This window comes from Prevotella sp. HCN-7019 (genome assembly GCF_037890215.1).
GTDB lineage: Bacteria > Bacteroidota > Bacteroidia > Bacteroidales > Bacteroidaceae > Prevotella.
This window is the reverse complement of sequence record NZ_JBBKBO010000004.1, coordinates 1-115,343: the sequence shown is the minus strand read 5'-3', so window position 1 is coordinate 115,343 and position 115,343 is coordinate 1. Positions and strand designations below refer to the sequence as shown.

The window sequence follows — 115,343 nt, the reverse complement described above, 5'->3', positions numbered from 1 at the left end:
GGGATGTATTTTGCCAACGGCATCAGAAACATGAAGATGAGCAACAGTACAACAGCGTGCACGATGCCGGCGACAGGTGTGCGGCCACCGTTGTTTATGTTGGTCATGGTGCGTGCAATCGCGCCGGTTGCCGGTATTCCACCGAAAATTGGTGTGGCAAGGTTGGCCAGACCCTGGCCTATGAGTTCTGTATTGGAGTCGTGATGGTCACCAATCACACCGTCTGCCACTGTTGCTGAAAGCAGACTCTCTATGGCTCCGAGTATGGCAATGGTAAAGGCCGGCGATACAAGAGCTTTTACAGTTTCCCATGTTATTTCGGGCAACTGTGCGTCTGGTAGTTCTGAATTTATGGCAAAACGGTCGCCGATGGTTTCTACTGATGCGATTCCAAATACGTTTTTAAGTATGAGTGCAAACAGTGTCATCAGAATTATGGCGATGAGTGAGCCGGGAATCTTCTTGCTGAACCGCGGTGTTATGGCAATGATTATGATGCTTACCACTCCTATTATGGCACTCCAAGCGTCAATAGTGTCGAGGCTTTGGAAATAAGCTATCCATTTCTCGATAAAGTCAGACGGTACCTCTGTCATTGACAGGCCGAACAGGTCTTTTATCTGTGTAGTGAAGATTGTTACGGCAATTCCGCTCGTGAATCCTACAATTATAGGGTAGGGTATGAATTTTATAATGGTACCAAGCCGCAGAAGGCCGAATAATAGAAGAAACACACCAGCCATAAGTGTTGCTATGGTGAGTCCCTGTATGCCGTACTGTTGTATTATACCATATATTATTACTATGAATGCTCCTGTCGGTCCGCCTATCTGTACTTTGCTTCCGCCAGCCATCGATATGATGAAACCGGCTACAATGGCGGTGATGATTCCTTTCTCCGGAGTCACTCCGGAAGCAATACCGAAGGCTATGGCCAATGGAAGGGCCACAATACCTACTATCACACCGGCCATGACGTCAGACATAAACGTTTTTTTGTTGTAGTCTTTCAAGGTGGAAATCAATTTTGGTTTGAATGCCAATACTTTCATTTTTGCTTTTGTCTTTAATGAAATATGAATGTTTTATAAAATGAAATAACTGTAAAATTTTATTAATTTACCTTGCAAAGGTAATACTTTTGTGAATAGAAACAAAATCATTTATGAGGTTTTTACCCTAAATTGCTAACACGACATGTCAAATTGTGACGTTTGATGTCAGTATATGCATTCTGACGTAAGAGTATTCCGGTATGAAAGGATAATTGTTTTTTATTGTTGAGCGTGTATTTATCATAGATATGCGAAATACATTAATCATAACATCTGGATGCTGGGATGAAATGTGCGCAAAACTGACATATTCTGTGTCGCGTTTTATTTTGTTGCATATTGCGCAAAAATGAACAATTTATTTAAGGTGTTGTTTTTCAGCGTATTGTGAGTCTTGGTTTTCCTAAGCATGAAGTCGGTAATGTAGATTGGTCTTTATGACGTCTCAAAACTGCCTTTATTGTGATGCAAAACGCTGCATTTTGCGATGTCATTATGACTGTTTTGTGTGATGAAAAAGCCTTTTTGGTGCGATGTATAGCAGAAAATGATTTGCAGGTGTCATATTTACTGACAATAAGAGATGATTTAATGCTGTTTCGTGTTTTCGGAAGCGATAAGAACAAAGTGTTAAAAATTTCCGAAGTTTAAGTTAATTCTGACCTATGGTACTATATGGATAAGACTGCGTAAGACTGTAATTGTATGTTTATTTCTGTGTATACAAATATGTTATTATATGGTGTGTGTAGAACGATACATTTTATATATATATGGGTATGAAAAATAGAGCCCGGTCATATATGGCCGGGCTCTGAAACAGAGATTGTGGTAATGCGTGTCTTATTTTTTTTCTTTCAGCAGATCGCGTATTTCCGTAAGTAGTATTTCTTCTTTAGACGGTACTGGAGTCGCGGGCTTTTCTTTTTCGGCTGATTTCTTCTTCACTAGTTTGTTTATCAGTTTTATGATTAGAAAAACGCAAAAGGCGATGATAGTGAAGTCTATGACAGTCTGTATGAAGCTGCCGTAATTTATTGTTGCAGGTGTTGCTGTTTCGCTGCCGGTGGGAAGTGCAGGTAGTGTAACCTTCAGATCCTTGAAGTTCACACCACCTATTATCCATCCTATTGGTGGCATTATAATATCGTTTACAACAGACGAGACAATCTTTCCGAAAGCTCCTCCGATGATAACACCAACGGCCATGTCGACAACATTGCCCCTGATGGCAAAATCCTTGAACTCTTTAAAGAAACTGTTCATGTTTGAATTTTATATTATTTAATACTGTATTTCGATGCAAATATAGAATTTATTTTGTAACTTTGCACGCGTAAAAAGAAGAAAAGTGGATTGATTTGCGGCATCCGCCGCAAGCCGTACAGATATCTTGGATTTCACCGGCTTGACAACCACCTGATTCTGAAGGATAATATATATTTAACCCTTTATAAAACATAAAGTAAAATGATTAAAATTGGTATTAACGGATTTGGTCGTATCGGCCGTTTCGTTTTTCGCGCTGCACAGAACCGCGATGACATTCAGGTAGTAGGTATCAACGATCTTTGCCCGGTTGACTACTTGGCTTACATGCTGAAGTATGACACAATGCACGGTGCTTTCAATGGTACAATCGATGTTGACGTTGAAAACAGCAAGCTCATTGTAAATGGCAAGGAAATTCGTGTAACAGCTGAGCGCAACCCGGCTGACCTGAAGTGGAACGAAGTTGAGGCTGAATATGTTGTTGAATCAACAGGTCTGTTCCTCACAAAGGAAAAGGCTCAGGCTCATATCGAGGCTGGTGCTAAGTACGTAGTTATGTCTGCTCCTTCAAAGGACGATACTCCAATGTTCGTTTGCGGTGTTAACTTCGACAAGTATGTAAAGGGCACACAGTTCGTATCTAACGCATCTTGCACAACAAACTGTCTGGCTCCTATCGCCAAGGTTCTGAACGACAAGTTCGGTATCACAGACGGTTTGATGACAACTGTTCACTCTACAACTGCAACACAGAAGACTGTTGACGGTCCTTCTATGAAAGACTGGCGTGGTGGTCGTGCTGCTTCTGGCAACATCATCCCGTCTTCTACAGGTGCTGCTAAGGCTGTAGGTAAGGTTATTCCTGAACTCAACGGCAAGCTGACTGGTATGTCAATGCGTGTTCCGACTCTGGACGTTTCTGTTGTTGACCTGACAGTTAACCTCGCAAAACCGGCTACATATGCTGAAATCTGCGCTGCTATGAAGGAAGCTTCTGAAAGCGAACTCAAAGGCGTACTGGGTTACACAGAGGATGCTGTTGTTTCTTCTGACTTCCTGGGCGACACACGTACTTCTATCTTCGATGCAAAAGCAGGTATCGCTCTGACAGACACATTCGTAAAGGTTGTTTCTTGGTATGACAATGAGATCGGTTACTCTAACAAGGTTCTCGAACTCATCGCTCACATGAAGAAAGTTAACGGATAAATCCGAAAATGGAGTATAGTGTCGTCTTCGGAGACTGTATGATTTTCGTATGAGTGACACAAAACCCCGTTTACGTTAATAAAAACAGGCCGTCCGGTATTGCCGGACGGCTTTTTTTTATTATTTTTGTCGGCAGATGCCAAAGATGATAACAATATTGGGACCGACGGCAAGCGGAAAAACCGCACTTGCTGCAGCTCTGGCTTATAAGATCGGAGCTGAGATAATCAGTGCCGATTCACGGCAGGTCTATAGTGGAATGACTGTCGGAACTGGTAAGGATTTGGACGATTATGTAGTAAACGGTCGACAGATAAAGTATCATCTTATAGACATTGCTCGTCCAGGCGATAAGTATAATATATATGAATATCAGCGTGATTTTCACAAAGTATATGCAGAACTTGCGCAACGAGGTGTAATGCCGATATTGTGTGGAGGCTCTGGGCTTTATATAGAGACTGTGCTTAAAGGTTATTCGTTGTCTACTGTACCACAGAATCCGGAACTGCGGCAGAGACTTTCTGGTAAGACTTTGGAGGAACTTACCGAAATTCTTGTTGATTTGAAGGCGCGTAATAATTCATGTATGCACAATCGTTCAGATGTAGACACGGCACAAAGGGCAGTAAGGGCAATAGAGATAGAGGAGTATAATCTGCATCATCCGTCGTCAAATACAGAATTTCCTCCAGTAGAGTCTGTAATAATTGGCGTTGATATTGATCGTGAAAGCCGTCGGGCAAGAATAACCGAACGTCTTAGACAGCGTCTTGAACATGGCCTTGTTGAAGAAGTTGAAGGACTTCTTGAAAGTGGTGTCAGTGCAGAAGATCTGATTTATTATGGATTGGAGTACAAGTACGTGACAGAATACGTGACAGGTCGTACCACACGTGATGAGATGTTCAAGGGGCTTGAGATTGCAATACACCAGTTTGCAAAACGTCAGATGACATGGTTTCGTGGCATGGAGCGTCGTGGTTTTACAATCAATTGGGTTGATTGGCACATGTCGATGGATGAGAAACTGGAATATATCATGAAACTAATAGTTACACAATCATAGCATCAATATGAATAATGACAAGCGATGGGGCATTCTTTATTGTCCGAAACGTGATGACAAGAGGCACAGAAGCAAGCGATGGAATAAGATAGAGAAATGCTTGCGGGATAATGGTATTGACTACGATTTTGTGCAGAGTGAGAGCATGGCGGGCGTGGAAAGACTTGTCAGAATGATGATAAACAATGGCTATAAGACAATTGTTATTGTTGGTGGTGACTCTGCGCTTAACGATGCTGTGAATTGTCTTATGCAGATGGAGACAAAGGTTCGTGACGAGATATCCATAGGTGTGATACCTAATGGAATAATCAACGATTTCGCGCATTTCTGGGGATTTAAGGAAAGTGAGCTGGAGAAGGCTGTGGTGGCATTGAAAAACCATCGTGTCAGAAAGATCGATCTTGGATGCGTGAGATACACAAACAGAAAGGGTGAGGCCTGCAGAAGATATTTCCTCAATTGTGTTAACATCGGTTTCATAGCTTCCGTGATGAATATACGTCGTCAGACACGTCATTTCTTCGGATCACGTACGCTTTCCTACATTTCCTCTTTCATTCTTATGATATTTCAGCGTATGGAATATAAGATGCATCTGAAAATCAATACAGACGTCGTGAGGCGCAATGTCATGACTGTGTGTGTTGGAAATGCTTCTGGTTATGGGCAGACTCCGAATGCTGTTCCTTATAACGGCATGCTCGATGTGTCTGTTGTATATCATCCGGAGATGACACAGTTGTTCGAAGGAATATACATGTTTCTTAAAGGAAAATTTCTAAACCATAAGAGTGTGCATCCGTATCGGACGCAGAAAGTCGATGTCTTGGAAGCACAAAAGGCTCCTGTCGGTATCGATGGGCGATTGATGAAGTCTCCTGTAGGACCGTTCTGTATAACAGTGGAACAGGAAGTAGTCAACTTTATAATACCGGAGTGATAGCTGTTTCAGACAGTTGTCATGTAGTGATTCTGTCTTTTTTCATGTCTGTATTTGATTTCTGGGCTATACGACGATTGTTGTTTGGGCTGGAAAAGGATGTTTTTTGCTTGTAAGTTTTTCTCTTTATTCTGCATGGTTTTTATGTTGTTATTGTGATTCTGTGTTGGAATAGCTCTGCTGTGTTTTTCTGTATTAGTTCATACTGTTTTTATGTGTATGGGCTTTTCTTTACATTTATTGTTTATATGTGATTTGATGCGTCTCTTTGAATATGTTTTTTTGATAAAATGTTGTGATGTTCGTTTGTTGTTTTGGAGTGTATGTCATTTTTTTGTTCTAATTTTCTTTAGAACCGTTCTTTTGTCATGATGTCATTGAATTTAACTCATAATTCTCTTACTGCAGGGAAATGATTTACAGATAGGCTTCTTAATGGGAGTTTAAAATGAAATAATTTCGAAAATAACCATGTATTTTTTTTGCGTTTATACCAAAAATTATTACCTTTGGAAATGTTAATGTACGATCTATAAAGATAGCTAACCATAATAATTATTTAATAAAAAACCTTTAAAACTATGGGTTATTTGCGATTTGAAAAAGCTCTGATGACAAATCTTGAAGAGTCTCTCTCAAGAGAATTGCTTCGGACCAATCGCTCGGGAGCTTATTCATGTTCGACAATAGTTGACTGTAATACACGCAAGTATCATGGCCTGCTAGTTGTTCCTGTTCCTGAGTTGGATGATGAAAATCATGTCCTTTTGTCCTCTCTAGATACAACTGTTATACAGCACGGAGCCGAGTTCAATCTCGGACTTCACAAGTATAGCGGTGATAATTACAATCCGAAAGGACATAAATACATTCGTGAGTTTGATTGTAATAAGGTTCCTACAACATTATATCGTGTTGGAGGCGTTTTGTTGAAGAAGGAAGTTGTTTTCCAGCATTATGAGGATCGAATTCTTATACGGTATACGTTGGTTGACGCACATTCGGAGACAAAGTTGCGTTTTAAGCCGTTTCTTGCGTTCCGTAGCGTGAGACAGTTCACTCATGAGAACTCCGTGGCTTCAAGAGATTATTCCAATGTGGAAAACGGAATCTCAACATGCATGTATCCCGGATATCCCGATCTTTACATGCAGTTCAGTAAAGACAATCAGTTTGTGTTCCAACCGGATTGGTATCATAATGTAGAATATCCTAAAGAGCAGGAACGCGGATATGCTTCAAATGAAGATCTGTATGTTCCCGGATACTTTGAAATGGACATAAAGAAAGGTGAGAGTGTTGTTTTTGCAGCTTCAACATCGGTAAGTAATACTGGAGAGTTGAAAGAACTTTTCGATAAGGAAGTGAGCGAACGCAGTCCAAGAGACAATTTCTTCCATTGTCTTGTCAATGCAGCGCATCAGTTCCATAACAGAGCAAGCAATGACGACAGATATATTCTTGCCGGTTATCCATGGTTCAAAAGCCGTGCACGTGATACATTCATCGCACTTCCGGGATTGACTCTTTCCATTGAGGAGCAGGATTATTTTGAGCTTGTAATGAAGACGGCTGAGCGCGGATTACGTGAATTCATGGAAGGAAAACCGCTTACGGTTAAGATTTATGAGATTGATCAGCCAGATGTCCTGTTATGGGCAGTATGGGCAATACAACAATACGAACGTCATGTCGGAAGCGAAAAATGTTTCCAGATGTATGGCTCTTTGTTGAAGGATATTGTTTATTACATTATTGATGGAAAGCACCCGAATCTTATACTGAAGGAAAACGGACTTTTATACAGTAACGGACGCGATAAAGCTGTAACGTGGATGAATTCAACCGTGAATGGTCGTCCGGTTGTTCCGAGAACAGGTTACATCGTTGAATTCAATGCATTGTGGTACAACGCATTATGCTTCTGCTCTTCTATTGCTACTACAGGTGGCGATCTTGAGGCTGCTTCAAGACTGGAGAAGATGGCAGAGTTGTGCATGCACTCTTTTGTTGACACATTCCTCAACGAATATGGATATCTGTTTGATTATGTTGATGGTGACAATGTGGACTGGAGTGTACGTCCTAATATGATATTTGCCGTTGCTTTGGAATATTCTCCTTTAAATAAGGCACAGAAGAAGAGTGTGCTTGATTTGTGTACCAGAGAGCTTCTTACTCCAAAGGGATTGCGTTCGCTTTCACCGAAAAGCGGAGGTTATAACCCTATGTATGTAGGACCTCAGACGCAAAGAGATCATGCCTATCATCAGGGAACGGCTTGGCCATGGCTTGGTGGATTCTATATGGAAGCATGTCTGAGACTTCACAAACGTACAAGGTTAAGTTTCATTGAACGTCAGATGGTCGGTTACGAAGATGAGATGACACGTCATTGTGTCGGAACCATTCCGGAGCTGTTTGATGGAAATCCGCCATTCAATGGAAGAGGTGCCATATCTTTTGCCATAAATGTTGCGGAGATATTGCGTACATTAGAGTTTCTTGAAAAATATAAATATTAATATAAAGGAGGATTTTAGTTATGAAAGTCTTGATGTTCGGATGGGAGTATCCTCCTCACGTATACGGTGGACTGGCTACTGCAAATTATGGAATTTCGGAAGGTCTTCATGCGCAGGGTGATATTGACATAACCTTATGCCTTCCAAAGCCTTGGGGAGACGAAAGCAAACATGCTGCCAACATTCTGGCAATGAATGCAGTTCCTATTGCATGGCGTGATGTCAGCTATGATTATGTTCAAAGCAGGGTGGGTAATATAATGTCTCCGGATCTGTATTTCCAACTGCGTGATCATATATATGCGGATTTCAACTATATGCATGTCAATGATCTCGGATGTATGGAGTTTGCCGGAGGTTATCCCTCTAATCTGCATGAAGAAATCAACAATTATTCTATTATTGCCGGTGTTGTTGCTAGACAACAGGAATTTGATATCATACATGCTCACGACTGGCTTACTTATCCGGCTGGAATAAACGCAAAATATGTAAGCGGAAAGCCTCTGTGCATACATGTCCATGCGACTGACTTTGACCGTTCGCGCGGAAAAGTCAATCCGACAGTGTATTCCATAGAGAAAGACGGTATGGACAATGCAGACTGTATAATGTGTGTGTCAGAACTGACACGTCAGACTGTGATCAACCAGTACCATCAGGATCCGCGCAAATGTTTCACTGTTCACAATGCCGTTTATCCTTTGAGACAGGAGCTTCAGGACATTCCACGACCGGATCATACAGGTAAGGAGAAAGTTGTTACATTCCTCGGACGCCTTACAATGCAGAAAGGTCCGGAATATTTTGTTGAAGCTGCCAATATGGTTCTGCATCGTACAAGGAATGTGCGTTTCTGTATGGCTGGTAGTGGTGACATGATGAATGCGATGATATACCTTGCTGCAGAACGTGGTATTGCCGACCGCTTCCATTTCCCGGGATTCATGCGAGGAAAAGAAGTATATGAATGTCTTAAAGACTCCGATGTATACGTTATGCCGTCAGTAAGCGAACCGTTTGGAATATCGCCGCTTGAGGCAATGCAGTGCGGAACCCCGACTATAATTTCAAAGCAGAGCGGATGTGCGGAAATTCTCAATAATTGCATCAAGGTTGACTATTGGGATATTCATGCTCTTGCAGACGCCATTTATTCAATATGTAGCAATGAGAGCCTCTTCCGATATCTGCAAAGCGAAGGAAAGAAAGAAGTCGACCAGATCACTTGGGAGAAAGTGGGCGTCTGGATACGGGAGTTATACGAACGTACAATAAACCATCAACTATAAACTATAAATCAAAGAATCTATGAAAACGATTTGCTTATATTTCGAAATACATCAGATGATACAATTGAAACGTTATCGTTTCTTTGATATCGGCACAGATCATTATTATTATGATGATTATGAGAATGAGTTCAGAATAAACGACATAGCAGAGCGTTCATATATGCCGGCGCTCAACACCCTGCTCGAGATGATAAAAGCCAATAACGGTTATTTCAAAGTGGCTTTCTCGCTGTCTGGTGTTGGTATGGAGCAGCTTGAGATGCATGCTCCTCAGGTTATTGAAAAACTTCAGGAACTCAATGAAACGGGATGCGTGGAATTCCTGGCAGAGCCTTATTCTCATGGCCTCGCATCGCTCGTAAACCATGACAGTTTCGCTTCTGAGGTTAAAAGACAGTGTGAGAAGATGAAGGAATATTTCGGACAGACACCTAAGGTGTTGCGAAATTCATCCCTCATTTACAGCGATGATATTGGTCTGCAGGCTGCAGACATGGGATTTAAGGGTATGCTCACCGAAGGCGCCAAGCATGTTCTCGGATGGAAATCTCCACATTATGTATATTCATGTGCCACTGCTCCAGACCTGAAACTGCTGTTGCGTGATGTAAATCTCAGTGATGACATATCCCTGCGCTTCAATAATAGCGAGTGGGACGAATTCCCATTGTTTGCAGACCGTTATGTGGACAAGATTGCAAACCTCAATGAAGATGAGAGAATAATCAATCTTTTCATGGAACTTTCTGCCCTTGGTATTGCACAGCCATTGTCGAGCAACATTCTCGAATTCCTCAAAGCTATTCCTGAATGTGCCAAAGCCCGCAATATAGGATTTGCTACTCCGTCGGAGATATGTGAGACTGTAAACAGTGTCGGAACGCTTGATGTGCCAGATACATTGAGTTGGACGGACGAGGAACGCGACGTCAGCAGCTGGCTCGGCAATCCTATGCAGCGTGAGGCTTTCAATAAGCTTTATGGTGTTGCCGATCGTGTACGTATTGCAAACGATCCGCGCATAAATCAGGACTGGGATTATCTGCAGGCATCAAACAACTTCCGCCTGATGACAACAAAACCTTCTAATGTAGGCCTTGACCGCGGAATATACAGCAGTGCGTTCGATGCATTCACCAATTACATGAATATATTGGGTGATTTCATCAGCCGTGTAAACTCCCTTTATCCTGACGAAATAGACAACGAAGAGCTCAGTTCGCTGCTTACGACTATAAAGAATCAGGATGAGGAGATCGATATGAAGAACAAGGAGATTGTACGTCTTCAGACAAAGATTGAGAAGATTGAAGCTGCAGAAGCTAAACTCCGTGCCGAGATGGAGGCAATGGCCGCACCTGCTGCAAAGCCGGCGCCAGCCAAAACAACAAGAAAGAAAACATCTTCCACAGCAAAGAAGGCTAAGGCAACTGAGACTCCTGCAAAATAACAGAGCACACATATTTTGTCCTGACCATATATTTCAGGACAGACAGATAAAAGAATCAAGGTCCCGAAAACAATGAAATGTTTTTCGGGACCTTTCTTTATTATTGCAGCTTTAAGGTAGTTTTATAGTATACACATCTTTCAGAAAGTTTATTTCTCGTTTTTCTTTATTTCGTTTTCATAGATATTCCTGGCATCAGATTCTTTTTTAATTGCCTGCAGATAGTCTTCTCTGTCTTTTGTACTGACAACAATCTTTCCGAGTTTACCCATTTGTTGTGCATTCCACGAACTGATTGCGAAAGTTATCGAAACAGAACCTTTTGTTCCTTGAGGATAACTGTCTGCGAACTTCAAGGTCTTGTCTATACAGAATCCTCCATTCTTGTTAGCACAGAACGGTATGCCGTCAGCGTCATACACAACCACTCTTATATCACTTAATTGAAACAAAGAACCGTTGTTAAGGTAAGTTCCGGGAGCGGTAAGTTCGGTTTCCGCCGTTAAAGCAACCTTGTTGTTCTTTGCATCAATCTCCTTGATTTTGAAATCCTGCAACAGTTTCAACGGGACGTTCACTGCTACTTCGCTGTTTAAGGACGTTTCTTTCAGTGTTCCGGCTATTTTCTCAATGGCAGCATTCTTTTCATTGTTGATTCTTTCACTTTCAATGACTATGGCGGTGGTTTCTGCTCTGTCGGTTGTATTTGTCAGTTTTGAACGTAGTCCGTCAATTCTTGTTTCTGCTTCGTACACAATTACAGGAAGTTCTCCCAACGGTCCTGATGATAGAGGAGAGGTGTTCTCACCACATGATAGCAGACATGCCCAGCATGCCAGAACTGTATATGCGATAGGTATTATTCTTATTTTCATAGGTTATATAGGAGTTTTGTTTGTCGCAGTTTATGATTGACAGTATATTACATGACGCTTTCATGTTATTTTTGATGCAAAAATAGATTTATAGGATTTCTTTCTCTTCACGGAAAACCGCTATTTTCTATATACATCCTATAAAATATCTATACGAGGATATTTTACTGGCATGATATAAATAAAAAACAGACGGCCTTTAAATGAGACCGTCTGTTGTTCTTATTGTCAGTTCTTAAATCTTATCTGTTGATGTATTTCTTGCCATTCTTGATGACGATACCCTGATAAGATTTGTTTACGCGCTGTCCTGCGAGGTTGTATGCAGGAGCATTAGCGTCTTCTGTGTCATTTTCAACCTTGTTGATGCCAGTTGTAACACCATTGATAGAGTAAATCTTACTTCCTGTTGCTACTTGGTGAGTATTGTTATATACAGACAGCTGGCCATAGATGATAATTTCATCACCAACTTTCAATTCGTCTTTGGCAGTGAATTTCTCGCCATCAAGACCGTAGCCACGATAAATGTTAAGCTGGTTTTCTGTTGACTGAGTATCATTTATGTAATATGTTGCGTTACCATACTGAGTGGAAACTTCTGTAATTTCGGTAACAATACCTTTTACATAAACACTTGTTGCAAGTCCTTCACCAGCTTCAATAAGTTCGTGTGCTTTTGCAACTGTATAGGCGGTTTCTGGAGTATTAGAGATATCTACAATCTCTGGTTCGTCACCAGATTTGTAATATTCAATCTTTGAAATCTGGATAACTCCATTACCACTTGCAGACGCACAGTCGAATATAAGTTTGTAGTAAAGGTTCTTTTCTGCTTTTGTAACATTGAATACCATTTCTCCAGCTTGGAGTTCTTCTGCATTAACTGTTTCAACTACATCATTGTATGCTTCATCAGAAGCAACAACAAGAGAAATTGAATTTACATAAGAGGCTGTCATTTTATCAATTGTAACGACAATGCTTGACAATGCCTCTCCCATGGCAAACTTGGTAGCGATAGAAGCAACTGATGCATTTCCTTTTCTTCCACATTTAATATACGACCAATTGTTCCAATTATTGTTATTGAAGTTTGCAATTTCCCAAGAGTCTGTTCCAATAATTGCTTCCCATGTATCGGTGTATGAACCAATGTGGTTGTTTTCATTATTGTCATCTGGGAAAGTAAGAGTTTTGTAAGGTTCTGCTGCAAATGTTGTATTAAATACCAATGCAAGCAGTGCCATCAATGAAATGCGTAAAATTTTGTTCATAGTGATAATGTTTTATTGGTTTTAAAATAAGTTTTACAAAAGCAAAGATAGACAATAAAACTCAAAGTTGCAATACATGTTATATTAAAATTCGGTTAAAGATAGTAGATATTAATATATTGTTTTAGTACAAGTTGCGCAGCAATATGTAGATAAAAAGTGCGGAGTTGTGACGATAATGTTAAAAAAGACACATTTATGTATAAAATATTTGGAATTGTCAAACTAAAAGTTTATATTTGCGACATGATTTTTATGATTTCGAGATTTACGAAATCGTCCCTCGAGGTTGGTAGCATCCTGCACCAACCTCTTTTTTGTTAAATAATTTGGCGTTTACGTTAAAAGTATTTACCTTTGTAAACATTAAACCGTGCGATTGTTTATTTTAGATACGAATTTAAAAATATTTGCCTATCGATAGAACTTTTACTTAAGAATCAGAAAATATTAAGAAAAATGAAAAATATTCACGATATGACCGACGAAGAGTTGGCCTTATCATATATCGATGGGAATAATCGTGCATTCGACCTGCTCTTATCGCGCAATCAGTCGAAGCTTTTTTCCTATATTCTTTTTGTAGTTCGCGACCGTAATACGGCTGATGACATATTTCAGGAGACTTTCGTAAAAGTCATATCCAAACTACAGCAACGCAAATACACCACGAGCGGCAAGTTCGGTGCGTGGATAATGCGTATTGCCCATAACGTGATAATGGACTGGTATCGCGAACAGCGCTTGGGCAAGATAGTCGAACCGACACTCGACAACGATCTTTCCAACATGTGCAGCAATGAGATACTTGTGGGTAATATCGAGAACTATTTTGTCAATGAGCAGATCATGTGTGACGTGCGCAAATTGCTCAACACTTTGCCTGCGCCTCAGCGCGAGGTTGTTTTCATGCGTTTCTACCAGCAGATGTCGTTCAAGGAAATAGCCGAGACGACTAATGTGAGCATCAATACGGCTCTGGGACGTATGCGTTATGCCATACTCAACCTGCGCCGTCTGGCCAAAGACAACAATATAGCCTTGCAGCTTGCCTGACAGTTGTCAGTCTTGCTGCAAGGTGTGTTTCAGAGAGTGGATGGTCGCAATAGGGTCGGCGGCCTTGAAAATGTAGCTTCCGCTAACCAGCACATCTGCTCCGGCTTTAACCAATAGCGGTGCCGTTTCGGCCTGCACACCTCCGTCTACTTCTATCAGAGCTTTGCTTCCCGATTCGTCTATGAGACGGCGAAGACGTTTTACCTTATTTATTGTGTTGTCGATGAACTTCTGGCCGCCGAATCCGGGATTGACGCTCATGAGCAATACCATCTCCACATCGTTTATGATATCCTCCAATACGCACACCGGTGTGGCCGGATTAAGGGTTACGGCAGCCTTCATTCCGGCTGCATGAATCTCCTGCACTGTGCGGTGAAGATGGGTGCATGCTTCGTAGTGCACGTTCATTATCATTGCTCCTGTAGCTGCCACCTGCTTGATGTAGTTTTCAGGATGCACTATCATGAGATGTACGTCGAGTGGTTTCTTACATGCTTTGGCTACGGCTTCTATTACCGGGAAGCCGAACGATATGTTGGGGACGAACACTCCGTCCATTATGTCGAGGTGGAGCCAGTCGGCTTCACTGCGGTTTATCATTTCAATGTCGCTTTTCAGGTCGAGAAAGTCGGCCGAAAGCAATGACGGCGATATGATTGTTTCCATGTCTGTCTGTTCTTTTCAATTAAGGCAATATACCTCGTTGTGTCCGTTTATTTTCATTACTCTGTAGGTATATGCTATCTGTCGGATGATGTGCAGTGTCATTTCCGACGGTTTCAGATCTTCTGAGTTAAAGTGTTTCATAGGCAGTTGTTTTTGGTGCTTATATTCTGATAACGAGTTTGAGTCATGTTTATTACATGCAGACCATATATTTTTGATTTTATTTTTTGTATAACAGAAAATTCACGCTGACATCACCTATAAACCTTCATAAAAAGAAGGATACATGTATCCAGTGTGTTTCCCTGCGCGTCATGTCGGCGTTTTTCAAGAAAACTCAGGCGGTGTACTTACAGTTTTTCTTGACTTTTTTTTGACAAAATAAAATCGCGAAAGAGATGTAAGGAAATGTTAAATATGGCATCAGAAAGGCCCGTTCGGGCTTTACTACATTATCGTATACCCAGTTGCATAATCTCCGACAATTCGTTTTGTATTCCGATTTTGCCTGTTTGAGGGTCTGATTCTGCCCGTATCAAGGTGTGATATTGTGTGTTTCAGGCCATGAAACAGGCTATATCACATGCAGAAATGGTGCATTTCGTATGATGAAGAAATCTCTTCAGAATGTAAATTATTGGTATTCAGTTGATTGTGTAAGGCACTCATTTTTCTCGTATTTGCATCCGACGGAGAGTCCGCGTGCAAATATTCGCTTATTTTTCGGGGTAGATCAGAAAACTCGGACGGAAAAATCGCGGAACACTGAAAATTTGTAACTGTTCCGGAATTTTTCCTTTCAGCCGAAGGCAAGGGCACCGATACGTGCTTGATGCTATTGTTTTTTTATTGCAACCAATCACCACTGAATTTCTATTGGGCCAAAAAAGGTCTTAAACAGTTTGTGTGTCTGATTAAAATGCGTATTTTTGCAATGATGCGTGCGGTCTTGTTTCAGACCGTACCTTGTGTAGGAAACAATAAGCCGGAGTGGTGGAACACCGGTTTCGGTATAAGAGGAATGACATTATGATAGTAAAAGTATGTGGCATGCGTGATGCCGTGAATATTCGCGCAATAGAGACTGCCGGCGCCGACATGACCGGGCTGGTGTTCTGCAAGGAGAGTCCACGGTATGTAGGGATGATAAACTCGCGGTCGGGACTTATACCCGATTTTCCTGACAAGAGTCTTGCCGACGGTCAGCGTGCAGGGGAGTGCAAGCCGTTTGTGGGTGTGTTTGCCGACGATATGCCGCAGAACATCATAACAAGGATATACAATTACGGGCTTGACTGGGTGCAGCTGAATGGTGAGGAGAGTGCGGTGATGATAGACAATCTGCGCCGTACGGTAGATCCGGACATAAGGTCTGGTTTGAAGGTGATAAAGAGAGTGGTGATAGGATGTCGGGACGATTTTGCCATGTGTGCAGAGTATGAAGGACATGCAGACATGTTTCTTTTTGATATTTCCGGCAATGGTAACGCTACAGACGGCTGTCGGACAGACTGGGGACTGCTGGCGGCTTATACTGGAGCCACTCCGTTTCTTGTGGGCGGCGACATAGGGCCGGAGGATGCCGCCTCTCTGCGGGAGATTGTCCACCCGATGTTTGCCGGAGTGGACATTGATGCGCGTTTTGAGACAGCGCCTGCCATGAAGGATGTAGCTCTGGTGGAGAAATTTATCGCAAGTTTGAAGCGATAGCGTGTCTGCGGACTTGTGAGTCTGTGGTATGCAATGATGGGCGTCTGCAGATGGTTTGGAAACTTTTTTATAAAAGGCTTTCAAAGACCTTTAACGGAAGAGCGGTGCATGACTGTCATTAATCCGTGTCCGGTAATGCCGGGATGGACAGTCTTGCACCGCTCTCGTTGTAATATTATGTATGTGTTGTCAGAACTCGCTTGTGAAGTGGAACTTGATGTGTTTGAAGTCCTGCTGCGCTATGCTCAGCACATAGCCTGAGTCGGCAAGGAATACGTCGCGTCCTTCGCGGTCTTTGGCCATATACTGGAACTTGCGTTTCTTGAACGATTCGAATTCTGCCTCGTTGTCGCTTTCTATCCAGCATGCCTTGTAGAGGTGTACGGGTTCCCAGCGACATTTGGCGTTATACTCATTCTCCAGACGATACTGTATCACTTCGAACTGCAACTGTCCTACGGTTCCGATGATCTTGCGGCCGTTGAACTGGTTTACAAACAGCTGGGCCACACCTTCGTCCATCAGCTGGTTGATGCCTTTCTCGAGTTGTTTTGACTTCATCGGGTCGTCGTTCTCAATATACTTGAACATCTCTGGTGAGAACGATGGCAGGCCGCGGAAGTGCAGCTGTTCGCCGTCTGTCAGAGTGTCTCCTATCTTGAATATGCCGTTGTCCGGCAGGCCGACGATGTCGCCCGGATAGGCTTCTTCGATGGTGCTCTTGCGTTGCGCCATGAACTGGGTGGGTGATGAGAAGCGTACGGTCTTGCCCAGACGCACGTGCAGATATGGATGGTTGCGCTCGAACTTGCCGCTGCATACCTTGCAGTAGGCGATACATGAGCGGTGGTTGGGGTCGATGTTGGCTGTTATCTTGAATATGAAGCCTGTGAACTTGGGCTCTTCCGGGTCGATGTCGCGTTCTTCAGCCTTTGTTGGCTTAGGTGAAGGAGCTATCTCGACAAAGCAGTTGAGCAGTTCCTGCACGCCGAAGTTGTTGAGTGCAGAACCGAAGAATACGGGAGCCACTTTGGCGGCGCGGTATGACTCTACTTCAAATTCCGGATACACGCCGTCTATAAGCTCGATGTCGTCGCGCAGCTGTTTGGCATCCTGTTCGCCGATGTGGTTTTCCAGTTCGGAGCTGTTGACGTCCACTTCCACCTTTTCGGTCACTCTCTGCTTGTCCGGTTTGAAAAGGTCGAGCTTGTTCTCGTATATGTTGTAAACACCTTTGAACTTCGCACCGATGTTGATAGGCCACGACAATGGGCGGACACTTATCTGCAGTTCCTCCTCAAGTTCGTCGAGCAGATCGAACGGGTCGCGTCCTTCACGGTCCATCTTGTTGATGAATATAATGACGGGAGTGTTGCGCATGCGGCACACTTCCATGAGCTTGCGTGTCTGTGTCTCCACTCCTTTGGCTCCGTCAACCACAATGATGGCTGAGTCGACGGCCGTGAGGGTGCGGTAGGTGTCTTCGGCGAAGTCCTGGTGACCGGGAGTGTCGAGAATGTTTATCTTGTATCCATTGTAGTCGAACTCCATCACTGACGTTGAAACGGAGATACCGCGCTGTTTTTCAATCTCCATCCAGTCGGATGTCGCGGTCTTGCGTATCTTGTTGCTTTTTACGGCTCCAGCCACCTGTATCTGTCCTCCGAAGAGCAGAAACTTCTCGGTGAGTGTGGTCTTTCCGGCGTCAGGGTGTGATATGATGGCAAATGTCCTTCTTCTTGATATTTCCTGGTTCATCGTTTATTTGTTTAGTATGTTGATACATTCGGCAAGGCTTTCCTCCCAATAGGGTATCTCGATATTGTAGGTTTGCTTGATTTTTGTCTTGTCGAGCACTGAGTAGTGCGGGCGCGATGCGGCCGTAGGGTATTCGGCTGTGTGTATCGGACGCACATGGCATGTGTTGATGCCGCTCAGACGGTGGATGGCTTTGGTGAAGTCATACCAGCTTATGACGCCTTCGTTGGAGAAATGGTAGATTCCCGGCACTATGCCTTTCTCTACAGCAGCCATAATGGCCACGGCAAGATCGCGTGCATAGGTTGGTGTGCCTATCTGGTCGAATATGACGTTGAGTTCCTCTTTCTCTTTTCCGAGACGCATCATGGTCTTTACGAAGTTGTTGCCGAAAGAGCTGTAGAGCCATGCGGTACGTATGATCATTGTGTTGCTGCATGCGCGTTCCACAGCTTTCTCACCATCGAGTTTGGTGCTTCCGTAAACACTGTTGGGGCATGGTGTGTCGGTTTCTACGTATGGCGTGCATTTTGTTCCGTCGAATACGTAGTCTGTTGACACCTGTATCATCCATCCGTTTCTTTTTGCAACAGCTTCAGCAAGGTATGCAGGAGCTTCAGCGTTGAGTGCCTTGCACAGTTCCTTGTTGCTTTCGGCCTTGTCAACGGCGGTGTAAGCTGCGCAGTTTATGATGATGTCGATGTTGTTGGAGTCGACATATCTGCCGATGGCTTCGGCATCGGTGATGTCGAGTTCGTTCACATCGGTATTGAAGAATGTATGCTGTGGATAGTTCTTTTCAAGTAACTGAAGTTCGTTTCCCAGCTGTCCGTTACAGCCTGTAATCAAGATGTTCATATTGTTTTGTATTTTAGTCTTCGTCGAAAATCAAACCTTCTTTTTTATCCTTGATGTAATAGTCATTCAGCATTCCTATGAACGTAGATATTTCCTTTATGGCATGCTCGGTGTCCGGGCTTATCTGTTTGTTCTGAAGCCTCAGCATCATTGTTCCGTAAAGGGCGTTCATACATGTCTCTATTTCGTTGAGATTCTTGTCGCCTTTGTTTCTCAGCTCTACGATGAATGGGAGCACTTTGTAGTATTCCGCATTGTAGAACGGGAATTTGCTGCTTTGCAGCAGGTTGTTGTGCAGTTCGTTAAGCTGCTGTATTACTATTTCGTTTATCTGGAGATGGCCTCCCTGGCGCTTCCCTTCAATATTCATCATACGTATAAGGTTGCCGTACCAGTCGGCCACTTCTTCTTTCTGTTCATCCGTATATTCGAATCTGGAAATGTATTCCTTGTTAATGCGTGAAAGCGAGCATCCGTACGCACGTATCAGATCCTCGACCTGCCACATGTAAAGAACGTATTCTGCAATATTCTTTTTGTGCAATTCCTGTGCTATATACATAAATGTATGAAAGATTTATAATAAGTTGGAGTAGTCGGTTCGTGTTTTCCGTTTTACTGTTACGGCATGGCCGGTCAGTAATGGAATGTGTATAGATTGAAAACAGTACCGACAAGTATAATCAATGAAATGAGAATGACAAGGCATCCGATAATCTTGTTGATGATGATTATACCCTTGTTGTCAAACTGTCCACGAATTTTGTCGACAAGCCATGTCAGTCCAAACCACCATAATATGGCTCCGCTGATAATGCTGAGGTATCCAATGGACATTTCCAAAGGATGGTCTGGTATGACGAAAGAGAATTGTGCGAACAATACCATGAACAGAAATATTATCAGAGGGTTGAGGAATGTTACCCAGAAGGCCGTCACACCGTTGTATATCAGAGTTCCTTTCTTGTTTCCACTGATATGCATTTTTTTTGTGGGATTGCTTCTGAAACAGTATATACCGAAGAAAAGAAGCAGGGTGCTTCCTGTAATTTTTAGAATGAAGAGATATTGGGGATTTGTAATAAAGTCCATTACAAAACTCATTCCGAAACCGGTCGCCAATGCATATATGATGTCACTTATTGCAGCACCGATACCTGTGACGAATCCGTACCACCGGCCTTTGTTCAGCGTTCTCTGCACGCATAGAATACCAACCGGCCCCATCGGCGCTGATACAAAAATTCCGATTAATATCCCTTTGAATATTAAATCGAGTATGTCTATATGAAAAGGAAACGGCATATCATCTGCAAAATTGCGAATTTTATATGATATGGACAAATTTTTTATTGCAAAACTTTGTGCGTTATGAGTATTTTTTAATACCTTTGCCTATGAAAGATTGCACGCCGGACAAGGCATGATGTTCCTGTATAAGGATTGTTTTTTTGTCTTTTCCGTGTTGCATACCTACATTGGTTTATTACTATTAATTAACTATAAAACAAGAAAACATGAACGCAGAACCAGCAATGAAACCGTATGTAATCGGTTTGGACTTAGGTGGAACCAACTCTGTTTTTGGTATTGTGGACAGTAGAGGTGACATAAAAGTCACAACAGCCATTAAAACTCAGGGTTATAAAAACGTAGAGGATTATGTTAAGGCATCTGTAGATGCACTCAAGGTCATCATTGACCAGGTCGGTGGTATAGAGAAGATCAAGGCAATGGGAATCGGTGCACCTAATGGAAATTACTATAATGGAACAATCGAGTTCGCTCCAAACCTGGAGTGGGGACATGATGGTGTGGTTCCATTGGCAGACATGTTCTCAAAAGCTCTTGGTATACCGGTGGCTCTTACCAATGACGCTAATGCTGCTGCAATAGGTGAAATGACTTATGGCGTGGCACGCGGTATGAAAAACTTCATCGTAATTACACTTGGTACTGGTGTTGGCTCTGGTATTGTTGTTAACGGACAGTTGGTTTATGGATGCGATGGTTTCGCAGGTGAACTTGGTCATGTCATTGTAAAGGAGAACGGACGTTCTTGCGGATGTGGACGTAACGGTTGTCTTGAAGCTTATTGCTCTGCAACAGGTGTTGCCCGTACAGCACGTGAACTTCTTACAACAACAGAAGAACCGTCGTTGCTCCGCGAACTGAATCCGGATGAAATAACATCTTATGATGTGTCAATGGCTGCAGAAAAGGGTGATAAACTTGCACTTGGTGTTTATGAATTCACAGGTAAACTTCTTGGTGAGGCTTGCGCAGACTTCGCTGCATTCTCATCTCCGGAAGCATTCATCTTCTTCGGTGGTCTGACAAAAGCCGGCGATCTGATTATGAATCCGATAAAGAAGGCTTACGACGAGCGCGTTCTGAACATCTTCAAGGGCAAGGCTAAATTCCTTATCAGTGGTCTTGAGGGTTCTTCTGCTGCAGTTCTTGGTGCTTCTGCAGTAGGATGGGATATATAATATTATAAAAGACTTAAAATAAACTTGATAAAGAGAGCCGGAGAATACCGGCTCTTTTTATTTTGTCTTGTTCTGTTATGTACTTTGGGATATAAAAAAGTGCTCCGCCATGAAATATTGAAATGTTGGCGGAGCACTTTTTATTTGCGTAATAATGTCAGTGTCGTGCTATTATAAACTTACACGAGGAAATGTTTCCATTCTGGTCTGTTGCTTTGGCAATAAAACATCCTTCCTGAAGATTGGAAGTGTTTATCCTGTAATCTCCTTGTGATACGGAGAGTTTCTTGTTGAATACTTCCATTCCGGATAAAGTGAAGATTCTAACATCGACATTGTTGTCTCTATTGCTACTCAGAATGAGAGAATTTGCAATATATTTCAGTTCTATATTGCGGTTGGTTACCTCGTTGTCGGGACTTGTTATTCCATTGGTTTCACCACCGTCTGTTTTAACGAGATAACTCGTGTATATGTTGCTTTTCTCTATTGTCGGTATGTTCATGACATAAACATTCTGACTGCCGTCTGGATAACGTCCGACGGTTTCATCTCCATTATGTGCCGGATATTTTAATGAATTTTGCCACGTCTTGTCTTTTGATGTTATTATGAGTTCTCCTCCGTCTGCACTTATCTTAAATGGTGCGTGAAGTTTGGTCTTATTGTTTTCTTTGTCACACCATATGACAATATGGCCGTGGGCTGGTATGATTGTAGAAACCTGCGTATCGCCTTTTGATATCTGGTATAATAAAGGATTGTTGATATCATTGCTCAGATACATTCCTTCAATATCAATATCCTCGTCAGTTGTATTGTAAAGTTCCATCCAGTCGTCGCGTTCGAAATAGTCGTTCACATATATGCTGTTCGAACCGCTTATCTCATTTATCATTACAGGGGTGATGCCTTCATTCTTCTTGTCTTCGTCAGTCAGAGCTTCAAAACATGCTTTTATATTCATATTTTCATCTTTCGGAAGATCCATGATGTTGCTTGTGGTATAGAAATCATCATTGTCTTTTTGAGAAGAATATATGAGTTCGGCATCCCATACAATGTCCGAAGAGTTCGGATTGTTGTTGTGTACCTCAACGGCAATTATGTTTTCGCCTTGTCTGAACAGCGCTGCGTCCAGATGCATGCTGCCTGTATCAGGATTGGAGTTTGCCGTATTTGCGTAGGTATTATATGAAATTTCACCGTCGGGAAGATTATAGCGTCCGCCTTCTTTACCATTGACGTATACAACAAATCCGTCGTCTGCAGTGAAATTCATTACAACAGATTCCGCATTGGCATTATTTATTGTGATATTTTTTCTGAAATAATATGTCGGCCGTTTGTTGTTTGCATCCGTACCATATGAAAGAGTTGTGCTTATGAAATCCTTGCCATAACCCAATGGAGCTTTTCCAGTATTCCAGGAAGCGTCGTTATATGTGGAGGTGTACCAGTCTGTCTGGTGCAGAGAGCCATCTGTGAAATATTTCCATTCGCTTCCTTTTGAGAATATTGTTTCTTCAGATATGGAATATTTCTTCCATCCGGCAAATCTATATCCGGCGGGAGCGACAGCCTTGAGTTTGACCGGGGCAAACAGTTTACCGTTGAAAGAGGAATATGGTATCTCCATATTGTTTATGAAAATGCCGGCACCGTAAGTATCTGAAGATATGCATACATTTTGTGGCTGTGTGTCGGACAGTCTCAGACGTTCATAGTCCACCATATCCTTTGCCATATCTTCCATTCGTCCTTTCAGTTTTGTTCTGATTTCATTGAGCGATCCGTCAGGACTGCCTCCTTCTTCATTCATTGTGGGACGCACTTTATCGCCGAGTTCTTTCAGTATGTTTTCAGCTCTGTCATAGTCGAAAACACTTCCTCCTACAACACAGAAGGCATCGATAAAACGTCTTCTGAAGTCTTCGTTCTCAAGCATATTGAAAAAGAATGTACAGAACTTTATTTCTCCGTAACGTCTTAAACCTTCATCATAAATGTAGTCATACCAGTGCCATTGCATTCCGTCGAGCCACCGGAATGTGTTTCGGTAAATCGGGTTACCGTTCTCGTCGGTATCTCTCTCGTCAGTTCCGAATGCAGCATCAAGATCGAACACGACAAATCTGTACTTCCCTCCATCTTTCTTTCTGTATGCCTTCACGTTGTTGTCCGGCCAGTCCCATGAACCAAGATATAATGATGCTGCCATATAATTGATGTATTCGTCAATGTCAAGCAGTTTTTTTATTTCGTCATACGATTTCTGATTTGTAGATGTTTTAGACAACTCATAAAGTGCTTCAAGTGCGTCTTTTGTACCCCACATCATGTAAGCTCCCGAATCGGGACTTTGTTCGTAAACGTCCAGTTCGTCTTTACTGTATCCGAAGTTTGCATAGGCAAAATCCTTATTGTTTGGTTCACGGACATTTATCAATCCCTTATATTCACCGTTTATGAAATGTACAGCGGGCTGGTAGGACACAAGGTCAAGGTTTATTCCGGAGCGTTGCATAATGGTCTGTAGCGCGGCGTCCTTGATTTTGGAGCCACTGTCATTACCTCCGTTTCTCACTTGTAGAGTTTTGTTTTTTATGTATGGTTTTGCTGTGAAGAACGGATAGTCCATGGCATTGAGTCCTTCGTAAACACGGTCGGCTTTCAGTTTGAAGGATTTCACAGCGTTCGCCCTTGTCCAGCCGCCAGATATAGAGAATGCCACATCTTGATTTACAGCCATAGAATTGTCTTCAGGCATGATATACTGGAAGTTCACGGGTCTGTCCCAGTCCATATTCCAGTTGGCAGGCGTGTCCATTCCGTTACCTGTCCGTCCGTTGTTGCCTTTCACATAGACACCAATCATGTCATCGTAAAGATATTCATTTTTTGTAGATACGGCAATCACCGGCAGGGTGAACTTCCGTGTGGTGTTGATGTATGTGCGTGTTGTAACAGGACTTGGCAATATTCCGTCTTGGAACAGTCTGAATCTGTAAGATGTTGTCTGGCTGATGGTGAACGAACCCGTTGTACTTGTCATTCCATTGTCGAGGGTGGGGGTGCTACCGTCTGTTGTATAACGTAGAATGGTGCCTGTCGGTATATCAACGGAAATGTTCATCGTCCCGGAGAATAATTTTCCGTCCGGTATTACTACTGGAGCATCAAGTTGTTTTGTTGAGAAAACAGACGTGTTGTTTGAGTCTCCATGTGTTGGAGTGCCCGTCCATCCCCAACGATTGGCACCATCCGTGGTTCTTGCCCAGGAGAGTCTGCTTCTTGATTCGGGATATTCTTGTCTTGTTATGATATTGCCGTTGCTGTCGCTTATGTAAAGTGCTCCTCCTTCACATTCGAGATTAAACGGAGCCTGATTGGTCTTTATGCCGTTGCTTCCAAACCATATCACTTTGTATCCGTTGGCTGGTACAGTGCCTATATTGTCCGGCATTTGCCATTTCTTCAGATTGTTGGCATCATCGCTTAGAAAACATCCGCCAAGCCACAGCTCCTTGTCTGTGGTATTGTATAGTTCGACCCATCCGTCAAAATTGTAAGCAGGACTCATGTACATGTCTACGTTGGCTGACATTATTTCGTTGACCAATAGTGAACCGCTGCCAGCTTCGTTTATGTCTATTTCCTGTTCCAATTTGAAGTTGTCAAAAACCAACCAGTTGTCGTCAATGCTTTCGTCGTTGTATAGACCTATAATGATATTTCCGTCTGTGACATCAAACTCCAGCTCGTTTCTATATGCTCCTTTGTTGAAAGCGGTCTCCGCAGCTTCCATACTATTCGGATAATATACCCCGTCTACATAGTAGCATGTGTATTGAGGATTGTCTGTGAAATAGAACGAATACTGACTTGTGACAGGCTTTTCCTTGTCGTTGGCAAACATGAATCCTCTTATGTTCTCTCTGCCATCTTTGTATTCTTTATAAGCATCGTTATGGTTTTTTGTGCGGTATAATGCCTGTACACTGAATCTGTAATGTCCGTTCGGTACATTCTTAATTACTTTCTGCAGGTCTATACGGCCGCTCCACATCTCCATACATCCAGCGCGTGCACTTATAGAGCGTGCAGTGCCGCTTACTTCCCATTCGTTGTAGTTAGCCACCGTGAACGACGGATTTGAGATGTACTTCTCTGTCACGTCCACCCATTTCTTTGCAGCATCAGCATTAATGCCAAGGCCAAATATAATTATGGCCGTCAGTAGTTGTTTGATGTTGTTTGAATGCATGTCAGGTTAATGATTATTATATAATGTATATGTTTTTGCAAATATATGAAAAAAATCCTACAAACGGCATGTTTTGTGCTGTTTGTAGGATAATATTCGGCAAATGCCATTATAATTGTCTTTATTATTATTCGTCCGAGAGGTCGGATACCATTTTTCGGTACATACTGAACACTCTCGTACGAGAGATAAATCCTATAAGATGGTTATTCATATCAACAACCGGCAGATAACTGGCATTTTCTTTTTCAAAAGCCCTCATGACACTTTCCATTGGATCGTTGAGAAGCAGTTTTGCGGCAACATGTGTCATCATCTGCTTTACAGTGAACCTGTTATATAATTCTGTGCGGAACATGATATGCCGTATCTTGGTGATGTCTATCTCTCCGAGCAGTATACCGGCATTGTCAAGTACGGGTATGAAACTGGTGTTACTTTTGCTTATTACGTTGATAAGCTGTCCTAGTGTCATATCCTCATTTACTGATACATATTCTTTTTCAATCACGCTGTCCAGGCTCATAAGTGTAAGTGCTGCCTTATCTGTATGATGCGTTATGAGTTTTCCTTCCTTTGCGAGTCGCATGGCATATATACTGTGTGGTTCGAATATGCTTATCGTCATGACAGAACAGATGCTGACGATAATCAGCGGCATGAAAAGATTATAGCCGTTTGTTATCTCGGCTATGAGGAATATACCTGTAAGCGGTGCATGCATAACGCCAGCCATAACGCCAGCCATGCCTAGGAGCGTGAAGTTTTTTTCTGGTATATGTACGCCAATATGATTGATGTTCCAAAGTCTGGCAAAAAGGAATCCGCTGAACCCACCGATAAAGAGTGAAGGTGCAAAAGTTCCACCGCATCCTCCTGCTCCGTTTGTTGCAGATGTGGCGACCACTTTTGTCAGTATGACAAGTGCAATGTATAATATAAGCAGATCGCCGTGCCCGTAGAACAGTGAATTGTTGAGCAGTTTTTCCCAGTCGGCGCTTGTTTCGCCGTTAAGAAGGATGTTGACTGCGTTGTTGCCTTCGCCGTAGAGTACAGGGAATATGAAGATAAGCGAACTAAGCATCACACCACCTGTGAGCAGACGTATATATGGCTTATCCTTCATGCGATGGAACATGTTTTCACACATTCCCATGGCACGTATGAAGTACAGACTTACCAGACCGCATGCAACACCGAGCAGTATACATGCCGGAACACGCTCGATGATCCATCCGTCATCGAGGTGGAATGTGAAAAGCGAGTCGCTGCCTACGAATATGTATGTGAAGCATGTGGCGGTGACACATGAGATGAGTATGGGTAGCAGCGAGGCCATGCTTAAATCGACCATAAGTACTTCCAGAGTGAAGACAAGACCGGCAATTGGAGCCTTGAATATTCCGGCAATGGCCGCAGCGGCGCCGCATCCCACAAGCAGCATGAGTGTTTTGTTGTCCATTCTGAACAGTTGTCCAAGATTGGAACCTATGGCTGAACCTGTGAGCACGATTGGTGCTTCAGCTCCTACGGAACCTCCAAAACCAATGGTTACGGCGGAGGCTATTACGGATGACCAACAGTTGTGGGCTTTAAGGTGTGAACGTTTGGTGGAGATGGCATAAAGAATGCGGGTGATACCGTGTGAGATGTTGTCTTTCACTACGTATCTTACAAAAAGCATTGTGAAGAAAATACCGATAACGGGGAATAGAAGATAAAGCCAGTTGTAGGAATCGAATGTGAATTTTGATGTCAACAACCATTGGATCTCTTTGATGATGGAGTGTAAGACGAAAGCCGCCACAGATGCGAAGAAGCCTATGAGGAAGGCCATTATCAGCGTCATCTGCCGTTCGGATACGTGATTGCGCCAGTTGTGTAGTATTGGGGTGACGATTCTTAGTACGTGTGCTTTGGTTGCTTTCATCTTTAGTGTTCGCTATTTCTTTTATTCTCTGTAGTCCGTCGTGGCTGTATTGTCACGGTCTGATTATAGAAACGACACCTTCGTTGGTCAGTTTAATAATGCTGCTCGGTGTGTGTGGCTTGTGTTCCTGACGGCGTGTCCAGCACACATAGTCTACAGCATCGATCAGTTCCTGTGACAGGTCGCAGTAGTTTTGAGCGGCTGGTTCGCCGCTGATGTTGGCGCTTGTACTCACTATTGGTTTCTGGAAACGGTAGCAGAGCATTTTTGAAAACGGCTCTCTTGTAATGCGCATGGCTATGCTTCCGTCTTCAGCGATGAGGTTAGGGGCAAGATTTACAGCTTGGTCGAATATTATAGTTGTGGGTTTTGTTGCAAGTTCCATCAGATCCCATGCCACGTTCGGTACGTTTCTCACATAGCGCTGAAGGCGTACGTCTGAATCGACGAGGCATATCAGTGCTTTAGAGTCGTTACGTCTTTTTATTTCATAAACTTTTGCTACGGCTTTTTCATTTGTTGCGTCACATCCTATTCCCCATACAGTGTCTGTGGGATATAGAATAACTCCGCCATTACGCATCACGTCTATGGCGTTTTTTATATCAGCTTCCTGAGTCATTGTTATTGTAATTATGTTTTTATTAAGCAAAAATAATAAAAAATGCAGAATGCAGCAAACGCTTCTAGTTTTCATGATGAATTTTTTGTTAGTGCGTAGTGCAGTTATTACATGTTTATGTGGCATTGACGGTCGTATCTTGCATATTTATTCATGGCAACTTCATATTTCTGCTATATTTTCTTTCCAAAATCTGTATTATTTCGTTTTATTACGTTATTTGAAGTATCTTTGCATACAAGCCTGATGCACTGTCCATTGATTGTTGCCGACCGAAATTGTTTGGTAGCAGGATAGGGAAGGTGTGTTTTTACTGTATAAATTATTTAGATATGAACAAGAAAGATTTGCGTATAGTGTTTATGGGTACACCGGAGTTTGCGGTGGAATCTCTGCGTCGTCTTGTCGAAGGCGGATATAATGTAGTGGCAGTAGTGACACAGCCAGACAAGCCTGTAGGTCGTCATGGTTCCGTGTTGTGTCCGCCTGAGGTCAAGAAATATGCGTTGTCTGTTGGTATTCCTGTACTGCAACCGGTAAAGATGAAAGATCCTGAATTTGTGGAGAGCCTTGCTGCATATAAAGCAGATTTACAAGTGGTTGTGGCCTATCGTATGTTGCCGGAAATAGTATGGGCAATGCCGCGATTTGGTACGTTCAATGTACATGCGTCGCTTCTTCCTCAATACAGAGGAGCTGCACCTATAAACTGGGCTGTGATAAATGGAGAAACTGAAACTGGTGTCACAACGTTCTTTCTTGACCATGAGATTGATACTGGGCGTATAATAATGCAGAAGAGGTTCCCAATCCCGGAAGACGCTGATGTAGAATATGTTTATGACGGACTGATGAGGCTCGGAGCAGAACTATGCCTGGAGACAGTTGATGCAGTGATAGCTACAGATGGAAACGTAGCTTCACAGCCTCAGAATGAAACTGTTGAACTACATTCCGCACCGAAGATATTCAAGGAGACATGTGAGATAAACTGGAGTCTGCCTGCAAAAAATATTTATGATTTTGTGCGTGGACTTAGTCCTTATCCTGGTGCATGGTCAGGATTGGCAGTTGATGGACTGAAACCTTTGACGATGAAAGTGTATAAAACAAGACGGACAGGAAATGTTTGTAATACATCATGTGGTAAGGTTCTCGTTGAACACGGCAGATTGTATGTGGCTGCTGCCGATGAGTGGGTAGAGATAACAGAACTGCAACTGGCTGGCAAGAAGCGCATGGATGCCCGGAGTTTTTTGAATGGATTCAAGTATGTAGAGGGCGGTGATGTAAGGATGGTTAACACGAGTTCGTTGTAATATATAAATATAATGCAGGCAGTCGTTTCTTTGGATTGTTTAAAGGGAATAGCAGAATGGGGGATGCTTTTCTCAATTAAGCTGAGAACTGTTAATAGTATGTTTGGTTGTTCCAGATGATATATGATAATGTCGTATAAAGGAAGCTTTTATATTGTACATACATGTAAATAAACGCATTAGGGGATGATAATAAAGTCATCCCCTAATGCGTTTATATGCTTGATCCTAAAAGTTCCACCAATGTTTCTTTCTTTTGGAATTTTTGTCTGAGAAAGAAGTGTGCTGTCGTTCGGCAATGATATCTTCGTAACTTTTCTTTTCGTGTATCATACGATATATTTCACCCCATCCCGGCAGGCCTCCAATGTTGCGATCGTCGATGAACATGTCGGCTTTGATTTTTCTGGAATAATGGTTGTTATTTTCCATTTTCTCCTCAGGGTAGTCCTTGTTTACAGCATAGAATTCGATACCGCGTTCGCGGCACCATGCTATAGCTTCCTCAAGGTGTCTGCCTTCGCGTACGGTCCACAATATAATTTTGTATCTTTCAGAAATAAGCATGCGGAGTGTTTCTGTGGCAAACGGTCTCTCTTCGCCTATTTCCGGATAACGGTTTTCAACTATTGTTCCGTCAAAATCAACAGCTATTGTCATCTTTTGTTTTTATTGTATTCTTATTTATAGTTTTACGGATGTATCGTTCTTGTCACCATACTGGCTATTGTAGTTTCCATAATAACCGTATTTGTGATATCCGTAATAGTAACCGTACTTCTTCTTCGACATATCAATACCGTTTATGACAATGCATATCTTCGGCAGTTTGTTTTCTTTGTTCAGATCGTTTATTATATTGAAATCGCTCTTCGGGGTGAAGTCGGCTCTGCAGACGTATGCAGTTATGTCAGCAACGCGTCCAATGTGGAGTGTATCAGTAACAAGTCCTACCGGAGCGGTATCTATAATAATGTAATCATAGTTTTTCTTGAGTATGGCAAAGATCTTGTCAAGTGAGTCGCGTGATACAAGCTCTGTCGGGTTTGGAGGAATCGGTCCTGCCATGAGCAGGTCGAGTTTGTTATTTACTCCAGAGCTTACGATCTGTGATTTGACTTCTTCTTCAGTCGGGTTGTTCTTCACGAGCAATGGTGTTATGCCATGGTGATGATCGTTTATGCCGAAGAGATCTGCCAGACGTGGTTTACGTATGTCAAGACCGACAAAAATTACTTTCTTTTCAAGCAATGCGAAACTCATTGCAAGATTGGCAGCGTTGAATGTCTTTCCTTCTCCGGAATTGCTGGAAGTGAACATAATTGTTTTCTTTCCTTCTCCAAGCATAAACTGAAGATTGGTACGCATAGAACGGAATATTTCCACCATTTGGCTGTTCTGGTTTTCGTGTACTACGATGCCTTCCTTTGTCTTCGTACTATCACTTGCAATTGCTACATCGGCAATGATAGGTAGCGATGTTAGCTTTTCAACATCATCATGACCTTCAATCTTATAACGGAACAGTCTGATGAGGAACAGTATGAGGGCTGGGATGGCAAGTGCTAGAACAATTGCAGAAAGCATTATCTCAGACGATTTCGGACTTATTTTGCCGAGAATGATAGGTTCGTCTATGAGTTTACCTTTGTCTGCAGTAGCTGCAAGCGAGATGGAGTTTTCCTCACGCTTCTGGAGAAGTGTAAGGTAAAGACCTGATTTTACATCCTGCTGACGTCCGATCTGTGTGAGTATACGTTCCTGTTCTGGTGTTGCAGAGATCTGGCTTGCGTATTTGCCATACTGCTGTGCTACGCTGTTACGCTGTATTTCCATATTTCTGCGTGCCTGACTCATCGCACGTCGTATGCTGTTGGACAGATCGTCAAGCTGTGCGGTAAGTGGTGTCACAATAGGACTGTTCTCGCTGGCACTGCGCAGAAGGTTGTTGCGCTGAAGTACAATGTCATTGTATTTGTTTATAAGATCCGTGGCCGACTGGTCTGTAAGTCCGACATTGGATGGAAGAGTCTGATATTTGTTCTCCGGCTCATCCATATATTCGCTTATGCTTCTCAAAAGTGCTACTTGAGTATTGGCTTCAGCGAGACGCTGGCTATATGCATCCTGATTTTGTACTGCCTGTTGAGCATTTATGCTAAGCTCAACCATATTGTTGCGCTTCTTGTATGCCTCAAGTGAACCTTCAGTGTCACCGAGTTCTGCATTTATTTTTTCAAGACGTCCATTGATGAATTCCTCGGTACGTATTGCAATCTCGTTTTTGTCTTCATTAGACTGACGGTTGTAGCAAATGACAAGCTGTCTCAGGTAGTCTGTGGCTCTGAGTGGAAGCTCATCGTTTAGACTAAGCTGTGTGATCGTTGTCGTTTTCGAGATTTGTGATACAGACAGTGCTCCGATGTATTTGTATGCTGCAGCTTCTGGCGACATTATCTGTACCTTCAGTGTTGTTCCGTCAGCCATAGGTGTCATGCTGTTGGATGTGAATGTTATGATTCCACTGCGTGTATTGATACTTGTTGGAAGTTGGCTGAAGCTTTTTTCGATATTATATTGTTTGTTTTTTGAAGGATCTGTTTGCGATATGTAATAATATGATCCTGTTACATTGTAGTTGCTTCCTTCGCGTGTGATTTCCAGTGAAATAGGTGCCTTAAGCCTTTCAAGACTTCCAGGATCTATGTCAACATTGATTGGTTGAGTCTTGTACATTGGACTGTCTTTTACCTTACCAACTTTCTGATAAGAGACATACAGTTTCAACTCTCTTACAACTTGTTGGGCAACAGATCTTGATTTCAAAATTTCAATTTCATTGTCAATTCCCATGGAGTTTGTAAGTGTACCGAGATTTGCCGTAGACATTATTGAGTTACGGCTGCTTCGGCCGTTGTTGTCATTATCCATTATAAGGAATTTGGCATAAGCCTGATACTTGGGAGTTGTGTATCTGAGATAAATGGCTGCAGCTGCAACACATATTATCAGAGACAGGACAAACCATTTCCAGTTTAATATGAAAATTGTATATAATGTTTTAAAATCGAAAGAAGATTTTTCTTCTTGTTCTTGTTCTTGTAGGACATTATATGATCCTAAGTTTTTGTTTTCTTCCATTTTTTATGCTGTAGTATTTTTAGTCTTTAATTAAATTCAGCAGATATTGTCCGTATGAGTTTTTGGCCATTGGCTGTGCTGTTGTATAAAGTGATTCTTTGGTTATCCAACCTTTTTTGAAAGCGATTTCCTCCAGACATGCAATTTTCAGTCCTTGACGTTTCTCTATTACTTCAATAAAGGTACTGGCTTCTGACAGACTGTCATGTGTTCCTGTGTCAAGCCATGCAAAACCTCTTTGTAATGTCTGTACCATCAGGCGGTCCTGTCTCAGGAACTCCTGATTGACAGTTGTTATTTCAAGCTCACCACGTTCACTTGGCTTAATGTTTTTGGCAATGTTTACTACATCATTTGGATAAAAATAAAGTCCAACTACAGCATAATTGCTTTTAGGGCGTTTGGGCTTTTCTTCTATGCTGAGACATTTTCCGTCTTTGTCAAATTCTGCAACACCATATCTTTCAGGATCGTTTACATAATATCCAAAGACAGTGGCTTTGTTGTTCATCTCTGCATCATGTACACTGTTGTGTAACAGAGTTGTAAATCCGGCACCGTGGAATATGTTGTCACCAAGGACAAGACATACACTATCTTTACCAACAAATTTGTCTCCAATAATGAAAGCTTGTGCCAGACCACCAGGATAAGGTTGCTCAGCATATTCAAAGTGTACTCCGATTTCACTGCCATCTCCAAGCAGTCGTTTGAATAAAGGCAAATCGGTTGGTGTTGATATGATAAGAATATCCCTTATATCTGCCAACATAAGGACTGATATGGGGTAATAAATCATCGGTTTGTCAAAAATCGGGATTAATTGTTTACTTATTCCCTTTGTGATAGGATAAAGCCTTGTGCCGGAACCGCCGGCAAGAATAATTCCTTTCATAATATGAGTACAAAATTAGTTGCGTTTGCTATTTTTCCATAAAACAGATATTTCATAATAATTGCATACGGTTTCTGCTTTGTTGGATAATCCATTTGTTATCCGTTCTTGTATTATGATGAATATACTTATAAGTCTGCTGCAAAGTTACAAATAAAAGTCGATAAAACCACAGTGATATGATGAAAATATTCGTGCTGTTATGTAATTTGTATTGGTGTGTTTTATAATGAAATATTTGCGTTTTTAAAGATATTATTGTAATTTTGCGAAATTATAAGTTTTATATATTGTATATTTCGTGTTATTAACGGTAATAAAATATTGATATGAGTTTTCTATCTAAATTTATAAAGAAAAAAAACGATAATGCCAATACCGGAGGCATGGAAGATTATATGAATCTGATCCGGGTTTATTTTCAGGCATCAATTGCTGCAAATGTTGGTATAACAAACCTGGCAATGTTGCCTGACCTGCGCGTATTTAAGTCAACCTTGCATGTGCCTACCGTGAACAATAAGTTGGGTGTGGGCGAGAAGAAACATTGCATGAAAATGCTTATGGATCTTTATGGTATTGATGATGAATTTTTTAAGGAGATAGATGCGAGCATAAAGAAGAACTGTCGCAAAATACAGGACGTTCAGCCTTATCTTATTCAATTCCAGGGCTTTTCGCAGGATTTGATGATGCTGATGGGAAATCTGATGAAGTTTAAACTTCGTCTTCCTTCATTCATGAGAAAAGTACTTTATACCATGACGGAAAAGACGGTCTCGGACATCTTCAATAAAAATGACTATAAAGATGCCGGAGTTATAAAAACCGTTATGTCTATCAGACAATACGACAAACGCTTGGGTTTCTCTCAAAAGTGGATAACTGATTTTGTATATCAGGTTGTTATGCTTGCCAAAAAAGAACCGAAGGCAAACGATGATGAAAAAAAGAAATGATATGCCTTGATTTTATTGATCGTATATGCGATTGTCATTAAAATAAATCTTTTAAAAGTTTTATAAATGTCAAAATAAATAAACGATCGGTAAATTTGGTTTTATCAATTTATTCTGTTAATTTTGTCACCAAAATAGTTATTTATGAACGCTGATGAGAAAACGATAGCGCTCTTTACGACTCGTGTAAGACAACTTATCCTGGAGTACAATAAAATAAAGGAGGAAAATGGTAAGTTGCGTGCGATCTTGGAAAAAACGGAGGGGCAGTTGGCTCAGGCGAGAAATGATTATGAAAGCCTTAAAATGGCAAGAATGGTTGAAATAACCAATGGCGATTTGGAGTCGGCGCAAAAAAAATTGTTAAAGCTTATTCGCGATGTGAATAAATGTATCACATTGGTGAGTGAAAAGTAAACATAGCGCGATGGCAGAAGATAATAAAGAGAAATTACATATAAGGTTGCATGTCTATGATACGGAGATGCCGGTAATGGTTCCAAAAGAAGAGGAACCATTATATAGAGACGCTGCAGTTCTTATAACAAATACGGTAAATGCGTACGCATCAGTCTTTAAAGGCCATAAAAGTGATAAGGAATTGCTTTATATGGCTCTTATTGATATTGCTTTGAGATATGAGAAAGAGGCTGTACGTAATGATACCGTTCCATATAGTGATATTCTCAAAAAGTTGACTTCAGAGATAGAAGAGGTTATAGACGGCCAGGTATAAGATCAGAGAATATTACTAAAAATAAATATAAAACAAAATATATGACTGGTATAAGTATAATAATTACAGCTGTTGTGGCTCTTATTATAGGTGGAGTTGCAGGCTATGCGGTTTTCCGATATGTTATAAAAGGCAAATATAATGAAATGATAGATGCGGCCAACAAAGAGGCTGATGTTATCAAAGAAAAGAAATTGCTTGAAGTAAAGGAAAAGTTTCTGAACAAAAAATCGGAACTGGAAAAGGAAGTTCAAGTACGTAATCAGAAAATACAGCAGAGCGAAAATCGTTTGAAACAGCGTGAGATTTCTCTCAATCAGCGTCAGGAAGAATTGGGACGTCGTAAGCAGGAGATGGAACAGATGCAGTTGCGTCTTGACAATGAGAGCAAACTTCTTGGTATAAAGCAGGAAGAATTGGAAAAGATGCAAATTAAAGAAAGAGAGAAGCTGGAAGAATTGTCCGGACTTAGTGCTGAAGAAGCAAAGAACCGATTGGTTGAAAGTCTTAAGGATGAGGCCAGAATGGACGCGGCAAGCTATGTTAATGAGATAATGGATGAGGCTAAGCTGAATGCGAATACTCAGGCCAAGAAAATAGTGATACAGACAATTCAGCGCGTTGCCACTGAAACAGCGATAGAAAATTCTGTAAGCGTTTTCCATATAGACAATGATGAAGTAAAAGGCCGTATAATCGGACGTGAGGGAAGAAATATACGTGCGCTTGAGGCTGCTACCGGCGTTGAAATAGTTGTCGACGATACTCCCGAGGCTATCGTAATTTCCGCGTTCGATCCGGTAAGACGAGAAGTATGTCGCCTTGCTTTGCACCAGCTTGTGGCTGACGGTCGTATCCATCCGGCACGTATAGAGGAAGTTGTTGCCAAGGTTAAGAAACAGTTGGATAACGAAATAATCGAGACAGGAAAACGTACTGCAATAGATTTGGGTATTCATGGCTTGCATCCGGAGCTTATAAGAATTGTAGGTAAGATGAAATACAGATCTTCTTATGGACAGAATCTGCTGCAGCATGCACGCGAAACTGCTAATCTGTGTGCAGTAATGGCATCAGAATTAGGTCTTAATCCGAAGAAGGCAAAGCGTGCCGGTCTTTTGCATGATATAGGAAAGGTTCCTGATGAGGAAAGTGAATTGCCACACGCTTTGTATGGTGCAAAGATTGCAGAGAAATATAAGGAAAAACCGGATATCTGCAATGCAATTGGAGCCCATCACGACGAAATGGAAATGAATACTCTCCTTGCTCCGATAGTTCAGGTGTGTGATGCTATTTCTGGTGCGCGCCCAGGAGCACGTAGAGAGATCGTAGAGGCTTATATAAAGCGTCTTAACGATCTTGAGGCAATAGCAATGAGTTATCCTGGAGTAACAAAAACTTATGCTATACAGGCAGGACGTGAATTGCGTGTTATTGTCGGAGCAGATAAGATGAGTGATAAGGAAACAGAAGGCTTGTCTGCAGAGATTGCAAATAAGATTCAGAGCGAAATGACTTATCCGGGTCAGGTGAAGATTACGGTAATACGTGAGACCCGCTCTGTAGCTTATGCAAAATAATCAGAAACAGTAGATATTAGTAATATAAGTTAGAATGGGGTATGTCTAAAACAGACATACCCCATTCTCTTTTATTCTGTATATTTTTGATTATTCATCTTTACACATTAATTCTTTGTTTTAAAGCAATGTGGGTTCGACTTAAAAATGATAATCGCTATTCATCAGCTTTTAAGAGATCTGTATAAATGCAGTGGGGATTGGTTTTATTCATGAACCATCACGGAATAAAAGAAACATTATGGTCAAAGCGGGGGCAGTGAATGGTGACAGATTATCTGCCCGTACAACAATATAATCACGTTACCGCGACCTAAAATCCTCATTGCAAGAAGAACACATGTTTCCCGTGCTTTTGCTCATGTCTCATATAGGTGTTTTTTTAAGAAAACTCAAGCGACGTACTTACAGATTTTCTTGACTTTTTTTTGACAAAATAAAATCGTAAAAGAGATGTTAGGAAATGTTAAATTCTATATTTCCAAAGCCAATTCTGCCCTGACGGCCTTGCCGTATATCCTGTTGTGTGGGCAGACCGGTTGGTTCGACGTTCCGATTATGCCTGTTTCAGCCTCTGTTTATGCCCGTATCAGGGTGTGATATTGCGCATATCAGGACATGAAACGGGGCATATCACATGCTGAAACGGTACGTTTCGTACGATGAAAAAATTGTTCTTAGATGTAATTTGTTGGTGTACAGCCGTTTGCATAAAACTCTCATTTCTCAAGAATTTGTGCCTGACGGAAAGTCTGCGCGCAAATACGCGCTTGTTTTTTGGGGTAGAACAGAAAACTCAGACGGAAAAAGCGCAGGATACTGAAAATCTGTAACAGTCCCCTTTGGCTTCTATTTCAGCTGTAGGCAACAACGCTGGTAAGGAATTGATGCCGTTGTTTTTTATTACTGTCAATATTCCAAATTAATTTCTATTGAGCCTTTTTAAGCCGTTACTGTTTTTAGCCTGCTGCGAAACAGCTTTTCTGGAGTTGTGAAACAGGCTCTCTGATGGTGTAAGACGGGCTGTTCTGAGGCTCCATTCTGACTGTTTTAGGACTCTGTCAGGACTGTCTTGTAATACAATATTGACTTTCTGGCAGCACTCTGGAATTTATCAGGCAAAATGTCTGTTCCTAACACACACTAATATAAAATATGGCATGTGAAGAAGTGATATGATATTATTCTTATACCGTGGACTGTAATGCCGATTGCATTTTTACTGCATATTTCATATTGTATTGTCAGAATTCGACGGTGAAACCTATCGTTGGAAGCAATGTGCCACTTTCCTGTTTGATATATTTCATTTTGTAGCGTTGCTCTGAAGCCGGGGCCTCAGGATTCTCTATCACTCCGGTGCTCATCAGTACGTCAGGTTGGCGTAGTATACTCTTTGTGACATTCTGCAGATCGAGGTATATACCAAGTCGCCAGCCTTTAAAATAATAGTTCTTATCTACTCGTACGTCAAGCTGTGCAAATGCATCAAGCCGACCCTCGTTATATCGTGTATAGTCGTAATACGGGCGTCCTTGTACGTCCCATGCTTCGACAAGCGAAGATTTTACCTCGTCGTATGGTGTATACGGACTGCCGCCTATGGCACTCAATTTTGCTCCAATGCTCCAGTTGCGTGGAAGTTCGTATGTACCACTCACGTTTGCAATGAACCGATTGTCCCATGCGGATGCTATGTATTCCGCATTATTGCCACTACGATATTCGCTGCGGAAAAACGTGAGTGATGCGACAGAGGTCAGTTTACCGGCAATCTGCCATCGCATGGATGCTTCCATACCATATGCGCGGCCGTCGGCATCGGGTGTAAGAAGTTCGTTTCCCACAACCCCGTAATCGTTGCCTTTGCATGCTAAAGGTATTCCGTCTATGACAGAAAGAGGTACGCGTGAATAGCGTTTGTAGAATCCCTCTAATGAAACAACTATCTGGTCGTTTACATTCCATTCCGTACCGAGATTTACATTCACGACGCGCATATATTTCAGTGACTTATTGGCATAAGTTCCATTAGCGTCTGTATATCCCAATGCCGTGTATGCAGGCAGTTGATGGTACAATCCGGCAGCCGCATTGATTGCCAGTTTGGGTATGATTCTGTATGACAATGATAGTGTGGGGGAGATGTTTTCCCAAAAACGTGTCATTTCCGAGGAATAACTGCATCCGTCTAGTCTCATACCTAAATTGGCTGTCAGTCGTTCGTCTGGTGTCACGTATCTGGCAGAAGCAAATGCGCCCCATCCCCAAATTCCAAGTTCGGTGTTTTGTTTTAATATCGTCTGTCCGCTGTTTATATAAAGTCTCTGGAATGTCTTGTCATCATATTTAGCATAATATGTCTCAATTCCTTCAATCAGTGTCCAGCGTTCTCCAAATGTACGGTTATCTGCACGTAATGATACTTTCTGCTCATGCGAGCTCAGGTCAAGCGTCAGATTATCCGTATTGGAATCGTCGTTGTTTTTGTACTTCAGGTTCTGATTGGCCAGATAGTTATAGCCAATGCTTACCGTCTGTACATTTTTCCCTGCATAATGTTTGTAAGACGCGCCGAGGGTGAATGTCTGCTGCTCTATACGGGGCAGATAGCTGAGTATATATTCTGCGTCCTCACCTTTCTCGTCAGTATTCAGTTTCATGCGGTCTATCCCCGTCAGTCCAAGAAAAACAATTTCGTCTTTATCTGTTATGCGGGTTTTTATTTTAAATTGTCCGTCAATGTAGTTTGGTAGAAATGGAAGCCCAAGCACCTTGAACAATAGTTGCAGGTATGATTGTCGTATTGAGAACAGATAAGTTGTGCGCTCTCCGAAATGCCCGGCACCGCTCAGTGACACTTCTGAGGCACCAAGTGTAGCCTTGAAACTGTTGTCGTCCGTATTGCCGTCGCGCAGGCGTATATCCATGACCGAACTTAGTGCTCCACCCATATTGGCGGGAAAAGCGCCTGTGTAGAACTGTACTTCACGAATAAGGTCGGCATTTAGTATGCTGACAGGGCCTCCTGACGCTCCTTGTGTGGCAAAATGATTGATGTTGGGAATCTCTATTCCGTCAAGATAAAAACGGTTTTCTGATGGTGAGCCTCCACGTACGATGAGATCGTTGCGGTATCCAATGGGTGAAAATGAAACGCCTGGATATGAGCGGACAATTCTGGATATGTCGCGGTTTCCTCCGGGACTTTTCTCTATCTCGCCCAGGCCAATTATCTGAAGACTTACCGGACTGCTCTTTAGGCGGCGGAATGGTGTGGTTTTTATGGTTACTTCAGCCAGTTTGGATGTGTTTTCCTCCAGTTCAAGTTCCACAGGTGGAAGTTTCGCTGATACAATATATTCAGGTGAAAGAAGATTTTTATATCCGATGCAGGTCACAGATAGCTGACATATTCCTGGAGTCACGTCTTCTATGACAAATACACCGGTGCTGTCTGTTGATGCATTCTTGTCCGGCTGGCCATATATCATGACATTTGCATTGGCTACAGGGAGACGTGAGAATTTGTCAACCACACGTCCACGAACAGGATAGTTCTCCGAATAAGTATTTATAGAAATGAATGTAAATAATAACAGCAATAATTGAGATATTCGAAAATGCATAACAAACATACTATATTTAAATACAAATAATCATAACAGATTGTCTTACTCTCAATAAATATTCAAGGTATTTCAATTGGTCAAAATACGTGAACATATAAATTATTAACAAAAATAATATTTTTTGATTAATGAAGCCTCTTTTTTTATCTTTATTAACTATACTGCGGATATGGTGATGAGTCGTGATTGTAAATAACGTGAATTCGTCGAACTCACGCTAAATTAAAACATTCAATACCTTTCAAATATGAGGAGATAACATATAATATTTATAAGTAGGAGGACCGTTATAAAAAATAATTAATCAGGATTTTTACAATTAGGACATCCTTTACCCTTTAATAAAGAGTAAGGGTATGGATTCCAAATATAACCACATTTTTCACATTGGCATTCAATGCGTTCATTAGACTTTGAAAAAGGTTTCAAAATTTTGATATTTGGAAATATACGATGTAATTCATCTTCATAATCTTTCGGATGTTTTTTCCCCTTATGACTGCAATATATACATCCAACTCCTCTTGAGCGAACTTCAACCTTTTGTTTATAGGGGGGATGGTTAGGATTAGGACATTTCCACAAGGCTTCATAATCAGATTTAGGAGTTACCTCATAAGGTGTTTTATCATTTTCCGCACACCATTCCGCAGCTAAAGCAGGATTTAGCATCGCTAAACTTCTATCTGGAGATATTTGTTTACCATTGCATATAGCACACCCAGAATGTCTATATACTCGACTTGCAATTGTTGCTTTATAACTATGCTTTTCTCCATTATTACAATGCCAATAAAATAATCTAGTAGTATCAATACCTATATTTTGTGGAGTAAATCCTGTCGAATTATTTAGTTCATAATCCCATTCTGATGCTATTTCCGGATACTTATTAGCCAAGCTATCTATTATGTGAAATGCTTGTTTAGCGCAATATTTACAACCTTTGCCTTGTAAATGCTCTGATGGTAATTGTTGAAAATCTCCATGTATCTTACAGGTTATTGTAATAGGTGTTTTTGAATTTACATATACAGACTTTGTATAATCAAATTTATTTCCATGAATTTTTTTTGCCTCCTCAATCCATTCGTTAGTAGTATAATGTTGTCTCTTTGCACATTTGGGACATCCGTATCCTTTGTTTCGAGAACTTATAAGACTTTCCCAAACATATCCACATTTACTACACTTCCAAAAAACTTTTTTACTGGACTTCGGTAATACCATGTTTGGAGTAAGAGGATAATTTAACTTATAATTCCATTCTTGTGATAATATTGGATTTACCGACAATAAATCTTGTCCACTAGGAACAGTAGACAATTCACTAAGTATTTGATTCTTTATTTTATTAATATCTACTTCAATATGAATATCAGTTGTCGTCCATTTTGATAAAAATACAAGTAAATTCTTAATTACTGTTTCTAAGTTACTGTAATTCCAGGAATACTTAAAAGTCAATATTGTACAAGTTGTATCTTTTATAATAGGGCATCCATCTTCACGTATTCGTATTAAATGTATACCATGCTTCAGCATCGTTTTATTTTTTAGCAAATCGTGTTTAAGGCGTTTCTCTGAATTGTGATAATATTCACCATCATACTCAATGCTTATTTTTATAGATGGTATAAATATATCAACTTCCATGTTGTCTATTCTGGCTCCATTTATTGTATCTGGGAAAAGGAGTTTCACATAATAATAAATTACTTGTTCTGGAAATGATGTGTGTTTACCTTTTGAACATTCGGGACACCCTCTACCATTATTTCTATTATTAACTCTTGCCAACCAGTTATGACCATTTATACATTTCCACCATACCTTTTGATTAGAATATGCTGGTATATCGTACGGTGTTAGGGCATTTTTATCATAATCCCATTCTTTTGCCAATTCTGGATTTTGTATGGCTAAAGAGTTTTCGATTATTAGTTTTTGATGAGAACAATATGGACAATTTCCGCCAGTTTGACTCGTTCTGTTATTAGCTGATGCTTGATATTTATGTCCGTTTTTACAATGCCACCAATATTTCTTATTGCTATGTGGAGGAATTGTGTCTGGATCTATTGTATTTAGTTCGTAATCCCAATCATTTTCAACCATCTCGCTAAATTTGGCTTTAAGACTATTGAATCCAGGTATAACTATTCTTCCCAAGCAAATAGGGCATTTATTTGTTGTTTTAGCTCTTGATGGTGCCGTTCGATTACAAACTCTCATTTTATAAATTTGACCACATTGGGTACATTTCCAAAATACTTCTTTATGGGAACCAGCAGAAATCGTATCGGGTGTTAAATCATCATTTTTTTCATAACACCATTCCTTGGCTATTTCTGGAAACTTAGATGCTAAAGAATTAAAATGCAAGGGTAGTTTTTTATTATGCATGGTCTTTAATATAGCTAAAACACCCAATTTTACATTTTTGTGTGTAAAATTGGGTGTCTATTCTGCAATCTGCTGATTTTCAGCATCTTTGCGGAGAGGGAGGATTATGAACCTGCTCTCCTATATCCTTGAAATTCAATTCGTTTTCAAAATGTCAATGCCTTAGGGGGTACAACTTAGGTTGCAAAAAAGACTGAATTTTGTCTGTTCTTGGCTTTTTGTTGTCTGCCTAAAACTTCGGTTCAAAGATACGACTTTATTTTGAACTGTGCAAATCGTTGAAAATAAATCTTCTATGCTTAGTGCAAGGTGCAAGCTATATATAGATATATACTTGCACCTTGCACTAAAATGTCCCTTTTATTCTATTCGATGTAAAACACTTCCTGTATTTTTGCTCATTCACTAATATATTTATAAAATGCAGTCATTCAAAATAATACAGCCATCACCGATATTACGTAGCTACATTCGGCATTATTGGATATTAGAAAGTGATATGATAAATGCTACGACCGAACGTACATTCCCATTAGGTTGCATACAAATATTCTTTCACAAGAAGAAACAATTATTCTCGCAAACTTACCATAAAATGCAACCACAAAATTTCATTTGCGGACAAGAAAATGGATATACTGATATTTGTGCAAATGGAGATATAGAAATGCTTGTTGTTGTGTTTCAACCATATGCGGCAAAGATATTTTTTCGGCAACCATTATCCCTTTTCCAAGGAGAAAATATAGCGATAGAGGATGTCGAAGATAGGGAATTAACCGAACTTACCCACAAAATAGCTGATACAGAAAACAACATTCATTGTATAAATTTGATAGAACAATTCCTATTGCATCGTTTAGTTGTATGTTCAGACTATAATATAGATAGACTTTCTACTGTAATCCAAAACATTAACCTTAACCCATACCTTGATGTTTGCAAATTGGCGAATACTGCGTGCCTAAGCACAAAACAATTCACACGGGTTTTTACGGAATATATTGGAACTTCACCCAAAAAATTTCTACGGATTATAAGAGTGCAACGGTCTTTGTTCTTGTTACAGCAAAATCCTCAATATAATTTTGCGCAAGTGGCTTATAGTTGTGGTTTTTCCGACCAATCACACATGATAAGAGATTTTAAACTGTTTACAGGATATACACCATTAGAATACCTATCAGTTTATACTCCAATATCTGATTATTTTTCTGACTTGTAAGAATGTCCGTATTCTTCTATCTATGTCCTTATGCCAATCGTAATTTTGCAATGTCTTAGCGCAGGACAAAGTAATAACTAAAAGAAAAAAGAACATGAAGAATTTAATTGCATTCTTTGAAATCCCCGTTACTGACTTCTACGAATCGGTAAATTTTTATCAAGCAATCTTTGGGGTGGAACTTATGGTAGCCGAATACAGCAATGAGAAAATGGCTTGTTTTGTACAGAACGGACAAACAGTTGGTGCAATATCCTATGCACCTGACTTCAAACCCTCAGAGCATGGTGTATTAATTCACTTTAATTGTGAAGATATTGACTGGTCAATCCAGCAAGTACTGAAATATGGTGGCAGGATAACGATTCCTAAGACAAAAATCCAAGCAGAAGGAAAGGGATATTTTGCCGTATTCGCTGATCCCGCCGGCAATCGCATAGGACTTTATACAGACTAACACGTGTTGATAGATTAAAATATGGCTGCAAGTTATTCTATTTGCAGCTATATTTTTGCTCATTACCAATAACAAACGACAAAAAGCCTTACCTTTGTAAAATGATTCAAGAGGACTTCAAATTTTACAAACCTTGCAAGGAGTTACAACCTTACGTCAGGTATTATTGGGTATTCAAAAGCAATCAACCGCTGAATACCCTTACTTTTCCTATTGGTTGTCCTCAAATCATTTTCCACAAACAAACACCGCTCTATATACCAGAGTTAAAAACCTCCCAATCGGAATTTAGCATCAGCGGTCAGGTAAATTATCCTTCCCATTTATATGCGGATGGAAATGTGGAAATGATAGTGGTTGTGTTTCAGCCATACGTTCTAAAAGCCTTCTTGAATATACCCATATCTTTATTACATAATCAAGAGATTTCCGGTTATGACATTGAAAACGCAAAATTAAAACAACTGGCTGCGCAAATCTTTAATTATGAAGATACCAACTCATGTATTACAATAATAGAGCAATGGCTGTTATCTCGAATAATAGACGCATTGACTTCAAAAACTACATGCAATCTCAAAAGAATAGCTTCCGCAATCCAACAACTATTCACCATGCCTGCCATTTCCGTCACAGAACTGGCTTCTACTGTCTGTTTGAGCAAAAAACAATTTGAACGTCTGTTCAATGAGCTGGTAGGTGCGAATCCGAAGGAATATGCAAGAATAGTTCGTTTCCAGAAATCATTGAAATTGCTACAGTATTACACAGAAGATGCAAATCTGGCTCAAATTGCATATCAATGTGGTTACGCAGACCAATCGCATTTTATCCGGGAGTTTAAACAATTTAGCGGTTATACGCCATTGTCTTTGTTAAACGTATGCAAACCTTATTCCGATTTGTTTAACAACCCTATATAATGTCCCTTTTATTCTATCCATAGTTTGATAGCCGACTTACCTTTGCTCTGATTAAACTTAAAATGAATGATAGAATGAAAGAAGTAAATCCAAAAGAAACAACCCGTGCCTATGCATTTGAATTGTGGATGAATGCCCCCATGCCCATGCTCACCTTTTTCAAGACCATAGATGTTACTCGTCTAACCCAAATCAGCAAACGGACAAGGCTAAAGTTCAATATGTTGATGTGCTGGTGTATCGGAAAAGCTGCAAGCGACATAAAAGAGTTCTATATGCTTCCTGTTGACAAGAAGTTAATGCAATACGACAATCTTGCTGTCTGTTCTATTGTAGCCAATCGAGAGGGCGAAGTTAGTTCCTGCGATATTCCTTTTTCCGATAATTTGCAGCAGTTCAATACTGATTATCTGAGACTGACGAAGCAAGTTGCTGAAAGTTGCCAAAATTATGACCTAACAGACAGCATGGTCATTGGTACATCTGCTCTTGCTCAATATGAGATAGATGGGGCAGTAGGTATGTACAGCGGTGTGTTCAATAATCCGTTTTTAATCTGGGGTAAATATAAACGAAGGTTGTGGAAGCATACATTGACGGTCTCTTTTCAGTTTCACCATACACAAATGGATGGCGCACATGCTTCCCGTTTTTTGGAAAATCTGCAAAAAGAAATCAAGAACTTGGAGGTATAATCAAGAACAAATGCTATCTTTGCAATACTAACAAAAAATAGAGTTGTTCAACCCATATGAAATGGCAAGTGTGCATATAGCTACGCTTAACGGATAGCATTTTAGTCATAGCTATTCAGCAACGGACAGGCTTATAATAGGTTTGTCCTTTCTTGTTTTGCCATTATTCCAAATTTATAATTATGCGATGTGCCATGCCGCCCTTGTGCAGCAGGATTTGTCGTATCATATCAAGTTGAACAATGAACTATACATATAAGAATATTTGGCTCATCAACTTTCCCGTAATGATGAGCATCCTTATCGAACAACTTATCAATATTACCGATGCTATTTTCTTGGGGCATGTAGGAGAAATAGAACTGGGTGCATCCGCCCTTGCCGGGATTTGGTATCTGGCTATCTATATGCTTGGTTTCGGTTTCAGTTTGGGTTTACAAGTCGTTATCGCACGGCGTAACGGTGAACGGCATTATTCCGAAACAGGGAAGACATTTTTTCAAGGATTGTTTTTCCTGTCGGGACTTGCTGTCTTTTTGTATTTGTTCTCCAGACTGTTTTCCCCGATTATTCTAAGTAGGCTGATTACTTCTGCGGAAGTCTATCATGCTGTAATTGATTATTTGGACGGACGAATTTGGGGACTGTTGTTCTCCTTTCCGTTCCTTGCCTTGCGTTCGTTCCTGGTCGGTATTACTTATACAAAAGCCTTGAACATGGCGGCTCTGACAGCCGTATTAGTGAACATTCCAAGTAATTGGTTGCTCATATTCCATTGGGACATGGGGATAGCAGGTGCAGCCATCGCATCGTCTTTTGCCGAAGCGTGTTCGTTGGCAGTGCTGACAATCCGTATTTCACGTAAAATGGATAAAAGGCTTTATGGCTTGTCTTGGAGCTTAGACAAAGGTATATTACTCCATGTTTGTCGTGTATCCGTTTGGAGCATGTTCCATTCGTTTATCAGCGTAGTCCCTTGGTTTCTGTTTTTCGTAGCAATAGAACATTTGGGTGAATTGCAACTTGCAGTGGCAAACATTCTCCGAAGCATATCCACCCTGTTCTTTGTCATTGTCAGTTCGTTTGCCGCCACAACTGGCTCGTTGGTAAGCAATCTGATTGGAGCAAACGAAAGAGGACAAGTGTTTCCGCTATGCAGCAGGGTAATCCGATTAGGCTATGCCGTCGGCTTACCGCTGATTACGCTTGCGTTGGTATTCCATCAGCCTGTTATCAGTGTCTATACAGATAATTCGAATATCGTGCAAACCGCATGGTTGCCATTTATAGTCATGTTGCTTAACTACGTCTTTGCCTTACCAGGTTATGTCTATATGAATGCTGTAACGGGAACAGGAGCAACACGGACAGCTTTCATCTTTCAGGCGACAACCATTGTCGCCTATCTGCTCTACCTGTGGGGATTGAGCTATTGGGATGTACCCCTTGCCGTTTATTGGACGGTAGAATACCTGTTCGTGATTGGACTTGGGGTGCAATCTGTTATTTATCTTAAATATAAACACTATTAAAAACTGAATGTCATGATGAAAAAGATATATCCACGCACAGGCGACACGCAGACTGTGTACCTGAATGCGGTTGTAAAAGACCCGTCTATCGAAGTGGGCGACTACACCATCTACAATGATTTCGTGTCCGACCCGTTACTTTTCGAGCGGAACAATGTGCTTTATCATTACCCTATCAACCACGAGCGGCTGATAATTGGCAAGTTTTGTTCCATTGCCTGCGGTGTGAAATTTCTGTTCAACTGTGCCAACCATACCTTGAAATCCTTATCCACCTATACTTTTCCGCTTTTTTATGAAGATTGGGATTTGCAGAAATCGGACGTGGTAACAGCTTGGGATAACAAAGGCGACATCGTGATAGGCAACGATGTATGGATAGGCTATGAAGCATTGATTATGGCTGGCGTTCACATCGGCAACGGGGCAATCATAGGCTCCCGTGCCGTTGTTACGAAAGATGTACCGCCTTATACGATAGTTGGCGGTGTTCCTGCCAGACCAATAAGAAAGCGTTTCGATGAAGAAATGATACAGAAGCTCGAAACGCTGAAATGGTGGGATTGGTCTGTTGAGAAGATACAGCAATGCTTGCATTATATTGGGAAAGGTGATATAAACGGGTTGTTGCAAATGGTTGATAGTATGTAGCATGAAAAGATTTGCGGAAGAAATACTGGCTAAGATTGACGCTGAAATCCAATTAAGGGATTGTGGTGTCGATTCTGCAATGGATAATGCCTTGTATATGGTAAGGTTCATTGCACCTATGTACGAACAACTAAGAGAAATGATTATTAACTATTCATTTCCGAGTGTAGAAGATGAAATATGTTTTTTCAAAGAATTGAAACCGGAAATTCTTAGCAAATATATCTATTTCAATAAGGTGTACCATATAGAGTTGAAATGCCCAGATGGTAGTAATGACTGCATCCGAGAATATTTGAGTGCAGAATTGGATAAGCTTACGTATTTCTTCCGCAACAATATAGAGTTTTATCAGTATATACGTTCCCAATCAACACATTTGGATAATTTTTATTTTACTCGAAAATCAATAGGAATTTCAATAATGCCAAGTTTTGAAAGTTTCCAATATGATGCAGACCCATTATTTTCAACCGGATATGACTATAAAGCTGCAAAAATACTTTGCAACAAGTATTTGAAAGTTTATTTAGAGAACAGGATGGTTAAATTAAACAATGCTGAATACAAAACTGAAAGAAGTTCTAAATTAAACTCTGTGTGTTTTACCGGAAAGAAAAATACCTTGATAGAATTGGGCTATGCGCTTGTTTCTTCCGGTGATATAAATCATGGCAACATAGAAATAAAGGAATTTATGGAATACCTTAGTTTCGTGTTCAACATTGATTTGGGCATCATTATTATGATGCATATATTGCTATGAAAGAGCGAAAAAATAGAACTTCTTATTTGAGCAAGCTGATTGAGAATCTGACAAAGAGAATGAATGAAGATGATGCAAAATAGATAAATACCTTTTAATCAGCAAAGTAAAATGCCGTGTTCATACCGACACGGTATTTTTTATTTTTACTGAAACAGTCTAAAAAAGAACTTTTTTTATTCTCAACACATAATAAAACTATCTGAAAAATATCCGAAAACCACCGAAAAATATTTTTACCATGACGGCATGAGCCATGACTTTTAATCATTTTCATATCCCGAACTTTGCAGTAAAATCAATTAGTTAGCAATATGGATGTGATTACGATTGAATCAAAAGCCTATAAGGAGATAGTGGCTAAGATAGATGTGATAGCCAATTATGTGTTTTCACAGGAGGACACGAAAAACGAGGATGAAATCTGGGTGGACAGTTACGAAGTATGTACATTCCTAAAAATCAGTGACCGTACACTGCAACGCCTGCGAGCGGCAGGACTGGTTTCCTATTCCGATATAAAAGGGCATTATTTCTACAAAATCAAGGAAATAAAACGTCTGCTGGAAGAACGCCTGATAAAACGGGACAAGGAATATATAAACGATCTGATAACCAACCATCATCAATATGTTAAAGAAAGAAGAAATACTAAGCCGAACAAATAACGGCTTATCCGTTTTCAAGCATTATTTACCGGGTGAATGGCGAATAGGCAGGCATTTCCTTAATCCCTTATACGAAGATAGAAAAGCATCCTGCAACATCTACTTCGACCGCCATAGCGGTATGTACAAGATGAAAGACTTCGGCAACGACAATTACAGCGGCGACTGCTTTTTCCTCGTGGGGCAACTGAAAGGGCTGGACTGTAACCGAGCCTTGGATTTCATCGAGATACTGGAAACCATCGACCGGGACTTGGGGCTGGGCTTATCCTCCGGGACACCTATTCCTATATCCCATACTACCGACAAACGTATTGCGGCAAACACATCTGTTGAACCGCCCGAAAAGCCTGTCAAGCCTTACTTGTTCAGGGAACAGAAATTTTCCACCGCAGAAATGGAATACTGGCGGCAGTACGGCATCACTCCTGAAGTACTGGAACGTTACAAGGTTTGCTCACTCCGGGAATACAGCAGCGAAACGGCAGAGGGAAAGCCATACACCTACATTTCATCGGCGGCAGAACCGATGTATGGCTACAAGGGCAAACAGTATGTCAAGCTGTACCGTCCCTTTTCCACACCCCGTTTCCTATATGGCGGCAGCTCTGGGGAAAACTACTGCTTCGGGTTGGAGCAACTGCCCGCCAAAGGTGACACATTGTTTATTACGGGTGGCGAGAAGGACGTGCTCTCACTGGCAGCACATGGTTTTCATGCCATCTGCTTCAACAGTGAAACGGTAATGATACCGTCCACACTGGTTTATCGGCTGACGTTCCGCTTCAAGCATATTGTCCTGCTTTTTGACATGGACAAGACAGGCAAGGAGAGTTCAAGCAAACAGGAAAGACTGCTGGGGGAATTTGGCGTGAAGCGCCTGTTGCTCCCGCTTCCGGGCACGAAAGAGGAAAAGGACATATCAGATTATTTCAAGGCAGGAAACACACGTGAAGATTTCCTGAAACTGTTTATCAGATTTTTAGACGACCTATATAGCGACACACTGATTATGCTTAAATCATGCGAGATAGACTTCAACAATCCACCCGTCAAAGCACAAGTCATCATATCGGCGGGCGATGTTCCACTGGGAACACAAGGCAACCTTTTCGGTATCACCGGGGGCGAGGGAACGGGCAAGAGCAACTATGTAGCCGCAATCGTGGCAGGCTGTATCTGCCCTCCCGATACGGGAATAGACACGTTGGGCATACAGATAACAGCCAATGTCAGGCACAAGGCGGTTTTGCTTTATGATACCGAACAGTCGGAAGTACAGCTTTTCAAGAACGTAAGCAACCTGCTGGCACGTGCGGGGCAAAAGGAAAAGCCGGAAGAACTGAAAGCGTTCTGCCTTACGGGAATGTCCCGAAAGGAGCGGTTGAACGCCATAATACAAAGCATGGATAAGTTCTACTACCAGTATGGCGGTATCCAGTTGGTTGTCATTGACGGCATCGCCGACCTCGTAAAGAGTGCCAACGATGAAGCGGAAAGCGTAGCGGTAATAGATGAACTATATCGGTTGGCGGGTATCTACAACACCTGCATACTTTGCGTGCTTCATTTTGTCCCGAACGGATTAAAGCTGCGTGGACATCTGGGAAGCGAACTGCAAAGGAAGGCAGCTACCATCCTGTCAATCGAGAAAGACGATGAACCCACGCAATCGGTAGTGAAAGCCCTGAAAGTAAGGGACGGAAGCCCGCTGGACGTGCCGCTGATGCTTTTCGCATGGGACAAGAAAGCCGGGATGCATACGTACCGGGGCGAAAAGCCACGTGAAGAAAAAGAGAAGCGCAAGGAAAGGGAACTGGTGGGTGTAGCCCGTGACATTTTCGGACGGCAGACACACATCACCTACATAGACCTTTGCGAACAGTTGCAACAGGTACTGGACATCAAGGAACGGACAGCCAAGAACTATATCCGTTTCATGCGGGAGAAAGAAATCATCCTGAAAGACCCGGCAAACCAGAGTTATTTTATGATAGGTCTCATTTAATTTCAATTGGGGGTAGCTTATGTATATAGACAATGACAACTTCGTGGCATGGATGGAGCGTATCATGGACAAGCTCGACATGCAGGATAAAAAGATAGACCGTCTGATGAACAGCCACAACTGCCTGAACGGTGAAAAGCTGCTCGACAATCAGGACTTGTGCTTTATGCTCAAAGTGAGCGTCAAGACCTTGCAGCGTTACCGGAAGAAAGGCATATTGCCCTATCTTCTGCTGGACGGAAAATATTACTATCGGGCAAGCGACATACACAGGCTTATTCGTGAGCGCACAGATTAGACAGTATTTTTTGTCATCATTCAATTAGTCGTGTCCTGCCTTGTTGTGATAACACGGCGGGATTTTTTATTATATGCCATGATTTCTCAATGATTTTCACTACATTTGCAAAAGTAGTACAAGAGAATAACGGCGATTAAACAGCTTTGACTGTGATTTCGTCTTTATATATAATATTGAAAATTAGCGTTCCGCCGAACGTCCCGATGCGAAAACTGGCACTTTTCAAAATGTGGGGATATTCAGCGCAGGATATGCTATGCTTTGTCATAGCGTGGTCTTGCCTGTTTCCACATTTGGGTATGCCAGTACCTCGCATTGAAGCAGTGTAAGAACCACGCTTCTTTTTTGGGGTACTGGCGGACAGTTGAATACGAATATTAAACTGTTAAATACCTGATAGTATGAAACAAATAAAAGCGCACATCGCCGTATCTCTTGACGGACATACAGCCACCTTAGACAAGGAACTGGACTGGTTACCCCGTGAAATAAAAAATATCGTTGGCAAGCAATACTTGGAAGCGGATTGCCTGCTCATGGGAGCGAACACCTACAACTACATCTTTGAACACTGGGGCGGGTGGCCACACAAAAGCAAGCGGTCTTTTGTAGTGTCACACTACGACACCAACGTGACGCCGGACTGCGGGGTGGAGTTCCTGACCGAAGAACCGCTGCAAAAGGTTTATGAACTGAAACAAACGCATGACATACTGGTGGTGGGTGGCGGAAAACTGATTACCTCGCTGATAAAAGCCGAACTGCTGGATAGTCTGACAATCTATACCGTTCCCATCATGTTAGGCAAAGGCATCGGCTTTGTCGGGGAAACATTTGGCTCTAAATGGAAACTGTCAGGAAGCAAGATTATTTATGGAAATATTATCTCTGCTGAATATGAATTACTTTATTGAGAATATAGTATTTTTGTGAATAAATTTATTGTTATTATGAGTGAAAGTAATGTCGTATTAGATTCTTTATCTTATACATCTTATTATGTAGAATGTTGTTTTAATGACGTATTTCTTGCATCAGGAACGTGCTTTTTTGTAAAAAGGAACGATGTGGATTATTTAATTACTAATTGGCATATCGTATCAGGACAAAATAATGAAACAAAAGAATATTTGGATAAAAAACATGGGGCAATACCTAATAATTTAAAAGTTCATATTTTCAAAAATCAATCTACTGTAGAAAGAATAGTTCACACTATTCCACTTTACGATGAAAATGATACGCCATTATGGTTAGAACATCCTTCATTTAAAGAAAAAGTTGATGTTGTTGCTATAAAAGTAACAATTCCTAATGATATGCTTATTAAATATGTGGAAGAAGCTATTGAACCGTATAATGAACAAACAAAAGCAAACATTAAAGATGATGTTTATGTTTTAGGATTTCCATTTGGTATTTCGGAAGGAGAAGGATTTCCTATTTGGAAAAGAGCTAGTATTGCATCAGAACCAATTATAGATATACAAGATAGACCTCTAATGTATATTGATACTGCTTCAAGATCAGGTATGTCAGGTTCTCCTGTAATATATAAGGAAAGAAGAGGTGTCGCAATTTGTGATACACATCCGACAAAAGCTACAAAAATTAGTCACTTTTTCATGGAATTTATTGGAGTATACTCTGGGCGCATAGGTGCAGATGATGAATTTAAAGCTCAGCTAGGTAGAGTTTGGAAGAAAAGAGTTATTGATGAAATTATAAATAGATAACAAAAAAATACGCCCAGTTTGTTTTCCGGGCGTAAACGTTGGATTGCCATCGGAAAAATGAGTTACTTCTTCGGCTTTCCTTTCTTTTCAGGAAATGAAAAAGCGACATTGAACTGTTCGTCCAGTACCAGCGAAGCATCGAAAGCCTTGCCGTTCTTTCCCTTGAAGCCCTTGATTAACCCGGTCTTCCGCTTCGTCACCAGTTCGACAACCTGCTTGTCGGTCAGTTGCTTGTCGCACTTGTTACGGAATATGGTAAGCGTACAGTCCACGTTAGAACATTTCGCCACTTTCGGATAGAATAGGATGCGTCCGCTGCCACATTTCGGACAGGGACAGGTTTCACCTCCGGCGATGAACAGTTGTACGGAAAGCAGTTCCGCCGTGATTTGGGCGGCATAGACCTCGATGCCTTTCCTGAATGTATCGGCATCCATGCAGCCCGCTTCTATCTTGGCAAGGGCGGTTTCCCACATACCCGTCATTTCGACATCGGCAATCTTCTTGTTCTTGACAATCCTGTAAACGGCAAGTCCCTTTTCTGTGGGTATAATATTCCTTTTCTCACGCACGATGTACTGGCGTGCGAACAATGTTTCTATAATCGCCGCACGGGTGGCTGGCGTACCTATCCCGGCATCTTTCAGGCTGGCTTTCAACTCGGCATCCTCCAGTTCCCTGCCCGCATTTTCCATTGCGGCAAGCAGGCTGCTTTCCGTATGCAGCGGCTTCGGCTTGGTCTGCTTTTCGAGCAGATCCACGCCGGAGAGCGACAAGGTTTCTCCCTCCTGAAGCTGTGGCAGTCCGGCAGCTTCTCCGTCCTCGCCTGCTTCCTGTTCGTTGAACACAGCCCGCCATCCGGCTTCTTTCATTATCGCCCCTTTTACGGTGAAATCGGTATTTCCGGCAGACAATACAGCGGTGGTAACGTCTTTCACGCATTTGTCCGAAAAGGCTTCCAGCATACGCCCGGCTACCAGTTCATAGACCGCCCTTTCATCTTCGGAAAGTTCATCCGGCAGGTTCTCGGTAATGATTAAGGCATGGTGGTCGGTTACCTTGCCGTCATTCACGCTGCGGCGGTTCAGTGTGTTGCTGTTCAAACTGGCAGCATATCCGGCAAAGCGGGGGTATTGTCCCAACAGTGCGATGCGCTCCGGCATTTCCTCGAAAACATCCTCCGAAATATAACGGCTTCCGGTTCTCGGATAGGACATCACTTTCTTTTCATACAAGCTTTGTGCTATCGAAAGCGTCTTGTCCGCTGAAAAATCCAGCTTCGTGTTCGCTTCCTTTTGCAGCGTGGTAAGGTCGTACAAAAGGGGCGGTTCTTGGCTGGTTTCTTTCCTTTCAACAGACTTCACCACAAGCTGCCCGGCATCCTTTACCCGTTGCAGGGCGGCTATGGCATCGGACTGCTGTTCCCACTTGTCTGTCGATTGGGCGGTGAAACCTATTCCCCCGCAGGCGGTCGCCGCTTTGAGCTGCCAGAACTTGGTCGGGACAAAATTCCTGTTCTCCAAAAAACGGCTGCATATCATCACGAGCGTGGGTGTCTGTACCCTGCCCAACGAGAACACGCCCTGTCCGGCGGCTATGCTCAACGCTTGTGTGGCGTTTATCCCTATCAGCCAGTCGGCTTCACTGCGGAACTTGGCGGAGAGATAGAGATTATCGTAACGTCCGCCCGGCTGCAAATTGTCCATCCCCTCACGGATAGCCTTGTCGGTAAGGCTGCTTATCCACAGCCGGACAAAAGGCTTGCGGCAGTTCAGGTAATGGAATATATACCTGAAAATCAATTCCCCCTCACGCCCGGCATCGGTGGCGACAATAATCCTGTCGCACTGGTCGAACACCTCCTTAATCACTTTCAACTGTTTCAACACGGCGGGGTTTGCCTTGTAGCCTTTCTCGGCTTTCACCTGACGGGGGATTAGCCGGAAATCGGACGGAAGTATGGGCAGGCTCTCCCTGCGAAAATTTGCCACGCCGTAGGCTTCGGGCATGGCAAGCTGTATCAAGTGCCCGAACGCCCATGTCACCATGTACCCGTTGCCGGACAGATACCCGTCATTCCTTTGTGTCGCCCCGATAATCCGGGCGATGTCTTTTGCCACGCTGGGCTTTTCCGCTATCAATGCAATCATAATTCTTCACTTTTTAATGGTAGTTACTACATTTTCATCCCTCTGGACTTCTTGGGCTTGTCCGCTTTCAGGCTCTTGTCCTGTGCTTTTTCCTGTTTCTCTTTCTGCTTGGCGGTGGGTTTCTGTTGTCCCTGTTTCAGCGGCTCTTTGGTCTGTTTGGTTGCTTCATCGGTCTTTCCTCCAGAATTGACCGCTACCTGCGTCCGGCTCTCGGAAACGGGAATAACATCTTTCGGCTGCACCTTGCCGGAGGATTTACCCGGTACTCCAGGTTGCACATGACCGTTGAACTCCACACCCTTGCCGTCCTTTAATCCTGTGACCTGCTGCTGTGCGGGCTGCTGCCCCTGCTGCAAGAACTGGACGGCAGACCTCGGCAGGAACTCCAAGCCACGCTCCACTGCGCTGACTTGAAGATAGGCACTGCGTTTCGTCCCGTCCTTGAATTGCAGGTTTTCCATCTTGACGGGTTTCCCGGCTTCAAAAGCGGCTTTCTGTTCCGGGCTTACTTTCACACCACAAACAGTATCGGGACATTTCCACTTGTCAGCCCGCATGTACTCCAGTTCATGGGTGTACCTGTCCCGGCTGACGAACACAGGGATTTGCTCCCCGTTTTTCGGGTCTTTGATTGGGATAATACCGCCCAGATTGCCAGTTCCCAGCAGGTTGCCTTGTTCCTGCTTGGAAAATTCGTGCCCGTTATACGGGCGTTGAAGCAGCTTTTCATCCATTTGCACGCCGTGCAGCTTAGGCACTACCGTCCCGTCCTTTGCCTGATAGAAAGAGAGCTTGACATCGGTAGGTTTAAGGTAGAAGCCGCCTACCGTCCCCGAAACGGTATAGGTGTTGCGGGATTTGTAGCCACGCATCACCCTATCAAAATCCTTTGTGTTTTTCAACGTGTCGGCGGTAATACCGACTTTCTTCAAGTCCTCCCAGTTGATTTTAGCCGGGTCGAAACGGTAGTCCTGCCTGCCCCCGTTATTGTCGGGATTCGGAACTCGCAACATTTCCGCCCGTCTGTCACCCTCCGGCGTGGGGTTGCGGTGGTTGTTCTCGATAGCTTTTGCGTCATGTTCCGCTTCCGTAGCCTTGCTGCGGAACAAAGCCAGTCCCTCCGTGTCCTGATACCTGCGGAAGAAATTGGAAATGAAGTTACTGAACACATCGCTGTTCCTGTCCACCTGCATAAACTCACCGCTATGGGATTGGGTCGGTTCTACGGTCTGCAAATTACCCTCGTTGTCGATACCTTTAACGGCACTCACTTTCCCCTGCTGTTTATCCAAAACCAGCAGCACGTCTTTTTCCTGCCCCTCTACGGGCGGATTCATTCTGTTTGCCATAAATAATTGGAATTTTAGTAGTTACGGGATTATTCCCGTCCAAAGGTAACGACTAAATATGCTATATTTTGACAGGCGGCAATGAGTGTCCCGATTTGTCCTATGATGTCTGAATTTGTCTGAATATGCAAACTGTTTTTAATAATTGAGAATGTGAAAAGAAATATAAATTATCCATTTAGATTCCTATGAATCATATTGATATTACACTAAATTCAATGAAAGCTATTTATAATGACTATTGAATTTAGTGCATTCTATTAACTTGTTGACATCAAGCTTTGCCTTTTGAAGTATGTGTTAAAAGTGTAATGTCCTATTTGATAATTGAAATCAAATTGTTTCCTTTGTATATAATCTAAATTGTAAATGATGGTTAAATGTTTTTGGAATAATTTTATTGCAGCACTTGCAGCATTATCATCTGTAGCAACATTGGTGGCATTTATTTATAAGTGGGAAAATAATTTAACTACTTGTGAAACTATAATAGGTGGTATTATTATTCTGCTTTTATGTGGAGGATATGGACTATACCAAATCAAAAGAAAGAAAAAAATTGAATTACAATTAGGTCCCCAGTTTATAGTCACAATAAAAGAAGGTGACCTTTTAACATGTGAAGGAGTTATTGTTATTCCTGTGAATGAATATTTTGATACTATTGTTGATGATGTTATAATTGCCAAGAATACGGTGCATGGGAAATTTATAAATCAATTTTTTAGTGATAGAATAAATGAATTGGATCAAAAAATCGAAGACTCTTTAAACGGTGTAAATTTTTCAATAAATAATAATAGAAAGAATGGAGGAAAAACAAAAAAATATCCATTAGGTACATGTGCTAAAATTCGAGACGGGAAAAATTGTTATATACTATTAGCAATGACCCATTTTGATGAAGAAGATCATGCTTATATAGATACACATGAATTTAAGGACGTTATTTATGAGTTAAGTAATTATATTAATAAACATGCAAACAGTCGACCTGTTTATATGCCATTGATGGGGACTGGACAAAGTGGAATAAAAAAACCAGCTCAGAGAGTATTGTTATTCATTTTGACTTGTTTGGAATTCATGAACTCAAATGCTCTTCCTAAAGGATTGAATATTATTATCTATTCAGGAACAATGAAAAAAATAAATCTTAATCTGATAGAAGATTATTATAATAACAAACTTTTAAATTAAAAGATTATGTCTTACAGAAATGGTACTTATGTTGCATTTGATGGCCAAGGAGAAGTTTGTCCTGCTAATAGTGATTATAAATATTTTAATACATTAAAAATGTGGCAAAATTCTAATCGAATAGATTTTAATTTTGTTAATAGTCATGAAAAAACATATGGAGTTAGAGATTCTAGTAGTGAGACTACTTTAAAAAGTAGATTAAGAGAAAGAATGCGTAACTCAAAAAATATATTGGTTATAGTTTCAGATGATACCAATTATGATAGAGGTTTATTAAATTGGGAAATAGAAACTGCTGTTAAAGATTATAATTTACCTATTATTGTTGCATATACTGGAGAAACATCATTTAGCTATCTAACAGAAAGACTTATTCAAAAATTACCTAAGAAATTAAGAGAATATGTAATATTTAATACTGCTAAAATTGTCCATATACCTTTTATTAAGGATAAAATAAAAGGTGCAATATCTTATTATAGTGTTATTGGTAATAAACCTTTAAATTCAAGAACTGTTTATTAATTGTTATTTCTTTGAGAAATGATTAGTTAAATAAATATGCTAATTATTTTTTGAGTAATAAATACTGAAGTTTCGGGTCATTCTTGATACGAGTTATCTCGTCCTCGACAATTTGCCGGACTTCTTGACGGATGCGCTCGTAGTTGGCTTGTATTTCCTCCTGCATACGGTCGTTGCCGTCCTTGTCGGTGAAGTCGATAATCTGCGGCAGCTTCTCGTAACAGGCAGTTTCCCGTTTCACTTTCTCGTTGTCCACCACGATTTCACAGTGGAAAATCTTCTGTTCTATCCGTTCATCGAAGTTGTCTGCCACCGCCCCCACGAACATGCCTTGCGTGAGGTTGGATATTTTGCTGGCAGGTATAAGGCTGTCCATCTGGGTGCTTATCGAGGTGGACTTCTCCCGCTGGTTGATTGTCATGCTCTGCCGTTTCTGCAACACCTTCCCGAAACGCTCCGACAGGATTTTTGCCGTTTCACCGACCACCTGACCGCTGAACACGTTGCCTACCGTATTTTGTATCACACGGCTTTCCTTGTCCCCATAGTCACGGGTAAGCTGGCTGTAATCCTGAAAGCCCAGCAGAACCGCCACCTTGTTGCTTCGGGCGGTCGCAATCAGGTTGTCAAGACCACGGAAGTAGATAGTGGGCAACTCGTCTATAATCACCGAACTTTTAAGCTGACCTTTCTTGTTTATCAGCTTCACTATTCTACTATTATACAATCCCAGTGCCGCCGAATAGATGTTCTGGCGGTCGGGATTGTTGCCGACAACCAGTATTTTAGGCTCTTTCGGGTTGTTTATATCCAGCGAGAAATCATCGCCCGTCATTACCCAGTAAAGTGCCGGGCTTATCATACGTGAAAGCGGTATTTTGGCACTCGCTATCTGCCCCTGCAACTGCTCTTGGGCATCTGATTCCCAAGCGTCCACGAACGGGGAAAGATAATTTTCCAGTTCGGGATAGCTGCGCAAAATCGTGAACACATCGGCGTATTTCTTGTTCAACAGTTCAATGGCATGGGGAAACGTGCAATACCTGCCGCCCTGATAGATGCGCAAATACCAAATGATAGCCGCCAAAAGGATAATCGGGCTTTCCACGAAGAAGTCGCCCTGCTTGGTTATCCAACTGCGATTGAGGTTGAGCATTATCGTGTAGCTGGCTTCGTAAGCGTCCGCTATGTCCGACATGAAACTGGCGTTTATCGGGTTGCATCGGTGGCTCCTGCGTGGGTCGTCAAAATTGATAATGTAAAACTTGGGCTTGACCTTATAGCCGTCCAAATGCGTGAGTAAATGATTATATGCTATTTCCGACAGGTCGGGAAACTTATAATCATAACAGTAGAGTGCAAAACCCTTCTCGATTTGCTGTTTTATGTAATTGTTTACCACTGCGTATGACTTTCCGCTTCCCGGCGTACCCAGCACAAGGCTGGCACGGAACGGGTTCACCACATTTATCCACCCGTTGTTCCATTTCTTCTTATAATAGAAACGTGTGGGCAGGTTTATCGAATACTCGTTCTCGATAAGCCGGGTTTCCTGCTGGAAACTCTCGTTCTCGGTGTTAAAGACATCATCCATAAGGTTGTTCTTCAACAGGCGGGACATCCATGTACCCGCCATGAGCAGGCATATATAGCCCGCAGACAGCGTGGCGATGTAAAATGCCGTGTCCGCCGTATGCGGCAAGGGTAGTTCCAGCAGCCACCAGTTCAGGAAAAACAGGACGAAGCCCACCGCAAGGCAGCAATGTATCTTCGTCCAAGTTATCTTCTCGTTCTTCACCCCCTTTGTCCCGATGCACGACAGGGCGAGAAACACCACCGCAAAAAGTTTCGTCCACAGCATGGACGAGAACAGCCCGGTGGTACGCTGGAAGTTCCACAAAATCTTGTCAATCACCTCAAAGGTTACTCCCCATCCTTTCAGGCTGGAGTAACAGAACCAGTACACGTTTATTCCCACGAATAAAATACTGATTGCCCGCATAAAGTCCATGACCCTTGCAAGCCCCCTCAAATCATCTTCCTGTTGCATAGTCGTATGTTTTTAAGTTATTCGATGCGTCTTGTGCGCTTCTTTTTCTTCTTTCTCTTTTGCCCGGCGGTGTCCTGCGGCGGTTCTTCTCCTATGGAAGATCCGCCGAACAACCCGCCCAGTCCGCTGACCGGAAGCCGTGCCGCCATATGCGGATGCTGCGTGAAGTCCTGCCCTTGTCCCCGCTGCGGAGCAACGTTTTCGGTCTGTCCCGTTTGGACATCCGAATACAGGTCATTGAACACGTTCGCCGAAAACTCCTTGCCCAAACGTGAACCGTTCAATACCACCCGGCTGTCGTGGTCGATGAACGTAACGCCATAGATGCGCCCGCTGTCGTTCTGCCGGAACACCACTTCAATGCCCTGCCGTTTCAGTTCCTGTTCAAACTTTTGTCGGTTACGGGCGGTCTGCATGGCTGCGGCGACAATCTTCCAGGTACGCTCTTTCAGCTTCCCGTCCTTAATCGTTTTGCCAGACTTTTCCATCCTGCACAGCACCGCTTCGTAGCCTACCGACTTGCCGATGCGGGATGCCTTTACCGGGTTACCCACCTTTTCGCCCTTATCGTCCGTGGCGGAATAGACAATGCCCTGATAGGGTCTGCCGTTTATTTCCCCCTTGACTTCCTCGGCGCACACGTTGCAGGTAGCAAGCAACGCCCTGTACTCCCCGAACGACTGGAAGCGGTAGCCGTAACAAGCCGCTTTCACGGTATTGCCAATCTGGTGCTTCACGTCCCCGGCTGCGTAATCGACCTTTTTAAGTTCGGGGCGTTCGGCACGCTCCTTTCTCTCCGCCGGATGCAGGTTGTATTTCCGTTCCAGTTCACGGGTAATCTGCTTGCTTCTCCGGTGCTCGAACCTGTCATTCAGCGGCTTGCCGTTTTCGTCCACCCGTAAGCCCACGATGTGGATATGGTGGCGGTCGATGTCCTCGTGTTTATAGACCAAATAAGGCTGGTCGCCATAGCCCAACTTCCGCATATACTCCCGTGCGATGTCGGAAAGTTGGCTGTCCGAAAGCACGTCTTCCGGGTGCGGGTTTATGGAAATGTGCAATATCGGCTTCTTGGTGGACAAATGGACGGGCATCTGCATTTCAAAGCTGCGCATACACCCGCCGATGCTGGAATGCCCGTCCTCGTCCAACAGCATTTTATTGGAGAAAAGCACCTTTGCTTCCCCGTTGTCCACCTTTTCCTGATTGTATGCCAGTGCGCCGAACATGGAACTTCCCGTACTTATTTTGGCAACCATAGTTCCCTGCACTCGTTTGTCAGGTCGATAACCTGACGGTTCAACATAGCCAGTTCGGTAGTCGCTTTCTCCAGTTTATAGAGAAAAGCGAGTGCCTTTTTCTCCGAAAAGTTACTATTTAGAGCCTTTACCACTTGGTTGTAATTGACCGCTACCGCTCTGAATTGTGCATAAAATTCGGTCAGTCGGGCGCAATACTCGACCGCCGACTTGTCCACTTTTACCACCCGGAACGGCTCGCCGAAGATACGTGCGGCGATAAAACGGGACTTGCTCGAAACGCCCGACTGCTCCCACTGCGATAGGAAGCGGGCGTTCTCCCGGTCGTTCAGGTAAAGGACATGACGATGTTTCGCCGGGTCTTGGAGGGCGGGGCGACCGCCCTTGCTGTTTTTCCTTGTTTCCATACTTCCTTGAATTAAAAAATCACGACTTCGGAGTGGTTTTTACCCCCGCAAGGGGCAAGGCGTTTTCAGGCACGGAAAACGGTTTCGTGTGCCACGAAACACACCTTGCTATTTTCTGGCGAAAATCGAAAATCCGTCCGGGACGGATTGGGGGCTGCATCAGGCGGCAAGCCCTGCCGTCCACCAGCACTGTTACACGTCTTTACCCCTTGCGGCTCGTTACTCCACTGCAAAGTAACAGTGATTTATAATGCTGTAAAATAGGCAGTTGGTGGACAAAATGGGACACGAAAGGACAAATCGGGACACATCTAAAAACGGACGTTTTTTCTCCTTTTATTTGCATAAGATTTCAAGATTGAAAGCAAGATTGAAAGACACATTTCAATCAGGCAAGAACGGTTGAAAGCAGGATTTCAAGAAAACGTGATTGCTGGATTTCAAGAAAGAATGAAAGCAGGAAAGCAAGATTGAAATAAAGCAGTCTTTCCATATTTCAAGCCTGCAATATGGAAAGCCCGAATGATTGGAAGCAATAAACAAATATATCAACCAATAATGAACGGAAGCAATATGGAAAACGAGAAAACACCCCTTTATGTCGCCTTTTCCACCCAGAAGGGCGGGGTCGGCAAAACCACCTTTACCGTGCTTGCGGCGAGTTACCTCTATTACCTCAAAGGCTACGATGTGGCGGTAGTCGATTGCGACTATCCGCAACACTCCATTGCCGGGATGCGCAAGCGGGATGCCGAACAGGTCGGGGCGGACGAGGATTACAAGCGCATGGCGTATGAACAGTTCACCCGTCTGGGGAAGAAAGCCTACCCGGTGCTGTGCAGTTCGCCCGAAAAGGCGATAGCCACGGCTGACGGATATACGGCAGAAGCCGGACACGTGCCGGACATCGTGTTTTTTGACCTGCCGGGCACGGTGAACAGCGAGGGCGTGATAAACTCCCTTGCGGGCATGGACTATATCTTCACCCCGATTTCCGCCGATAAGGTGGTTCTTGAAAGCAGCCTGTCGTTTGCGGTGGCTATTCAAAAGCTGCTGGTGAGGAATGAAGCCTGCCGACTTGCCGGGCTGTACCTCTTCTGGAACATGGTGGACGGTCGGGAGAAAACCGACCTCTATGCCGCCTATGACAAAACGATAAAGGAACTGGAACTGCCGCTGATGAAAACCTTTATCCCCGACACCAAACGCTACAAAAAAGAACTGGTGACGGACAGGAAGGCGGTGTTCCGCTCCACGCTCTTTCCCGCCAGCCGCCCGCTGGTAAGGGGCAGCAACTTGGAAGAACTGATAACAGAAATGATGTATTACATTAATTTACAATGATATGGCAAAGCAAAACGGCACTCTGCCGAAAATAGACGAGGATTTCATGCGGGAACTTATCTCGCAGGGTGTCCCCACCAAGCAGGACAAGCAGCCGGAGGACATACCGAACCCCGGCGGCGAAACGGGCATCCCCCAAGAGGGACAACAGACGGAAACGGTACGGATGGAGAAACCGACACCCCGCAGGCGCAAGGGTTACACGGGCGACTACCGGGAAACCTACTTCCAGAAAGTGGAACTGGCAGACCGACAACCCTTGTACGTGAGCCGAGCCACCCACGAGAAACTGATGCGTATCGTGACGGTGATAGGCGGGCGCAAGGTGACGGTAAGCAGCTACGTGGAAAATATTCTGCTGCGGCACTTCGAACAGTACCAAGACGAGATAAACGCCTTGTACGAAAGCCACTTCCAAAAGCCTGTCTGACTATGGTAACCTATTGCATACTTACCGGGCTTCTGGTGTACTATATCGCCCTGTGGCTGTGGTATCGCCATGCGGACAACAGGCGTTCCGAAAAGGGAACAAATGATAAAACCGTTCCCGAAAGTCAGGCGGACGGCTACACGCTGATAGGCGAGAGCCGCTACAAGGGTGGACTAATCGGGACAGTGCAGGACAAATCGGGACACCTCCCGCAAGCGGCTGAAAATGATACTATTTTTGCGGCGCAAGCTGCCGGACAACCGGACGAAACGCCCGACTACGGGGATGACGAGCCCGATTGCGAGGACGAGGAAATATCCGGGTACATGGACGGGTACGATGATACGGGCAGGGCTGCGGGCGTGAGCTTTGAGGAACTGGGCGAAACGGTACGCACGGCGAACGCCGACAACTCCACCGAAGCGGAACAGCGGCAAGCCGCCGTGACGCTGGCTCGGATTGAGGGGACGAACCTCTACGATGCGGTAGTGGAGAACATCAACGGCGGGCTGGCAAAGGTGGCGGAACTGCTGGGACGCAACGAAGCGGAACTGGCTGCGGCTGCTCCCGCCGGAACTGGCAATACCAGCGGGGAATACGAAGCGTTCGACATGAACGAGTATCTGTAAAATAACAAGTAACGATATGAAGCAACGTGATTACGGTTGATTGGCAATATTGATACCAACAGACGGCATCCGTGCCGCAACCACTAAAATTTCAAATTATTCATCCGCCGTGCGGCAGCGGACTATCCACCCGCTGTCCCGGCATTAAAATCCAATTCGCAATGAAAAAGAAAATCTTTTTGTCGGCGGCTCTCCTTGCCGCTGTGGTAAGTGCCTACGCACAAGGTAACGGACAGGCGGGCATTACCGAAGCCACCAACATGATAACCGGGTATTTCGACCCCGGAACAAAGCTGGTGTACGCAATCGGGGCGGTCTGCGGCTTGATTGGCGGTGTAAAAGTGTATAACAAGTTCTCAAGCGGTGACCCCGATACCAGCAAGACCGCCGCAAGCTGGTTCGGGGCGTGTATCTTCCTGATTGTCGCCGCCACTATCCTGCGTTCGTTCTTCCTCTAAAACGGCGGCTATGTCTGAATATCCGGTAAACAGGGGTATCGGGAAGCCGGTGGAGTTCAAGGGGCTGAAAAGCCAGTACCTTTTCATCTTTGCGGGCGGCTTGCTCGCCGCGTTCGTGGTGTTCATCGTCCTGTTCATGGCAGGTGTGAACCAGTGGCTATGTATCGGTTTCATCGTGTCGGCTTCGCTGCTGCTCGTATGGCAGACGTTCCGGCTCAACGCCAAGTACGGCACGCACGGACTGATGAAAGCTGCCGCCCGCAAAAGACATCCCCGCTTCATCATCAGCCGAAAGGCGATACCCAGATTATTCACCTATAAAAAAAGAAAGGAAGAAAGACCATGAGGAATATGTTAAAGGCTACCACGCTGGAAAGGAAATTTCCCCTTTTGGCGGTGGAGAACGGCTGCATCATTTCAAAGGATGCCGACATAACGGTGGCTTTCCGGGTGGAACTGCCCGAACTGTTCACCGTCACCAGTGCCGAATATGAAGCCGTACATTCGGCATGGTACAAGGCAATCAAGGTACTGCCCGACTATTCCATAGTACACAAGCAGGACTTCTTCATCACGGAGAACTACCAGCCCGACACCGGAAAGGACGAACTCAGTTTCCTGTCCCGGAGTTTTGAGCGGCACTTCAATGAACGCCCGTTCCTGAACCATTACTGTTACCTGTTCCTGACAAAGACGACAAGGGAGAGAAGCCGCAGACAGAGCGACTTCTCCACCCTCTGCCGGGGCAGGATTGTTCCGCAGGAGATAACGGACAGGGAAACGGCTATGAAATTCATCGAAGCGGTCGGACAGTTCGAGCGTATCATGAACGACAGCGGGTTTGTCACGCTTACCCGGCTGACGGCACCGGAAATCACCGGGCAGGACGGAAAGGCTGGCATCATCGAGAAATACTTCTCGCTCTCGCAGACAGATACCACCTGCCTGAAAGACATCGGGCTTTACCCGGAAGAAATGCGTGTCGGGGACGACATACTGTGCCTGCACACGCTTTCGGACGTGGAAGATTTGCCGGAAAAGGTCGGTACGGACACACGATTTGAAAAGCTGTCCACCGACCGGAGCGACTGCCGCCTGTCATTCGCCGCCCCGGTGGGCGTGCTGCTGTCGTGCAACCACGTCTATAACCAATACATCTTCATAGACGACCATGCCGAAAACCTGAAAACGTTCGAGCAGACCGCCCGGAACATGCAGTCGCTTTCCCGCTACTCCCGTGCCAACCAGATAAACAAGGAATGGATAGACGAGTACCTGAACGAAGCGCACAGCAAGGGGCTTGTTTCCGTGCGCTGCCACTGCAACGTCATGGCTTGGAGCGATGACCGGGAGGAACTCAAACGCATACGCAACGATGTGGGAAGCCAGCTTGCCCTGATGGAATGCAAGCCACGCCACAACACGGTCGATACGCCCACGCTCTTTTGGGCGGGCATACCGGGCAACGAGGGGGACTTCCCGGCGGAAGAAAGTTTCTACACGTTCTTGGGGCAGGCTCTCTGCCTGTTCGTGGAAGAAACGAACTACAAGAGTTCGCTTTCGCCCTTCGGCATCAAAATGGTGGACAGGGTGAGCGGGCGACCGCTGCACATCGACATATCAGACCTGCCCATGAAGAAAGGCATCACGACCAACCGCAACAAGTTCATACTTGGGCCGAGCGGCAGCGGGAAGTCTTTCTTCACCAACCACATGGTACGCCAGTATTACGAGCAGGGGGCGCACGTGCTGCTGGTAGATACGGGCAACAGCTATTTGGGGCTGTGCCAGCTTATCCACAACCGCACGCACGGCGAGGACGGGATTTATTTCACCTACACCAACGAGAACCCGATAGCGTTCAACCCGTTCTATGTCGAGGACGGGGTATTCGACATCGAGAAGAAAGAGAGTATCAAGACCCTTATACTCACCCTGTGGAAGCGGGACGATGAAGCCCCGAAGCGGTCGGAAGAAGTGGCGTTGTCCAATGCGGTAAGTGCCTATATCGAACGTATCACGGGCGACAGGTCGGTAACACCCTGCTTCAACACGTTCTACGAGTTTGTCCGGGACGAGTACCGCCGACAGCTTGAACGGAAGAATGTCAGGGAAAAGGACTTTGACATTGACGGCTTCCTGAACGTGCTTGAACCCTATTACAAGGGCGGCGAGTATGACTACCTGCTCAACTCCGACAAGGAACTGGACTTGTTGCACAAACGCTTTATTGTCTTCGAGCTGGACAATATCAAAGACCACAAAATACTGTTCCCGATAACGACCATTATCATCATGGAAGCCTTTATAAACAAGATGCGCAAATTGAAGGGAATAAGAAAATTAATCCTGATTGAAGAAGCGTGGAAAGCGATAGCGTCGGCGAACATGGCGGACTACATAAAATACTTGTACAAAACCGTCCGAAAGTATTTCGGGGAAGCGATTGTGGTAACGCAGGAAGTGGAGGATATTATTTCCTCGCCTATCGTGAAAGAGAGCATCATCAACAATTCGGACTGCAAGATTCTGTTAGACCAAAGGAAATATCTCAACAAGTTCGACAGCATACAGAACCTCTTGGGACTGACCGACAAGGAACGTTCGCAAATATTGTCCATCAACATGGCGAACCATCCCGGACGGAAGTACAAGGAAGTGTTCTTCTCGCTGGGCGGCACGCAGTCGGCGGTGTACGCAACGGAAGTTTCGCTGGAAGAATATTACACGTACACGACCGAAGAAAGCGAGAAAACGGAACTGTTCGCCCTTGCCGACAAGCTGGGCGGCAACCTTGAACTGGCTGTCAAACGGCTTGCGGAGAGCAAAAGAAATCCCGGATTATCAACCACCTAAAAATAAACGATATGAAATTAATGGACAACCTGATTTACACGCTGCTGTCCGCCTGCCTGCTGGCTGGCTGCAAGGACAGTGAAAGCAAGGAACTGGAAAGGATGCGGGGCGACTGGGTACACGTCAGGGGACACCCGGCTTTCACACTCACGGAAACGGACGGCAGATACACCGTCACCCGTAAAGCGAATGTCAGGGGCAGGGTACTGGAAACGACTTATCCGGTGACAGAGCGGAACGGCTGCCTGTTCATTGAAACAGGCTTCGGCATACAGTTCACCTACGACAAAAGGAACGACCGGATAACGCTCCTGCCCGGCGGTGAATACAGGCGTGTTACAAATCCTAAAAACAAAAAATGATGAAAAGAACGATTCTTCTTATGGCGGTATGCCTGTGCTTCATGGGCAGGGCATCCGCCCAGTGGGTGGTGTCAGACCCCGGCAACTTGGCTCAGGGCATCATCAACACCGCCAAACAGATTGTGGAAACGGCGGGAACGAAAGCCAACACCCTGAACGGCTTTCTGGAAACGCAGAAGATTTTCCAGCAGGGGAAAGCCTATTACGATGCGCTCAAATCCGTGCATGATGTCGTCAAGGGCGGTATCAAGGTGAAGAAAAGCATCGAACTGGTGGCGGAAATCTCCGAAATCTACGTCAGGAACTACCAAATCATGCTCGCCGACCCGTATTTCACGGCGGACGAGCTGGCGACCATATCCTCCGGTTATGCCATGCTGCTGGACGAGAGTTCGGACGTGCTTCAGGACTTGAAAAATGTCGTGAACATCACGGGCATGTCGCTGACGGATGCCGAACGGCTGGCAATCATCGACAATGCCTACCGAAGCCTGATGAACTACCGCAATCTCGTGAACTACTACACCCGCAAGAACATTTCCGTGTCCTACCTGCGGGCAAAGAAAAAGAACGACACTGACCGGGTGCTGGCTCTCTACGGCTCGGCGGATGAACGCTACTGGTAACATCAAACGGACATGCCTATGTTGTTAGCAGTGGATTTTGACAACCTGCACCAAGTGCTGCGGGTGCTGTATGACGAAATGATGCCCCTGTGCGGCAACATGACGGGGGTAGCCAAAGGGATAGCCGGGCTGGGTGCGCTGTTCTATGTAGCCGCCAAGGTATGGCAGTCGCTCGCACGGGCGGAAGCCATAGACGTGTACCCGCTTCTACGCCCATTTGCGCTGGGGCTGTGCATCATGTTCTTCCCCACGTTCGTGCTGGGGACTATCAACACGGTGCTGTCGCCGATTGTGAAAGGATGCAGCCAGCTTATGGAAACGCAGACCTTCGACATGAACGAGTACCGGGCACAGAAAGACAGGCTGGAGTACGAAGCCCTGATGCGAAGCCCGGAAACGGCATACCTCGCTTCGGACGAGGAATTTGACAGGCAACTGGAGGAACTGGGCTGGTCGCCCTCCGACATGGTTACCATGACGGGCATGTACATGGACAGGGCGGCATACAACATCAAGAAATCCGTCCGGGACTGGTTCAGGGAACTGCTGGAAATACTCTTTCAGGCGGCGGGGCTGATTATCGACACGCTGCGCACGTTCTTCCTGATAGTGCTCTCGATACTGGGTCCGCTGGCGTTCGCCCTTTCCGTCTATGACGGTTTCCAAAGCACGCTGACCCAGTGGATTTCACGCTATATCTCGATTTACCTGTGGCTTCCCGTGTCGGACTTGTTCAGCAGCGTGCTGGCACGCATACAGACACTGATGCTCCAGAAGGACATCGAGCAGCTTTCCGACCCGAACTTCATACCGGACGGGAGCAGTACCGTGTATGTAATCTTTATGATTATCGGCATCGTGGGCTACTTCACCGTTCCGACAGTGGCAGGCTGGATTGTGTCAGCCGGGGGTACAACCGCATACAACCGCAACCTGACACGTGCGGGCGCACTCACGGGTGCGGCGGCAGGTGCGGCAACCGGAAAGATTGCAGGAAAACTTCTCAAATAACCAACTTCAATTTTTAGAATATGGAATTCAAGTCATTGACGAACATCGAAACGAGCTTCCGGCAAATCCGGCTCTTTGCGCTGGTATTCATCTGCCTGTGCGCACTGGTCACGGGCTTTGCCGTGTGGAACTCGTACAGCTTCGCCGAAAAGCAGCGGCAGAAGATATACGTCCTCGACAACGGCAAGAGCCTGATGCTGGCTCTCTCGCAGGACATGGCGCAGAACAGACCGATTGAAGCGAAATCGCACGTGAAGCGTTTCCACGAACTCTTTTTCACACTCTCGCCCGACAAGGACGCCATCGAGGGAAACATCAAACGCTCCCTGTTCCTCGCCGACAGGAGTGCGTTCAACTACTACAAGGACTTGTCGGAAAAGGGCTACTACAACCGTATCATTTCTGGCAACATCAACCAGACGGTGGAGATTGACAGCGTGAAATGTGACTTCAACCAGTACCCCTACAAGGTGAGAACCTATGCCCGGCAGCTTATTGTCCGGGAAAGCAGCCTGACGGTCAGAAGCCTTGTCACCACGTGCAGGCTCCTGAACGCCACACGGAGCGACAACAACCCGCACGGCTTCATCATGGAAGCGTTCACGATTGACGAAAACAGGGATTTGCAAACCATTAAACGATAGCCTTATGGAGAGGAAGCGAAATTACATTGAAACGGTGCGGGACTGGGCGGATGAACGCCTGCGCCGCCTGTGCGGGCGTATCACGCCGGGCAAGCGGCTGGCGGTCATCCTCGTGATGTCCGCCCTGTTCGGCGGCTTGTCCCTCTATATCACCGTTTCGTCCATTTACAACATCGGGAAACGGGACGGGCAAAGGCTGCAAATCGAACACATCCGGCAGTTCCCGCTACATGGTAACGACAGTATCAATTTAACAAACAGACCTGAATATGGAAGAAGTACAGAAAAATGAACCGGGCAGACAGCCCGAAAAGGAGAAGAAGCCCAAACGGGAACTTTCCCCGAAAGAGGTGCAGCGGCGCAGGAAAATGATAGTCTTCCCGCTGATGTTCCTCGCCTTTGCAGGGTGCATGTACCTGATATTCGCCCCCTCCGGCAAGGAGAAAGCGGAAACGGAAAGCGTGGGCGGTTTCAATGCCGACATCCCGCTGCCCGCAGAGGACGGGATTATAGCGGACAAGCAGACCGCCTACGAGCAGGCGATGATGAGCCGGAAACGGCAGGACAGGATACAATCCCTTCAGGACTTCGGTTTCATAGGGGACGATGAAACGGAAGAACCGCAGGCGGAAGCCGGACTGATGCCGGAAGAAGATCCGAAGCCCGTGCGGGGCGGCGGCGCTTCTTCCTCGGCGACCGCCTACCGGGACATCAACCGCCAGTTGAGCACGTTCTATGAAACGCCCCCGGAGGACAGGGAAAAAGAGGACTTGAAACGGCAGGTGGCGGAACTGACCGAAAAGCTGGAACGTCAGCGGGAAGCCACGCCCACCGCTGACGAACAGATGGCTCTCTTGGAAAAGTCATACGAGCTTGCCGCCAAATATGCAGGCGGCGACAGGCAGGCGGCACAAGTGCCAGCCGTGGGCGGCATCGAAAAGAAGCCGGAAGCGGTGTCCGTGCAGGCAGTACGGGACAACGCCGTTTCAGGGCTGCAACAGCCCATGAGCGATGCCGATTTTATCCGTGCTTACAGCCAGCCACGCAACTACGGCTTCAACACGGCGGTAGGAACGGGCTACGCAATGGGCAGGAACACGATAGCCGCCTGCATCCATCAAGACCAGACGCTGACGGACGGGCAGGCGGTAAAACTCCGTCTGCTTGAACCCATGCAGGCGGGCAGCATCGTCATCCCGAAGAATACCCTTGTGGCGGGTACGGCAAAGGTACAGGGCGAACGTCTCGACATACTGGTATCCTCGATAGAGTATGCGGGAAACATCATCCCGGTGGAACTCGCCGTGTTCGACACGGACGGGCAAAAGGGGCTTTCCGTCCCGTCCTCGATGGAGCAGGAAGCGTTCAACGAGGCGATGGCGAATATCGGCAGCGGGCTGGGTACAAGCATTTCCTTTACGCAGAACGCCGGGCAACAGGTGGCGATGGACGTTACAAGGGGGCTGATGCAGGGTGCGTCCGGCTACCTTGCCAAGAAGTTCCGAACCGTGAAAGTGAAGCTGAAAGCCGGGTACAGGGTGATGCTTTACGCCAAACAGCAATAATCATTTGACAAACCACTAAAATTTCCAATTAACGATGAAACAGATTTTTGTAATGTGCGCCCTCCTGCTGGGCGTGTGTGCGGCAAACGCACAGGAAACCGACACGGTGAAGTATGCGGCAGGCAACGACTTGTACCGGGGTATCACCCGAAAGCTGCCTTACCGACAAATGGTAACGCCCTACGGCGTGGAAGTGACTTTCGCCAAAACGGTGCATATCATTTTCCCCTCCGCCGTCCGCTATGTAGATTTGGGAAGCAACCACATCATAGCGGGCAAGGCTGACGGTGCGGAAAACGTAATCAGGGTGAAAGCCACGACAGAGGGCTTTCCGGGAGAAACGAACTTCTCCGTCATCTGCGAGGACGGCAGCTTCTATTCATTCAACGCCAAGTATGCCCGTGAGCTGGAAATGCTCAACATCGAAATGAAGGACTTCTTGGAAAATGAAGATACGTCCGACTTTTCGCATACCCGCATGAACATCTATTTCCGGGAACTGGGAAATGAAAGCCCGCTGCTGGTAAAACTGATAATGCAGAGCATCTACAAGAACAATGACCGTAAAGTGCGACACTTGGGCAGCAAGCGTTTCGGCATACAGTTCTTAATCAAGGGGATTTACACCTATAACGGGATGCTTTACGTGCATACGCAGACGAAGAACAGTTCCAACGTGCCTTTCGACACGGACTTCATCAAGTTTAAGATTGTCGATAAGAAAGTGCCCAAACGTACGGCTATTCAGGAAACGGTACTGGATGCGGTACGCAGCTACAACGAGGTGATAGAGATTGCCGGGAAAAGCACTGTCCGGACGGTGTACGCCCTGCAGAAGTTCACCATCCCGGACGACAAGCTGCTGCTGGTGGAACTATACGAGAAGAACGGCGGTCGGCATCAGACCATACGGGTGGAGAATGCCGACATCGTGAACGCCGAAGTGATAAACGAACTGAAAATAAAGTAGGGAATGAAGAAACACATCTTTATAATGACACTCTTTGCGCTGTGCCTGCATTTGAACCAGGCACACGCGCAAAGATACCTTCCGGGCATGAAAGCCTTGCAGGTAACGGCGGGCATGGCGGACGGGGTACATTGGAACTCCGACACGGATTTTGCCTGCCATTTCGGGGCGGCATACAGCGTCTATACCAAGAACGCCAACCGCTGGGTGATTGGCGGGGAATACCTGCATAAGAAGTATGACTACAAGGATATACGCATTCCGGTAGAACAGTTCACGGCGGAGGGCGGCTATTACCTGAAATTCCTTTCGGACAGGCGAAAGACCTTTTTCCTCTCGCTGGGGCTGTCGGCTCTCGCCGGGTATGAAACCAGCAACCGGGGCGACAAGCTGTTGCCGGACGGGGCTACGCTGCTGGACAAGGACTGTTTCATCTACGGCGGTGCGCTCACGCTGGAACTGGAAACCTACCTGACCGACCGGGTGGTGCTGCTCGTCAATGCGAGGGAACGTATGCTGTTCGGCTCGGACATCGGCAAGTTCCACACGCAGGTAGGCATGGGACTGAAATTCATTATCAACTGACCGCTATATAATAATGTATATGAAGAATGTAATGTATAAAATCATCGTGGGCTGCTACATCGTGGCCGCCCTCGTGCTTGTAACCGCCTGTAATGACGGTTTGGACATTCAGCAGGCTTACCCGTTCACGGTGGAAACGCTGCCCGTACCCAAGAAACTGAAAGTGGGCGAAACAGCCGAAATACGCTGCCAACTGGTGCGTGGCGACGACTACCAGCCTACGACCTACCAGATACGCTATTTCCAGCCTGACGGCAAAGGAAAGCTGGAAATGGATAACGGTACGGTGTTCCTGCCCAATGACCTGTACCCGCTGGAGAAAGAAACGTTCCGGCTCTACTACACATCGGCATCGACCGACCAGCAGACGATTGACATCTATATCATCGACAACTTCGGGCAGATGCAGCAGGTTTCGTTCTCATTCAATAATGACAGTAACGAGGATAAAAAATAGCATTTTAGAAAAATGAATATGTTAAGAAACACTCAAATACAAAATGTTGAGTGTTTTTTTATAACTAACTTTGCCAATCAAAATAGTTTTGAATATGAGTAAAAGTTTAAAACAGTTTAATCGATGGAAAACTGAAATGAAATCTACATGGGCATTTCAAGTTTTTAATAAATACAATGATGAGCTTAATAATATGATTTGGGCTGATAAAGCGGCCCGTTTATTTGTTTATAAGATACTAGGTAATAATAAAGCAAAATGGATGGATAAAGCATCTGCTCATTTAAAATTTGACGTTCCTGCAGGTGAAGAAGTTTTCAAAAACTTAAAAGAATGGTCGGATTCCTATAATCAATTTCATAAATGGAATAATTTAAATAGTTTAATGGCTATTTCAGCCAATTTTGAAACTTACTTATCTACGGTGATAACATTGGCATTAGAATCAGATCCGGGTGTATTGTTTCAATCTTCAAAATCAATCGATGGCATAGAAATCTTAAAAAATGGAGGAAGAAAGAATATTTTTATTGAAGATGTTATTACTTCTATTACAAAAGGAGATTGGAATGCTCGAATAAGTGCTTTTAAAAAGATTTTTGGGAACACTCCTTCAGTATTAGATGCACAAAGAGGGAATCTTGAAAAGATCCGTATATTACGAAATAATATTGGACATGCTTTTGGTCGAGATATAAATGATTCTCGTAATCACGAAGTAAAAGATATATTAAAAATGGAGAACTTAAGTGATACAGCACTAAAAAAATATCAACATGTTATTTGGAGTACAGCTAAAGATATAGATGAATATCTTCTGAAAAATCACATTGGTGAGTTTCAGGCTGTTTCATTTTATCATCGTATTTATAATGAAATGAACATGCAGGTACATCCAAGTATAAGAGCAATAGCGTTAAAAAAGAAATTAGGTAAATTTGGAGATGTTTCGGGGAAAGAATTTTGTAAAGGACTTGTCGCCTACTATGAAAATTTATAATTAGGAAATAAAAATGGAGTTAAAAATTTTCTACTCTTGGCAATCTGATTTGCCTAAAAATCAGAATTTGAACTTTATTGAAACATCAATTAAAGATGCATTAAAAAGGTTACGTCAACAAAAGCCTATTTCATTAGATATAAAACTTGATAAAGCAACAAGAAATTTGGCTGGATCTCCTGATATTGCAGAATCTATTTTTAGTAAAATCGGAAATAGTAGTATTTTTATTGCGGATATTTCAATCATAAATAAAGACTATGACGGATTAAGAAAAACACCGAATCCTAATGTGCTAGTAGAATTAGGCTATGCAGCTAGATCAATAGGATGGGAAAAAATTATATGCGTATATAATACAGATTTTGGAAATTATAATGATTTGCCATTTGATTTAAGAAATAGAAGAATATTAAATTATACAAGTAAAAATGGAAAAGATGAGTTGTCACGTAAAATAGAATCTGCTATATGTGAAATGAATAAAAAGGGAAATCTTACTAATAAAATATTGGATTTTCTTAAAAAAGACATTGATAATGAAATATTGGGGTTATTATCTCACTTATTGTTAATAATCAATGATAATTCAAAACAAGATTTATTTGCGGCTATACGAGGCTTCTTGAATATGTCTCAAAATGATTTATACAAAGAGTTGAAAGATAAAAGGATATTGGGGTTTTACTTGCTGAAACTATTTAATGAGTATGAAAACAAGATATATGACCATATTAATAAGGCTCTAAGTTCACCGTATTATAATAGAGAAGTTTTGAATTCACTTATTGATATTTATGAATGGTTTGCCGAATATGACAAGTTTAAGAGAAATTATTTTTCCAAACTGTTTATTAAATCTGAAGAGAAAGATGATAGATTTATTGTTGTTAAGGGTTCAGAAATAGCATCAAATAATTTACCTGAAAGATATATATTAATGGAGAAACTTGATGATGAAAAAGGAATTGTTAGAAATTTTGGTGATTTTCCAATTGGTTATGTACCTGTATTGACTAATTATTTTGCAATAAATGACAAGTCTCTAGATAAATATTGTGATATATTATTTTTATTAATAAAGTCAATCAATAAGTGGCTTGAAATCACAAATAATGAATTTATTTTTGATTTTACAAAACAATTCAGGATAAAGAAGACAGATGAGAACTGGTTGTAATTTAATTTCTTTTTGTAATATAAGAATTCCTTTTTATAAGTATAACTTTTCAATCTTATTTTTCTCAGAAATACCTATAGGACGCTAATTCATGGTGAAAAAATACTTATGTTGTATTTTTACATTTGCTAAAATGTTGGAATAAAATATATTATTTTATGAGTAAAAAAAATAAAAATGACGAAAAAGATTATACAGGTTTGATAATCTGTATTGCAATTATTGTTTGTTTATTATTATGGATAGGTGGAATGCTTTTATCTCATTGGTATGCTGAAAAATATTTTATTGTTTCAGAAAACGATAATCCACAAGCATTATTTGGTGATAGTTTTGGTGCGGTAAATGCATTGATCTCAGCCTTTGCTTTTGCGGGTGTTATTGTAGCTATTTTTATTCAACGAAATGAACTAAGATTACAGCGAAAAGATTTAGGCCTTCAACGAAATGAATTTTCTACCCAAAACGAAACTCTAAAATTACAACGCTTTGAAAATACATTTTTTAACATGTTGAGTTTACAGCAGCAAATTGTTAATGATTTGTCTTTTACTGATATTGGCAAAGAAAAAGTTATAGAAGACGCCCCAGACCCATCATTAGGAAGAATTGCAAAAGAAGTTATTGTAGATAAAGTAATAAAAGGTAGGGAATTATTTTTTTACTCATTTGTAGAACGTCCTCACTATTTCAAATTAGCTGATGGGCATACTCAAAAAGCTGAAGGTATGAGGCAATATTTGTACTTTAATGGCTTAAGTTCTTACGATGATAGTTACACACCAACATATTTTGACCATTATTTTAGGCATTTATATACCATTGTTAAATTCGTTGACAATGCGGATTTTTTATCATTTGATGAAAAATATAAATATACAACAATGGTTAGAGCTACTTTATCTCGACATGAATTAATATGGTTATATTACAATGGAATATCTTCAGTAGGAAAACAAAAGTTCAAAAAGTTAATAGAAAGATATTCCCTTCTAAAAAATATCAGAGAAGATTTACTTTCTCTAAGCAAAGAAAATCTTGATATTATTACAATTAAAGGATTTAATCAGGAATGGTTATGGGGCAAGGGTTATTCAGGAACTGATTATGAATTTTGGGTTACAGATGATGAAACAGATAAAGAAAAATATTATATTTCGGCATTTTATAATAAAAAAGATATTGAAAAAGGAAAAAGCAAAGTTAGAGAATGGCGTGATTTTTATACAAAGTATTTACAATAATCATTAGTGTCATAAGCAATTAAACGGTACGGTTGAACATTTACTTATAGGACATAAATAAGGCTTCTTTGTTACTTTCTTCACCCGCTGGCAGGCTCATGGAAGAAAGTAACGGTGGCTGTTTGCCATTCTCTATCAACTGGATTTCTCCCGTTATGACCGCCGTATGGTAGTTTATGGCTACACACCGGACACTCTCGTAACTGTTTACCCAGCCTTGCAGGGAACAAGTACCCCACGTTTCCACATCTTCAAAAACACTGCGGTCTATCCGGCTGATTGTTCGCCGAAAACTACCGTCATTATCTGAAAGTCCGGTTTGTCCTCCAATAGTTGCAAATGGTGTAGCGTGCCGAACTCCAGACTCGGAGTAGGAAACAGGCGGCACGAAATACAAGATATGCCGTTACCGCCGTGATTGCTCCGGCTGTGCAGGCGAGCCGCCACACAAGGCAGAACAATAACACCCGCAGGATGATTTTATAAATGCTTTTCCGTTTCATCGTTTCTCTGTTTATTCGGGCAGGGCTTTTAACCCCGCCCGAATGGTCGTTTAAGCCGCCCGGAATACAAACCCGTCATCAAACCAGTAGTCGCACATGAACAAATCACGGGCAAACTGTTTGTAGTCGAAATAGGTTTTTGCGAACTCCGGCAGGTCGTAACATTCTTCCACGATTTGGTAGGCGAAATCTTCTTCATCGTCATATTGTCCCTGATATTCGTCCTGAAAGTCCCGTACAAGGTCGTCCGCATCTTCCTCGCTCAAATCATGGCTTTTGTAGTTGCACCATACGAAAAAGGCTTCCTGTTCGGTGACGCCCAACTTTTCCACCGCATCCCGCAAGGTGAAGAAGTTCTCGGAAATCCAGCTTTCGCCGATTAGGTTTTCCGGTACGTTCTCCCAGTCCTGAAACATATACTCCGCATCTTCCTCGTCCTTGTGAAGCTCCCGGCAGGCTTCGTAAAAATCTTCCTTGTCCGAATAGTCCGATAGGTCAAGCCATGCCCCGAACAATGAACCGTTGTTGTACTTGCCATAAGTGCCTACATAAACTCTTGCTTCCGATAATGTTGCTGCTTCCATATCCTGTAATTTTTAAGTTTTTAATTTTATGCGGATTTAAGAGGTGAGGGAGTTGAAGTTTCACTGAACTTTTTTCCTGTTTCCCGTAAATCCGACTTTTTTTTTATGCGTCTTCCGGTCGGGTCGGTCGTTTTCGTTTCACATAGGCTTAAAAGGGAAGTGTTTAGAGTTTGCAAGGTTTTGTGGAAAAAATACCTCGCAACGAATGTCGCAGGGAAGATTTTTTCGCCAAACCTGAAAAGGCTTGACCTTGCAAACCCGTGAAGAACACGTAACTACCTTTGCCTATTGAAATGATAAAAACGATCTCCCGGCTGGAGGACTGCTTAATGAGGAAGATTTACAGGTTGGAAAACAGGGGAAAAGTTCTTATTCCCCATTCAGTCCATTAGGGAATTGCCTATGCGGGTGGGAAAAACAAGTGTGTCGGGAGTTCACCTTCCGATACTCTTGTGCGGGTTTCCAAAGGCTCTTTTCACGAAAAACAGTCTGCGATGCCATGCACCGCTGGCGTTTCGGGGAATGTGGCTTTGGAAAAGGATATAAAAAATACGGGTAGTCTGTGGACCACCCGCAAGATAAAAAAATATATTATTGGAATATAGATAGTTATAGCACTTCTTATTTTCAAAATCGTTACCTATTTGTTTCCTGAACGATCATAGGTAGCAAAACCAATCGGACGGCGTTCTCTCTGCTGCTGCGACTGGCTCAGAAGTTGTGTAAGGGCTTGATACAATTCGTTGAACTGGGCATCGGTACTTACTTCCAGTTCCTCAATGCGTTTTAGCAGTTCTTCATAACCAATTACCATCTGACGCATAAGGACAAAAGCCCGCATGATGGAAATGTTTACCTCTATGGCTACCTTGGAGCGGAGAACCGAAGAAAGCATGGCAACGCCCTGTTCGGTAAAAGCCATTGGCGGGGTAGGCGTATGACGAATGTTGTCGGGGAACTTATCACAATTTGTGATAAGTCCTGACCACTCGTCTTTGCTCAACTCAAACATGAAATCACTGGGAAAACGGTCTATGTTACGTTTGACCGCCTGCTTCAAAGCTCGTGTTTCCACCTGATAGAGTTCCGCTAAATGCAAGTCAAGCATCACGCGGTAGCCTCTGACTTCAAAAATCTTGTTTTGGATAATCTGCAAGTCCATAATTGTATATTTATAGAGATTAAGTTTGGAATAATGCGGCAAGGACAGGTCGCAATTTACGACCTGTTCCCTATAATCAAAATTACATGGCGACTTCCTTATAAATCTTTTCGATACCGACAAATTTCTTGTCAAGCCCCTGCATATCGCTGCTAATCTTGTTGTTAGTGATGCGGGCGTAAATTTGTGTTGTTTCAATGTTAGTATGTCCCAGCATCTTGCTGACGGTTTCAATGGGCACACCCTTTGCCAGCGTGGTGGTCGTGGCGAACGTGTGCCGGGCAAGATGGAATGTGAGGTTCTTTTTAATCCCGCACACATCGGCAATCTCTTTCAGGTAGGCATTCAGCTTTTGGTTGCTGATTATAGGTAATATCTTTCCGTTCGGCAGCTTGCCTTTGTATTTCTTCAATATCATTTTGGGAATATCCAACAGGGGAACATTCACGTCCGTGTTGGTCTTTTGCCGCTTCGTCATTATCCACAGATTACCGTCAAATGACTTTCGGATATTCTCTTGCCGCAGGTTGGCGACATCACTGTAAGCCAGACCGCAGAAACAGGAAAAGATGAATAAGTCCCTGACGTGTTCCAAACGCTCGGAAGCCATTTTCTTTTTAAGGATGATTTTTATCTCGTCTTCCGTCAAATAGCCCCTGTCCACTTTTTCCAACCGGATTTTATAGCTGGCGAACGGATCTTTGTCCAGTATGCCATTGTTTCGGGCTATGATGATGATGCGCTTGAAAAACTGCATGAACTTGGCGGTGGTGTTGTAACCGCACTTGCAGGCTGTACGCAAATACAACTCGAAATCGGTAATGAACATCGGGGTTATTTCCCGGATGGAAATATCAGAAAGGTTATATTTACTCTGTATGAACTCCGCAAGGTGACGGCGTGTAACCTCATACTTGCGGTAGGTCGCTATCGTCTTGGATATGCCAACAAGCTGTTTCACGTCCTCATTGTGCTTTTGGAACAAGGTAAGGATGGTTTCGTGGTTCTCGCTGTGTCCCAAAAACTCGTTTTTCACTTTCTCGGCAGTAACGTAATTATCACGCCGCTGCATTTCGTGGTAGATGGTGTTCAGCGATGCGTTTATATCGCTTAACATACGGTTGATACGTCCGGCTTCCGCCGTGCGTCCGATAGCCTTGCCAGCCTTACCGTCCCACATTTCAGGCAGCACGTCCAATTTAGTATTAAAACGGCTTGCCACACCGTCCACTGTGATACGGGCGAAAAGGGGGTACGCACCGCCCGCTTTCTGCTTGTCTTTCTTTGCGTAAAAACAAATGTTGAATGTCGATTTCATATACTCACTTTTTAGTTACAAAAATACTGTAAATGCTTAAAAATGAGTTTTATGCAGGCTCGCCAAACACCGACAGAAGTTCGCCAATTTCCGACTATCTGTACCCCCTTTTTGATTTTGTTTGTCGGGGGTACGAGTTAGGTTAGAAACCTCGTCTTTTAGGGGCGAAAAAATGTACTTTAAGGCAGACACAAGGGGATAAAAAAAGTCCCACAAATCATTGAATTTGTGGGACTTGTCTGTTCGTTGTCCGGTTTTGTCCGTAACGTTCAGCGGAGAGAGAGGCTCTCGAACCTACATATTCAAGAAATATCATAAAATTGCAAATCATTAATAATCAAGCACTATTTGGAGTACATAGTAAATCTAAATCTTTCTGAATATCTTTTGCTATTCCAAATATTGGGTGTATATTTGGGTGTAGAATTTCAAACACACCCAATTATGAATATCAAACGAAACATCATTTTTGCATTGGAAAGCCGGAAGAAGAACGGTGTGCCAATCGTGGAGAACGTGCCTATCCGTATGCGTGTCATATACGCAAGTCAGCGCATTGAGTTTACAACGGGTTACCGCATTGATGTAGCCAAGTGGGATGCTGACAAGCAGCGAGTGAAGAACGGGTGTACCAACAAACTAAAGCAAAGTGCATCTGAAATCAATGCCGATCTGCTGAAATACTATACCGAAATTCAAAACGTGTTCAAGGAATTTGAGGTACAGGAAGCCATGCCCACTACCCAACAGCTAAAGGACGCATTCAACCTGCGGATGAAAGATACAAGTGAAGACCAGGAAGACGTAAAGATAAGTTTTTGGGAGGTATTCGATGAATTTGTAAAAGAATGCGGCAACCAGAATAACTGGACTGAATCCACATACGAAAAGTTTGCAGCCGTTAAAAATCACCTCAAGGAGTTCAAGGAAGATTTAACCTTTGAATATTTCAATGAATTCGGACTGAACGAATATGTCAATTTCCTGCGCGACAAAAAGGATATGAGGAACAGTACCATCGGTAAACAAATGGGATTCCTCAAATGGTTCCTGCGGTGGAGCTTCAAGAAAGACTATCACCAGAATATAGCATACGATACGTTCAAACCGAAATTGAAAACCACCCCCAAGAAGGTAATCTTCCTGACATGGGAAGAACTGAACAGACTTAAAGACTATCAGATACCCAAAGACAAACAGTATCTGGAACGTGTCCGGGATGTTTTCCTGTTCTGTTGCTTTACCAGTCTGCGTTATTCAGATGTTCGCAACCTAAAGAGAAGTGATGTCAAGTCCGACCATATAGAAGTCACCACCGTTAAAACGGCAGATAGTCTGAGTATTGAACTGAACAAGTACAGTAAAGCCATACTTGAAAAATACAAGGACATCCATTTTGAAAACCACATGGTATTGCCTGTTATCAGCAATCAGAAAATGAATGATTATCTGAAAGAACTGGGAGAACTGGCAGAAATTAACGAACCTATACGTGAAACCTACTATAAAGGGAATGAGCGCATAGATGAAGTTACCCCGAAATACGCATTGCTCAGTACTCATGCAGGAAGAAGAACATTCATCTGTAATGCGCTGGCTCTAGGTATTCCGGCACAGGTTGTAATGAAATGGACAGGACACAGTGATTATAAAGCCATGAAGCCCTACATTGACATAGCCGATGATATTAAGGCTAATGCAATGAACAAGTTTAACCAACTATAAAAGTATCAGTCTGTTTCACAGATTATCCATTATTAGAGTTATCTTTGTTAAGTAATAGTTAGTAATATGGAAAATAACAACGAACATAATATAAAGAAAGGTCATTTTGATGCCTTTGTCCATGCTGTCGGTTCGGAAATAGAACAGGCACAAGTCCGGCTCATTACCGCAGCCAATGCCCAGATGTTGTTCCATTACTGGAAAATGGGCAATTATATACTGTACCACCAAAACCTGCATGGCTGGGGTGGTAAAATTATCAAGAAGTTGGCACAGGCAATCAGATTCAATTATCCTGAAAAGAAGGGATATTCGGAGCGTAATCTTACTTATATGTGCCAGTTTGCCCGTTTATATCCGTTAAATGTACTTCGTAGTTTTATTGAAACAGATTCAATACTGTCAGTCCCTAATATTCAAAACATTACTAATGAAGTCCTTAAACTCAACAGCGGGCAATTTACGCAGGAGCTTACTGCGCAAATACAATCAGCTGATAATCAATCTTTAGAAATTACGCAGGAGGTTCCTGCGCAATTTCAGAATGTAGAAAAAACAGTAGCAACCATCTATAAAATAAAAATAGAGGATATAGAAGATTTATTCTTGGCGTCACCGATTGCAAGAATAAATTGGGCAAGCCATATGGTCATACTCAATAATCCGCTACCATTAGGTGTAAGGTATTGGTATATGAAACAATCTGTAGAAATGGGTTGGAGCAGTAATGTGCTGAAAATGCAGATTGAAAGTAATCTGTATGACAGACAAATCAAGAGTAACAAGGTAAACAACTTCACTGCCACACTTCCGGCACCTCAAAGCGATCTTGCCAATTATCTGTTAAAAGACCCGTATATCTTTGACTTGGCAGGAGCAAAGGAAAAGGCTGACGAAAGGGATATAGAAGAACAGTTGGTAAAGCATGTAACCCATTACTTGCTGGAAATGGGTAACGGCTTTGCTTTTGTTGCCAGACAAAAACATTTCCAGATTGGGGACAGTGACTTTTTCGCCGACCTGATTCTATATAATATCAAGCTCCACGCCTATGTCGTCGTGGAATTGAAAGCAACGCCATTCAAACCGGAATATGCAGGGCAGTTAAATTTCTATATCAATGTTGTAGATGATAAACTGAGGGGAGAAAATGATAACAAGACCATCGGTCTTTTGCTGTGCAGGGGTAAGGATGAGGTCGTGGCACAATATGCCTTGGCTGGATATGACCAGCCGATAGGTATCAGCGACTATCAATTGAGCAAGGCAGTACCCGAAAATCTGAAATCTGCCCTACCGAGTATAGAAGAAGTGGAAGAAGAACTGACCTTATTCCTTGACAAGGACAAGAACCCATAATATAAAGTATATGGCAGGAAAGATACAGACGATGATTCCCCAATATGGAGAACTTAACAGAATATACAGAGACTATATAGATAATTACGCTTTTTCTTTTGACAGGCAGAAATTCATATCGGATTTCTATCAGGAGTATAATGACATGAAATCCTTTGAAGCCGCTATCCTTGAACTGGTGCTTGACAAGCAAAAAGAGCAATACACCTTGATACTCAACAGTCTGAAAACTGAAATAGAAAAGAGCATACAGGCTTATGAGATACGCCCGTTAAGTGACAGAGCCATAGAACGTGCTTGCTATCAGCACATGGAAAGGTATTCTCAGGAAATTGAAGCCCAGCTGGATGTTACAAGAAGTCTGAGCAAGCCGCTGAATGAAGCCAACAACAGGTATGATTCCATTGGTTACAGGGAGCATACAGCCGAAGAGGAAAAACAGGCAGAGAAAGAATATGAACGCTGCAAGGCTGAATATGACAGGGAAAAAGCCAAACTGAACAAACTCTATGACCAGCAAAAGGCTACAAGAACAGAGGCATTCCAATATATGAAGAACTGTTGTGCGGACATATACCGTCAAAGCTGCCTTTTTCTGGATATATTGAAGAAATACATTCCTGACGGAAAGCAAGAGAATAAATCAAGCGAGCCAATCAGTCAGCAGGAAACGACAGAAGAACAACAGGAATATTTCAGCATGAAATTACTTTCGCTCATTCATGAGGTGTGCAAAGGAGAACAGTTCGAAGAAATTTCCGCACCAGATTTCTATGCCAATATGAATCTTCACCCCTGCAACTGTAAGCTGAAAATAAAACCGAGAGAGAAAATACGTGTATGCTATCTGATATTCCTGATGAGCGAGAAACTCTCCAAACAGGACAGGGACAAATGGAAAGACAGAATACTGAAACTGCTGGATATTGACGACAGCTACTACAAATCCAAGTACAAGGAGCCTGTTTCAGATTTCCCCAGTGACAGCAACCAAAATTTCGCCAAGGAAATGGAACATATATTCAGATAATCCGTGATATATCCTGATACTTTACGAAAGTTCCACTTTTACCACTCAAAATAATTTTTGAGTGGTATTTTTGTTTTCTGATATTCAATAAGATACAATGATATTCAGTTTGTACCGTCCCCATCCTTACCACTCATAACCCTACCTAATTTTGCATCGTTCGAGAACAGAAATAACAGCCAGTGCGCAGGGCTGATTGTTTAACGACTAAATAGATTGGACGATGACAAATATCCAAGAATTATTATCAAAACCCGTCTGGCAAATGACAGGCGAAGAATTCATATTCCTGAGTAAGCACGCTTCAGGTCAGGCCGAAGCATTGCCGCAACCCGTTACAGACACGGAAAAGAAGTATGTGTACGGAATACTCGGTATAGCCAAACTGTTCGGGTGCAGTCTGCCCACTGCCAACCGCATAAAGAAAAGCGGTAAGATAGACAAGGCGATTACCCAGATAGGGCGCAAGATTATAGTTGATGCAGAACTGGCTCTTGAACTTGCCGGAAAGAAAACAGGAGGACGGAAATAATGGGAGGTATGCTTATGGACTATATGAGAGAAATAAAGGAAATATCTGCAGAACAGGCGATAATCCTTTGGCAAGCCTCACGTCTGAGCCTATCGAAAATCTATGAGAAAGCACCTGAGATTTTAAAAGTGCAAGGTTCGGTCATTGGCACACTGGGCAATTTCAGTGCATCCATAGGCAAAGCCAAAAGTAAAAAGACTTTCAATGTGTCGGCTATTGTAGCCGCCTCATTGAAAAACGGTACGGTACTACGGTATGTGGCAGAACTTCCGGAGAACAAAAGGAAAGTCCTTTATGTGGACACGGAACAAAGCCATTATCACTGCCTGAAAGTCATGAAACGTATTTTACGGCTGGCCGGTCTTCCTGATGACAGGGACAATGAACATCTGGAGTTTCTCGCTTTGAGGAAATACACGCCCGAACAGCGCATCAGGATTGTCGAACAGGCTATCTATAATACACCGGACATAGGGCTTGTAATCATAGACGGCATCCGTGATATGGTATATGACATCAACAGTCCGGGAGAATCGACACGCATCATATCCAAGTTGATGCAGTGGACGGATGACAGGCAAATACACATCCATACGATACTCCACCAGAACAAAGGCGATGAAAACGCAAGAGGGCATATCGGTACGGAGCTGAACAACAAGGCGGAAACCGTTCTTCTCGTGGAAAAGGACAAGAGCAACGGGGATATAAGCAATGTTTCGGCCATGCACATACGTGCAATGGATTTCGAGCCTTTCGCTTTCCGTATCAACGACAATGCATTGCCTGAACTCATAGAGGGGTACAGACCCGAAGCGAAGAAACCCGGAAGACCGGAAGAGGAAAAGTTCGACCCTTACAGGCATATTACCGAACAACAGCACCGCATAGCACTAGAAGCGGCTTTCGGACTGAAAGAGGAATACGGCTACAAGGATCTGGAAACCGCCTTAATCAAGTCTTATATGTCAGTAGGTGTAAAACTGAACCATCAAAAGGCGGTATCACTTATCACCATGCTCCGGAACAAACGGATGATAGTACAGGAGAACGGCAGGAAATACACGTTCAAGCCAGACTTTCACTATTAGACCGTCTAACCTGTAATCACTTCACTTTATTCGGCAGGTCTATATATTAAGGATAAAGCGAAGCGATTGCAGAGAATGTAAAACCGCTTCACTTTATTACCGTATCCTATATATACGAAAATAAAGTGAAGTGATTATACAGACCGTACTTCATAAAAAGGTACGGGCGAAAAGAGAAATAAATATTCCAACCATTATTCAAACACTCATCTTATTATGGATATACAAACAGCAAAACAAATCAGGATAGCGGATTTTCTGTACAGTTTGGGACATTCTCCCGTCAAGCAGCAAGGTATCAACCTGTGGTATAAATCCCCGTTACGGGAAGAGACAGAGCCCTCGTTCAAAATAAATACCGAACGCAACCAATGGTATGATTTTGCAATTGGTAAAGGTGGAAATATCATTGCACTGGCACAGGAACTCTACTATTCCGACTATGTACCTTATCTTCTACAGAAAATCGAGGAACAGACTCCGCACATCCGTCCCGTATCTTTCTCTTTTGGCAAGCAGTCATTTTCCGAACCGAGTTTTCAGGAGTTGGACATTGTACAGCTGACTTCTCCTGCCCTGCTTGCCTATCTACAGGAAAGAGGGATAAACACGGCACTGGCGAAAAGAGAATGTAAGGAAGCCCGTTTCACCCACAACGGCAAACGTTATTTCGCCATTGCTTTTCCGAACATATCGGGTGGATATGAAATCCGCAACCGATATTTCAAGGGATGTATCGCACCAAAAGAAATATCCCATATCAGACAGTCAGGAAAGCCAAGGAGTGCATGTTACGTTTTTGAGGGATTTATGGATTACCTTTCCTTTCTGACCTTAAGACTGGAAAGCTGTCCGCAATCACCCGACTTCGACAGACAGGATTACATAGTTCTTAATTCCGTAGCCAATGTTCCCAAGGCACTCTATCCGTTGGGAAGCTATGAGCGCATCCACTGTTTCTTTGACAATGACCGTGCAGGAATGGAAGCAATACAGCAAATCAGAAAGGAGTATGATGCTACCCGGTATATACGTGACGCCTCGCAAATCTACAGTGGATGTAAAGATCTGAACGAATATTTACAGAAACGAATAGCCGATAGGAAAGAGCAAGCGCAATCTGTCAAAAAGAGGAATGATACACTATCCAAGAAACCGAAAGGCTTCCGGTTATAGCCCACTATAACTACACGCTTCGCTTTCGTAGTTGTGGGCTCTCCCGAGGGGATTAGGGCTTTGCCCTAATGACCCACTCAGGGCGTTTCACCCCTGAGAACCCCGAGCAAAGAGTGACCCTCTCTTTGCAATCTCCGCTTATGGGTTACCCCTAAGAACCCCTCTGCGAAAGCGAGCAAAGTAAATCAATTGTAAACAAAGGAAAGAAGCTATGGCAACAAAATCAAGCATACATATCAAGCCTTGCAACATCGCATCGAGCGAGGCACACAATCGAAGGACTGCCGAGTATATGCGTAATATCGGGGAGTCCAGAATCTATGTCGTTCCCGAACTTTCCACCGATAACGAACAGTGGATAAATCCCGACTTCGGCACTCCCGAACTGCGAACTCATTATGACAATATCAAGCAAATGGTCAAGGAAAAGACCGGACGTGCCATGCAGGAAAAGGAAAGGGAACGCAAGGGAAAGAATGGAAAGATTATCAAGGTGGCGGGATGCTCACCCATCCGTGAAGGAGTATTGCTTATCAGACCGGACACCACACTGGCTGATGTACGCAAATTCGGTGAAGAGTGCCAAAGACGCTGGGGCATCACTCCGCTACAGATTTTCCTGCATAAAGACGAAGGGCATTGGCTGAACGGTCAGCCGGAAGCAGAAGACAAGGAGAGCTTCCAAGTCGGTAACAGATGGTTCAAACCAAATTATCATGCTCATGTCGTATTCGACTGGATGAACCATGAAACTGGAAAGAGCCGAAAGCTCAATGACGAGGATATGGCAACCATGCAGACCCTTGCTTCCGATATTCTCCTGATGGAACGTGGACAGGCAAAAGCTGTCACAGGTAAAGAGCATCTGGAACGAAATGATTTCATCATTGAGAAGCAGAAAGCCGAACTGCAACGTATAGAGGAAACCAAGCGACACAAGGAACAACAAGTAAGCCTTGCCGAACAGGAACTCAAACAGGTAAAAGCAGAGATACGCACGGACAAACTAAAGAAAACAGCCACCAATGCTGCTACCGCCATAGCAAGCGGTGTAGGTTCTCTTTTCGGAAGCGGTAAGCTGAAAGAACTGGAACATCACATCGAGCAGCTACATCAGGAAATTACCAAACGGGACAAAGCTACTGATGAATTAAAAATTCAGATACAACAAATACAGGAACAGCATAGCAGACAAATTCGTAATCTTCAAAGAATACATAATCAAGAACTTGAAGCCAAAGACAAGGAAATATCACGATTGAGCACCTTGCTTGAAAAAGCCCACAAATGGTTTCCCATGTTCAAAGAGATGTTGAGAATGGAAAAATTATGCGCTGTTATCGGGTTTACCAAAGACATGATAGAAAACCTCTTGACAAAGAAAGAATCCATACAATGTAGTGGCAAAATTTATTCCGAAGAACACAGGTGGAAATTTGACATCAAGAATGATATTTTTAGGGTTGAGAAACATCCGATGGATAGTGGTAAGCTTATGCTGACCATAAACCGACAACCCATAGTACAATGGTTTAAGGAACAATGGGAAAAGTTACAGCAGAATCTACGTAACTCGGTGCAGAGAGAGCAAAAATCCAGAGGATTTAGAATATAGAATAGCCTATTATTAATAAAATCAAGTATCTATGCATCCAAACAGATTGTTTTTATTACAGAATCAAAATCCTAAGAATTTATAAAAAATGAAGCCTAAAGAAGTTTTGGAAAAATGGATAGATTGCTTTAACAAAGCAGATGCTTATCATATAGCAGAGCTGTATGCTACTAATGCAGTAAATCATCAAGTCGCAAACGAACCAATAATTGGTAAAGAATCAATCTACAAAATGTTTGTGAATGAATTTGCCACTGCTAAAATGGTTTGTATGGTGGAAAATATTTTTGAAGATGGCGAATGGGCTATCATGGAATGGAAAGACTCTCTTGGACTTCGTGGATGCGGATTTTTTCATGTAAAAGATAACAAAATCGTCTTTCAAAGAGGGTATTGGGATAAACTTTCATTCTTGAAGCAACACAATCTTCCAATTGAATAAGTACTATCAGAATACGGACTGGGAAATTGAAATACCCAGTCCGAGTTATATAATGAATTTTACTTGTTAAACTATTTAAAGTCAGTTGGATAACAAACCATACCTTTCACATTCTCAGTAGCTCCAGGTATTAATTCAGCCACCATGCAATATTCATGAGAGACTTCGAAAGGAAATTCAATTCCTAAATCGATAGCCTTGCGATAGCCAAATCGAGGATAATACTCTTTATGCCCCAATACGACTGCTGTGCCGTAACCCAAAAGTGCTGCCCTCTGATGGGCTTACTGAATCAACATCCCCCCCAATTCCCTTACGCTGGAATTCCGGCAAGACTGCCAATGGAGCTACACTCAGGGATGTGACAGACTGGGTGTCACTATCTATCTTTACTTCTGTAAGTAAGATATACCAGACAATTTGTTTTTCTGTCATTTTCTTGTTCTTATCTAATTGTTAGGCTCATTGTTGTTATACATTGTTTAATTATAGATAAATCGTGAATATCCTTCTCTCTTAAATCGTAGCCCGAATGGAATACTTGTTGCCCTTTTGCAGAAATGCAAGGGATGCTTCTGCCTTCAAAGACTGCTGTTCCAAAATAGTCCGGTTGAAATTCATACCAGCCTCCATCCAAGTCGGCTTGTTTGGAAGTGCCGTCCGCATTCAAGACAAAAGGATGGATATCAATATAGCCTAATTCTTTGCTATACAGTTCCACACGGGTGGGCAACCAATTTGTTTCAATTTGATATCCTCTCTCCTGCAAAAGATCAAGGAGTTGGTCTGTATAATTGGCATCAAAATCAATGTCAATATCTCTATGCAAGCGGGTTTGCTGTCCGTACAAGACATCCACTCCCCAGCCTCCATCCAACCAAAACTGCATGTCCAGGCTTTCCAACAAGTCCAAAACTTGAAATAACTCTGTAATCGTAGTGTGTTCTTTCTTTGTCATATAATAATTCTTTAATAAATAATACTATGCGTAATTATCCAACTGCTTGATTGAAGAAATAAAATTTGCACCCACTCCAATCAGAAAGATAACCCATCCGCTGATCATAAAGACGGATGTGATACCCCATGCTTCCACCCAATATCCTGAAGCTACGATACCCAGCATTGATGGAAAGGTACTCAAACTAAAGATGAGAGAAAAAGTCCGTCCAAGCATGTCCGAAGCCAAGTTCTGCTGAATAATAGCGATGAAAAGCGCATGGTAAATGGAATAGGCTATGCCTCCTGTAAATGTTAGGCAAACAAAACCTATAAATGCGCTTGATGGTAAATAACTGGCGCTAATCAGATACAATCCCAATATCACATAAGCCGTATGCATCACTAATGTTTGCTTGCTTTTCAAAGCCTTACAGGCAAGTACTAAACCGCCCAACAATGCCCCTGAGCCCCAACCCATTTCCACAACTCCCATTTGCAAAATGTTTCCGTTGAAATGCAGAAGCGTCATAAAAGGAAATAACGTAAAAACAGGCATAAGGACAAAAGTCACCAGCGTAAAGCATACGAATAAAGGCAAAATGCCCATTGTACGCCGCAAGGTATGCCAACATTCCGTCAGTTCTTTTTTGAAATCTGGAAGAACTTTCGTTTTTTGAAGAGAAGGAATCTGGACACAAAGTAAGGTCAGACAAGCAGCAACAGCTCCGATCACATCTATGAGCAGAATATACTGTATGGGAAGCCAAACAACGAGGCTTGCCCCTACAACGGGGGCTATCACCTCACTGAAGGATTGAATGGAATGGTACAAACCTGATACCCTGACAAGATGGTGCTTGGGAACCAGTAGAGGGATGCTTGCCTGTAAAGCAGGTGCATGAAACGTACTGCCTATTGAACGACAAGCAGTCAATAGATAAAAAAAAGAAAGGTCTTTATAACCCTTGGTTATCACAATAAAAAGACATAGGGTACAGAACGCGATGAACAAGTCCGAATAAAACATCGTTTTCTTTCGATTCCATCTGTCAACATAGACCCCGGCAAACAAGCCTAATACAAATTGTGGTAAAAATCCAGCTAAAATAGCCAGAGATAAAGCTGTCGGGGATTTAAATTCGTTGCTAATCCAAAAAATAATGGAGAAGCCAACAATCGTACTTGTTAAAATAGATATGAGTTGGCCTATTCCTATCACGGCCAAAGTTGATTTCCAATGATTCATTGTGCTAATATTTCATGCGTTTATAGATAAGTACTTTCGTACATTAAGCAAAACGAAATTCTATCCACACAAAAAACTTGTATTATAATCCACTCCTGACGTTGGAATACAATAACAAATACTTTCAGGACGATGTAAAGTCCTGAAAAATCAAAGTGAATGGATAGATAAATATTAGTCTTTTCTCATCGGATTCTTTTAATATCGCTACTCTTTTATTATGTAGTGGTTGTATTATCTTAAATAAAACAAAAACACCCGACTTTACATTCTTGGGTGCAAAACTGGGTGTTTGTTTTGCAATCTGCTGATTTTCAGTGTTTGTTGCGGAGAGAGAGGGATTCGAACCCCCGGTACCTCTCGGTACGACGGTTTTCAAGACCGTTGTAATCGACCACTCTACCATCTCTCCTTTGATCGAAATCCGTAATGTCTTAAAGCGAGTGCAAAGGTAGTGATTTTTTTTTAATCTGCAAATTTTTCGATGTATTTTTTATATAAACCGTATAATTTTTTGTTTGAGAAGCCAAAATACAGCCGAATGTTTGGAAAGAACACTGTATTGGGTTGAACTGTTGAGAGGGCGATGAAGACAGTATGATGGAAGGAAATAAAAGGTTGTTGCAGTTGTTTGTTGTATTGGTATATTTTCGCTATCTTTGCATAAGATAGAATATGATTAGGCAAAGCCAAAGTCGGGAAACAAATTTTTCCATCATTGTCTTTTGCTTTTACCTTCCACAATCCTAGCATAGGATAAGGGTGGTTCTGCAAGGCTGATTTCAGTAAAATACTGTTTTTACCTTCTGCTTTTGTACTCATCGTTCAAAATCTTTATACTGAAAATATATAGACTACGACTGACTTTAATCAATTTATTATAAATCACATTTTGTTTTAATAGAATATTACATTATGAGAATGTTGAGATTAGTATTGATGGCATTAAGTGTTGCCGCGTATAGCGGACTTTATGCGCAGACATTGAAATTCGGTTCTGACAAGAAGTTCAAGATTGTTCAGTTTACCGATGTTCATTGGGTGTCAGGCAGTGAACATTCTGCTGTGTCAGAAAAGTGTATGAACCTTGTGCTTGATGAGGAAAAGCCTGATCTTGTAGTGTTTTCCGGTGATTTTGTGACAGGAAAACCTGCTGCAAAAGGATTGGACGAGGTGCTTCAGCCAACTTTATCACGCGGCATACCGTTTGCAATGACTTTTGGAAATCATGATGATGAGCAGGGATTGTCGCGTGCACAACTGTTCGAACTGATAAAGAAATATAAAGGCAGTCTTACGGAGACAACTCCCGGAATATCAGGTGTAACTAATTATACACTTACACTTAAATCGTCAGACGGGGACAAGGATGCTGCTGTTATTTATATATTCGACAGCAATTCTTACTCACCGTTGGAAGTTGCGAAAGGTTATGACTGGATAAAGACCGACCAAATAAACTGGTATGTTGACAAGAGCAAAAAGTTTACTGCGGCAAATGACGGAAATGCACTGCCTGCTTTAGCATTCTTTCATATTCCACTGCCGGAATTCAATGAGGCTGCGAGCAATGAGGATGCCAAGTTGATAGGAACACGTAGGGAGAAAGCGTGTGCTCCGGTAGTGAACAGCGGGCTTTTTACGGCAATGCTTGAACAAGGTGATGTTATGGGAGTTTTTGTTGGTCATGATCATGTAAACGACTATGCTGTGGAGTGGAAGGGCATGATGCTCTGTTATGGACGTTTCACAGGAAGCAAGAACACCTATTGGGATATTCCTGGTGACAATGGTGCTCGTGTGATAGAACTAGAGGAAGGTAAGCGTGGTTTCAGAAGTTGGATACGCATGAACGACGGAAAGATGATTAATGAGTTCTCGTTTCCGGAAGACTATGTGAAGAAATAATCCGGATCGGATAGTTTCTTATTAGGATTACATATATCTTGATGTGTTATATTATTATATGCAGAGACCAATAATGGTTTCTGCATATTTATTTTATGTACAGTTGCTGAGGATATATCTATGTAGGTGGAATCGGATATGTTGGTAAACATAGACATCTGTGATGACGCTTTAAATGATTGGTAATCGGTAGTAAACCTGAAATTAAATAATGATATTGTATATTTGATTTGTTGGAATAGTATTTCCTGCAGCATCTTTTGCTGATTATTGGTCTGGCTCCTTGTCAAGGTGTAAAAAGAAAAACGGCCGGTGAAAATTCTCACTGGCCGTCGTTGACGAGTATGTATATTCTTTCAAATTCTTCTCTTAGAAGCTGCGGACTACTTATAAGCTCGCGTATTTTTTTCAGATTTTGCTCATTTGGCGAGTTTGGCAGCCAAAGGCGTATGTAGCCGTGTGATGAATATTTATTGTTGATGTGTGAAAGAAATCTTTGCCATTGTTCTTCTTTGCTTTTTTCCGGGTAATGGTCTATACCATATTCTATTGTCCTTCTGAATACAATGGACGGCTCAAGGTCGCGGTCGGCCTCTGCTACAATTTTTCCATACAGGCTGCGTGGTGTGTGCGATGTGGATGCTCTGTGGTCTTCCACGGCTTCTTTCATTATTTTCAGTTGGTCTTTTGTAAACCATCGTTGCAACCGCGAGTCTGCCGCAAGAATCTTTCCGCTTGTCAGATGATGCACAGCTCTTGGTCCTTCGAGGCCGAGATCGTGGTAGGCTGCTATGACGTATGCCATGTCAGCGTCGGCTCCTATCCTTGATGCCAGTTCCAGCGACCGGCTTATTACTCTGTTTACGTGTGTGAGATTGTGTGCCTTGTCGAAAGCGGTATATCTTGGAAGAATATTCTTTTCGATAAATTCCATCAGGTCCAGACTAACGTTTGATGCAAGCATAATAAAGCGGTTGTATTTATTTGCAAATATAGTCTTTTATGGTTAATTTTGCAAGAAGTAAACTGAAAAACTGATATGAACGAGGTTGATGTGAAAGTTAATTCGCTTAAAGCCTGGATTTTGGCCTCGCGCCCCAAAACACTTTCCGGTGCGGCTGTTCCGGTTATGATAGGTACGGCTTTGGCGATGCGTGACGCTTCGTGCAATATAAGGATTGTGCCAGCTATACTGTGTTTTCTTTTTGCTTTTTTAATGCAGATTGATGCCAACTTTATCAACGATTATTTCGATTTTGTAAAGGGTACAGACGATGAAAATCGTCTTGGACCGAAGAGAGCTTGCGCCCAGGGGTGGATAACCAAGAAGGCCATGCGTCTCGGTATCGCGCTTACCACATTTCTTTCGTGTAGTGTTGGTCTGCCGCTTGTTGTTTATGGTGGCTGGCAGATGATTGGAGTGGGGGCTGTGTGTGTGCTGTTCTGTTTTCTTTATACCACATGTATGTCGTATATGGGGTTGGGTGACGTGCTTGTTCTAGTGTTCTTCGGTTTTGTGCCGGTGTGTCTTACCTATTATCTTGACATGCCGTCCGGAGCTCCGCTTTTTAGCCAGGAGGTGGTTTGGGCATCATTGGCCTGTGGTCTTGTTATAGATACTCTGCTTGTGGTGAACAATTATCGTGACATCGATAATGACAGACGTTCGGGCAAGAAAACTCTTGTGGTGAGAATTGGTGCCAGGGCTTCGGAGAAACTGTATCTTGGTCTCGGACTTACGGCATGTCTTTCTGGTTTTGTTTTGTTTTATGACAGAAGTATGTGGGCGGCCATGCTGCCGTTGGTCTATCTGGTGATGCATATTTATACTTATCGTGAAATGCTGAGAATAAGAAAGGGAACGGAACTTAATCGTGTGTTGGGTATGACTGCACGTAACATGTTTGTTTACGGGTTATTGCAGTCGCTCGGACTGATAATTTCGTAATTCAAGGGGATAATCTTTATTGTAATGGCCCGGGGCACTTCATTAATGTAGAAGTATCCCGGGCCATAATATTTAGTGTATTATGCTTTTTAATTGAAGAAATTCCAGCTCAAGCCGAATCGGAATATGCGTCCGTTTAAAGGATAGTGTGGTGTCAGGAAATACTCCTTACTGCCACTACCACCGTTGACATGGCTCATCATAACAAAGAAACGCGTGCGTTTGAGGTGGAAATTGGCGTATGCGTTGACCAACGGATAGTTACCTGTTTTTACACGTACGTTGCCGGTCTGCACAGCATACTGACCCAACGCTGGACTGTAGTCGGGTGCGTAATATTTTGTAAAATAGCGAATGTCCGCTCCAAGGTCACATTTCAGCACGCGTGCGATTTTGAATCTGAGATACAGGTTTGAGTAAATGTTTATGTCCGGTAGAGGTATCACGTCGTTGTCAGATGATTTCTGATAGGTTATGACGTTGTCCCAATGGAGTGGTCCTAGTTTGAAGTCTTGTGACAATGATACGGTAAAAAGGCTTATGGCACCGCTTTTTTGTGCAATGCTCACTTTATTGCCAGTACGGTTGAATTCGTTGTCAATGTCATAGCTCATGGCCATGTAGGTGTAGTTCTTCAGTTCGTCAATTGCAACACGCAGTGATGTGCGTGTTTTGCGATAAGTGAATACACCTTCTATGCGCGAGTGTATTATTTTGCTCAGATCGTCATTGTCCCACCAGAAATGGCGTGAATGGTAGTGACGGTAGTAGAATGTCGGATTGAGGTGATGAAAGAATCCTTTGGCGCGTAGAGTTACCGTGTCGCCGAAAACAGGGAAATTGACGTCAATAGAGCCATCAATTTTAAGCTGTCCGGCATCTTCTCCGGTAAGCCATGTCTCTGCAACGACATCATAGTGAAGTGTTCGTCCCTGCGTTTTTTGGAGTTGTCCACCGATGCTCAGACTGTGTTCATTATAGGTAGTTGTGCCACCGTCAGTATTTGGTAGAACAAAATGACGCAGATCTGAGGATGCAAAGGCTTTAAGTCCGGCTTTAGCCCATTTGTTGAAACCTTCAAGTAATGAAATGGCGAATGTATTCTGTACGCGGAAATGACTCGTCTTATCGTATATGGAATCACCACGCACGAAGTCTGCTGCATTGTAGAAATCATCTGCATAATAGTTTTCCGGAGTCTTGTATGCTTGATATATTCTATTGTAATTGTCGAAACTCATGGTGTGTATGAAACTGGTGACAGGTACATATTCATTTTTCATCCATGCTGTGTCGGCCTCGTTTTTCTTCTCTGCAGTGAGCAGACTGTCTGCTGTGGCGTCGGTTATGGCAATACGGTCTGATATGTTGTTTGTCAAGCTGTCGGCAGGTTCATCACCTGCTATTTTTGCGTCGTCAGGACGTCCGCTGTATGTCTGTTTGTTGTCGAACTTCTCCTCGTCGAACACTCTGCCTTCACGACGTGCTTTTTTGCTTGCCAGCTCTTTCTCCAAAAGAGTCTCGTTCTCTTTCATTGACTCAATAGCAAACTTGCGTGCCTTTATTTCCTCTTCACTCATTTTCACCTTACGGTTGAAACCAATATTATATCGGTGGGTAAGGAATATGTGCTGGTTGTCGTTGCGGTTCCAGTTCTGTTCAAGTACAGTCGGTATTTCACTTGTGGTATATGTGTCGTCAAAACTTTCAGGATGTGTGATATAGGCATCATTGGTTATACCGCCGTTCTCTGTCACTTTCTGGTGATTGGTGGAGAAGAGCAGATGGGCTTGATAATGGTCGCCTAAATAAGAACCATACATGGTGTAGTCAAAGTGTGATGTACTTTGGTTCTGATAGTATCCGCGACCATATATGTAGTCGAACTTAAAGCCTACACCGATACGTTTTCCTGCATTTACACCAAACTTTGCAGTGAAATGATCCTCACCGTTGGTGCGGTTGCCGGCTGTGTTGTATGTAAGGTTTGTGAACGGAGACAGTGTGTTGGTGAACTGGAAGGTTTCAACCGGTGTCACGAAGTAATCATAAGGTTGGGTGAAAATGAACTGTTCTGTCTCGGGGCGGTCTATGAATATGCGGTTGATACGTGGCGCACCAAGATTACCGGTTGTATTATATTCACCACGCAGTCCGGTGGTGAATATTGTGTTCATAAACATATGTGACAAAGTATCAACCTGTACCGGAGTCCGGTCACCGAATTTACGGCTTACAGTCCATGTTTTTATTCCTTTAGGTATTTCTTTGTCGCTTCCCAGCGAGTCGGCGTTTTGTGATGAACGCCTATTTACGGTGCCGTCGGCATTAATCTGGTTGTATGTGTCATCGGTCTGAGCCATGACATTCACAGATATTAAGGAGGCAGCGAATAATATTGTAAAAAGTTTTTTCATTAACGGAAAAATCGAAGGCAACATTCTGCTATCTTGAACACCATCGATGACATTATTATAATTATGCCGATGGTGTGGCCGGAAGTGAAATATAATATCATTCCGGCTATTGCACCAATCATGAAGATTATATTAAGTATGTTTCTTATTTTCAGAAATTTGTCCGGATTTTCTTGTTCGGATCTTCTGTGTCTTGGAAACTGTATGTTTGTCTCGTCATCCATCTCTGTCTGAGTTTTAGAGGAGTCTGTCTTTTACTTCCTGGAATATTTCGTCCTTGCGGTCGATTGTCTTTTTACGGAACTTTGAATACATGGGCATGAGTTTTGTCTTCTTCTTGTTAAGGGCGTATTCGTCTGTAATGAGTTTCTCTGCCGGTAGCATGAAACCGGTTTCACGGTTTTCTTCATAGTTATATGATATGCGTTCGAGAGTCATTGTCAGATGATTGTCCTTGCATGTTGCAATTATCGTATAATTGAATTCTGTGCGGTCGAGAATGAAGAAATTTTTTGTGAATTCAAGCCATTCGCTGTATTTTGCTGCAATCATGTGTTCTTCTTTGTTGACAAGTATGATGCCGCTGTTTTTCTGATTTTCTTTCTTTGCCATTGCATCAAGCATGCTGTACATCTTGTCGTAAATCTGCTGGGCGTTTTTGCCTGGTACGTCAAGATCGAGAGTGAATATAACTTTGCCGTCAATCTCAGGTACTGCACCAGCCTGAATATATTTCTTGTTCTTGGATTTCTTGCTTGATTCTTGGGTGTCTGCCGATATTGATTCGTCTTCCAGATAGGCTGTCGTTGCGGAGTCTGCTCCTGCTTTTTTCATCTTCTTTGCTTTCTTGGCTGCCTTTTTCGCTTCTTTCTTTGCTTTCTTAGCTGCGGCTTCAGCCTTTTCCATTTGTTCTTGTTGTTCTTTCTCGGTAAGAACTCTTTCCCATCCGTTTTGTGCCATACCGGTTATAGGCATGGACAGTAATATCATAATCAACAGTTTTTTCATATTATTTTTATGTTATGTAATGTTTAAAAGTTTAAGTTTTGCAAAGTTAATAATTTTGTTCTGTAACTTGATGTGTTGATGATAATTTAACGTTATTTCATTTCCTGAGAGTATTCAGACTTTTCATTTCTCATGCGGATAGTTTTCAAGCAGCGACTGAAGATGTACAATTTCGTCGCGATATTGTGCGGCTTGGAGGAAATCGAGATTTTTTGCAGCTTGCTTCATAAGAGCTGTAGTGTCAGCAATACTCTTTTCTAACTGTTTTCTGCTCATTCGTTTTATTATCGGATCTGCAGCTATTGCATCTTTCTCTGGTTCTATATACGGGCGATATTTGATTTCCTTTTCAATATGCCGTATATCGGCATGTGCTTCTTTTTCGCTGCCGGTAACGGGGAGTGTTCCTTTTATGTCTTTTTTTATCTGGCGTGGTGTGATGTTGTGGTCTTTGTTGTATTGTAACTGTATTGTTCTGCGTCTGTTAGTTTCGTCTATAGTTTTTTGCATGCTTTCGGTTATTGTGTCTGCATACATAATGACTTTTCCGTTCACATTTCGTGCAGCGCGTCCAGCGGTTTGGGTGAGCGAACGGCGGCTACGGAGGAATCCTTCTTTGTCGGCATCGAGGATTGCAACAAGTGAAACTTCCGGAAGATCAAGACCTTCGCGTAGCAGATTCACTCCCACAAGCACATCGAATAATCCGTTTCGAAGATCGTTCATTATTTTTACGCGGTCGAGTGTTGCTACGTCGCTGTGTATGTAGTTTGCTCTTATTCCATGATTGAGCAAATATTCTGTAAGTTCTTCAGCCATTCTTTTTGTAAGTGTGGTCACAAGTGTACGTTCGTCGCGTTCGTTACGCTCGATGATCTCGTTAACCAAGTCGTCTATCTGATTTTCGCTTGGTCGTACTTCTATTACCGGATCCAATAGTCCGGTAGGACGTATTATCTGTTCTACAATGATGCCTTCTGACTCGTTGAGTTCAAAATCAGCTGGAGTAGCTGAAACGTAGATAACCTGATTTATCATACTCATGAATTCTTCGAATTTGAGAGGGCGATTGTCAAATGCTGCCGGTAGCCTGAAACCGTATTCTACAAGATTCTGTTTTCTTGCACGGTCTCCGCCGTACATTGCATTTATCTGTGGTACGCTAACATGGCTTTCGTCTATTATCAAGAGATAATCTTTTGGGAAAAAGTCCAATAGGCAATATGGTCTGTCACCTGCCTGTCGGCCATCGAAATATCGTGAATAATTCTCGATACCGCTGCAGTGACCGAGTTCTTTTATCATTTCCATATCATATTCAACACGCTCTTTAATTCGCTGTGCCTTAATGGTATCCCCAAGACCGTTAAAGAAATCTATCTGTTTGACAAGGTCGTCTTGTATCATTCTTATTGCTTGGTTTGTTTGTTCTTTGGAGGTAACAAACAGATTGGCTGGATATATCTGATACTCTTCAAATGTTGCCAATGTCTGGAATGTGACACTGTCAAGTTCTTCAATGGAATCTATTTCGTCGTCCCACCATATTATACGTAGGATATTGTCGCTGTAGGCCATGAATATGTCCACAGTATCGCCTTTCACTCGAAAATTTCCTCTTTTAAGTTCTATGTCATTACGCAGATATAGGGCATCCACTAGTTTTCGTAAAAAATCGTTTCGGTCTATGGTTTGTCCTTTTCTTACTTTAATGACACTGTTGGCCATAGCGGTTGGGCCTCCCATACCGTAGATGCATGATACGGAAGAAACAACAACAACATCTTTTCTGCCGGAAAGTAATGCGCTAACGGCAGACAGGCGCAATTTATCGATGTCTTCGTTTATAGCAAGGTCTTTTTCAATATATGTATCCGTTGATGGAAGATATGCTTCCGGTTGATAATAGTCGTAGTAAGAAACATAATATTCAACAGCATTCTGCGGGAAGAAACCTTTCATCTCTTCGTAAAGTTGGGCAGCCAATGTTTTGTTATGGCTTAAGATTAGTGTCGGGCGATTTATGTTTGCGATAACATTGGCCATTGTGAATGTTTTTCCGGAACCGGTGACTCCCAACAGTACTTGGGCGTGTTCGCCTCTGTTGATGCCATCTGTAAGTTGTTTTATTGCTTCTGGTTGGTCTCCAGTCGGAGAATAATTAGATGTTAATTTGAAGTTCATAATAAACAGTTTGAAGAGAGATAACAAAAATAATAAAAAACTCACAATTAAGAGGGTTAATCGTGATTTTTTGCTAAAAAAGAAGGCTATTGCTTTGTTTATAAATGAAATATATGTATTTTTGCACTTCAAAACTTGGAGTATGAAAAGAATAACTTCTGGTGTTATCATAGCAATTTCGACAATTTTATCAAGTTGTTCGAACGAATTTAATAATGTATATAAGACATATGATAACTCCTTCAAATATGAATATGCGAAAGAGTGTTTTGTAAATGGCAAGTATACAAGAGCCTCGACTCTGCTTCAGGAACTTGTAACAATGCAAAAAGGTACAGATAACGCTCAGGAAAGTTTGTATATGCTGGCGATGGCTGAATATCTCAGTAAGGATTATGAGGGCGCAGCCGCTACTTTTAAAAAATATTTTTCAAGCTATCCCAAAGGCATATATGCCGAAATGGCTGAGTTTTATGTTGGTCAGAGTCTGTACATGAGTACGCCGGAGCCGCGTTTGGATCAGTCGCAGACGGTTGCAGCTATTGCTGCATTTCAGGAATATCTTGATCTTTTTCCGGAAGCAAAGTATAAGTCGCTTGCTCAGGAGCGTATGTTTGAGCTTCAAGATAAACTTGTACTAAAAGAATATTATTCGGCACGTCTTTATTATGATATGGGACAGTATTTTGGAAACTGCACATATGGTGGTAACAACTATGAGGCTTGTATCATAACGGCTCAAAATGCATTGAAAGATTATCCTTATACTTCTATGCGCGAGGATTTTGCCTTGCTTATAATGAAAAGTAAATTTGAATTGGCAGAACAGAGCGTAGAGGAAAAGAAACTTGAGAGGTTCCAGGATGCAGAAGATGAATGTTATGGCTTCTTGAATGAGTTTCCTGATTCAAAGGAGAAAAATCTTGCCGAGAAATATATAGGTAAATGTAAGGAATATACAAAAACTAAAGAATAAAAGTTTATATATGGATTACAAAAAGTCGAAAGCACCGGTCAATACCGTTACACGAAACATTATGGATTTGTGTGATGAGACAGGTAATATTTATGAAAGTGTTGCTATTATCTCAAAGAGATCAAATCAGATTGCAGTGGAGATAAAGCAGGATCTTAATAAGAAACTGGCAGAGTTTGCTTCGTATAATGACTCTTTGGAAGAGGTTTTTGAGAATCGTGAGCAGATCGAGATCTCGCGTTATTATGAGAAGCTGCCAAAACCGACTTTGTTAGCGACACAGGAGTTTGTGGATGGTAATATATATTATCGTGATCCTTCAAAGGATAATCAGAATTGATAAATATGTTACAGCGTAAACAGACAGTATTCCTTTTCCTTTCATTTTTGCTAACAATAGCATGTTTGTGTCTTCCTGTAGGAACTTTTGAACCAAAGGAAATGATGGGGACTGGTAAACAGATGTTTAATCTTTGGTTGCTTAATGATGGACGTCATGAGTATTCTGTTGCATGGTTGTTTTTCATACTGTTGATCACGTGTCCGGTGTGTTTAAAGGCAATTGGTGCTTTTAAAAACAGAATGTTCCAAAGCCGTTTGTGTGTATTCAATATTCTTATACTTGTGTTATGGTATGTTGTATACGGAGTCTGTGTGAAATTGATAAGTGGGGATGCTTATAGTTTTCAACCCTCAGTAGCTGCATGTTTTCCACTCATATCAATAATTCTTTTGGTGATGGCAAGGAAGGGTATTCTGGATGATGAAAAGTTAGTCAGAGCAGCTGATAGAATAAGATAATAATTAGTGAAAATATATAATGAAATGGGTGTATCATTTGTATGATGCGCCCATTTTTATAAAATAAAAAGAAGAGATGTTGAAACAAACATCTCTTCTTGTATTTACTTATTTTGAAGTGTTAATAGTTTTCGTTTCTTAATTCAAAATAGCTTTGTGGGTGATTGCATACCGGGCATATCTGTGGGGCTGATTTACCAATAACGATATGTCCACAGTTTCGGCATGTCCAAATGCAGTCTCCTTCACGGGAGAATACTACTTTATCGTCAATGTTTTTCAGTAGTTTACGATAGCGTTCTTCGTGATGTTTCTCTATTGCTGCAACGCCTCTGAATTTTGCTGCAATTTCAGTGAAGCCTTCTTCTTCGGCCTCTTTTGCCATGCGGTCATACATATCTGTCCATTCGTAATTCTCTCCTGCAGCAGCATCTTTGAGATTTTCCATGGTTGGAGCTATCTCTCCATTGTGCAGATATTTGAACCATAATTTTGCATGTTCTTTTTCGTTGTTTGCAGTTTCTTCAAAAATAGCTGCGATCTGCTCAAAACCATCTTTTTTGGCCTTTGATGCATAGTAGGAATATTTATTACGTGCCTGAGATTCTCCGGCAAAAGCTTCCCACAGATTCTTTTCTGTTTTTGTTCCTTTTAATTCTTTCATAGTTTTAAATTAATAATAGTGATACATAAAGTTGAATGAATATGTGCTTTTATAAAAGCAAAGTCAAATTGTTATCTCACCACACAAGGATCGGCTCATGTCTCTTCTAATTAGATTGTTATCTGAGTATTTGCCCTGTAGGAACATTAATTTTGTAGCAGCACTCTCTACCGTGCTGTCATAACCGCTTAGAACGCCGGCATTTTTTAATTGATAACCAGTATCGTATCTGTTCATTTCTACACATCCGGATATGCATTGGCTTATATTTACAACAGTGACTCCATGGTCACTAGCTTCTCTTAGGATTCGTAGAAGCCATTCCTGGCGTGGCGCGTTTCCACTACCATAACTTCTCATTACAATTCCTCTTAATTCTGGCGCTTCAAGAACGTGTCTAACAATGTTTTCTTGTATTCCAGGGAAAAGAGAAAAGATTACGACATTGGGATCCAGTTTTGTGTGGGGTATCATTGGATGTGAGAAGTCAGGCTTTAGTATGTAATGATGATTGAATGTAAAACCAACTCCGGCATCACACAAATGAGGATAATTGAAGGAATTGAATGCATTGAAGCCATCTGCATTCTGCTTTGTACTTCTGTTTCCTCTTAAAAGTCTGCCGCTGAAATATATGCAGACTTCAGGAACAATAGCGTGTCCATTGCGATTCTTGGCAGAAGCGAGCTCAATACTTGTTATTAAATTTTCTTTACCATCTGTACGGAGTTGTCCTATTGGTAACTGACTTCCAGTCAGAATGACAGGCTTTGTCAGATTTTCCAACATAAATGACAAGGCGGAAGCTGTATATGCCATTGTATCTGTTCCGTGGAGTACAACAAATCCATCATATTGATCGTAACGTTCCGATATAATGTTTACAAGTTGAATCCACATCATTGGCGACATGTCGCTCGAGTCAACAGGATTACTGAACTGATATGTATCTACTTCTGCTTTTATATACGAGAATTCAGGCATGTTGCTTAGAAGATGGTTGAAATCCAATGGTTCAAGTGCTCCCGTTTGTGGATTACATCCCATACCAATAGTTCCACCTGTATATATAAGCAAAACTTTGCTATAATTAATACTGTATCTGTGGCTCATATTAAATGTATTGAGGTAGCAAAGATACGATAAAAAGATTATTTTTTGAAATAAATTACAAGATTTTATTTGTTTAAATTAAATCTGTAAATGTGTATGGATGCATACAATTAAATAAATCAGATAAACCTTTGTCATTATCAAAAATAATCGTATTTTTGCAAAATAAAATTAATTGTTCAGTTCTTTTTATTATGAAAAGATTATTTTTCAATCTTATTGTCTTAATGACTACTGTGGCGCTTTTGGATAGTTGTTCTAGTGCCAAGCATGTTGCTTATTTCCAGAATATAGACAATGTGGATCTTTCTGCATCACAAGGGTTGTATGATGCTAAAATTATGCCGAAAGATATGTTGTCTATTATAGTAAATACGACAAATCCGGATGCAGCGCGCCCGTTCAATCTTTATTCTGTCGCGGGAGGAAATACTACAGCGACAGATATGCAGGGATATCTTGTGGATAATAGTGGTAATATAAATTTCCCCGTAATAGGAAAAGTGCATGTTTCTGGTTTGACCAAAGGACAGTGTGAAGATCTGATACGTGAAAAAATAATGCCTTATATGTCGGGAACAGAAAATCCTGTCGTGACAGTGAGAATGTCAAGTTTCCGTGTTACGGTATCAGGTGAAGTGAATAGTCCGGGGGTTGTTCCTGTGAATTCAGAGAAGATGAGCGTGATAGAGGCTTTGGCACAAGCAGGAGATCTTACGATATATGGTAAACGCGATAATGTATTGTTAATTCGCGAAAATGAACTGGGGCAAAAGAGTCAAGTAAGAATAAATCTTAATGACGCAAATTTTATAAATTCTCCATATTATTATGTTCAGCAGAATGATATAATATATGTACAGCCTAATGGTGTGAAGGCGAAATCGTCTTCTATTGGAGCGTCTACAACATTATGGCTCTCGGGAGTTAGTATATTGACTTCACTTGCATCATTAGTAATTAATATTTTAAGAAATTAATTTAAATATGAACGTTAGGCATCTTGTTTTAAAATATGTCTAACGTTTGTTTTATGTTATTTATTGATGTTTGATTATGTGTGGAATTGTAGGGTATTTAGGAAACAAGGATGCTTATCCTATCTTGATAAAAGGATTAAAGAGATTGGAATATCGTGGCTATGATAGTGCGGGAGTAGCTATCATTGATAATGATAATCAACTGAATGTATATAAGACAAAAGGCAAGGTTTCAGATCTTGAGGATTATTGCAAGGATAAGAATATAAGTGGACATGTTGGAATTGCACATACTCGTTGGGCAACGCATGGAGAACCTTCTTCAAAAAACGCACATCCGCATTTTTCAGAATCAAAAAATTTAGCTATAATCCATAATGGTATAATTGAGAATTATAACGAGATTAAGCGTAATCTTATTTCAAATGGTGTTCATTTTCGCTCTGATACAGATACTGAGGTTTTAATCCAACTTATTGAATACGTTCAGAAGAAGAAAAAACTTGATTTGTTGACAGCAGTACAATTGTCACTTCATCAGGTTATTGGTGCGTATGCGATAGCAATTTTGGATAAGAGTAATCCAAATCAGATTATCGCAGCACGAAAACAAAGTCCTCTTGTTGTCGGTGTCGGAGATAATGAGTTTTTTTTAGGTTCAGATGCATCTCCGATAATTGAATATACAGATAAGGTCGTTTATCTGGAAGATGGAAATATTGCGGTAATTCGTAAGGATGAAGGATTGAAAGTTGTGAATATTTTCAATCGCGAGTTGAACCCTGAGATACAGACTGTTGATTTAAATCTTGGACAAATAGAGAAGGGGGGCTTCCCGCATTTCATGTTGAAAGAGATTTTTGAACAGCCAGAATGTATCAAAAATTGTATGCGTGGTCGTGTAAGTGACGAGAGTAATAATATAATATTAAGTGCTATTCTTGATCATAAAGACACATTGTTAAATGCAAAACGTATTATAATTGTGGCGTGTGGGACTTCGTGGCATGCTGGACTTATTGGTAAATATTTGATAGAGAATTTTTGCCGTATTCCTGTAGCTGTTGAATATGCCAGTGAGTTCCGTTATTCAAATCCTGTTGTATCTGAAAATGATGTTGTTATCGCTATCTCTCAAAGCGGTGAAACGGCTGATACATTGGCTGCAATAGAAATAGCGAAAAAGAAAGGTGCGTTTATTTATGGTATTTGTAATGTTGTTGGCTCAAGTATTCCACGGGCAACAGATACCGGCAGTTATATCCATGTTGGGCCGGAAATTGGTGTGGCTTCAACCAAAGCTTTCACCGGACAAGTTACCGTACTTGCAATGTTTGCACTAGCTTTGGCAAAAGAGAAAGATATTATTGATACGAAAGAGTATTCTGAGATAATAAAAGAGTTGTTAGCAATACCGGGAAAAATGCAGATGGTATTGAAACTTAACAATAGAATTGCTGATTTAAGCAGGATGTTCACTTATGCTCACAATTTCCTTTATCTTGGTAGGGGGTATAGCTATCCTGTGGCACTTGAAGGGGCTTTGAAATTAAAAGAAATAAGCTACATTCATGCTGAAGGATATCCTGCTGCGGAGATGAAGCATGGACCGATTGCACTTATAGATTCAGATATGCCAGTTGTTGTTATTGCGACACATAATAAGATGTATGAAAAAGTATTAAGCAATATTCAAGAAATAAAGGCTCGTCAGGGGAAAGTGATTGCACTTGTAAGTAAAGGAGACGATACAATTAGTCGTATTGCAGATGAAGTTATTGAACTACCGTCTACGATGGAATGTTTCGAGGCTCTTATTGATGTTATACCATTGCAATTGCTGGCTTATCATGTGGCAGTATGTAAAGGAAAGAATGTTGATCAGCCAAGAAATTTGGCAAAATCAGTAACCGTAGAATAATAATCATAGAAGTATAAACATAAATAATTAGAATATATAGTGGAACCTTTAAAGCATGAATGCGGAATTGCAATGATAAGATTGCTTAAACCGTTGAAATATTATCAAGAAAAGTACGGCACTTGGATGTTCGGATTGAATAAACTCTATTTGATGATGGAGAAACAGCACAATCGTGGACAGGAGGGAGCTGGTATGGCATGTGTGAAACTTAATAGTGCTCCTGGAAGAGAGTATATGTTTCGCGAAAGAGCAGAAGGAAAAGATGCCATAACTGAAATTTTTGGTTATGCACATCGCGATCTGAAAAATCTTAACAAAGAGCAATTGGCCGATGTTGAGTTTGCAAAGAACAGTTTACCTTTTGCAGGTGAGTTGTATATGGGCCACTTGAGATATTCTACAACAGGGAAAAGCGGATTATCTTATGTTCATCCATTCTTGCGTAGAAATAACTGGCAGGCTAAGAACCTTTGTCTTTGCGGAAATTTTAATATGACAAACGTAGATGAAATTTTCGAGAAACTTACACTGCAGGGGCAATATCCGAGAATATATAGCGATGCTTATATTATGTTGGAATTTATGGGGCATCGCTTGGATCGAGAAGTGGAACGGAATTTTGTCAAAGCAAAAGAGCTTGGATTGGAAAACAAACAGATAACAGAATATATAAATGACCATGTAGAAATGGTTAATGTGTTGAAAAGCACAATGACTGATTTTGATGGAGGGTATGTTGTCTGTGGAATAACAGGTAGTGGGGAAATGTTTTCTATGCGTGATCCGTGGGGTATACGTCCTGCCTTTTATTATAAAAATGACGAATTTGTTGCAGTTGCAAGCGAACGTCCTGTTTTACAGACTACATTTGATTTGGAATGTGAGGATGTGAAGGAATTGATGCCAGGAACGGCCTTGCTGGTAAAACGAAACGGCGATTTCTCAATAGAAAATGTTATGCCAGCTAAAGGTAATCACGCATGCTCTTTTGAACGTATTTATTTCAGTCGTGGTAGTGACAGAGACATTTATAAAGAACGTAAACAATTAGGAGAAAGTCTGTATGAACCCGTGTTAAAGGCTGTTGATTACGATGTGAAACATACAGTTTTCTCTTTCATTCCCAATACAGCTGAGGTTGCGTATTATGGATTATTGACAGGTTTCAAACGTTATGTAAACGAAAGCAAGGTTCGTAAGATACAGGAGCTGGGACATATACCGTCAAAAGAGGAGTTGGATGTAATTCTCGGAGATTATGTACGTTCTGAAAAAGTTGCATGGAAAGATATCAAACTCAGAACATTTATTACAGAAGGAAATTCGAGAAATGATTTGGCTTCGCATGTTTACGATATAACTTATGAAAGTATAGAACCACATGTTGACAATCTTGTTGTTATAGATGACAGTATTGTGCGCGGAACTACTTTGAAAGAAAGTATATTACGAATTCTGGACAGATTGCATCCTAAAAAAATTATTATAGTTAGTAGTGCTCCTCAGATTCGTTATCCTGACTATTATGGAATTGACATGGCACGTCTTGAGGAATTCTGTGCATTCAGAGCAACTATAGAATTACTGAAAGAGAGAGGAATGTATGATTTGATCACAGATACATATAACTCATGTAAGAAGGAATTATGTAAGAATCCAAAAGAAATGCGTAATTGTGTGCGTGATATCTACGAACCGTTTACTGTTGATGAAATAAATAAGAAGATCGTTGAAATATTGCGTCCATCAGAGGTGACAACTCCGATAGAATTGGTATTTCAGTCTATTGACGGATTACATAAGGCAATACCGAATCATAAGGGAGATTGGTATTTTACAGGAAAATATCCGACTCCTGGTGGTACAAAATTATGTAATCAGGCTTTTGTGAATTACGTAGAGAATGTTTATCAGAACGAAAAGAAATTCTAAAATCATAAAATGAGAAACGTAACTTTAGTATTGGAGAACGGAATTAAGTTCCATGGAAAATCATTCGGCTATGAAGCACCTGTAGCCGGTGAGGTTGTTTTTAATACTGCTATGGTAGGATATCCGGAATCACTGACCGATCCTTCATATGCAGGCCAGTTGATGGTCTTGACTTATCCTCTTGTCGGTAATTATGGTGTTCCGTCATTTTCCTATGATGATAATAATTTGCCGTTGTTTATGGAGAGCGATAAGATATATGCTTCGGCTATTATTGTAACAGACTATAGCGAACGTTACTCACATTGGAATGCGAAAGAAAGTCTTGCGGATTGGTTGAAGCGTGAGCATGTGCCGGGTATAACAGGAATTGATACCAGAGAACTTACAAAAGTTCTCCGTGAGCATGGTGTCATGATGGGTAAGATACTTTTTGACGACGAACCTGATAATGTTCCGACAGCGACTTATGAAGGAGTGAATTTTGTTGATAAGGTAAGTTGCCGCGATATTATTCGATATAAGGAAGGTGCTGGTAAAAAGGTCGTTCTGGTTGACTGTGGTGTTAAGGCAAATATAATAAGGTGTCTTATAAATCGTGGTGTTGAAGTTATCCGTGTGCCATGGAATTATGATTATACAAATATGGAGTTTGATGGTCTTTTCCTTGCAAATGGTCCTGGAGATCCTGAGATGTGTGAAGACGCTGTTGCTGTTTTGCGCAAATATATGCAGATGTCACGTAAGCCTATCTGTGGAATTTGTATGGGAAATCAGCTGTTGGCAAAAGCCGGAGGGGCCAAGACTTACAAGTTGAAATATGGTCATCGCTCACATAATCAGCCGGTACGTATGGTTGGAACCAATAATTGTTATATCACGACTCAGAATCATGGATATGCAGTTGACGGAAGTACAATTGGTCATGATTGGGAGGAACTTTTTGTTAACATGAACGATGGCTCAAATGAAGGCATCAGACATAAGGTAAATCCTTGGTTCTCAAGTCAGTTCCATCCTGAAGCTCGTTCTGGTTCATTGGATACAGAGTTCTTGTTTGATAAATTTGTTGATACATTAAAGTAAAATAAATAGTATGAAATACGACCATATAAAGAAAGTTTTGTTGTTGGGTTCTGGTGCGCTCAAAATTGGAGAAGCAGGAGAATTTGATTATTCCGGATCCCAGGCACTTAAGGCTTTGCGTGAGGAAGGTGTGGAAACTGTTTTGATAAATCCTAATATTGCAACAGTACAAACTTCTGAAGGCGTTGCTGATCAGATCTATTTCCTTCCGGTACAGCCTTATTTTGTAGAAAGGGTTATAGAGAAAGAGAGACCTGATGGCATTTTGTTGGCTTTTGGTGGACAGACTGCGCTGAACTGTGGCGTGGCTTTGTATCGTGAAGGTATTCTTGACAAGTACGGAGTTCAGGTGTTGGGTACATCTGTTCAGGCAATCATGGATACGGAAGACCGTGAGCTATTTGTCGAAAAGCTTAATGAGATTGATGTCAAAACAATAAAGAGTGAGGCTTGTGAGACGATCGAGGCAGCAAGAAAGGCTGCTGCCGAATTAGGTTATCCTGTGATTCTTCGTGCGGCTTATGCTTTGGGCGGACTTGGAAGTGGCTTCTGCGATAATGAAGAAGAACTTAACCGTCTTGCTGAAAAAGCATTCTCATTCTCTCCTCAGGTTCTTGTTGAGAAAAGCTTGAAGGGATGGAAGGAAATAGAGTATGAAGTTGTGAGAGACCGTTACGACAACTGTATCACTGTATGTAACATGGAGAACTTCGACCCGTTAGGAATACATACAGGCGAAAGTATAGTTGTCGCTCCAACACAGACATTGACAGACCGTGAAAGCCAAAAATTGCGCTCGTTGGCAATAAAGATAATACGTCATATTGGTATTGTCGGAGAATGTAATGTGCAGTATGCTTTGGATCCGAACAGTGAGGATTATCGTGTTATTGAGGTTAATGCCCGTCTTAGTCGTTCGTCTGCATTGGCTTCAAAAGCAACTGGTTACCCGCTCGCATTTGTGGCAGCAAAGCTCGGTATGGGATACGGACTTTTTGAGTTGAAAAATTCAATAACCAAAACAACAAGTGTATTCTTTGAGCCTGCATTAGATTATGTAGTATGTAAGATTCCGCGTTGGGATTTGAGCAAATTCCGCGGCGTCGATAAGGAACTCGGTTCATCAATGAAATCTGTTGGTGAAGTTATGGCTATCGGTCGTAACTTTGAGGAGGCCATTCAGAAAGGTTTGCGTATGATCGGTCAGAGCATGCATGGCTTTGTTGAGAATAAGGAGCTGGAAATCGACGATATTGACGTAGCTTTACGTGAACCGACAGACAAGCGTGTTTTCATTATATCGAAGGCAATGCACAAGGGGTACACTATCGATCAGATACATGAACTTACAAAGATTGATAAGTGGTTCCTTGAGAAACTTAAGCATATTATCGATATTGATGAACGCATGAAGGCGCTCAAGAGTGTGAATAACCTTGATAAGGAATTGTTGAAGACAGCTAAAGTCTATGGTTTTACTGATTTCCAGATAGCACGTGCTGTCGGTCTTGAGGCTGAAGTCGGAAACATGCATAAAGCTATGCTTACAATCCGTCAGTTGCGTAAGAACTATGGTATTCTTCCTGTTGTAAAACAGATTGATACCTTGGCTGCAGAGTATCCGGCACATACCAATTATCTGTATGTAACGTATTCTGGTGTTGCAAGTGACATTACATTTGATCATGACAAACGGTCAATAATTGTTCTTGGTTCAGGGGCTTATAGAATTGGCAGTTCTGTTGAGTTCGACTGGTGCGGTGTGCAGGCATTGAATACTATACGCAAGGAAGGTTATCGTTCTGTAATGATTAACTATAACCCTGAAACTGTTTCAACAGACTATGATATGTGTGATCGTCTGTATTTCGATGAACTCACATTTGAACGTGTTATGGATATTATAGAATTTGAATGTCCATATGGCGTAATAGTTTCTACGGGTGGACAGATTCCAAATAATCTTGCAATGAAGCTTGATGCACAGAACGTGCCGATATTGGGAACATCTGCAAAGGATATTGATAATGCGGAAGATCGTGCTAAGTTCTCTTCAATGTTGACACGCAATAATATTAGCCAGCCGGAATGGAGTGCTCTTACTTCAATGGATGATATTAACAAGTTCATAGATAAGGTTGGATTCCCAGTACTCGTTCGTCCTTCTTATGTGTTGTCGGGTGCTGCTATGAATGTTTGTTCAAACCGTGACGAACTGGAGCGCTTCTTGAAGTTGGCTGCAAATGTATCAGAGGATCATCCTGTCGTTGTAAGTCGTTTCATTGAGCATGCTAAGGAAATCGAGATGGATGCGGTTGCAAATAAAGGTGAGATTATTGCATATGCAATTTCTGAGCATATTGAGTTTGCTGGCGTTCATTCAGGTGACGCGACAATACAGTTCCCGCCTCAGAAACTTTATGTAGAAACTGTTCGCAGAATAAAGCGTGTCAGCCGCCAGATAGCAAAAGAACTGCATATATCAGGTCCTTTCAATATTCAGTTCATGGCCCGTGATAATGATATACTTGTTATAGAATGTAACCTCAGAGCTTCGCGTTCATTCCCATTTGTAAGCAAGGTTCTCAAACTGAATCTCATTGATCTTGCAACAAAGGTAATGTTGGGCCGGCCGGTTGAGAAGCCGAATAAGAATTTGTTTGACCTTGATTACGTCGGTATTAAGGCTTCGCAGTTCTCATTTAACAGATTGCAAAAAGCCGATCCTGTTTTGGGTGTGGATATGTCTTCTACGGGTGAAGTTGGTTGTCTGGGTGATGATACCAATGACGCATTGCTCAAGAGTATGCTTGCTGTTGGACAGGGAATACCAAAGAAAACCATACTTCTGTCAACGGGTGGTGCAAAGCAGAAAGCTGAGATGCTTGATGCGGCCAAGAAACTTGTAGAGCATGGTTATGAGCTGTATGCTACAGGAGGTACATCCAAATATTTGGACGAAAATGGGGTACGTAATATTCGTGTGTACTGGCCGTCTGAAGAGGGAATGGAACCTCAAGCATTGACATTATTACATGAGAAGAAGATAGATATGGTTGTAAATATTCCGAAAGATCTTACACCACGTGAACTTACCGATGGCTATAAGATTCGTCGTGCTTCCATCGATCTCAATGTGCCTTTGGTTACAAACAGTCGTTTGGCCAGTGCATTTATTAATGCTTTCTGTACAATGAAACTCAGTGATATTGATATTAAGAGTTGGGCTGAATATAAATAAGATTATATCTTTTTATAAAAATAAAAGCAGATGATAAAATATCATCTGCTTTTATTTTTATTTGGAATAATGTAATCCTGAATCGGTAGACTTTATCGTGAGTTTGTTTAGTAAGATGTTTCACAACTTATTTGACTCACAGGTAGTTTTAATGTCTCATTAGTATT

The 115,343-nt window shown here is 42.4% G+C and carries 99 protein-coding genes, 1 tRNA gene and 2 pseudogenes (1 of these 102 running past the window's edge); 64 read left to right on the top strand and 38 right to left on the bottom strand.

Going from position 1 to position 115,343, the window contains the following annotated elements; genetic code table 11:
* Both WKT13_RS07570 and mscL read right to left on the bottom strand, forming a co-directional pair.
* Nucleotides 1–1,052 carry the 5' portion of a SulP family inorganic anion transporter gene (locus tag WKT13_RS07570; protein ID WP_340323435.1) on the bottom strand. It extends 631 nt beyond the left edge of the window, so the window shows 1,052 of its 1,683 coding nt (coding positions 1–1,052); its start codon is at nt 1,050–1,052; its stop codon lies beyond the left edge, outside the window.
* An 846-nt stretch (nt 1,053–1,898) separates the two neighbouring features.
* Nucleotides 1,899–2,321 carry a large-conductance mechanosensitive channel protein MscL gene (mscL, locus tag WKT13_RS07565; RefSeq protein ID WP_298618381.1) on the bottom strand — a complete coding sequence of 141 codons (423 nt, stop codon included), beginning with the start codon at nt 2,319–2,321 and terminating at the stop codon, nt 1,899–1,901.
* 204 nt (nt 2,322–2,525) lie between these two features.
* Here mscL and gap point away from each other — a divergent pair, with 204 nt between their 5' ends.
* The 6 genes from gap to WKT13_RS07535 all read left to right on the top strand — a co-directional run bounded on the left by gap (nt 2,526) and on the right by WKT13_RS07535 (nt 10,818).
* Nucleotides 2,526–3,536, top strand: a complete 1,011-nt coding sequence (gene gap / locus WKT13_RS07560; RefSeq protein WP_340323434.1) for a type I glyceraldehyde-3-phosphate dehydrogenase — start codon at nt 2,526–2,528, stop codon at nt 3,534–3,536.
* A gap of 136 nt (nt 3,537–3,672) precedes the next feature.
* The gene (gene miaA, locus WKT13_RS07555) at nt 3,673–4,605 is read left to right on the top strand and encodes a tRNA (adenosine(37)-N6)-dimethylallyltransferase MiaA (RefSeq protein WP_298618382.1); all 933 of its coding nucleotides are present in this window, start codon (nt 3,673–3,675) and stop codon (nt 4,603–4,605) included.
* A 7-nt stretch (nt 4,606–4,612) separates the two neighbouring features.
* Complete coding sequence (locus WKT13_RS07550; RefSeq protein ID WP_298618383.1) at nt 4,613–5,548, top strand: diacylglycerol/lipid kinase family protein; 936 nt, start codon at nt 4,613–4,615, stop codon at nt 5,546–5,548.
* Nucleotides 5,549–6,129: 581 nt separating this feature from the next.
* On the top strand, nt 6,130–8,073 hold the full coding sequence (locus tag WKT13_RS07545) for a glycogen debranching enzyme N-terminal domain-containing protein (protein ID WP_340323433.1): 1,944 nt from the start codon (nt 6,130–6,132) through the stop codon (nt 8,071–8,073).
* Between the two features lie 20 nt (nt 8,074–8,093).
* The gene (locus WKT13_RS07540) at nt 8,094–9,365 is read left to right on the top strand and encodes a glycosyltransferase family 4 protein (protein WP_340323432.1); all 1,272 of its coding nucleotides are present in this window, start codon (nt 8,094–8,096) and stop codon (nt 9,363–9,365) included.
* 19 nt (nt 9,366–9,384) lie between these two features.
* Nucleotides 9,385–10,818, top strand: coding sequence for a glycoside hydrolase family 57 protein (locus tag WKT13_RS07535; RefSeq protein WP_340323431.1), 1,434 nt, complete (start codon nt 9,385–9,387; stop codon nt 10,816–10,818).
* Between the two features lie 149 nt (nt 10,819–10,967).
* Here the strand turns inward: WKT13_RS07535 and WKT13_RS07530 are convergent, their stop codons facing one another.
* Nucleotides 10,968–11,693, bottom strand: coding sequence for a hypothetical protein (locus tag WKT13_RS07530; protein ID WP_340323430.1), 726 nt, complete (start codon nt 11,691–11,693; stop codon nt 10,968–10,970).
* A gap of 242 nt (nt 11,694–11,935) precedes the next feature.
* Entirely contained in the window at nt 11,936–12,970 is a 1,035-nt protein-coding gene (locus tag WKT13_RS07525) for a hypothetical protein (RefSeq protein WP_340323429.1), read from the bottom strand.
* Nucleotides 12,971–13,429: 459 nt separating this feature from the next.
* Here WKT13_RS07525 and WKT13_RS07520 point away from each other — a divergent pair, with 459 nt between their 5' ends.
* A complete protein-coding gene (locus WKT13_RS07520) occupies nt 13,430–14,026 on the top strand; it encodes an RNA polymerase sigma factor (protein ID WP_340323428.1) in 597 nt (198 codons plus the stop codon).
* Between the two features lie 6 nt (nt 14,027–14,032).
* Here WKT13_RS07520 and rpe read toward each other — a convergent pair whose 3' ends face one another.
* A complete protein-coding gene (gene rpe / locus WKT13_RS07515) occupies nt 14,033–14,695 on the bottom strand; it encodes a ribulose-phosphate 3-epimerase (RefSeq protein WP_340323427.1) in 663 nt (220 codons plus the stop codon).
* Nucleotides 14,696–14,710: 15 nt separating this feature from the next.
* Nucleotides 14,711–14,836, bottom strand: a complete 126-nt coding sequence (locus WKT13_RS07510; RefSeq protein ID WP_298618392.1) for a hypothetical protein — start codon at nt 14,834–14,836, stop codon at nt 14,711–14,713.
* Between the two features lie 888 nt (nt 14,837–15,724).
* On the opposite strand from WKT13_RS07510, the gene WKT13_RS07505 reads away from it, so the two are divergent.
* Complete coding sequence (locus tag WKT13_RS07505) at nt 15,725–16,405, top strand: phosphoribosylanthranilate isomerase (RefSeq protein ID WP_340323426.1); 681 nt, start codon at nt 15,725–15,727, stop codon at nt 16,403–16,405.
* A 189-nt stretch (nt 16,406–16,594) separates the two neighbouring features.
* On the opposite strand, the gene WKT13_RS07500 is transcribed toward WKT13_RS07505, so the two are convergent.
* The 4 genes from WKT13_RS07500 to WKT13_RS07485 all read right to left on the bottom strand — a co-directional run bounded on the left by WKT13_RS07500 (nt 16,595) and on the right by WKT13_RS07485 (nt 20,326).
* Complete coding sequence (locus tag WKT13_RS07500) at nt 16,595–18,163, bottom strand: peptide chain release factor 3 (RefSeq protein WP_340323425.1); 1,569 nt, start codon at nt 18,161–18,163, stop codon at nt 16,595–16,597.
* Between the two features lie 3 nt (nt 18,164–18,166).
* Nucleotides 18,167–19,021 carry a dTDP-4-dehydrorhamnose reductase gene (gene rfbD, locus WKT13_RS07495; RefSeq protein ID WP_340323424.1) on the bottom strand — a complete coding sequence of 285 codons (855 nt, stop codon included), beginning with the start codon at nt 19,019–19,021 and terminating at the stop codon, nt 18,167–18,169.
* A gap of 13 nt (nt 19,022–19,034) precedes the next feature.
* On the bottom strand, nt 19,035–19,583 hold the full coding sequence (locus tag WKT13_RS07490) for a DUF4924 family protein (RefSeq protein ID WP_298618396.1): 549 nt from the start codon (nt 19,581–19,583) through the stop codon (nt 19,035–19,037).
* Nucleotides 19,584–19,657: 74 nt separating this feature from the next.
* Entirely contained in the window at nt 19,658–20,326 is a 669-nt protein-coding gene (locus WKT13_RS07485) for a LysE family translocator (protein WP_298618397.1), read from the bottom strand.
* A gap of 212 nt (nt 20,327–20,538) precedes the next feature.
* Here WKT13_RS07485 and WKT13_RS07480 point away from each other — a divergent pair, with 212 nt between their 5' ends.
* Nucleotides 20,539–21,513: an ROK family protein gene (locus tag WKT13_RS07480; protein WP_298618398.1), complete on the top strand. Its 975-nt coding sequence runs from the start codon at nt 20,539–20,541 to the stop codon at nt 21,511–21,513.
* 157 nt (nt 21,514–21,670) lie between these two features.
* On the opposite strand, the gene WKT13_RS07475 is transcribed toward WKT13_RS07480, so the two are convergent.
* The 3 genes from WKT13_RS07475 to WKT13_RS07465 form a co-directional block, all read right to left on the bottom strand.
* On the bottom strand, nt 21,671–25,780 hold the full coding sequence (locus tag WKT13_RS07475; protein ID WP_340323423.1) for a CotH kinase family protein: 4,110 nt from the start codon (nt 25,778–25,780) through the stop codon (nt 21,671–21,673).
* A 127-nt stretch (nt 25,781–25,907) separates the two neighbouring features.
* Nucleotides 25,908–27,629, bottom strand: coding sequence for a chloride channel protein (locus WKT13_RS07470; protein WP_340323507.1), 1,722 nt, complete (start codon nt 27,627–27,629; stop codon nt 25,908–25,910).
* Nucleotides 27,630–27,762: 133 nt separating this feature from the next.
* The gene (locus tag WKT13_RS07465) at nt 27,763–28,332 is read right to left on the bottom strand and encodes an L-threonylcarbamoyladenylate synthase (protein WP_298618400.1); all 570 of its coding nucleotides are present in this window, start codon (nt 28,330–28,332) and stop codon (nt 27,763–27,765) included.
* A gap of 332 nt (nt 28,333–28,664) precedes the next feature.
* On the opposite strand from WKT13_RS07465, the gene fmt reads away from it, so the two are divergent.
* A complete protein-coding gene (gene fmt, locus WKT13_RS07460) occupies nt 28,665–29,651 on the top strand; it encodes a methionyl-tRNA formyltransferase (protein WP_340323422.1) in 987 nt (328 codons plus the stop codon).
* Nucleotides 29,652–29,879: 228 nt separating this feature from the next.
* On the opposite strand, the gene WKT13_RS07455 is transcribed toward fmt, so the two are convergent.
* Genes WKT13_RS07455 through rfbA form a run of 3 tightly spaced genes read right to left on the bottom strand, consistent with a single transcriptional unit; the run spans nt 29,880 to nt 33,687 of the window.
* Nucleotides 29,880–30,311 carry a BT0820 family HAD-type phosphatase gene (locus WKT13_RS07455; RefSeq protein WP_298618402.1) on the bottom strand — a complete coding sequence of 144 codons (432 nt, stop codon included), beginning with the start codon at nt 30,309–30,311 and terminating at the stop codon, nt 29,880–29,882.
* A gap of 24 nt (nt 30,312–30,335) precedes the next feature.
* On the bottom strand, nt 30,336–32,792 hold the full coding sequence (locus WKT13_RS07450; RefSeq protein WP_340323421.1) for a GumC family protein: 2,457 nt from the start codon (nt 32,790–32,792) through the stop codon (nt 30,336–30,338).
* A gap of 19 nt (nt 32,793–32,811) precedes the next feature.
* Entirely contained in the window at nt 32,812–33,687 is an 876-nt protein-coding gene (gene rfbA / locus WKT13_RS07445) for a glucose-1-phosphate thymidylyltransferase RfbA (protein ID WP_340323420.1), read from the bottom strand.
* 329 nt (nt 33,688–34,016) lie between these two features.
* On the opposite strand from rfbA, the gene WKT13_RS07440 reads away from it, so the two are divergent.
* From WKT13_RS07440 to rny, 4 genes are all read left to right on the top strand, one after another.
* A complete protein-coding gene (locus WKT13_RS07440; RefSeq protein WP_340323419.1) occupies nt 34,017–34,646 on the top strand; it encodes a hypothetical protein in 630 nt (209 codons plus the stop codon).
* A 144-nt stretch (nt 34,647–34,790) separates the two neighbouring features.
* The gene (locus WKT13_RS07435) at nt 34,791–35,063 is read left to right on the top strand and encodes a hypothetical protein (RefSeq protein ID WP_340323418.1); all 273 of its coding nucleotides are present in this window, start codon (nt 34,791–34,793) and stop codon (nt 35,061–35,063) included.
* Nucleotides 35,064–35,073: 10 nt separating this feature from the next.
* Complete coding sequence (locus tag WKT13_RS07430; RefSeq protein ID WP_298618407.1) at nt 35,074–35,382, top strand: cell division protein ZapA; 309 nt, start codon at nt 35,074–35,076, stop codon at nt 35,380–35,382.
* A gap of 41 nt (nt 35,383–35,423) precedes the next feature.
* Nucleotides 35,424–36,965: a ribonuclease Y gene (rny, locus tag WKT13_RS07425; RefSeq protein WP_298618408.1), complete on the top strand. Its 1,542-nt coding sequence runs from the start codon at nt 35,424–35,426 to the stop codon at nt 36,963–36,965.
* Nucleotides 36,966–38,209: 1,244 nt separating this feature from the next.
* On the opposite strand, the gene WKT13_RS07420 is transcribed toward rny, so the two are convergent.
* Nucleotides 38,210–40,603 carry a TonB-dependent receptor gene (locus WKT13_RS07420; protein WP_445323589.1) on the bottom strand — a complete coding sequence of 798 codons (2,394 nt, stop codon included), beginning with the start codon at nt 40,601–40,603 and terminating at the stop codon, nt 38,210–38,212.
* 294 nt (nt 40,604–40,897) lie between these two features.
* Nucleotides 40,898–43,030: a zinc-ribbon domain-containing protein gene (locus WKT13_RS07415; RefSeq protein WP_298618410.1), complete on the bottom strand. Its 2,133-nt coding sequence runs from the start codon at nt 43,028–43,030 to the stop codon at nt 40,898–40,900.
* Between the two features lie 394 nt (nt 43,031–43,424).
* Here WKT13_RS07415 and WKT13_RS07410 point away from each other — a divergent pair, with 394 nt between their 5' ends.
* The 12 genes and pseudogenes from WKT13_RS07410 to WKT13_RS07355 all read left to right on the top strand — a co-directional run bounded on the left by WKT13_RS07410 (nt 43,425) and on the right by WKT13_RS07355 (nt 53,965).
* The gene (locus WKT13_RS07410; RefSeq protein ID WP_340323416.1) at nt 43,425–44,228 is read left to right on the top strand and encodes an AraC family transcriptional regulator; all 804 of its coding nucleotides are present in this window, start codon (nt 43,425–43,427) and stop codon (nt 44,226–44,228) included.
* 94 nt (nt 44,229–44,322) lie between these two features.
* Nucleotides 44,323–44,685: a VOC family protein gene (locus WKT13_RS07405; RefSeq protein WP_340323415.1), complete on the top strand. Its 363-nt coding sequence runs from the start codon at nt 44,323–44,325 to the stop codon at nt 44,683–44,685.
* Between the two features lie 101 nt (nt 44,686–44,786).
* On the top strand, nt 44,787–45,608 hold the full coding sequence (locus WKT13_RS07400; RefSeq protein WP_340323414.1) for a helix-turn-helix domain-containing protein: 822 nt from the start codon (nt 44,787–44,789) through the stop codon (nt 45,606–45,608).
* 74 nt (nt 45,609–45,682) lie between these two features.
* Nucleotides 45,683–46,303: a CatA-like O-acetyltransferase, family 2 gene (locus WKT13_RS07395; protein WP_340323413.1), complete on the top strand. Its 621-nt coding sequence runs from the start codon at nt 45,683–45,685 to the stop codon at nt 46,301–46,303.
* Nucleotides 46,304–46,545: 242 nt separating this feature from the next.
* A complete protein-coding gene (locus WKT13_RS07390; RefSeq protein WP_340323412.1) occupies nt 46,546–47,835 on the top strand; it encodes an MATE family efflux transporter in 1,290 nt (429 codons plus the stop codon).
* Between the two features lie 12 nt (nt 47,836–47,847).
* A complete protein-coding gene (locus WKT13_RS07385; protein ID WP_340323411.1) occupies nt 47,848–48,486 on the top strand; it encodes a CatB-related O-acetyltransferase in 639 nt (212 codons plus the stop codon).
* 1 nt (nt 48,487) lies between these two features.
* Nucleotides 48,488–49,335, top strand: a pseudogene (locus tag WKT13_RS07380) (RteC domain-containing protein).
* 231 nt (nt 49,336–49,566) lie between these two features.
* Nucleotides 49,567–49,920 carry a helix-turn-helix domain-containing protein gene (locus WKT13_RS07375; RefSeq protein WP_249053075.1) on the top strand — a complete coding sequence of 118 codons (354 nt, stop codon included), beginning with the start codon at nt 49,567–49,569 and terminating at the stop codon, nt 49,918–49,920.
* Nucleotides 49,883–51,928, top strand: a complete 2,046-nt coding sequence (locus WKT13_RS07370; RefSeq protein WP_340323410.1) for a bifunctional DNA primase/helicase — start codon at nt 49,883–49,885, stop codon at nt 51,926–51,928. The genes WKT13_RS07375 and WKT13_RS07370 overlap by 38 nt, the downstream gene beginning before the upstream one ends.
* A 19-nt stretch (nt 51,929–51,947) precedes the next feature.
* Nucleotides 51,948–52,226 carry a helix-turn-helix domain-containing protein gene (locus WKT13_RS07365; RefSeq protein WP_340323409.1) on the top strand — a complete coding sequence of 93 codons (279 nt, stop codon included), beginning with the start codon at nt 51,948–51,950 and terminating at the stop codon, nt 52,224–52,226.
* A gap of 404 nt (nt 52,227–52,630) precedes the next feature.
* Nucleotides 52,631–53,143: a dihydrofolate reductase family protein gene (locus WKT13_RS07360; RefSeq protein ID WP_340323408.1), complete on the top strand. Its 513-nt coding sequence runs from the start codon at nt 52,631–52,633 to the stop codon at nt 53,141–53,143.
* 36 nt (nt 53,144–53,179) lie between these two features.
* Complete coding sequence (locus WKT13_RS07355; protein ID WP_340323407.1) at nt 53,180–53,965, top strand: S1 family peptidase; 786 nt, start codon at nt 53,180–53,182, stop codon at nt 53,963–53,965.
* 62 nt (nt 53,966–54,027) lie between these two features.
* Here the strand turns inward: WKT13_RS07355 and WKT13_RS07350 are convergent, their stop codons facing one another.
* Both WKT13_RS07350 and WKT13_RS07345 read right to left on the bottom strand, forming a co-directional pair.
* Nucleotides 54,028–56,115, bottom strand: a complete 2,088-nt coding sequence (locus tag WKT13_RS07350) for a type IA DNA topoisomerase (RefSeq protein WP_340323406.1) — start codon at nt 56,113–56,115, stop codon at nt 54,028–54,030.
* 26 nt (nt 56,116–56,141) lie between these two features.
* Nucleotides 56,142–57,464 (bottom strand): DUF3945 domain-containing protein, encoded by a 1,323-nt coding sequence (locus WKT13_RS07345; RefSeq protein ID WP_340323405.1) that lies wholly within the window; start codon nt 57,462–57,464, stop codon nt 56,142–56,144.
* A 369-nt stretch (nt 57,465–57,833) separates the two neighbouring features.
* Between WKT13_RS07345 and WKT13_RS07340 the strand changes: the two genes are divergently transcribed.
* Nucleotides 57,834–58,664 (top strand): macro domain-containing protein, encoded by an 831-nt coding sequence (locus tag WKT13_RS07340; RefSeq protein WP_340323404.1) that lies wholly within the window; start codon nt 57,834–57,836, stop codon nt 58,662–58,664.
* Between the two features lie 6 nt (nt 58,665–58,670).
* Nucleotides 58,671–59,192, top strand: coding sequence for a TIR domain-containing protein (locus WKT13_RS07335; RefSeq protein ID WP_340323403.1), 522 nt, complete (start codon nt 58,671–58,673; stop codon nt 59,190–59,192).
* 43 nt (nt 59,193–59,235) lie between these two features.
* Here WKT13_RS07335 and mobC read toward each other — a convergent pair whose 3' ends face one another.
* Genes mobC through mobA form a run of 3 tightly spaced genes read right to left on the bottom strand, consistent with a single transcriptional unit; the run spans nt 59,236 to nt 62,908 of the window.
* Nucleotides 59,236–61,242: a conjugal transfer protein MobC gene (mobC, locus tag WKT13_RS07330; RefSeq protein WP_340323402.1), complete on the bottom strand. Its 2,007-nt coding sequence runs from the start codon at nt 61,240–61,242 to the stop codon at nt 59,236–59,238.
* A 17-nt stretch (nt 61,243–61,259) separates the two neighbouring features.
* Nucleotides 61,260–62,501 (bottom strand): conjugal transfer protein MobB, encoded by a 1,242-nt coding sequence (mobB, locus tag WKT13_RS07325; protein WP_340323401.1) that lies wholly within the window; start codon nt 62,499–62,501, stop codon nt 61,260–61,262.
* Nucleotides 62,486–62,908, bottom strand: a complete 423-nt coding sequence (gene mobA, locus WKT13_RS07320; protein ID WP_068856495.1) for a conjugal transfer protein MobA — start codon at nt 62,906–62,908, stop codon at nt 62,486–62,488. The genes mobB and mobA overlap by 16 nt, the downstream gene beginning before the upstream one ends.
* A gap of 558 nt (nt 62,909–63,466) precedes the next feature.
* On the opposite strand from mobA, the gene WKT13_RS07315 reads away from it, so the two are divergent.
* From WKT13_RS07315 to WKT13_RS07230, 18 genes are all read left to right on the top strand, one after another.
* A complete protein-coding gene (locus WKT13_RS07315; protein WP_340323400.1) occupies nt 63,467–64,252 on the top strand; it encodes a ParA family protein in 786 nt (261 codons plus the stop codon).
* Nucleotide 64,253: 1 nt separating this feature from the next.
* The gene (locus WKT13_RS07310) at nt 64,254–64,682 is read left to right on the top strand and encodes a DUF3408 domain-containing protein (protein ID WP_340323399.1); all 429 of its coding nucleotides are present in this window, start codon (nt 64,254–64,256) and stop codon (nt 64,680–64,682) included.
* A gap of 2 nt (nt 64,683–64,684) precedes the next feature.
* Nucleotides 64,685–65,311: a hypothetical protein gene (locus WKT13_RS07305; RefSeq protein ID WP_340323398.1), complete on the top strand. Its 627-nt coding sequence runs from the start codon at nt 64,685–64,687 to the stop codon at nt 65,309–65,311.
* Nucleotides 65,312–65,472: 161 nt separating this feature from the next.
* Nucleotides 65,473–65,769 (top strand): DUF4134 domain-containing protein, encoded by a 297-nt coding sequence (locus tag WKT13_RS07300; protein ID WP_068856491.1) that lies wholly within the window; start codon nt 65,473–65,475, stop codon nt 65,767–65,769.
* A 10-nt stretch (nt 65,770–65,779) separates the two neighbouring features.
* Nucleotides 65,780–66,115 (top strand): DUF4133 domain-containing protein, encoded by a 336-nt coding sequence (locus tag WKT13_RS07295; RefSeq protein WP_340323397.1) that lies wholly within the window; start codon nt 65,780–65,782, stop codon nt 66,113–66,115.
* Complete coding sequence (locus WKT13_RS07290) at nt 66,112–68,625, top strand: TraG family conjugative transposon ATPase (protein WP_340323396.1); 2,514 nt, start codon at nt 66,112–66,114, stop codon at nt 68,623–68,625. Before WKT13_RS07295 ends, WKT13_RS07290 begins: the two co-directional genes overlap by 4 nt.
* An 11-nt stretch (nt 68,626–68,636) precedes the next feature.
* Nucleotides 68,637–68,987 carry a DUF3876 domain-containing protein gene (locus tag WKT13_RS07285; RefSeq protein WP_340323395.1) on the top strand — a complete coding sequence of 117 codons (351 nt, stop codon included), beginning with the start codon at nt 68,637–68,639 and terminating at the stop codon, nt 68,985–68,987.
* Nucleotides 68,987–69,613 carry a DUF4141 domain-containing protein gene (locus WKT13_RS07280; protein ID WP_068856518.1) on the top strand — a complete coding sequence of 209 codons (627 nt, stop codon included), beginning with the start codon at nt 68,987–68,989 and terminating at the stop codon, nt 69,611–69,613. The genes WKT13_RS07285 and WKT13_RS07280 overlap by 1 nt, the downstream gene beginning before the upstream one ends.
* Nucleotides 69,614–69,631: 18 nt before the next feature.
* The gene (gene traJ / locus WKT13_RS07275; protein WP_106390565.1) at nt 69,632–70,624 is read left to right on the top strand and encodes a conjugative transposon protein TraJ; all 993 of its coding nucleotides are present in this window, start codon (nt 69,632–69,634) and stop codon (nt 70,622–70,624) included.
* Between the two features lie 20 nt (nt 70,625–70,644).
* Nucleotides 70,645–71,268 (top strand): conjugative transposon protein TraK, encoded by a 624-nt coding sequence (gene traK, locus WKT13_RS07270; protein ID WP_068856486.1) that lies wholly within the window; start codon nt 70,645–70,647, stop codon nt 71,266–71,268.
* 4 nt (nt 71,269–71,272) lie between these two features.
* Complete coding sequence (locus WKT13_RS07265) at nt 71,273–71,560, top strand: TraL conjugative transposon family protein (RefSeq protein ID WP_117709841.1); 288 nt, start codon at nt 71,273–71,275, stop codon at nt 71,558–71,560.
* Nucleotides 71,538–72,833, top strand: coding sequence for a conjugative transposon protein TraM (gene traM / locus WKT13_RS07260; protein WP_340323394.1), 1,296 nt, complete (start codon nt 71,538–71,540; stop codon nt 72,831–72,833). Before WKT13_RS07265 ends, traM begins: the two co-directional genes overlap by 23 nt.
* Before the next feature lie 34 nt (nt 72,834–72,867).
* Nucleotides 72,868–73,803, top strand: coding sequence for a conjugative transposon protein TraN (traN, locus tag WKT13_RS07255; RefSeq protein WP_340323393.1), 936 nt, complete (start codon nt 72,868–72,870; stop codon nt 73,801–73,803).
* Nucleotides 73,804–73,806: 3 nt separating this feature from the next.
* A complete protein-coding gene (locus WKT13_RS07250; protein WP_340323392.1) occupies nt 73,807–74,388 on the top strand; it encodes a conjugal transfer protein TraO in 582 nt (193 codons plus the stop codon).
* Between the two features lie 13 nt (nt 74,389–74,401).
* A complete protein-coding gene (locus tag WKT13_RS07245) occupies nt 74,402–74,845 on the top strand; it encodes a DUF3872 domain-containing protein (RefSeq protein ID WP_340323391.1) in 444 nt (147 codons plus the stop codon).
* A 94-nt stretch (nt 74,846–74,939) separates the two neighbouring features.
* Nucleotides 74,940–75,845: a hypothetical protein gene (locus WKT13_RS07240; protein WP_340323390.1), complete on the top strand. Its 906-nt coding sequence runs from the start codon at nt 74,940–74,942 to the stop codon at nt 75,843–75,845.
* A 13-nt stretch (nt 75,846–75,858) separates the two neighbouring features.
* Nucleotides 75,859–77,025 carry a hypothetical protein gene (locus tag WKT13_RS07235; RefSeq protein ID WP_340323389.1) on the top strand — a complete coding sequence of 389 codons (1,167 nt, stop codon included), beginning with the start codon at nt 75,859–75,861 and terminating at the stop codon, nt 77,023–77,025.
* Nucleotides 77,026–77,183: 158 nt separating this feature from the next.
* Nucleotides 77,184–78,269 (top strand): putative phage abortive infection protein, encoded by a 1,086-nt coding sequence (locus tag WKT13_RS07230; RefSeq protein ID WP_340323388.1) that lies wholly within the window; start codon nt 77,184–77,186, stop codon nt 78,267–78,269.
* Nucleotides 78,270–78,309: 40 nt separating this feature from the next.
* Here WKT13_RS07230 and WKT13_RS07225 read toward each other — a convergent pair.
* The 4 genes and pseudogenes from WKT13_RS07225 to WKT13_RS07210 all read right to left on the bottom strand — a co-directional run.
* Nucleotides 78,310–78,629, bottom strand: a pseudogene (locus WKT13_RS07225) (DUF6956 domain-containing protein); the annotation flags it as partial.
* A gap of 193 nt (nt 78,630–78,822) precedes the next feature.
* Complete coding sequence (locus WKT13_RS07220) at nt 78,823–79,356, bottom strand: antirestriction protein ArdA (RefSeq protein ID WP_340323387.1); 534 nt, start codon at nt 79,354–79,356, stop codon at nt 78,823–78,825.
* Between the two features lie 640 nt (nt 79,357–79,996).
* The gene (locus WKT13_RS07215) at nt 79,997–80,518 is read right to left on the bottom strand and encodes an ORF6N domain-containing protein (RefSeq protein WP_340323386.1); all 522 of its coding nucleotides are present in this window, start codon (nt 80,516–80,518) and stop codon (nt 79,997–79,999) included.
* 82 nt (nt 80,519–80,600) lie between these two features.
* Complete coding sequence (locus WKT13_RS07210; RefSeq protein ID WP_340323385.1) at nt 80,601–81,836, bottom strand: site-specific integrase; 1,236 nt, start codon at nt 81,834–81,836, stop codon at nt 80,601–80,603.
* A gap of 444 nt (nt 81,837–82,280) precedes the next feature.
* Between WKT13_RS07210 and WKT13_RS07205 the strand changes: the two genes are divergently transcribed.
* The 8 genes from WKT13_RS07205 to WKT13_RS07170 all read left to right on the top strand — a co-directional run bounded on the left by WKT13_RS07205 (nt 82,281) and on the right by WKT13_RS07170 (nt 90,806).
* On the top strand, nt 82,281–83,561 hold the full coding sequence (locus tag WKT13_RS07205) for a site-specific integrase (RefSeq protein WP_005795594.1): 1,281 nt from the start codon (nt 82,281–82,283) through the stop codon (nt 83,559–83,561).
* Nucleotides 83,562–83,627: 66 nt separating this feature from the next.
* Nucleotides 83,628–84,920, top strand: coding sequence for a PDDEXK nuclease domain-containing protein (locus tag WKT13_RS07200; protein WP_005795596.1), 1,293 nt, complete (start codon nt 83,628–83,630; stop codon nt 84,918–84,920).
* Between the two features lie 10 nt (nt 84,921–84,930).
* Entirely contained in the window at nt 84,931–85,950 is a 1,020-nt protein-coding gene (locus WKT13_RS07195) for a hypothetical protein (RefSeq protein ID WP_005795598.1), read from the top strand.
* Nucleotides 85,951–86,173: 223 nt separating this feature from the next.
* Nucleotides 86,174–86,482 (top strand): DUF3853 family protein, encoded by a 309-nt coding sequence (locus WKT13_RS07190; protein ID WP_007842330.1) that lies wholly within the window; start codon nt 86,174–86,176, stop codon nt 86,480–86,482.
* 14 nt (nt 86,483–86,496) lie between these two features.
* Nucleotides 86,497–87,573 (top strand): AAA family ATPase, encoded by a 1,077-nt coding sequence (locus WKT13_RS07185; RefSeq protein ID WP_009319341.1) that lies wholly within the window; start codon nt 86,497–86,499, stop codon nt 87,571–87,573.
* A 216-nt stretch (nt 87,574–87,789) separates the two neighbouring features.
* Nucleotides 87,790–88,749, top strand: a complete 960-nt coding sequence (locus WKT13_RS07180; protein ID WP_005795604.1) for a toprim domain-containing protein — start codon at nt 87,790–87,792, stop codon at nt 88,747–88,749.
* Nucleotides 88,750–88,960: 211 nt separating this feature from the next.
* Nucleotides 88,961–90,364 carry a hypothetical protein gene (locus WKT13_RS07175; protein ID WP_004308779.1) on the top strand — a complete coding sequence of 468 codons (1,404 nt, stop codon included), beginning with the start codon at nt 88,961–88,963 and terminating at the stop codon, nt 90,362–90,364.
* Nucleotides 90,365–90,452: 88 nt separating this feature from the next.
* Nucleotides 90,453–90,806 (top strand): nuclear transport factor 2 family protein, encoded by a 354-nt coding sequence (locus WKT13_RS07170; protein WP_004308780.1) that lies wholly within the window; start codon nt 90,453–90,455, stop codon nt 90,804–90,806.
* A 445-nt stretch (nt 90,807–91,251) separates the two neighbouring features.
* Here WKT13_RS07170 and lnu(AN2) read toward each other — a convergent pair whose 3' ends face one another.
* The 4 genes from lnu(AN2) to WKT13_RS07150 form a co-directional block, all read right to left on the bottom strand.
* A complete protein-coding gene (gene lnu(AN2) / locus WKT13_RS07165) occupies nt 91,252–91,764 on the bottom strand; it encodes a lincosamide nucleotidyltransferase Lnu(AN2) (protein ID WP_004308783.1) in 513 nt (170 codons plus the stop codon).
* A 24-nt stretch (nt 91,765–91,788) separates the two neighbouring features.
* The gene (gene mef(En2), locus WKT13_RS07160) at nt 91,789–92,994 is read right to left on the bottom strand and encodes a macrolide efflux MFS transporter Mef(En2) (RefSeq protein ID WP_005786079.1); all 1,206 of its coding nucleotides are present in this window, start codon (nt 92,992–92,994) and stop codon (nt 91,789–91,791) included.
* Between the two features lie 327 nt (nt 92,995–93,321).
* Nucleotides 93,322–93,406, bottom strand: a tRNA-Ser gene (locus tag WKT13_RS07155).
* A 53-nt stretch (nt 93,407–93,459) separates the two neighbouring features.
* Complete coding sequence (locus WKT13_RS07150) at nt 93,460–93,816, bottom strand: hypothetical protein (RefSeq protein WP_340323384.1); 357 nt, start codon at nt 93,814–93,816, stop codon at nt 93,460–93,462.
* A 93-nt stretch (nt 93,817–93,909) separates the two neighbouring features.
* Between WKT13_RS07150 and WKT13_RS07145 the strand changes: the two genes are divergently transcribed.
* Entirely contained in the window at nt 93,910–94,902 is a 993-nt protein-coding gene (locus tag WKT13_RS07145) for a metallophosphoesterase family protein (protein ID WP_340323383.1), read from the top strand.
* Nucleotides 94,903–95,224: 322 nt separating this feature from the next.
* Here WKT13_RS07145 and WKT13_RS07140 read toward each other — a convergent pair whose 3' ends face one another.
* The gene (locus WKT13_RS07140; RefSeq protein WP_340323382.1) at nt 95,225–95,866 is read right to left on the bottom strand and encodes an HD domain-containing protein; all 642 of its coding nucleotides are present in this window, start codon (nt 95,864–95,866) and stop codon (nt 95,225–95,227) included.
* Between the two features lie 75 nt (nt 95,867–95,941).
* Here WKT13_RS07140 and menA point away from each other — a divergent pair, with 75 nt between their 5' ends.
* Nucleotides 95,942–96,850, top strand: a complete 909-nt coding sequence (menA, locus tag WKT13_RS07135) for a 1,4-dihydroxy-2-naphthoate octaprenyltransferase (RefSeq protein WP_340323381.1) — start codon at nt 95,942–95,944, stop codon at nt 96,848–96,850.
* An 89-nt stretch (nt 96,851–96,939) separates the two neighbouring features.
* Here menA and WKT13_RS07130 read toward each other — a convergent pair whose 3' ends face one another.
* From WKT13_RS07130 to uvrB, 4 genes are all read right to left on the bottom strand, one after another.
* The gene (locus tag WKT13_RS07130) at nt 96,940–99,267 is read right to left on the bottom strand and encodes a putative porin (protein WP_340323380.1); all 2,328 of its coding nucleotides are present in this window, start codon (nt 99,265–99,267) and stop codon (nt 96,940–96,942) included.
* On the bottom strand, nt 99,267–99,491 hold the full coding sequence (locus WKT13_RS07125) for a hypothetical protein (RefSeq protein ID WP_298618416.1): 225 nt from the start codon (nt 99,489–99,491) through the stop codon (nt 99,267–99,269). Before WKT13_RS07125 ends, WKT13_RS07130 begins: the two co-directional genes overlap by 1 nt.
* A 13-nt stretch (nt 99,492–99,504) precedes the next feature.
* The gene (locus WKT13_RS07120; protein ID WP_340323379.1) at nt 99,505–100,275 is read right to left on the bottom strand and encodes a DUF4468 domain-containing protein; all 771 of its coding nucleotides are present in this window, start codon (nt 100,273–100,275) and stop codon (nt 99,505–99,507) included.
* A 123-nt stretch (nt 100,276–100,398) separates the two neighbouring features.
* Nucleotides 100,399–102,459 carry an excinuclease ABC subunit UvrB gene (uvrB, locus tag WKT13_RS07115; RefSeq protein WP_340323378.1) on the bottom strand — a complete coding sequence of 687 codons (2,061 nt, stop codon included), beginning with the start codon at nt 102,457–102,459 and terminating at the stop codon, nt 100,399–100,401.
* 142 nt (nt 102,460–102,601) lie between these two features.
* Between uvrB and WKT13_RS07110 the strand changes: the two genes are divergently transcribed.
* From WKT13_RS07110 to WKT13_RS07100, 3 genes are read left to right on the top strand one after another with little or no spacing between them, the layout of a single operon-like run.
* The gene (locus WKT13_RS07110) at nt 102,602–103,435 is read left to right on the top strand and encodes an outer membrane protein assembly factor BamD (protein ID WP_298618430.1); all 834 of its coding nucleotides are present in this window, start codon (nt 102,602–102,604) and stop codon (nt 103,433–103,435) included.
* A 10-nt stretch (nt 103,436–103,445) separates the two neighbouring features.
* Nucleotides 103,446–103,775 (top strand): DNA-directed RNA polymerase subunit omega, encoded by a 330-nt coding sequence (locus WKT13_RS07105; protein WP_298618419.1) that lies wholly within the window; start codon nt 103,446–103,448, stop codon nt 103,773–103,775.
* Between the two features lie 5 nt (nt 103,776–103,780).
* On the top strand, nt 103,781–104,236 hold the full coding sequence (locus tag WKT13_RS07100; RefSeq protein ID WP_340323377.1) for a DUF4293 domain-containing protein: 456 nt from the start codon (nt 103,781–103,783) through the stop codon (nt 104,234–104,236).
* 121 nt (nt 104,237–104,357) lie between these two features.
* Here the strand turns inward: WKT13_RS07100 and rbr are convergent, their stop codons facing one another.
* Both rbr and WKT13_RS07090 read right to left on the bottom strand, forming a co-directional pair.
* Entirely contained in the window at nt 104,358–104,900 is a 543-nt protein-coding gene (rbr, locus tag WKT13_RS07095; protein WP_298618421.1) for a rubrerythrin, read from the bottom strand.
* A gap of 63 nt (nt 104,901–104,963) precedes the next feature.
* Nucleotides 104,964–106,013 carry an asparaginase gene (locus WKT13_RS07090; RefSeq protein WP_340323376.1) on the bottom strand — a complete coding sequence of 350 codons (1,050 nt, stop codon included), beginning with the start codon at nt 106,011–106,013 and terminating at the stop codon, nt 104,964–104,966.
* 194 nt (nt 106,014–106,207) lie between these two features.
* Here WKT13_RS07090 and WKT13_RS07085 point away from each other — a divergent pair, with 194 nt between their 5' ends.
* The 5 genes from WKT13_RS07085 to carB all read left to right on the top strand — a co-directional run bounded on the left by WKT13_RS07085 (nt 106,208) and on the right by carB (nt 115,176).
* Complete coding sequence (locus WKT13_RS07085; protein WP_298618423.1) at nt 106,208–106,993, top strand: polysaccharide biosynthesis/export family protein; 786 nt, start codon at nt 106,208–106,210, stop codon at nt 106,991–106,993.
* Between the two features lie 76 nt (nt 106,994–107,069).
* On the top strand, nt 107,070–108,914 hold the full coding sequence (gene glmS, locus WKT13_RS07080; protein WP_340323375.1) for a glutamine--fructose-6-phosphate transaminase (isomerizing): 1,845 nt from the start codon (nt 107,070–107,072) through the stop codon (nt 108,912–108,914).
* A 39-nt stretch (nt 108,915–108,953) separates the two neighbouring features.
* Nucleotides 108,954–110,849 (top strand): amidophosphoribosyltransferase, encoded by a 1,896-nt coding sequence (locus WKT13_RS07075; RefSeq protein ID WP_340323374.1) that lies wholly within the window; start codon nt 108,954–108,956, stop codon nt 110,847–110,849.
* Nucleotides 110,850–110,858: 9 nt separating this feature from the next.
* A complete protein-coding gene (gene carA, locus WKT13_RS07070) occupies nt 110,859–111,935 on the top strand; it encodes a glutamine-hydrolyzing carbamoyl-phosphate synthase small subunit (protein WP_340323373.1) in 1,077 nt (358 codons plus the stop codon).
* Nucleotides 111,936–111,945: 10 nt separating this feature from the next.
* Nucleotides 111,946–115,176 carry a carbamoyl-phosphate synthase (glutamine-hydrolyzing) large subunit gene (gene carB, locus WKT13_RS07065; protein ID WP_340323372.1) on the top strand — a complete coding sequence of 1,077 codons (3,231 nt, stop codon included), beginning with the start codon at nt 111,946–111,948 and terminating at the stop codon, nt 115,174–115,176.
* Nucleotides 115,177–115,343 lie beyond the last annotated feature (167 nt).

Bases quoted from the DNA above. Each gene is read 5' to 3' on its own strand.
- mscL (WP_298618381.1), bottom strand. From the start codon at position 2,321: ATGAACAGTTTCTTTAAAGAGTTCAAGGATTTTGCCATCAGGGGCAAT.
- gap (WP_340323434.1), top strand. From the start codon at position 2,526: ATGATTAAAATTGGTATTAACGGATTTGGTCGTATCGGCCGTTTCGTT.
- miaA (WP_298618382.1), top strand. From the start codon at position 3,673: ATGCCAAAGATGATAACAATATTGGGACCGACGGCAAGCGGAAAAACC.
- WKT13_RS07550 (WP_298618383.1), top strand. From the start codon at position 4,613: ATGAATAATGACAAGCGATGGGGCATTCTTTATTGTCCGAAACGTGAT.
- WKT13_RS07545 (WP_340323433.1), top strand. From the start codon at position 6,130: ATGGGTTATTTGCGATTTGAAAAAGCTCTGATGACAAATCTTGAAGAG.
- WKT13_RS07540 (WP_340323432.1), top strand. From the start codon at position 8,094: ATGAAAGTCTTGATGTTCGGATGGGAGTATCCTCCTCACGTATACGGT.
- WKT13_RS07535 (WP_340323431.1), top strand. From the start codon at position 9,385: ATGAAAACGATTTGCTTATATTTCGAAATACATCAGATGATACAATTG.
- WKT13_RS07530 (WP_340323430.1), bottom strand. From the start codon at position 11,693: ATGAAAATAAGAATAATACCTATCGCATATACAGTTCTGGCATGCTGG.
- WKT13_RS07525 (WP_340323429.1), bottom strand. From the start codon at position 12,970: ATGAACAAAATTTTACGCATTTCATTGATGGCACTGCTTGCATTGGTA.
- WKT13_RS07520 (WP_340323428.1), top strand. From the start codon at position 13,430: ATGAAAAATATTCACGATATGACCGACGAAGAGTTGGCCTTATCATAT.
- rpe (WP_340323427.1), bottom strand. From the start codon at position 14,695: ATGGAAACAATCATATCGCCGTCATTGCTTTCGGCCGACTTTCTCGAC.
- WKT13_RS07510 (WP_298618392.1), bottom strand. From the start codon at position 14,836: ATGAAACACTTTAACTCAGAAGATCTGAAACCGTCGGAAATGACACTG.
- WKT13_RS07505 (WP_340323426.1), top strand. From the start codon at position 15,725: ATGATAGTAAAAGTATGTGGCATGCGTGATGCCGTGAATATTCGCGCA.
- WKT13_RS07500 (WP_340323425.1), bottom strand. From the start codon at position 18,163: ATGAACCAGGAAATATCAAGAAGAAGGACATTTGCCATCATATCACAC.
- rfbD (WP_340323424.1), bottom strand. From the start codon at position 19,021: ATGAACATCTTGATTACAGGCTGTAACGGACAGCTGGGAAACGAACTT.
- WKT13_RS07490 (WP_298618396.1), bottom strand. From the start codon at position 19,583: ATGTATATAGCACAGGAATTGCACAAAAAGAATATTGCAGAATACGTT.
- WKT13_RS07485 (WP_298618397.1), bottom strand. From the start codon at position 20,326: ATGCCGTTTCCTTTTCATATAGACATACTCGATTTAATATTCAAAGGG.
- WKT13_RS07480 (WP_298618398.1), top strand. From the start codon at position 20,539: ATGAACGCAGAACCAGCAATGAAACCGTATGTAATCGGTTTGGACTTA.
- WKT13_RS07475 (WP_340323423.1), bottom strand. From the start codon at position 25,780: ATGCATTCAAACAACATCAAACAACTACTGACGGCCATAATTATATTT.
- WKT13_RS07470 (WP_340323507.1), bottom strand. From the start codon at position 27,629: ATGACGCTGATAATGGCCTTCCTCATAGGCTTCTTCGCATCTGTGGCG.
- WKT13_RS07465 (WP_298618400.1), bottom strand. From the start codon at position 28,332: ATGACTCAGGAAGCTGATATAAAAAACGCCATAGACGTGATGCGTAAT.
- fmt (WP_340323422.1), top strand. From the start codon at position 28,665: ATGAACAAGAAAGATTTGCGTATAGTGTTTATGGGTACACCGGAGTTT.
- WKT13_RS07455 (WP_298618402.1), bottom strand. From the start codon at position 30,311: ATGACAATAGCTGTTGATTTTGACGGAACAATAGTTGAAAACCGTTAT.
- WKT13_RS07450 (WP_340323421.1), bottom strand. From the start codon at position 32,792: ATGGAAGAAAACAAAAACTTAGGATCATATAATGTCCTACAAGAACAA.
- rfbA (WP_340323420.1), bottom strand. From the start codon at position 33,687: ATGAAAGGAATTATTCTTGCCGGCGGTTCCGGCACAAGGCTTTATCCT.
- WKT13_RS07440 (WP_340323419.1), top strand. From the start codon at position 34,017: ATGAGTTTTCTATCTAAATTTATAAAGAAAAAAAACGATAATGCCAAT.
- WKT13_RS07435 (WP_340323418.1), top strand. From the start codon at position 34,791: ATGAACGCTGATGAGAAAACGATAGCGCTCTTTACGACTCGTGTAAGA.
- WKT13_RS07430 (WP_298618407.1), top strand. From the start codon at position 35,074: ATGGCAGAAGATAATAAAGAGAAATTACATATAAGGTTGCATGTCTAT.
- rny (WP_298618408.1), top strand. From the start codon at position 35,424: ATGACTGGTATAAGTATAATAATTACAGCTGTTGTGGCTCTTATTATA.
- WKT13_RS07420 (WP_445323589.1), bottom strand. From the start codon at position 40,603: ATGTTTGTTATGCATTTTCGAATATCTCAATTATTGCTGTTATTATTT.
- WKT13_RS07410 (WP_340323416.1), top strand. From the start codon at position 43,425: ATGCAGTCATTCAAAATAATACAGCCATCACCGATATTACGTAGCTAC.
- WKT13_RS07405 (WP_340323415.1), top strand. From the start codon at position 44,323: ATGAAGAATTTAATTGCATTCTTTGAAATCCCCGTTACTGACTTCTAC.
- WKT13_RS07400 (WP_340323414.1), top strand. From the start codon at position 44,787: ATGATTCAAGAGGACTTCAAATTTTACAAACCTTGCAAGGAGTTACAA.
- WKT13_RS07395 (WP_340323413.1), top strand. From the start codon at position 45,683: ATGAAAGAAGTAAATCCAAAAGAAACAACCCGTGCCTATGCATTTGAA.
- WKT13_RS07390 (WP_340323412.1), top strand. From the start codon at position 46,546: ATGAACTATACATATAAGAATATTTGGCTCATCAACTTTCCCGTAATG.
- WKT13_RS07385 (WP_340323411.1), top strand. From the start codon at position 47,848: ATGATGAAAAAGATATATCCACGCACAGGCGACACGCAGACTGTGTAC.
- WKT13_RS07375 (WP_249053075.1), top strand. From the start codon at position 49,567: ATGGATGTGATTACGATTGAATCAAAAGCCTATAAGGAGATAGTGGCT.
- WKT13_RS07370 (WP_340323410.1), top strand. From the start codon at position 49,883: ATGTTAAAGAAAGAAGAAATACTAAGCCGAACAAATAACGGCTTATCC.
- WKT13_RS07365 (WP_340323409.1), top strand. From the start codon at position 51,948: ATGTATATAGACAATGACAACTTCGTGGCATGGATGGAGCGTATCATG.
- WKT13_RS07360 (WP_340323408.1), top strand. From the start codon at position 52,631: ATGAAACAAATAAAAGCGCACATCGCCGTATCTCTTGACGGACATACA.
- WKT13_RS07355 (WP_340323407.1), top strand. From the start codon at position 53,180: ATGAGTGAAAGTAATGTCGTATTAGATTCTTTATCTTATACATCTTAT.
- WKT13_RS07350 (WP_340323406.1), bottom strand. From the start codon at position 56,115: ATGATTGCATTGATAGCGGAAAAGCCCAGCGTGGCAAAAGACATCGCC.
- WKT13_RS07345 (WP_340323405.1), bottom strand. From the start codon at position 57,464: ATGGCAAACAGAATGAATCCGCCCGTAGAGGGGCAGGAAAAAGACGTG.
- WKT13_RS07340 (WP_340323404.1), top strand. From the start codon at position 57,834: ATGATGGTTAAATGTTTTTGGAATAATTTTATTGCAGCACTTGCAGCA.
- WKT13_RS07335 (WP_340323403.1), top strand. From the start codon at position 58,671: ATGTCTTACAGAAATGGTACTTATGTTGCATTTGATGGCCAAGGAGAA.
- mobC (WP_340323402.1), bottom strand. From the start codon at position 61,242: ATGCAACAGGAAGATGATTTGAGGGGGCTTGCAAGGGTCATGGACTTT.
- mobB (WP_340323401.1), bottom strand. From the start codon at position 62,501: ATGGTTGCCAAAATAAGTACGGGAAGTTCCATGTTCGGCGCACTGGCA.
- mobA (WP_068856495.1), bottom strand. From the start codon at position 62,908: ATGGAAACAAGGAAAAACAGCAAGGGCGGTCGCCCCGCCCTCCAAGAC.
- WKT13_RS07315 (WP_340323400.1), top strand. From the start codon at position 63,467: ATGAACGGAAGCAATATGGAAAACGAGAAAACACCCCTTTATGTCGCC.
- WKT13_RS07310 (WP_340323399.1), top strand. From the start codon at position 64,254: ATGGCAAAGCAAAACGGCACTCTGCCGAAAATAGACGAGGATTTCATG.
- WKT13_RS07305 (WP_340323398.1), top strand. From the start codon at position 64,685: ATGGTAACCTATTGCATACTTACCGGGCTTCTGGTGTACTATATCGCC.
- WKT13_RS07300 (WP_068856491.1), top strand. From the start codon at position 65,473: ATGAAAAAGAAAATCTTTTTGTCGGCGGCTCTCCTTGCCGCTGTGGTA.
- WKT13_RS07295 (WP_340323397.1), top strand. From the start codon at position 65,780: ATGTCTGAATATCCGGTAAACAGGGGTATCGGGAAGCCGGTGGAGTTC.
- WKT13_RS07290 (WP_340323396.1), top strand. From the start codon at position 66,112: ATGAGGAATATGTTAAAGGCTACCACGCTGGAAAGGAAATTTCCCCTT.
- WKT13_RS07285 (WP_340323395.1), top strand. From the start codon at position 68,637: ATGAAATTAATGGACAACCTGATTTACACGCTGCTGTCCGCCTGCCTG.
- WKT13_RS07280 (WP_068856518.1), top strand. From the start codon at position 68,987: ATGAAAAGAACGATTCTTCTTATGGCGGTATGCCTGTGCTTCATGGGC.
- traJ (WP_106390565.1), top strand. From the start codon at position 69,632: ATGTTGTTAGCAGTGGATTTTGACAACCTGCACCAAGTGCTGCGGGTG.
- traK (WP_068856486.1), top strand. From the start codon at position 70,645: ATGGAATTCAAGTCATTGACGAACATCGAAACGAGCTTCCGGCAAATC.
- WKT13_RS07265 (WP_117709841.1), top strand. From the start codon at position 71,273: ATGGAGAGGAAGCGAAATTACATTGAAACGGTGCGGGACTGGGCGGAT.
- traM (WP_340323394.1), top strand. From the start codon at position 71,538: ATGGAAGAAGTACAGAAAAATGAACCGGGCAGACAGCCCGAAAAGGAG.
- traN (WP_340323393.1), top strand. From the start codon at position 72,868: ATGAAACAGATTTTTGTAATGTGCGCCCTCCTGCTGGGCGTGTGTGCG.
- WKT13_RS07250 (WP_340323392.1), top strand. From the start codon at position 73,807: ATGAAGAAACACATCTTTATAATGACACTCTTTGCGCTGTGCCTGCAT.
- WKT13_RS07245 (WP_340323391.1), top strand. From the start codon at position 74,402: ATGTATATGAAGAATGTAATGTATAAAATCATCGTGGGCTGCTACATC.
- WKT13_RS07240 (WP_340323390.1), top strand. From the start codon at position 74,940: ATGAGTAAAAGTTTAAAACAGTTTAATCGATGGAAAACTGAAATGAAA.
- WKT13_RS07235 (WP_340323389.1), top strand. From the start codon at position 75,859: ATGGAGTTAAAAATTTTCTACTCTTGGCAATCTGATTTGCCTAAAAAT.
- WKT13_RS07230 (WP_340323388.1), top strand. From the start codon at position 77,184: ATGAGTAAAAAAAATAAAAATGACGAAAAAGATTATACAGGTTTGATA.
- WKT13_RS07220 (WP_340323387.1), bottom strand. From the start codon at position 79,356: ATGGAAGCAGCAACATTATCGGAAGCAAGAGTTTATGTAGGCACTTAT.
- WKT13_RS07215 (WP_340323386.1), bottom strand. From the start codon at position 80,518: ATGGACTTGCAGATTATCCAAAACAAGATTTTTGAAGTCAGAGGCTAC.
- WKT13_RS07210 (WP_340323385.1), bottom strand. From the start codon at position 81,836: ATGAAATCGACATTCAACATTTGTTTTTACGCAAAGAAAGACAAGCAG.
- WKT13_RS07205 (WP_005795594.1), top strand. From the start codon at position 82,281: ATGAATATCAAACGAAACATCATTTTTGCATTGGAAAGCCGGAAGAAG.
- WKT13_RS07200 (WP_005795596.1), top strand. From the start codon at position 83,628: ATGGAAAATAACAACGAACATAATATAAAGAAAGGTCATTTTGATGCC.
- WKT13_RS07195 (WP_005795598.1), top strand. From the start codon at position 84,931: ATGGCAGGAAAGATACAGACGATGATTCCCCAATATGGAGAACTTAAC.
- WKT13_RS07190 (WP_007842330.1), top strand. From the start codon at position 86,174: ATGACAAATATCCAAGAATTATTATCAAAACCCGTCTGGCAAATGACA.
- WKT13_RS07185 (WP_009319341.1), top strand. From the start codon at position 86,497: ATGGACTATATGAGAGAAATAAAGGAAATATCTGCAGAACAGGCGATA.
- WKT13_RS07180 (WP_005795604.1), top strand. From the start codon at position 87,790: ATGGATATACAAACAGCAAAACAAATCAGGATAGCGGATTTTCTGTAC.
- WKT13_RS07175 (WP_004308779.1), top strand. From the start codon at position 88,961: ATGGCAACAAAATCAAGCATACATATCAAGCCTTGCAACATCGCATCG.
- WKT13_RS07170 (WP_004308780.1), top strand. From the start codon at position 90,453: ATGAAGCCTAAAGAAGTTTTGGAAAAATGGATAGATTGCTTTAACAAA.
- WKT13_RS07150 (WP_340323384.1), bottom strand. From the start codon at position 93,816: ATGAGTACAAAAGCAGAAGGTAAAAACAGTATTTTACTGAAATCAGCC.
- WKT13_RS07145 (WP_340323383.1), top strand. From the start codon at position 93,910: ATGAGAATGTTGAGATTAGTATTGATGGCATTAAGTGTTGCCGCGTAT.
- WKT13_RS07140 (WP_340323382.1), bottom strand. From the start codon at position 95,866: ATGCTTGCATCAAACGTTAGTCTGGACCTGATGGAATTTATCGAAAAG.
- menA (WP_340323381.1), top strand. From the start codon at position 95,942: ATGAACGAGGTTGATGTGAAAGTTAATTCGCTTAAAGCCTGGATTTTG.
- WKT13_RS07130 (WP_340323380.1), bottom strand. From the start codon at position 99,267: ATGAAAAAACTTTTTACAATATTATTCGCTGCCTCCTTAATATCTGTG.
- WKT13_RS07125 (WP_298618416.1), bottom strand. From the start codon at position 99,491: ATGGATGACGAGACAAACATACAGTTTCCAAGACACAGAAGATCCGAA.
- WKT13_RS07120 (WP_340323379.1), bottom strand. From the start codon at position 100,275: ATGAAAAAACTGTTGATTATGATATTACTGTCCATGCCTATAACCGGT.
- uvrB (WP_340323378.1), bottom strand. From the start codon at position 102,459: ATGAACTTCAAATTAACATCTAATTATTCTCCGACTGGAGACCAACCA.
- WKT13_RS07110 (WP_298618430.1), top strand. From the start codon at position 102,602: ATGAAAAGAATAACTTCTGGTGTTATCATAGCAATTTCGACAATTTTA.
- WKT13_RS07105 (WP_298618419.1), top strand. From the start codon at position 103,446: ATGGATTACAAAAAGTCGAAAGCACCGGTCAATACCGTTACACGAAAC.
- WKT13_RS07100 (WP_340323377.1), top strand. From the start codon at position 103,781: ATGTTACAGCGTAAACAGACAGTATTCCTTTTCCTTTCATTTTTGCTA.
- rbr (WP_298618421.1), bottom strand. From the start codon at position 104,900: ATGAAAGAATTAAAAGGAACAAAAACAGAAAAGAATCTGTGGGAAGCT.
- WKT13_RS07090 (WP_340323376.1), bottom strand. From the start codon at position 106,013: ATGAGCCACAGATACAGTATTAATTATAGCAAAGTTTTGCTTATATAT.
- WKT13_RS07085 (WP_298618423.1), top strand. From the start codon at position 106,208: ATGAAAAGATTATTTTTCAATCTTATTGTCTTAATGACTACTGTGGCG.
- glmS (WP_340323375.1), top strand. From the start codon at position 107,070: ATGTGTGGAATTGTAGGGTATTTAGGAAACAAGGATGCTTATCCTATC.
- carA (WP_340323373.1), top strand. From the start codon at position 110,859: ATGAGAAACGTAACTTTAGTATTGGAGAACGGAATTAAGTTCCATGGA.
- carB (WP_340323372.1), top strand. From the start codon at position 111,946: ATGAAATACGACCATATAAAGAAAGTTTTGTTGTTGGGTTCTGGTGCG.